Here is a 112615-nt window from a genome sequence, read left to right on the forward strand (position 1 = left end):
ACCGACTGCCGCGACGGCCAGTGCGGCCAGGATCATCTTGCGTAACATCACTCACCCTCCGCGTGGAAACACTCCACACTTCAAAACAGGGCCAAGCTAATGTCACCCAACGACCGATGATAGGCGCGACGGCTCACTTCCGCGCGAGCATCAGCAACCGCGACAGATGCTCTTGATCTTTTTGTCAAGCAGCCGATTCTCGGCGCCCACCGTCGCATCGGCCCCGGCGTTCGCAGGCGAAGCGGCGCCGGTGGTCACACCGGGTGCCGTGTTCGCGCCCGAGGACTGCGCCGTGCCGAGGCTGTTGGTGCCAGGTGGCGATGCCGGCGCATTGGCGACGCCGCCAGTCGATCCGCCGCCCGACCCAGCAGAGCCTTGCGCGAAGGAAACCGCCGGTATCGCGGCAAGACTGAAGACGACAATCAGCGTCTTCATCGAAGCACTTGCGAACAATCTCGTCATGGGAATTCTCCTGGACCGTCAACGGCCGCGGCAAAGACCGGTTCCGGAACAAATTCCGTCACATCAGCTTGAGATTCGATGGCGTCAGAAGAAGGCAAAGCAAGATGATGGATATCGATCCCTTTGCGGCCGGTGAACGCGCAGCGCGCGAAAACATTCCGGCCGAGGCCAATCCGTATCAGGACGGCAGTGACGAGCACGCGCTGTGGGCCGCCGGTCACGAGAAAGTCGCTGGCGCAATCGAAGCGCGCGAATCCGAAGGAAGCTGACGCCGCGATGCGGACCCTCAATGATTATGCGGCCGCCATCATATTCTCGGTGCGGTCCTCGATCATGGTGACGAACATGTGGGAATCCTCGCCGGCACCGCCGATCTGGACCCGGCGGGCCGAAATGACGCGGCGCCCGCGCGCGGGATTGTCGATGGTGTCGACGATCGGCTCGAGTTGCTGCTTCTGGGCGAGCAGCTGCATGTCGCGCCGCTCGATCAGTTCGGCCGCCTCGGCGGAGAACAATTCTCGTGCGGTCTTGCCGATGATCTCGCCGCGCGACATGCCGATCATCTTCTCGGCAGCCTTGTTGACGAAGACGTAGCGCAGATTGCGCGCATCCTTGGCGATGATGCCTTCCGTCACGTTCTCGATGATGGTCGCGAGGAAACGCTCCATCCGCTCGAGGATGCGTTCGCGCTGACGCTGCTCGGTGACGTCCTCCTGCACCGATACCCAGCCGCCGCCGTCCATCGGTCTCTCGTAAATCTTGATGGTGCGGCCGTCGTTCAAGCTGATCTCATAGGCCGTCGGCTCACGCTTGGCGATGCGTTCCAGAACAGCCGCGACATATTTCGTGACGTCGCCGCTGAACAACCCGCTCTTGACGCGGTGCTGAAGGATTTCCTCGAGCGTCGCTCCGGCCTGGATCGTCTCGGGCAGATTGTAGATCCGCCGATAGTTGGCGTTCATGGCGACCACAGCCGCCTTGCCATCGAGCATGATCAAGCCCTGCGGCATGCTGTTGATCGCGGCCGAGAGTTGCCACTTCTTGGCCTGGTACTTGTCGTTGAACTTGTCGCGCTCGGTCATCGCCGCGTCCCGCGCCTGCGCGGTGCCAAGCTCGAGCTCCTCGAGCTCGAAGATGCGCGCCACCGCGTCGCGGAAGTGCTGCACGGCGCGCGCGAGACGTCCGATCTCGTCGTGACGGCGCAGATGGGGCACCTCGCTCTTGACATCCCCGTCCGCGATCCGGTCGGTCGCCTGCGTGATCTCGGCCAGCGCCCCGACCACCGAGCTCCGCATCACGACGACATTCAGGCCAGCGAGAAAGAGCGCGACGAGCCCGAGCATGAACAGATAGGCCGCGGCATAGCGGTTCGTGTCGGCGAGCTCATCGGCTTCCTGAGCCCGTTGACGATAGATTCTTTCGAGCGTCTCTAGGTCGACGTTGAGCTTGTTGCGCAGGGTCCTGTTGGCATCGTTGTTGCCCCATTCGCGCGCCGCGGCGGGACTGACCTCCAGTCCCCGCCGCACCAGCTCCTGGCGGAACTCGATGAACTGCGCAATGCGCTGCCGGAACGTGGAGAATAATTGCGCGTCGTCGTCAGCGACGGTCCGCTCCATGCTCTTCACGGTGTCCGCGAGCTCGCTGTTGCGTCGAAGCAGTCCGTCGGCGAATTGCTTCGTCGCGCCACGATCGGCCGACATGTAGATACCGCGCGATTCCATCACGATCGCGTAGATCAGCGCATTGATCCGCCCGACGCCGATCGCAGCTTCCGCGGAGGTCGCATGCATGTGACGATAGGTCGTCTGCAATCGCACCGACTGGATCGACATCACGAGCAGGAACGTGGTGACGATCGCGAGAGAGCCCGCGATGCTGTACACCTTCTCCGCAACGCTCAGCGTGTCGACGCCGCGTGCGAAGCGAACAAATTTCTTCGAAAGCCGGATGACGGCCTCGAAACCGGACCGTGGCGCTGCAACATCCATGGCGCCGCTCTCCTTGGCTGAAAGAGCGTCACGATAGGCCTGGTTGCACTAGCGGAGGATTAAATTACCAGCAGGTACTATTACGGTGCGGAACCCGGCTACGGCTTCGAGGATTTCAGCCGATCCGCTTCAGGCCCTTCTTGAAGCGGGGACCATTGGCGACATAGAACTTCGCCGCGCTTCCCATCCTCTGGACCTGGGCGTCGTCGAGCGTGCGGATCACGCGCGCGGGCGAGCCGATGATCAGCGAACGCTCGGGAAACTCCTTGCCCTCGGTGATGACCGAGCCGGCGCCGACGATGCTGTTGCGGCCGATCTTCGCGCCGTTCATCACGATCGATCCCATGCCGATCAGCGCGTTCTCCTCGATGGTGCAGCCGTGCAGGATGACGTTGTGGCCGACAGTGCAGTTCTTCCCGATCAGAAGCGGAAAACCGAGATCGGTGTGGCAGGTCGAACCGTCCTGCACGTTGGCGCCTTCGCCGACCTCGATCCACTCATTGTCGCCGCGCAGCACGGCGCCGAACCAGACGCTGGCGCCCGGCTTCAGGCGGACCTTGCCGATCACGGTCGCGGTTTCCGCGATGAAGTAATTGCCGTCGGAGGGAAGGTCGGGCGCCTGCCCGTCGAGCTCATAGATCGCCATGGAGGTCTCCTGTCGCGTCAGCCCAAGCCATAGCGAAACGACGGTTTGGAGGCAAAGGGCCGCCGCGCCGCGCAGCCCTGCAAGAGGTCAGCCCAGCACGCCGGTTGCGCGCAGTGTCATCAGGAAGAAGGTGCCGCTCATCATGCTCCAGAAGCCGGCGATCACGGTCGCCATCATCACGAATTCGAAGCGGCGGCTTTCCAGCCGCATGCCGCGCAGCGTGTTGCGCATGATGATGAAGGGAGCCGCAAACACCAGGAACGGCACCGCCGCGAAGGTCCGGGGCGCGACGCCGTCCTGCAACAGGCCGAAACCGGCGGGCCGCTGCGACAGGGCCTGGTAGCCATTGACGAGCGCGCCCGCGAGCGCGAACCCGATGCAGATCGAGAACAGAGTGTTGAGAGCTTCAGGTGTCATCGGAACGTCCGCCCATACGCAACGCGAGGTCCCTTCCTGTGACAAATAGTGCCGGTTAACGCTACATTATCCTTAAGCGAAGGTTAACGGCGCCGCCCGCCCCGCGCAGGGCCCCGCCCGTTCCCGCGAGCCGGGAACCCTGCGCGAAATCGCCGCCGCATGGCATATTCGCCGGTGATTCGTCGGCCGCCGGCCGACTTCGGCCATTTTGCGCGGCGTCATGACGGTGTTTTCGGCAGCCTCCCCTCGCTCTCCCAGGACCAGCGCAAGGTCGCATGCGCGGGCGCATCTCGTCGCGCTTGCCCTCACCGGCGTGTTCGCGGCGGGCGCGATCGCGCTGGTGGCCTATCTGTTGTGGCCGACCTGGAGCACCGGCGGCGCCGAGGCGCCGGACAAGCTTCCGGTCAGCGTCGGCGGCACGCTGTTCAACCTGCCGGTTCAGGCGATCCGGATGAAGATCCAGCGGCACTCCGGGCCGCAGGAGCGCATCGATCTCGATTTCCTCTATCCCTCGCTGGAAGCGCCGGCCGGGCCGCGGCACGTCACGGCCGACACCGTGGACACGGCCATGCAGCCGATCGACCGCATCTTCCTTTCGATCGCGGCGCATCACGATGCGCTCTCGCCCGAGCAGCGCGTCACGACGATCTATCCGCGCTATCTCGAGCCGACAGCGACGAGCCCGGACGAGGGACTGACCATGCGGGCATTCCGCAACGACACGCCCTATGGCAGCGAGGACCTGTACGCCGCGACGAGCCCGGCGCTGACGGCGCGCTGCACGCGCGATGCGGCCACGCCCGGCATGTGCCTGTCCGAGCGCCGCGTCGGCGCCGCCGACCTCACCTTCCGCTTTCCACGCAGCTGGCTGTCGCAATGGCGCGACGTTGCGGAGGCGATGGAGAAGCTGACCGCGCAATTACGCGGGCCGCACAGCTGAGCCCGGCCGCGACGGAAAAGTCGAAAACAACCCCATGCACAGTAGCCGGCCGCCTGTTCCGGCTCAGCAATCTCGACAAATTCGTATTTTTCGAAATATGACTTGCTCCGTCGGGCAAAACAGGAGCATGATGGCATCGTTGCGGTGGTCGGCTCGGGCGAGCGCGAACTGCGCGCGATCACGCGCCCTCACAGATTGTTGCCGATGACATCGGTGCCGCCAAGCTTGGTACCGCCGAGGCGCGAGCGCGGATGATCGAGCGGACCGAGCGCGACATGGCCGTGCAGGCCGAACTGATCAATGCAGAAGGCGTCACGGTCGCCGACGCAACGGCGCGACTGCGCATTGTCGAAGAAATAGAACTGCAGGACTGCGAAGCCAACCGCGTCATTGCGAGCGCAGCGAAGCAATCCAGAATCCCTCGGCGGAAGAAGTCCTGGATTGCTTCGCTGCGCTCGCAATGACGGTGTGGAGAGAGTGCGCCTCGCCGCTCGCGCGTGCCCCGGACGCAGCGCAGCGTCTCTTCGACGGTGCGCTGCTGAGCCGGGGCCCAGTTAGAGCGACGCGCCGTGGGGGTTCTGGGTCCCTCTGCACTGCAACGCCGTAAGCGCGTTTACGCGCGTCTTCGACGCGCTACGGGGGCGTTGCAGCGCGTCCGGGACACGAGAGCAGCCAAACCTATTCCTGATCGACCAGATCGTCCTCGAGGATCGCCATCTGGAACTGGAACGAGCGATCATCGTCCTCGTCGTCGACGAACAGCACGCCGATGAACTCCTCGCCGATATAGACCTCGGCGCTGTCGTCCTTCTTCGGCCGCGGCACGACGCGGATCTTGGGATTGCCGAACACGCGCTTCAAGTACGCGTCGAGCTTTCTGACTTCTTTGACGTCCACGGCAAGTCTCCGATCAAAATTGGTCGGCGGGTTTTAGGACGAGACGCGGCCAACCGCCAGCATGAATTGCCAAAGAATTTGGGGACGAAAAGGGCCGGCAAATCCGGCCCTCGATCGGCGAGATCAAAGCCCCATCGCGTTGATCATCTGGTCCATGGTGCGCGACGGCTCGGCGCAGCCGGCTTCGCCGACGATCTTGGCGGGCACGCCGGCGACCGTGACATTGTGCGGCACCGGCTTGACCACGACGGAACCCGCTGCAATGCGCGCGCAATGGCCGATCTCGATGTTGCCGAGGATCTTGGCGCCGGCGCCGATCAGCACGCCGTGGCGAATCTTCGGATGGCGGTCCTCGTTCTCCTTGCCGGTGCCGCCGAGCGTGACGCCGTGCAGGATCGAGACGTCGTCCTCGATCACAGCGGTCTCGCCGCAGACGAAACCGGTGGCGTGGTCGAGGAAGATGCCGCGGCCGATGCGCGCGGCGGGATTGATGTCGGTCTGGAACACCGCGGAGGCGCGACTCTGAAGATAGTATGCAAAGTCCTTGCGGCCCTTCAGGTAGAGCCAGTGCGCGAGACGATGGGTCTGGATCGCGTGGAAGCCCTTGAAGTAGAGCAAGGGATCGATGAAGCGCGCGGTCGCGGGATCGCGGTCGTACACCGCGACGAGATCGGCACGGAAGGCATTGCCGAGATCAGGATCCTCGCGCAGGGCCTCGTCGAAGGTCTGGCGCACCAGATCGCCTGACAGCGCGGAGTGATCGAGGCGGTCGGCGACGCGGTGGACGACCGAATCCTCGAGGCGGCTGTGATGCAGCACCGTCGAATAGATGAAGGTCGCAAGCTCGGGCTCGCGGTGGACGATGTCCTCGGCTTCGCCGCGAATCCGATCCCAGATCGGATCGAGCGTTGCGAGCCTGCCTCCCGGGTTGACCTGATGCACTGCCATGGAATTGCTCTTTCGAATGGGCTGGTTTTCTTGGCTCTAGGTTTCTTGTTTGTCGCGTTTTCCTGACGCGAACCGTATCGCTCTATAGCACAGTGTAGGCGACAAAGTCCTGACGCGCTTGCCTGAGAGTGAACAGGGCCTTGCCCCGCGAAAGTCCCGCAACGCGTTGAAACACAACAGGTTCTTCCGGCGCCCCGAGACCCCAGGGTCGGCTCAAAATGGTCAGAGTCTCGCCAAATTCAAGCCGGGCCGCGTCAAACTATTGGTGAATTTCGTCGCAACCGTTATTGCGGGCATGGTCCGGCACGAGGACGGAGCTGACTTGAGCATCACCACCGATCAATTGCGCCCGCAGGCTGCGGGTACGCTAGGGCTGTGGCTGGCGGCGGGTGCTCTGCCCCTCCTGATGATCGCGCCCGCATTCTGGAACGGCTATCCGCTCTTGCAATGGGATACCGGTGGCTATCTGGCGCGCTGGTACGAGGGTTATCTCGTCCCCAGCCGCTCGACCGTGTTCGGCCTCTATCTGCATTATGGCGAGAGCTTCGGCTTCTGGATCAACCTCGCGGTCCAGTCGCTGGCAACGCTGTGGCTGTTGCAGCTGACGCTGCGCGTGCTCGGGATGATGCAGACCTTCCGTTTCGTCGCCATCAGCCTGCTGTTGATCCTGTCGACGGCCCTGCCCTGGCTCGCAAGCATGCTGCTCACCGACATCTTTGCGGGGCTCTCGATCCTGTCGCTGTTTCTCCTGATCGTCGGAGACAGCCGTATCTCGGGATTGGAGAAGGCCTCGCTGTTCGTCTTCACCGCCTTTGCCGCCGCGACCCACAGCGCAACGCTCGGCGTGCTGCTCGGGCTCTGCGCCGTCGGCTGGATGATGCGGCCGTTTCTGGGACGTCGTCTCCCGATCGCCGGACTTGCCCAGGCGAGCCTGACCATCGTCGCGGGCAGCCTGATGCTGATCGCGGCCAATCAGGCGCTGTCGGGTCAATGGGCCTGGACGCCCGGCGGCTATGGCGTCGCCTTCGGCCGCATGATGCAGGACGGGATCGTGGCGCGCTATCTGAACGACCGCTGTCCGCGCGAGAACTTCAAGCTCTGCCCCTATCGCAATGAGCTGCCCGCAACCGCCGACGAATTCCTGTGGGGCAACAGCATGTTCAACACCCTCGGCCGGTTCGAGGGGATGAACGACGAGATGGGATACATCGTGGTGCACTCCCTCGCGGCCTATCCGGTCTGGCAGGCCGAAGCCGCGTTGCGGGCGATGGGGCGGCAATTGCTTGATGTCGCGACCGGCGAAGGCACCAACGGCTGGATTCCCCATACCTACGGCATCATCGAACGCTACATTCCGCTACAGGTCGCCGCGATGCGCGCCGCGCGGCAGCAGAATTGGGAGCTCAATTTCGACTATGTCAACTGGCTGCACGTGCCGGTGGCGCTGGTCTCGATGCTGGGACTGGTGACGCTGCTCGGACACGCACTCGTCCATCGCAGGCTCGACGACCTGACGCTGCTGGCGGCGACCGTGACGCTCGCCCTGCTCGGCAACGCCTTCATCTGCGGCGTCATCTCGGGCCCGCACGATCGCTACGGCGCACGCATGGTGTGGGTTGCCACCTTCGTGGTGTTGATGGCGCTGTTTCGCGCGTTTGGGGACGACAGCAAAGCGCGGTGAGATTGGGATGCAGAGTCATCGCGCCTCGTGACCATCAATGCGTTCACATGGGCTTCACATGGCCTTGGCGAGCGCGAACAGCCGAAAATCCTCCAGCGCCGCGTGGCGATGGGGGGCGACTTCGCGCCGGTAAGTCTCGGTGTCGACGATCGAGCGGAAGGTAGCGAAATCGCCATATTCATTGATTGCCGCTTCGTCCCAGCGTTCGCCTGGCGAGCCGACGAGGCTGGCCAGGACTGGCACGGAAAACATCCGCACGAGCGGCTTACCGGCCGCCAGACGCCGGAATGCCGGCCTATAGCGTTCATTGAAGGCTTCGCGGCCCGAACAGGGCACCGCTTCGAATCCGTCCTCGTAACGCGCATGCGCGCGGTAGCGCAGCAGATTGAGCATATAGAGCGGCTGGCCGGGTGGAATCGCGCGCTCGGCCGCATCAAGGGCTTGCAGGGTGATTTCGATGAGGTTCATGGGACGTCCCGCGTTCTGAGCGCCGCAAAATGCGCGCCACCGCTCCCTGTCTAGCCGTTCGCGAATGGCCCTTGTAGTGACTGCATAGCCATGATGATGTGGACTGCATGTCCACAACAACCTTACCTCCCGATCTCTCGCGTCTGCTCGCCTTCGTCCGCGTCGTCGAGGCGGGCTCGTTCGCCGAAGCCGCGCGGCGAGCGGGGACGACCACCTCGGCGATGTCCAAGGCGGTCGCCCGCTTCGAAAAGGCCCGGGGTTTGCGGCTCTTGCATCGCTCCACCCATTCGTTGGCGCTGACCGAAGAGGGCGACAGGCTGATGGCGGCGGGACGCGCGTTGGTTGAAAGTCTCGGCCGTGTGCAATCCGCGCTCGGCGAAGTCGGGCGCGACGATGGCGGACGGGTGTGCGTGACCGCCCCCGCCTCGTTCGCGCGCGCCTGCATCCTGCCGCGACTGCCCGCATTCCTGCGGGAGCGGCCGGAAATCGAGATCGAGGTCAAATTCCGCAACGAGATTCTCGATCTCGCGGCGGAAGGGGTCGACGTCGCGATCCGCTCAGGACGCCTCGACCGCGTGCCCGGCCATCAGGCACGGCGGCTTTGCAAATTCTCCTGGATCGCTTGCGCCTCGCCTGCCTATCTGAAGGCGCGCGGCGCGCCGGCGACCCCTGACGAGCTTTCCGCGCACGACCACGTCGGCTTCCGCAATCCCGCCAGCGGTCAGATCCTGACCTGGCGCTTTGCCGACCCGCACGGCAAGAGACCCATTCGCGTCACACCCAAGCCCAAGCACATTTGCGACGACGCGCACGCCTCGCTCGCGTTGATCGCGAAAGGGTTTGGGATCGGCTGGGGGCCGGCGTGGCTCGTCGGCGAAGACCTTCGCGCTGGCCGGCTGATCGAAGTGCTCGCGCCCTGGCGCTCGTCCGGGGAACCGCTATGGATGCTGCGCACCTCCGACCGCCGCCCGCCCCTGCGCACGCAACGCGTCATGACGTTCCTCACCACGCTTGCCGCCGCGTTCCGCGACAAGGCGGCGTGACCATCACCTCAGCCGCGGCGTGACAGGAAATCCAGCACGCCTGATTTGTAGACCTTGTCGCCGACCGCGCGCATGTGATCGCGGCCGGGGATATCGAGCACTTCCGAGCCCGGGATGATCGCACCGAGCGCGCTGGCCGAGCCGGCAACGTCGTCGGCCGAGCCGACCGCGATCAGCACGGGCACGTCGATGCGAGCGGCCTCTTCCTTCGTCATGAGATCGCGCGTGCCGCGCAGGCAGGCTGCGAGGGCACGGCGATCCGAGCGGGTCTGGTCTGCAAACGCTCGAAACGTGCGGCCGACGGGATCGGTGACGTCGTCGAGCGAGGGCGCCTCCAGCGCCTTGGCGACGTTCTCGCCGGGGCCGCTGCCCTCGATCAGGCCGCCGATGCCGATGCCGCCGAGGATCGCCGAGCGCAGGCGCTGCGGCTCGTTGAGGGAGAGCCAGGCCGTCATCCGCCCGCCCATCGAATAGCCCATGATGTCGGCTTGCGGGATGGCGAGATGATCCATCAGCGCGAGCACGTCGCCGGCCATGGTCGGAATCGAATATTGCGCGGGCTCGTAGAGCTTTGCGCTGTCGCCGTGGCCGCGATTGTCGAGCGCGATGACGCGGCGGCCGTTCTTGCGCAGTTCGGAGACCCAGGTCGGATAGACCCAGTTCACGTTCTTGCTGGAGGCAAAGCCATGCACCAGGATGATCGGATCGCCCTCGCCTTCGTCGAGATAAGCCATTTCAACGGCGCCGTTGTGAAAGCTCGGCATCAGCAGTTCCGCAATGTTGTGGGGAGGGATTGATCTTAGGCGGTCAGAGCCGCGTCCGCCAGCGCGGATTGGGCTGCGATCTGCGCACGGCGCAGCCGCCGCGCCCGTTTGCGATCGCACCAGGCCTGCGTCAGGCGCTCGGTGGTCGCCTTGATCGAGGACAACAGCCCGAACAGCGTCAGCGCGGCACCGAGGAGCCATAGCGCGAGATCGAACGCGCCGCCGACCAGCAGTAGCGCGCCGCGGCCGAGCAGTTTCATGATCGCGCGCGTCTTGCCGCCTTGCGCTTCCGCAAGCCGCGCCGCGCGCGCGACATCCTTCGGCCCTTCGGCGATGCGCAAGCTGTCCATCGCGCCGCGCGTGCCGGTCTTCTCGGCGACGCGGGTGACGTCCTTGCCAAGCCGCATCAGCGCACCGGCCTTCTCGACACGGAACGCAGCCTTGATCGCGCTCACGGTCTCACCCGGACGGAACACCGAGCCCTTGGCGACGGCGTTCTGCAGCATCGGCGTGTCGACCACCTCGCGCGCCGAGCGGCCGGCCCATGCGGCGAGACCTTCGCCGAGGCGTCCGACCTTGCGCGCGTCCTTCACCAGCGACAGTCCGGCGCGCACCGGCGCCGCGCCGCCGGCGGACACATAGGTCGCCGCCGTGACGGCAAGTCCGGCCGTCGCAAGACCGAGCACCAGGCGATCGGTGTCCTCGCCCATGGCAAGATGCTTGCCCTCGCGCACGACGTCCCTGATGTCGCCGATCACGAAGAGATCGCCGGCGATCGTTCCCGACAGGCTCGCGATATCGTCGGCATTGCCGGTGACGAGACCGGTGGCAAAGCGCTTGGCGAGATGCGAGCCGGAATTTTCGGCTTTGACGGCATCACCGACGCGGCTGATGAGATCGTCGGGCAGCGCGATGTTGCGGTCACGCGCGAGCGCGACGAAGCTGTCGGCGAGATCGGCATCGCCGGCTTTGAGTGCGGCCTCGATGTTGTCCTGGACCAGACGGTCGTTGTGCGCGAGGGCCGCATCGAGCTCGAGCTCGGACAGGGCCACTGGGTCGTCCTGCGCGGCGAGGACAGCACCGGCGTGCCGGGCATGCGGCGCCACCTGCGCGAGCACAAGGCTGCATGCAGCGATCCCTGACAATGCTGAGCCGATTCGCAGCCACTTCATGCTGAAAGCCTGGACATTTGCGGTCGCCTGCGCCGGATCGTTCGCGGCCGATGGTTCGTCTTTCGTCGCAATTTCGCGTGTCCGAGAGACATAGTATGCCAAAATTGCGACACAACGTCCTCGACGAAAGAAGGGCTTCTCTGAGGCGACAAGATTGTGTCGAATTTGCATGAGCAAATGAGCATGGGGCAATTGCGAACCTTTCGGTTCCGCCGGGCTAGCAATCACATGCACCCATCAGTATGGTCCGCCGCGTCATTCATATGCTGCGTCACTGCTGATTGTGTCTGCCGCCATTGCCACTCCAGGATGAACTACGATGTCCGACCATGTCGTCCCGCACTTCCATAACGATGCCGGCGTTGCCGTCATCGAGATCGGCTCGCAAGAGTTCATGTGCGTCGGCGCCAATCCTCCGTTCGACCATCCGCACGTGTTCCTGGATCTCGGCAACGACAACGAGATCATCTGCCCGTACTGCTCGACGCTGTACCGTTTCGCCGCCGACCTGAAGGCGGGCGAGGCCCGTCCGCCGGAATGCGTCTTGAAGGACAAGGTGGCCTGACCGTTTCCCTCGGCCAGGGGTGGCGCTCCCGCGAACCATCGTCATTGCCGGCGCCGGCATCGGAGGGCTGACGGCTGCGCTCAGCCTGGCGCAGCGCGGTTTCCGCATCGTCGTGCTGGAAAAGGCCGAGCGGCTGGAGGAAGTCGGCGCCGGACTGCAACTTTCTCCCAATGCCAGCCGCGTGCTGGTCGAGCTCGGCCTCACTGATCGGCTGAAGCTGCGCGCCGTCGTCCCCGAGGCGGTCTCGATCATGAGCGCGCGCGCCGGCGGCGAGCTGTTGCGCATGCCGCTCGGTGAAGCGGCCTCGCTGCGCGCCGGCGCGCCCTATTGGGTGGTGCATCGCGCCGATCTGCAGACCGCACTCTCAGGCGCGGTCGCCGACCATCCCGATATCGATCTGAAATTGGGCGCGACCTTCGAGGATGTCGCGCCCCACGCCAAGGGACTGACGGTGGTCCATCGCAGCGGGACCATTCGCCGCAGCGATCTTGCCAGCGCGCTTGTAGGCGCCGATGGCATCTGGTCGACAGTCCGCCAGCATCTGTTCCCAGAGGTGCAGCCGCGCTTCTCGGGGCTGATCGCCTGGCGCGGCACGCTCGATGCCACGCAGCTGCCGAAAGATCTGACCGCGCGGCGGGTGCAGCTCTGGATGGGGCCGAACGCCCATCTCGTCGTCTACCCGATCGCAGGCGGCCGACAGATCAACGTCGTGGCGGTGTTGCCGGGCACCTGGAACAGGCCGGGCTGGAGCACGCCGGGCGATCCCCTGGAGGTGATGGAGGCCTTCGCCGCGCCACGCTGGCCGCCGGCCGCGCGGATGATGCTGGCCACCGTCGACAGCTGGCGCAAATGGGCGCTGTTCGGGGTGCCCGACGGCTGCCCCTGGAGCAAGGGCCCGGTCGCGCTGCTCGGCGACGCCGTGCACGCGATGCTGCCGTTTGCCGCACAAGGCGCCGGCATGGCGATCGAGGACGCCGCCGTGCTGGCCCGGCAATTGAGTCTTGAGGCCGCCGCGGAGGCAGACAACGTTACCGCCGCGCTAAAGCAATATGGCCTGATGCGCCAGGCCCGTGTCAGGAAGGTGCAGCGGACCGCGCGGCAGCAGGGCCGCATCTATCATCTCGGCGGTCCCTTCGCGATCGCGCGCGACCTTGCGATCCGTGCGCTCGGGCCGGACCGCATGCTGGCGCGGCAGGACTGGATCTACCGCTGGCGTCCCACACCTTAGCGCTTCGGCGCGGGCTTGATGTCCGGCCGCTGAGGTGCGGTGGTCGCCGGCGCCGCGTTGGGCGGCGTTTCCCGGCACCTGTTGCGGCGCCAGGCCTCGTCCGCGAGCTGGGCCTGCCCGCGGACCGCGACGTAATCATTGCGATAGGCAAGCTCGGACACGACAGCGCCGCCAGCCCCGGTCTCAGCCTTGTCCATCAGCCGCTGCAACTCCGCGGTACGGGTGGCGAGCGACTTGCGCTCCGCCTCGAGCTGCTTGCAGTCGTACAATTCGTATTTGGCGGGATCGGCGAAGGCCGGAGCGATCGTCTCGCTCATGCCGGCACAGCCGGACAGCACAAAGCCGGCTGCGACCAGCGCGGCAACCGCGCAACAGGCGCGGAAGGACAGGGAAAGCGAAGCAGGCATGGGCGGAAGAATAGTCCTTCGTGAATTGAGAATGCCTAAAGCAGGGCCAGATGTCCGGATTGAGGCTTTGCCTTGTGCCGCCGCCTCGCTTAAGGAAGAACCCCCTGTCCGGCCGAAAACGCCAATTCCAGACCGCTGGACGGGACTTAAGTGTTTGATCTCGTTGGATCAAGCGGGCATGGCGGAATTGGTAGACGCAAGGGACTTAAAATCCCTCGGTGCGCAAGCGCTGTGCCGGTTCGACCCCGGCTGCCCGCACCATTTGAGCTGACGGCACCGACCGCGCCCGCAGCATGATCCAGAAGCAGGCCAGCGCGACCGCCAGCTGGACCGAGCCGCCTTCGATCGACATGCCGAGACGTGAGGCCAGATTCGGGACGACGATGCCGATGGTCAGGACGGCCGCAAGGGCGGCGGCCGGAAGATCGACGATGAGAATGGCGCCGTAGAGCGCGAGCTCGAAGAAGGCATATTCCTTCAGGCGCGGCGCGCAGAGATAGAGCCCGTACATCGCCAGCATGGTGATGCGCAGGGCTGCGCACGGATGATCGATCAGCCAGCGATCTAGTCGCACCAGAAAAGCGCCTCCCATGCGCACTTGTCCATGCGTCATGCGCCGCACGGTGAGCGCAAGCGGCGCAAGCACAAGCGCGATGGCCGCAAGCGCGTAGACTGCCAACACGAGCGGCTTGCTGCCGCCGAGCCCGGCATGGTCCAGCGCGCCCTGCGCGAGCAGCAGCAGCGAGGACGAGGTGTCCGTCACATAGATCGAATGCTGGTCGGGAATTTGCCCCTTAATCGCGAGCAGCCAGCTCGAAAACAGATCGGGATAGAGCCCGACCGAGAGCAGACAAGGCAGCGCCAAACCTGCGGCGGCGGCCGCGATCAGACTGATCTTTTGCCGGCGCGGCAGCGGCAGGAAATAGAGCGCTGCCAGCACCGGGCTGTAGACTAGCTTGAACGAGGCGACGAGGCCAAGCAGCACGGCGCCGACGATGCGCGCACCGCGCCCTCGATCATCGTGCGCGTCGGGCGCAGGGAAACGAAGCAGCAGCGCCAACCCAGCCGCGCTCAGCGTACCGCTCATCATGGTGAAGTTGCCCGAGGCCGAGACCCATTCCAAGCCAACGAAGGCGCCGAGCGCCCAGAGCAACCTGAGCGCAATATCGCGCGCGCCACCGCGCCCACGGCCAAGGCCGGGCAGCAGCAAGCCGCAAAGCACGGCGAGCACGAGAAACACGCCGCGAAAATGCCCGACGAGAAAGCCGCCCGCGCATAGCGGACGGAAGGCGTCCAGCGTCACCGGCAGATAGGGATAAGAGAGCTTCGTGCCCTTCAGATTTTTCACGAAGTAAGGATCGCGCCCATCGACATGCGCATCGACCGCCGCGCAGTTGACGCGCACGTCCCAGCCGTACTCGGCATCGCGCGCAGCGTCGCTGAGGAGATTGCCGAGCACCAGCAGCGCCGCCAGCGCGATCAGGCAGCCGAGCCAGACCTTGCGGCTGCCGGTCGCGTTGACCGGCGGCCCCGACCACCCTGCTGTGCCGGTGATATCAGACACGTCTCATCCTGCCTCTCGGCGCCTGAGCGGCGTCCGTCTCGGCCACACTGGACAGGATGCGTTGCGGATTCATCTCCCCGATCGGCCGACCTCGCTGTTATGGTGAATCTCCGGTTTCCGTCCGGACGACAGCTGAGATCGCCGTCCGGCTTGGCGCTTACCGCGAGACACGGGCGGCCAGCCAGGCATCGAGCGCCTCGCGCGTATCCTGTGTCGCCGCCATGCGCGCAAACTGCTCGCGCTCGATGGCAAGGCCCTCCGAAATCGAGACGTTGAGGCCGCGCGTTGCGGCGGTGATGATTCGGGCCACCGCCAGGGGCGAATGTCGCGCGATGCGGTGGGCCAGTGCGAAGGCTGTCTCCAGAAGCTGTTCGTGCGGTACGACACGGTTGACCAGCCCGATCTCGCAAGCCCGCTGCGGTGAAAAGGCATCTCCCGTCAGCAAATATTCCAGCGCCCGCTTGCGGCCCGCGAGCCGCGGCAGGCGCTGCGTGCCGCCGAAGGTCGGCGTGATGCCGATCGCGATCTCGGGTTTCGCGAAGCTGGCGTGCTCGCTGGCCACGGCCAGATGCACCGCCTCGGTGATCTCGCAGCCGCCGCCGAAGGCGATGCCGTTGACGGCGGCGATGATCGGTTTCGGAAATGCTTCCATCCGCGCCGTCATCGTCTGCCCGCGCCGCACGAAGGCCTTCACCGCTTCATCGGGTCCGCACCTGACGCTCTCGGAAAATTCGGCGATGTCGGCGCCAGCCGAGAAGGCGCGCTCGCCCGCACCGGTCAGGACGACGGCGCGCACGCTCGCATCGTCCTCGATGCGGTCGAGCATCGCCATCAGCTGGTCGATGAGCGCATAGTTCAGCGCGTTGAGCTTGTTCGGGCGATTCAACGTCAACAGCGCGACCGCGCCCCGCATTTCCGAGAGTATCAAGTCTGACAAAGTGCCGGCTCCTTCCAGGTCAACAGGCCCGGAAGTCAGCCACATCGATCTTGCCGTGTATACTCACTAGGCAGTATACATTGCGCATGTCCAGAAGCGGTGACACCACGCGCGAACAGATCGTCGTTGCGGCGACGCGCCTGTTCTACGGCGAGGGCATCCGGGCGGTCAGCATGGACGCTGTCGCCGAAAAGGCGGGAGTCACCAAGAAGACGCTCTATTATCACTTCACCAGCAAGGACGAGCTGATCGCCGCAACCATTGCGGCCAGGGACCAGCCGACGCTGGAGCTCTATATGCGCTGGTTCGCCGAGACCGAGGGCACGGTTGCGGACAAGGTCGGCGGTCTCTTCACCAAGCTCGGCAGATCGGTGGATACGCCGCGATGGCGTGGCTGCGGCTTCCTGCGCACCATCGCCGAGCTCGCAAACACGCCCGCACATCCGGCCGTCAGGGCCGGCGCGGCTCACAAGAAGCGCTTTGAAGCGTGGCTGGAGGCGGAGTTACGGGGCCAGGGCCTTTCCGCTGCAGCGACACTCGCGCGACAGATCATGATCCTGCTCGACGGCGCCACGGCCGTGATGCTGATCCACCGCGATCTCGACTATGTGGAAACGGCCGGACGATTGGCGCGGGATCTGGTCAGTCAAGCCCGCCGCGCGAGCTGACGACAGTCGCCGCCCTGTCGCTCTTCACCAATTGTTGTCCGCTCCCCACCCTGCCTACCACCCATCCCAAAACATGGGTTGTGCATCGCAGCATGGACATGGATAAGACCCTGAAATCAGAGGTGAGCTGCTTGTCCGACGTCAATGCCGACAGTTGGGTGTCCTCGGGACACCGTCCAATGGGTTTTCCCGAATTCGTCATCGTGATCGCGTCCATCATGGCGCTGAATCCGCTGGCGATGGACATGATGCTGCCGGCGCTGCCCAATATCGGCGCGGCCTTCGACATTCCCGTCGCCAACCACCTCCAGCTCGTCTTGTCGACCTTCCTGATCGGCTTCGGCGCCGGCCAGTTCATCATGGGCCCGTTGTCCGACCGATTCGGGCGGCGGCCGGTGCTGCTCGGCGGCATGGCGGTCTATGCCGTGGCGAGCGTGCTTGCGGTTGCGGCGCCCTCGTTCGAGACGCTGCTGCTCGCCCGCGCGCTGCAAGGGCTCGGCACCTCCGCAACGCGCGTGATCGCGACCTCGATCGTGCGCGACTGTTATGCAGGCCGCCGCATGGCGAGCGTGATGTCGCTCGCCATGATGATCTTCATCGCGGTGCCCGTGATCGCGCCCTCGTTCGGACAGGCCGTGCTGCTGGTGACACAATGGCGCGGCATCTTCGTCGTGCTGATGCTCTACGGCATCATCGCGCTGGCCTGGAGCGTGTGGCGGCTTCCGGAAACATTGCCCGAGACGGAGCGCAGGTCGCTCGCGCCCGCCGACGTGCTCGCGGCCTTCCGCCAGACCGTCACCAACCGTCAGACCATCGGCTATGCGACGGCGGCCGGTGCCGTCATGGGTGCGCTGTTCGCTTTCGTGTTTTCCGCGCAGCAGATCTTCACCGGCATCTATCATCTCGGCCGTTACTTCCCGCTCGCCTTCGCCGCGATCGCGGCCGGCACGGCCGTCGCCGGCTTCCTCAATTCGCAGCTCGTCGGTCGGCTCGGCATGCGCGTGATCTCGCATGGCGCGCTCTCGCTCTATGCCGCGGTGGCGGGCGTGATGCTGCTGACGGAGAGCCTCGGCATGCTGCCGCTGCCCTTGTTCATGGTGCTGTCGGCGCTGATGATGTTTTCGTTTGGCATGATGGTCGCCAATTTCACCGCGCTCGCGATGGAGCCGCAGGGCCACATCGCCGGCACCGCCTCCTCGCTCTACGGCTCCATCACGACGCTGATCGGCATCGCGGTCGGAACGGCGATCGGGCAGAGTTTCGACGGCACGCTGCTGCCATTCTCGCTCGGTTTCTTCCTGTCGACGCTTGCGGCGCTCGCAATCGTGCTGGTGGCGGAGAAAGGCCGGCTGTTCAAGCCGCATCATCGCCCAATCGTGTGAGGAACTTCGCGGACCTCTCGATGTTGTCCTGCAGCAATTCGAGAGGCCTTTCCATGGAACCACAGCAGCGCGACGAAGCTCACGAGTCGGATCGTCAGCAGGCTGAAAGGTCGGCATCTTCAGCCAAGCGCGGCGACTTCAATCCCCCGTTTGCGAGCAATGGGCTCGAGCAGCTTCGCGACAGCCATTGCTGACATACGCAGTCCTATTCCAGACTGCGCCTGCTCGCACTGAAATCATCCGCCGTGTTCGGAACTGGCGCGCTTTGCGGTGACCTGCCACCGTTCGCGCGCGGCGGGACCATCAACACCACGATATTCCGCGTCAGGCCGGGCCGGCCCCACAGCGATGCCTGCACGGTGAATTCCCGCCTGACAAGATTGCCGGCCCGGGACGAGACGGATTCCATCCAGCGGGCGCAATCGTCCTGGCCCTCGAAACACAGCGCAGCCCAGCCACGATCCAGCGTCGTCCTGCGCGGCATTCCCCAATCATATTGGTACTCGAACGGGCGCGCATAATGCGGATGATCCGGACTGTAGTAGGCCGTGGCAAAGGCGAGTGAATCATCGCCACTGACGGCGCCGAGCGGCTCGCCGGTCAGCTCACGCCACTGCCGGGTGAGTTCGCCTGCGGCTTGCGCGTAAAGATTCCGTCCCTCCTCATAGCCGTGGATGTTGCGATGGACGGCGTGGATCGGGGCCACGACCAGCACCGCGACGAGCGCAACGCCGGCAACCGTAACTGCGGCATTGACGGTGTAGAAGCGCTCAATCGGGTAGCGGGAGCCGCAGACGACGAGCACGACGAACAGGAACAGCCCCTGCAGGGCCCACAGCGACGGCAAGTCCGTACCCAAGGCGAGCGAGGTCAGCACCGGCAGGGCGATCGTGCCGATGGCAACGTAGAAGAGAAGCCGAAGGCGCGGGCTCATCGCGACGAAGTCGGCCGGAAATTGCTCGAGGCGCCGGCCCGCAATGAGCACCCAGATCAGGGCGGCGACGCTGATGGTCGCCACCAGTCCCAGCAGAAAATTCTTCACCTCACCGAGCGAGCTGAAGGTCGTGCCGTTGGCATGAGCCGCCAGCGCGTAGGTGAAGGTGGATGCGCCCGTGGTCGCGAGCCAGCTCATGTGCGGCGACAGCACCGCGAGCCCGGTGACGACCGAGATCCACGGCGAGGCAGAGGTGAAATAAACGCGCCGCGCCGGATGCGCCAATGCCGCAAAGGCAAAGCTCGCGACCAGGAAGACCGAATAATACTTCCCGACCATGGCGAGCGCCGTGGTGCATCCGACCGCAATTGCCCACAGGACCGAGCGGGTCTCGAACGCCCGTAGAAAACACCAAGTGGCGAGCGGCCAGGTCGCCAGCAACACGGAGTTGGCGTTGAAGCGCTGGGCGTGGAACTGATAGGCCGGCGTCAGCATCAAGAGCAGCAGCACCAGGATGCGCTTGTGCCCGGTCACGAACTGCCGCGCGACCAGGTCGACGAAAAACAGCGCAAGTCCCGCGTTCACCATCGCCATCAATTGCAGCGACCAGTCGCTGAGCGGAAAGACCGAGGTCCAGCTGGCGGCGATCCACCCCATCAGCGGCGGATGCTTGTGATAGCCCCACGCGAAATTCCGCCCCAGCGTCCATGCCTCCAGGGTGTCCGGATGCAGGCCGCTACCGGCATAGGCGATTGCCAGATACAGCGTCCAGACCGCAACGAAGCACGCAATGAGAAGCGGGACGGCCCAGCCCGTCTCCACACCGTCGAGCCAGCGCAAAAACGGCCGTCGCCAGCGCGCCGGCGCGCGATCGGACCGTTCGGCCATCGCCTGGAATGCAAAATCGATCGGCACGAGACTCAAATCAAAAGGGGGAGGCAGTTAATGCTGCGAAGCAAACCATCTATTTCAGATCAGAAACAAATAGCAACAATGGGAAACTGGAAGAGTTAAAGATGCGCCCCGCTCTCCGCGAAGGGCGATCGCCCAAGAAGGAAGGCAAAAGACAACGGCGCCGCTGATGGCAGCGGCGCCGCTTGATGGAGGGGCAGGATGCGTCCTTCCTGAGTTCGGCCTTACTCCGACTTGTCGATGTTCCAGAACACCGGGGTCGCCGGCCCGTCGATCACGCCGGAGATCGACTTCCGCCACGCGCTCGGCCCCTGAAACTGACCCAGCGGGATGTAAAGCACCTGATCGTAAGCTTCCTTCTGGATCTCGGTCGCGATCTTCTTCTGATCGTCGAGCGAGCCGGCGCGGACGAAGGCGTCCTTGAGCTGCTCGATCTTGGCATCCTCTGCCCAACCGAACCAGCCGCCCTTCTTGCCCTGCCCGCCGACAGCGACGTTGGAGATCGGGTTGACCGCGTCGGCACTGACCCAGTTCGTGATGAACATGTTCCAGCCGCCCTCCTTCGGAGACTTCTGGCTGGCGCGCCGGCTCACCACCGTCTGCCAGTCGGTCGCCTGCAAATCGACCTTGAAGCCGGCGTCGCGCAGTTGCTGGGCCACCACGATCGGTTGAGCCTTCAGCGTCAGCACGTCGCCCGGCGCCATCAGCACGACCGGTGTCCCGTCGTAACCGGATTCGGCGAGCGCCTTCTTGGCGGCGGCAATGTCGCCGCCCTTTGCCAGGGTCTCACCGCCGATCTCTGTTGCGAATGGCGTGTCGCAGATGAAGACCGCAGCACACGTCTTGTAATATTTGGGATTGCCGATCAGCGCATCGAGCACGTCCTTCTGGTTGACCGCCAGAAATGCCGCGCGGCGAACCTTGACGTTATCGAACGGCGGATGAAGAAAATTCATCCGCGCACCGGTCTGGAATCCGAACTTGTTCAAGGTCTCGGTTTTCAGCTCCTTGTCGGCTTCGATGGTTGGCAACATTTCGATGGCGGGATTTTCCATGAAATCGATGTCGCCCGACTGCAGCGCGTTCAACGCCGTCTGCGCGTCCGGCATCGTGATCCATTCGACCCGGTCGACCTTCACCACTTTGCCGCCGGCCGTCCAGCTCGGAGGCTCCTTGCGCGGCACGTAGTCGCTGTTCTTCTCGTAGACCGCCTTCACGCCCGGCTGGAATTCGGCCTGCACGAACTTGAAGGGTCCGGAGCCGATCTGCTCGGGGATCTGCTTGTCCGCCGGCGTCTCGGCGAGACGCTTCGGCATCATGAAAGCGACCCGCGAGGACGGCTTGCCGATCGAGTCCAGCACCAGCGCGTACGGCTCCTTCAGCTTCAGCGTGATCGTCTTGGAGTCGGTCGCCTCGATGCTCGCGGTGAACAGCATCATCTGCTGCCCCATGCCGTCGACCGCGGCCCAGCGCTTCAGCGAGGCAACGCAATCTTCGGCCGTCACCGGCGTACCGTCATGCCACTTCAGACCATCGCGCAGCGTGAAGACGTAGGTGAGCTTGTCCTCGGAGATCTTCCAGTCCGCCATCTGCGGCTGGATCTTGAAATTGGAGTCCGTCGCGATCAGCGTGTCGTAGACCATGTAGCCGTGATCACGCGAGATATAGGCGCTGGTGAAAATCGGATCGAGGACACGCAGATCCGAGTGCATCACGGCGGTCACGGTCTTGCCGGCGGCAAGAACAGGCGAAGCCATCGCCGTGGACAATGCGACGACTGAAAGTGCAAGGCTGGAGGCGAACGCGTGACGCCCCCGCCGCATGAATTGGAACATTGAAGTCCTCTTGGCGAGAGCGACGCCGCTGCAAACGCGGCGCCGCGCGATGAAAAAGACGAAGGGCGCGGAATGCGCCCTTCGCTCGTTTTTGATTTGGCCTTACTCCGACTTGTCGATGTTCCAGAACACGGGCGTCGCCGGGCCATCGAGCACGCCGGTCAGCGACTTCCGCCACGCGCTCGGCGCCAGGTACTGGCCGAGCGGCACGTAGATCACCTGGTCATAGGCTTCCTTCTGGATCTCGGTCGCGATCTTCTTCTGATCGTCGAGCGAGGCGGCGCGGACGAAGTCATCCTTGAGCTTCTCGATCTTGGCGTCTTCCGCCCAGCCGAACCAGCCGCCCTTCTTGCCCTGACCACCGATCGACAGATTGGCGATCGGATTGGACACGTCGGCGCTGACCCAGTTGGTGAAGAACATGTTCCAGCCGCCCTCTTTCGGGGGCTTCTGGCTGGCTCTGCGGCTCACCACCGTCTGCCAGTCGGTCGCCTGCGCATCAACCTTGAAGCCGGCTTCGCGCAGCAGCTGCACCGCAACGGTCGGCTGCGCCTTCAGCGTCACGACATCGCCGGGCACCATGACGACGACGGGCGTGCCGTCATAGCCGGACTCGGCCAGCAGCTTCTTGGCTTCCGCCATGCCGTTGCCCTTGACCAGCGATTCGGAGCCGACGTCGGTCGCGAACGGCGTGTCGCAGATGAAGAAAGCGCCACAGATCTTGTAGTATTTGGGATTGCCGACGAGCGCGTCGAGCACGTCCTTCTGGTTCATGGCCAGAAGCGCGGCGCGGCGGATCTTCGGATTGTCGAAGGGCGGATAGAGGAAGTTCATGCGGCCGAGCGTCTGGTAGCCGAACTTGTTCAGCGTCTCGACCTTGAGGTCGGGATTGCCTTCGAGCACCGGCAAGAGATCCCACGGCGGCACTTCCATGAAATCGATGTCGCCCGATTGCAGCGCGTTCACCGCGGTCTGCGCATCCGGCATGGTGATCCACTCGACGCGGTCGACCTTCACCACCTTAGCCCCGGCGGTCCAGCTCGCCGGCTCCTTGCGCGGCACGTAGTCGGTGTTCTTGACGTAGACCGCCTTCACGCCGGGCTGGAATTCGCCCTGCACGAACTTGAACGGACCGGAGCCGATCTGCTCGGGGATCTGCTTGTCCGGCGGCGTTTCGGCGAGGCGCTTCGGCATCATGAAGGGCACGCGCGAGGACGGCTTGCCGATCGACTCGAGCACGAGGCCGTAGGGCTCCTTCAGCTTCAGCGTGATGGTCTTGGCGTCGGTCGCCTCGATGCTGGCCGTGAAGGTCATCATCTGCTGGCCCATGCCGTCGACGGCGGCCCAGCGCTTCAGCGAGGCGACGCAGTCTTCCGCCGTCACCGGCGTGCCGTCATGCCACTTCAAGCCGTCGCGCAGCGTGAAAGTGTAGGTCAGCTTGTCGTCGGAGATCTTCCAGTCCGCCATCTGCGGCTGGATCTTGAAGTTCGCATCCGTCGTGATCAGAGTATCATAGACCATGTAGCCGTGGTCGCGCGTGATGTAGGCGGTCGTGAAGATCGGATCGATGATGCGCAGATCCGAATGCATCACCGCGGTGATGGTTTTTCCGGCTGCAAACACCGGCGAGGCCATCGCCGTCGCAAGCGCGACGACCGACAGTGCAAGTGTGGAGGCGAACGCGCGACGCCCCCGGCGCATCAAGCTCGACATAGAAAGCTTCTCCTGACGTGAAACTGTTCAAAGGCAGATCATTGATTGAGCATCAGGTTCGTTCTTTGAGCGAACTAACCTCATGCAATGCCTTTATCTTTCGAGACTTGCAGACAGTCTTGAGCGCGTCAATCCGGTTTCGGCGCAGCCCCTGGCGGCACGTGCACGGGCTCCACAAAGATCGGTTTGGCTCTACAACACTCCCCGCTAGTCTTGCCCGCACCAATGCAATGCGCGTTCCATCTTTCGAAGCCTGAGAGAAATTAAGATGAATCCAGCCAATCTTCCCTTCGATTCCGAGGCGATGCTCGAGGGCCTGCGTACCTGGGTGGAATGCGAGAGCCCGACCTGGGACGCCGGTGCCGTCAACCGCATGCTCGATATCGCGGCGCGGGATATGGCGATCATGGGTGCGACCATCGAACGCATCGCCGGCCGTCAGGGCTTCGGCGGCGTCATCCGCGCGCGCTTCCCGCATCCGAAGCAAGGCGAGCCGGGTATCCTGATCGCCGGGCACATGGATACCGTGCATCCGGTCGGCACCATCGAGAAGCTGAAATGGCGCCGCGAAGGCAACAGATGCTACGGCCCCGGCATCTACGACATGAAGGGCGGCAACTACCTCTCGCTGGAAGCGATCCGGCAGCTCGCGCGCGCCTCTTTCACCACGCCCCTGCCGATCACCATCCTGTTCACGCCGGACGAGGAAGTCGGCACGCCCTCGACGCGCGACATCATCGAGGCGGAGGCCGCGCGGAACAAATATGTGCTGGTGCCCGAGCCCGGCCGCGCCGACAACGGCGTCACCACCGGACGTTACGCCATCGCGCGCTTCAATCTGGAAGCGACGGGACGGCCGAGCCACGCCGGCGCGACGCTGTCGGCCGGACGCTCGGCGATCCGCGAGATGGCGCGGCAGATTCTTGCGATCGACGCGATGACGACGGAGGACTGCACCTTCTCGGTCGGCGTCGTGCATGGCGGTCAATGGGTCAATTGCGTTGCGACGACCGCGACCGGCGAAGCGCTGTCGATGGCGAAGCGCCAGGCCGATCTCGACCGCGGCGTCGAACGCATGCTGGCCTTGTCGGGCACCACCAACGACGTCACCTTCAAGGTGACGCGCGGCGTCACGCGGCCGGTGTGGGAGCCGGACGCCGGCACCATGGCGCTGTATGATAAGGCGCGCGGCATCGCCAAATCCCTCGGCGCGGAATTGCCGCATGCGAGTTCCGGCGGCGGCTCCGACGGCAATTTTACCGGCGCGATGGGGATTCCGACTCTGGACGGCCTCGGCGTGCGCGGCGGCAATGGCCACACGCTTGAGGAATATATCGAAGTCGAAAGTCTGGTCGAACGCGGCCGCCTGATGGCAGGACTGCTGGCGACGCTGGAATAAATTGAATCAATGTCGCACTGCACAATGCGTTGGCAGTCGCGGGCGAAATTTAGCCTTGTCTAAAAATAAGGCGCATCGTACTGCTCGATGGTCCACGCGACGATGCGGGAGAGATCGCATTGAGAGTTTCGACTTTCATTGCGGCGCCGACGGAGCAACCGCCCCGGAAACTCTCAGGCAAAAGGACTGTATCGTCAGGACGATCTGGAGAGAGACGGCACGATTGAAGTCGATCGTGACGTCCACCGAAGGGGATAGTCCGCATAGACCTTGTGAGGTCCGCCTTGCTGAGGTCCGTGCCGGATCAAGCTCTCAGGTAACCGTGACAGATGGGGCGCCGCCAACGGCTTTCGGGCCGGCGGTCAGCCGTCTCTAACTCACGGGAGCCCCGACTTTATCATGACCCATATCGCCATCATTGGCGCCGGCATTACCGGCGTAACGACCGCCTATGCCCTGCTCGAACGCGGCTACAAGGTGACCGTGCTCGACAGGCACCGCTACGCCGCGATGGAGACCTCCTTTGCCAATGGCGGGCAGCTCTCCGCCAGCAATGCCGAAGTGTGGAATAGCACCGCGACGATCCTGAAGGGCCTGCGCTGGATGTTCCGGCGCGATGCGCCGCTGCTGATGAACCCGCGGCCGAACTGGCACAAATATTCGTGGATGGGCGAGTTCGTCGCGGCCATCGGCAACTACCGCGCCAATACGATCGAAACGACGCGGCTCGCCATCGAAGCCCGCAGGCATCTGTTCGAAATCGCTGCGCGCGAAGGCATCGACTTCGACCTCGAACGCCGCGGCATCCTCCACATCTATCACGACAAGAAGGGTTTTGAGTCCGGCCTGCGCGTCAATGCGCTGTTGCAGGAAGGCGGTCTTGACCGCCGTCCGGTGACACCGGAGGAGATCTGCACGATCGAGCCGACGCTGCGCAAGCAGTATTACGGCGGCTTCTTCACACCCTCGGATGCGACCGGCGATATCCATAAGTTCACGCGCGGGCTGGCTGACGCCTGCAAGCGACGCGGCGCAACCTTCATCCACGACGCGAATATCGATTCCGTAGCGCAAGCCGGCGGCGGCTTCGCGCTCGGCTGGGCCGATCTCTCCGCAAGCGGCGCCACTGCCTCCGCGCGCGGCACGCTGAAGGTCGACGGCGTTGTCGTTTGCGCCGGCGTCGCCAGCCGTCACTTCGCGGCGATGCTCGGCGAGCGCGTCAACGTCTATCCGGTGAAGGGCTATTCGATCACGGTGCATCTCGATACCGACGACAGCCGCGACGCGACGCCAACCGTCAGCCTGCTCGACGAGGCCGCCAAGATTGTCACGAGCCGGCTCGGCGCCGATCGCTTTCGCGTGGCCGGAACCGCCGAGTTCAACGACTTCAACCGCGACATCCGCGCCGATCGCGTGCAGCCGCTGGTCGATTGGGTGCGCAGCAACTTCCCCGCCGTCGAGACCGCGCGCGTCGTGCCCTGGGCGGGCTTGCGACCCATGATGCCGAACATGATGCCGGTGGTCCGTGCGGGTCGGATGCCGGGCGTGTTCTTCAACACTGGCCACGGCCACCTCGGCTGGACACTTTCAGCCGCGACCGCTCAGATGATCGCGGGAACCATCGACGATTGGAGAGGGTTCAATGCGCCGCCGATCGCACCGACACTCAAGGTTGAGCGAGAGTATCGCCGTGCATCCTGAGTCGTCGCAAATCGACGCGGGGCGGCCCCTTGCGACCGCCCTGCCCTTGGCACACAATTTGCCCCAAGAGGACCGGTCTCCGGCCAACTCTTCCAGCCCGGTTAACAGGCGCGCATGATAGACACGACCGAATCCACGGGCGCCTCTCGGCCCCTTCAATTCCGCAGCCGGAGAGTAGGTGCATGCTAGGTTATCTCATTCGCCGCGTTCTGGCCGCGGTGCCCGTGATGGGCGTCGTCGCGCTTTTCGTGTTCCTGCTGCTGCGGCTGACGCCGGGCGATCCCGCCGCGATCCTCGCCGGCGACAATGCGACGCCGGAACGGCTGGAACGCATTCGGACCTCGCTCGGTCTCAACGAGCCCTTGATCGTGCAATTCATCACCTGGGTGAACAAGCTGCTGCATGGCGATCTCGGCACCTCGCTGATCTCCAACCTGCCGGTCATGAAGATGATCGGCCAGCGCGTCGAGCCGTCGATTTCGATCGCATTGTCCACCATCATCCTCGCCGTCATCGTCGCGGTGCCGCTCGGCGTCATCGCAGCGTGGAAGCACGGCACCTGGATCGACCGCTTCGTGATGGGGCTGTCCGTGCTCGGCTTCTCGGTGCCGGTGTTCGTGGTCGGCTATGTCCTGATCGAGGTGTTTGCGATCGACCTGCGCTGGGTGCCGGTGCAGGGCTTCAAGAGCATCTCCGCCGGCTTCGGGGCGTTCTTCGAACGCATCATCCTGCCGACCTGCGCGCTCTCCTTCATCTACATCGCGTTGATCGCGCGCATGACGCGCGCGGCGATGCTCGACGTTCTCGGCGAAGACTATGTGCGGACGGCGCGCGCCAAGGGCATCAACGAGGTCGCGGTGATGATGCGGCACGCGCTGCGCAACGCCGCAGTGCCCGTGATCACGGTGATCGGCACGGGCTTTGCGCTGCTGATCTCCGGCGTGGTCGTCACCGAGAGCGTGTTCAACATCCCCGGCATCGGCCGCCTCACGGTGGATGCCGTGCTGGCGCGCGACTATCCGGTGATCCAGGCGATGATCCTCCTGACCTCGCTGATCTACGTCGTCGTCAATCTCCTGATCGATGTCGCCTACACGCTGCTCGATCCCCGGATCCGGTACTAAGGCTAAGGACAACAACAGCAATGACGGTCGATAGCCTTCCCCAGTCCTCCATTCCGATCACGTCGCCACTGCGGCCACGCCTCGGATTCCTCACCTCGACGCCGATCATCGCGACCGCCACGATCCTGCTCGCGCTGGTCGTGGTGATCTCGATCTTCGCGCCGCTGATCGCGCCGCACGATCCGATCCAGCTTGCGCCCTCGCTGCGGCTCAAGCCCGCATCTGCGCAATTCCTGCTCGGCACCGACGCCTATGGCCGTGACCTGTTGTCGCGCGTGATCTATGGCGGCCGCATCTCGCTGCTGATCGGCATCGGCTCGGCGGTCCTGTCGATCGCCATCGGGCTCGCGATCGGCCTCGTCTCCGGCTTCTTCAAGCTGGTCGATTCCGTGATGATGCGCGTCATGGACGGCCTGATGGCGATGCCGAGCATCCTGCTCGCGATCGCCGTGGTGTCGCTGTCCGGCGCCAGCATCTGGACGGTGCTGGTTGCGATCACCATCCCCGAAATTCCGCGCGTGGCGCGCCTGGTTCGCTCGGTGGTGCTGTCGGCGCGCGAAGAACCCTATGTGGAAGCCGCGATCTCGGTCGGCTCGTCCTTGCCGAAGATCATGTGGCGGCATCTGATGCCGAACACGATCGCGCCGCTGATCGTCCAGGGCACCTATGTCTGCGCCTCCGCGATCCTCACCGAGGCCATTCTCTCCTTCCTCGGCGCCGGCATCTCGCCGGAGACGCCGACCTGGGGCAACATCATGGCCGAGGGCCGGCAGTACTTTCAGCTCAAGCCGACGCTGATCTTCTGGCCGGGCCTGCTGCTCTCGATCGCCATCCTCAGCATCAACCTGATCGGCGACGCCGCCCGCGACGCCCTCGATCCCCGCATGAAGCAGCGGGAGGGGAAGTGATGGCCGATCAAATGACCAACCCCGTTCTCGACATCAACAACCTCGTCGTCGCCGTCGGCAAGAAGCCGGGCGGGCCAAAGATCATCGACGGCATCTCCATCCAGGTGCACGAGCGCGAGACGCTCTGCCTCGTCGGTGAAAGCGGCTCGGGCAAATCCGTGACCTCGCTGACCACCATGGGCCTGCTGCCGAAGGGCACGCTGATGCCATCAGGCGGCAGCGTGAAGCTCGTCGGCGAGGAGATCCTCACCGCGACCGACCGCCGCCTGCGCCAGCTGCGCGCGACCAAGATGGCGATGATCTTCCAGGAGCCGATGACCGCGCTCAATCCGGTCGTGCCGGTCGGCCGCCAGATCGACGAGGTCCTGCGCGCCCACACCGATCTCGATGCGAAAGCGCGAAAGAAGCGCATCCTCGACATGATGGAGCAGGTCCACCTGCCCCAGGTCGAGCGCATCTTCGCCTCCTACCCGCACCGGCTCTCCGGCGGCCAGCGCCAGCGCATCATGATCGCGATGGCGCTGGTGCTGGAGCCGAAGCTGCTGATTGCGGATGAGCCGACCACCGCGCTCGACGTCACCACGCAGAAGCAGATCCTGTCGCTGATCCGCGAGCTGCAGCGCGATCACGGCACCGCCGTGTTGTTCATCACCCATGACATGGGCGTGGTCGCCGAGATCGCCGACCGCGTCGCGGTGATGCGGCAAGGCCGCCTGGTCGAGACCGGCCCGCTCGAGGCCGTGCTGCGCAACCCGACGATGGAATATACCCGCAATTTGCTCGCCTCGGTGCCGAGCCTGGTGCCCCGGCCGCCGCGCGAGGAAAGCCGCGAACCCGTCGTGCTCGAGGCCAACGAGCTCAGCAAGGTCTACAAGGAGCGCGCGTTCTTCGGCAAAGGCCGCGAGGTCGTCGCCGCCGACAAGGTGACGCTGACCCTACGGAAGGGTCGCACGCTCGGCATCGTCGGCGAAAGCGGCTCGGGCAAATCGACGGTGGCGCGCTGCATCGTGCGCCTGATCGACCCGACCTCCGGCGGCGTGCGCCTCGCCGGCCGCGAGATCTCGGACATCTCGCGCCGCCTGCTGCAGCCGCACCGGCAGAAGATCCAGATCGTGTTCCAGGATCCCTACCGCTCGCTCAACCCGCGCGTCAGCGTCGGCGAGAGCATCGCGGAAGGCCCGATCAATTACGGCGTCCCGCACGCCAATGCGATGAAGCGGGCGCGCGAACTGCTCGAACTGGTCGGCCTGCCGGCCGACGCCGTGTCGCGCTATCCGCACCAGTTCTCCGGCGGCCAGCGCCAGCGCATCGCGATTGCGCGCGCACTCGCGCTCGATCCCGACGTTCTGGTCGCGGACGAAGCCGTCTCCGCGCTCGACGTCTCGGTGCAGGCCCAGGTGCTGGACCTGCTCGACGAGATCCAGCAGCGGCTCGGCATCGCCATCCTGTTCATCACCCACGATCTGCGCGTCGCAGCGCAAATCTGCGACGAGGTCGTGGTGATGCAGCACGGCCGCGTCGTCGAACAGGGCCCGGCCGGCGAAGTGCTGACGCATCCGCAGCAGGCCTACACCAAGGCACTGCTGGATGCCGCACCGGGGCGGCACTGGGACTTTGCGAACTTCCGGCCGGTGTCGGAGGGCGTGGCGGCCACTATGTAGCTCCATCTTCGGTGTCGTCCCGGCGAAGGCCGGGACCCATACCGCGTGATCTGTCGATTGCGGGTGGTGCTGATCCCGAACGACCAATCTTCGCCAAACTCCTCCCTGGGGTTATGGGTCCCGGCCTTCGCCGGGACGACACTGAGAATTTGGAAGCGCCTTCTCAAACGACACGCATCCGTAGCATTCCCAAAACGTCTTGACCCCATGCATGGCGCGATTGCTTCCCGCCTTGCTCTCACGGCAAGGCCATGTCTAATTTCGCGCACTCTTGATGGACTGGACTTGAATTGATGACACGTATCGCCGTCGGCGGCTTCCTGCACGAGACCAACACCTTCGCTCCGACGAAGGCGACATTCGCGGACTTCCAGCATGGCGGCGGCTGGCCGGCGATGACGCAAGGGCCCGATGTGCTGAAGGTGATGCGGCGCATCAATGTCGGGCTGGCTGGCTTCGTCGACAGCGCGGAGGCCAATGGCTGGGAACTGGTTCCGACCATCGCCTGTGGTGCGAGCCCCTCCGCGCATGTTACGGAGGATGCCTTCGAGCGCATCGTGAAGGTGATGGTCGACGGCATCAAGGCGGCCGGCCCCATCGATGCGGTCTATCTCGATCTGCACGGCGCCATGGTGACCGAGCATCTCGACGACGGTGAAGGCGAGATTTTGTCGCGCGTGCGTCGCGTCATCGGCAGGGATATCCCGCTGGTCGCGAGCCTCGACCTGCACGCCAACGTGACACCGGCGATGATGGAATACGCGGACGCGCTGATCGCCTACCGCACCTATCCGCATGTCGACATGGCCGACACCGGCCGCGCCTGCGCAAAGCACCTCGCCCTGCTGCTGGAGACGAAGCAGCGTTTCGCAAAGTCGTTCCGCCAGATACCGTTCCTGATCGCGATCAGCTGGCAATGCACCAACGACTTCCCGACCAAGGGCATCTACGAACAGCTCGCTGCCCTGGAGAGCGATGCGGTTCCGACCCTCTCCTTCGCACCGGGCTTTCCCGCCGCCGATTTCCGCGATTGCGGACCGAGCGTGTTCGCCTATGGCAGGACGCAGGAAGATGCCGACCGCGCGGCCGATGCGATCGTCAAGCTGATCGAGAGCCATGAGGACGATTTCGACGGCAAGATCTGGTCGCCCGACGATGGCGTGCGCCACGCCATGGAACTCGCGAAGTCCGCGAGCAAGCCGATCATCATTGCCGACACCCAGGACAATCCCGGCGCCGGCGGCGATTCCGACACCACGGGCATGCTGCGCGCGCTGGTGCGCAACAGAGCGAGCGCGGCAACCGGCGTGATCTATGATCCGCAGTCCGCAAAAGCCGCGCATGCAGCCGGCGTCGGCGCCACCGTGACGCTATCGCTCGGCGGCAAATCTGGGATCGCCGGCGACGAGCCCTACACCGAGAGCTTCGTCGTCGAAAACCTCTCCGACGGCCGCTTCATCGCGTCCGGTCCCTATTATGGCGGCCGCGAGATGGAGATGGGGCCCTCCGCGGCCTTGCGGATCGGCGAGGTCCGCGTCGTCGTCTCCTCGCACAAGGCGCAGCTCGCCGACCAGGCGATGTATCGTTATGTCGGGATCGAGCCGACCAAGGAGAAGATCCTGGTCAACAAGAGCTCGGTGCATTTTCGGGCCGATTTCGAGCCGATCGCCGAAAAGCTGATGATCTGCGCCGCGCCGGGCGCGATGCCGGCGGATACGGCATCGCTGCCCTGGACGCGGCTGCGTCCGGGCATTCGCATCAAGCCGAACGGCCCCGTTTTCAATCCCTCCTCACGCTAACCGGACAGGACCACATGCCCACGATCGATCGCATCGACGGCTACGCCGACGAACTCACCGCCATCAGGCGCGACCTCCACGCCCATCCCGAGATCGGCTTCGAGGAAGTGCGTACCTCCGGTATCGTCGCCGACAAGCTGGCAAGCTGGGGCATCGAGGTACATCGCGGCCTCGGCGGCACCGGTGTGATCGGAATCATCAAGGGCAAGGGTTCCGGCAGCAAGCGCATTGGCCTGCGCGCCGACATGGACGCGCTGCCGATGGAGGAGAACACCAATCTGAAATGGTCTTCGAAGATCCCCGGCCGCTTCCACGGCTGCGGTCATGACGGCCACACCACCATGCTGCTCGGTACCGCGCGCTATCTCGCCGAGACCCGGAATTTCGACGGCACTGTGCACCTGATCTTCCAGCCGGCCGAGGAAGGCCTTGGCGGCGCCCGCGCCATGATCAAGGACGGGTTGTTCGAGAAGTTTCCGTGCGACGAGCTCTACGGCCTGCACAACGCGCCTGATCTGAACCACGGCGAGATCGCGATCCTGCCCGGCCCGGCCATGGCCGCCGCCGACTTCTTCGACCTGCGCATCACCGGCTACGGCGCGCATGGCGCGATGCCTGAGCGCTCCAAGGACGCGGTGATCATCGCAACCACGCTGGCGCAGGCGATCCAGACCATCGTCAGCCGCAACGTCGAGCCGCTACAGGCCGCCGTCGTGTCGATCACCCAGATCCATGCCGGCTCCGCCTACAACGTCATTCCGGGCGATGCGCATCTGTGCGGCACCATCCGCACCTTCTCGAAGGAGATCCGTACCCTGGTCAGCGAACGCATCCGCACCATCTGCGCCGGCATCGCCAGCGCCTATAATTGCGTGATCGACGTCGACATCCGCGACACCTTCAACGTGCTGGTCAACCAGGTCGAGCAGTCCAAGGTGGTCGAGGAGGTCGCGCGCACCGTGGTCGATCCCGCCAAGGTGATCACCCGCACCCAGCCGAAGATGGGCAGCGAGGATTTCGCCGACATGCTGGAGACCATTCCCGGCGCCTATTTCTGGGTCGGCCATGACGGCTCGGTGCCGGTGCACAATCCCGGCTTCGTGCTCGACGACAAGATCCTGCCGATCGGCGCCAGCATGTTCGCCCGCATCGTCGAAACGCGCATGCCGGTGGCCTAGGAATGCAGAAGAAGAGCGTCAAAGAGACGGTCACCTCGCTGCACGATCTGTCCGCGGTCGACCTGATCGCGGGCTATCGGGCCAAGCAGTTCTCGCCAAGCGAGGTGCTGGAGGATTTGCTCACGCATGTCGCTGCGTGGGAGCCGCATCTGAAGGCGCTCTATGCGTTCGACCCTGACAGCGCGCGCGAGACGGCGAAGGCCTCGACCGCGCGCTGGACCGGCGGCGAGCCGTCGGGCCCGCTCGACGGCGTGCCTGTCACGGTGAAGGACAACATCGCCACCAAGGGCGTGCCGGTGCCGCTGGGGGCAGCCAGCGTCAAGCTGGTGCCGGCCGAGAAGGATGCCCCGCCCGCCGCGCGGCTGCGCGAGGCCGGCGCCATCATCTTCGCCAAGACCACCATGCCCGATTACGGCATGCTGTCCTCGGGTCTTTCCTCGTTCCATGCGCTGGCGCGCAATCCCTGGGACCTTGCCAAGAACCCCGGCGGCTCCAGCGCCGGCGCGGGCGCTGCGGCGGCGGCCGGCTATGGTCCCCTGCATCTCGGCACCGATATCGGCGGCTCGGTTCGCCTGCCCGCCGGCTGGTGCGGCCTCGTCGGCCTCAAGCCGAGCTTCGGCCGCGTGCCGATCGATCCCACCTATGTCGGCCGCGTCGCCGGGACCATGACCCGCATCGTCGACGACTGCGCGCTGATGATGAGCGTGATCGCCAAGCCCGACCGGCGCGACGGCATGAGCCTGCCGGCGGAGCCGCTGAACTGGAAGGGGCTGGAAAAGTCTCCGCGCAAGCTGCGCATCGGCCTGATGCTCGATCCCGGCTGCGGCATGGCGCTGGAGAAGCCGGTGCGCGAGGTCGCAGTGAAGGCTGCGAAGGCATTCGAATCCGCAGGCAGCGTCGTCACCGAGGTCGACGGCATCCTGACGCGCGAGATGCTCGACGGCCTCGACAATTTCTGGCGCGCGCGGATGTGGGACGATCTGTCGAAACTGACGCCGGCGGAGCAGGCCAAGGTGCTGCCTTACATTTTCAAATGGGGCGAGTCAGGCGCGAAGCTGTCGGGTGTCGACGTCATCCGCGGCTTCAACCAGACCATGGCGATCCGCGCGGCGGCGTCAAAGCTGTTCTGCGAGCTCGACTATGTGATCTCGCCGACTGCGCCGAACGTGAACTACCCGGCGGAATGGGCCTCGCCCACCAATGATCCCATGAAGCCGTTCGAGCACATCGCCTATACCGTGCCGTGGAATATGTCGGAGAACCCGGCCGTCTCCATCAATGGCGGATTCGACGCCAAGGGATTTCCCATCGGCGTGCAGATCGTCGGTCGCCGCTTCGACGATCTCGGCGTGCTCGGCATGGCCAAGGCGTTCGAGGGCCTGCGCGGTCCGCAAAGGCCGTGGCCGAAGCCGCCTGCGAAGTAGGCTTCTCTCGTCATTCCGCGTTGCGCCCTCTTGGCGCAAGCCCGGAATCCATTCATCGGCACTACTGATGCCGAAAGATGGATTCCCAGGTGCGCAATTGCGCACCGGAGCTCGCGCGTCGCGCGCCCCGGAATGACGTGCTAGAGAGACCGACAACGATACAAAGGAAGGAAATCACCCATGGCGTATGAGACGATCAAATATGAGGTCGCCGAGCAAATCCTCACCATCACGCTGAACCGTCCCGACAAGCTCAACGCCTTCAACGCGAAGATGCAATCCGAGCTGATCGATGCGTTCGATGCCGCCGACAAGGACGACAATGTCCGCGCCGTCATCGTGACAGGCGCCGGCCGCGGTTTTTGCGCAGGCGCGGATCTGTCCTCAGGCGCGGATACGTTCGATCGCGACGCCCGGCGCGGACCGGTGAAGCGCTTCGCCGACGGCAAGGTCGATTACAGCGATCCGCAGGTGCGCGACGGCGGCGGCCAGGTCACCTTGCGCATCTTCAAATGCCTCAAGCCCGTCATCGCGGCGGTGAACGGGCCGGCGGTCGGCATCGGCGTCACCATGCAGCTTGCGATGGATATCCGCATCGCCTCCGAGGCCGCGCGCTTCGGCTTCGTGTTCTCCCAGCGCGGCATCGTGCCGGAGGCCGCCTCGAGCTGGTTCCTGCCGCGCATCGTCGGCATCTCGCAGGCGCTGGAATGGTGCTATTCGGGCCGCGTCTTCCCGGCGCAGGAAGCGCTTGCCGGCCGTCTCGTCAGCAAGGTCGTCGCGCCCGATGATCTGCTGCCGACCGCGCGCGCCCTCGCCAAGGAATTTTGCGCCAAGACGGCGCCGGTGTCGGTCGCGCTGATCCGCCAGATGATGTGGCGAATGATGGGCGCCGACGATCCCATGGAAGCCCACAAGGTCGACAGCCGCGGCATCTACGCCCGCGGCCGCTCGGAGGATGTCAAGGAAGGCGTGGTGTCGTTCCTGGAGAAGCGGCCGGCGCAGTTCAAGAACAAGGTGTCGAGCGACATGCCGGACTATTTCCCGTGGTGGACGGAGCGGGAGTATAAGTAGCTTCGTAGGGTGGGCAAAGCGAAGCGTGCCCACGCATTTTTCCTGATCGAGAGAGATGGTGGGCACGGCGCAAGAGCGCCTTTGCCCACCCTACCGCACTACGGCACCGTCACTGCATCACCAGCGCGACGCGCCCGATCGCCTTGCGATCGAGCAGCAGCCGCATCGCTTTTGCAAAATCTTCCAGCGGCAGGCGGTGGGAGATGTTGGGGCGCAGCTTGCCCTCCTCCGCCCATTGCAGCAGCGCTTTCAGCCGGATCTCGCCGAGGGCCTGATTTCGCCGCACAGCCTCGCCGGCGCGCACGCCGAGCACGCTGGCGCCTTTGATCAACAACAAATTGGTCTTGGCCGAGCCGATGCCGCCGGTAAAGCCGATCACCAGCAGCCGCGCGCCCCAGGCGATGCAGCGCATCGAGTCCTCAAAAACCTGACCGCCGACCGGATCGAACACCACATCAGCGCCGCGGCCGTCGGTGATGCGCTTGACCGCATCGCGAAACGGCTCCTGGTCATAGCGCACGAGATGGTCGGCGCCGCGCGATTTCGCAATTGCAAGCTTCTCGTCGCTGGATGCCGTCGCGATCACGGTAGCGCCCAGCATCTTGCCGATCTCGACGGCGGCCAATCCCACGCCGCCACCGGCGCCATGCACCAGCAGCACCTCCCCCGGCTCGACCCGGCCGCGATCGATCAGCGCATGATATGCGGTGCCGTGGCCGGCGAGATAGGTTGCAGCCTCGGCATAATCGAACGTCGACGGCATCGGCGTCAGCTGCGACGGCACAACCACGGCTTCGTCGGTGAAGGCACCGTGACGCATCTTCACAATGACCTTGTCGCCGACAGCGACGCCCCTCGCCTCCGCGCCGATTTCGGTCACGTCACCGGCAGCTTCCATGCCGGGCGTGAACGGCAGCTCGGGCTTGAGCTGATATTCGCCAGCTGCCATCAGCACATCAGGGAAATTCAGCCCGGCGGCGCGGATCGCAACGCGAACCTCGCCGGGCTCGAGAGCGCGCAAGGCAAACTCCTCCAGCCGCAACGTTTCGGGCGCACCGAGTGCGCGGCAGACGACGGCGCGCACCATCAAGCCGCGCTCGCCTTGTTGCGCAGCAGCGCCTCGCGGATCAAGGGCAGGCGATCATTGCCGAAATACATGTCGGTCTTGTTGACGAAAATCGTCGGCGAGCCGAAGCCGCCGCGGGCGACGACCTCTTCGGTATTGGCCTTGAGCTGGTCCTTGATCCCCTGCTCCGAAATCCCGGCGAAGAATTTCTGCTCGTCGACACCGACCTTCCTGCAGATCTCGGCGAGCACCGCATCCTGGGAGATGTCCTTGTCCTCGCCCCAATAGGTCTCGAACACTGATGTCGCGAATGGCACCATATCCTTGCCGAGCCAGATGCAGCCGCGCATCGCTTTCACGCTGTTCACCGGAAACACCGTCGGCGGCATCTTGATCGACAGACCCGCCGAGCGCGCCCAATCCTCCAGGTCTTTTTTCATGTAGCGCGCCTTCAGCGGCACCGGCTTCTCGCGCTGCGCGTAGACGCTGGGGTTGACCGTGTTGAAAATGCCGCCGACCAGGATTGGCCGCCAAATGATCTCCGCGCCAAGCTCTTTCGCCAGCGGCTGGATGTTGTGGAAGGCGAGATAGGTCCAGGGGCTGGAGCAGTCGAAGAAGAATTCGATCATAGCGGTTTCCTTTATTTGTATTCAGCTCGCTCTATCCTCCGTCATTGCGAGCGAAGCGAAGCAATCCAGAGTCTTTCTGCGGAAACAGTCTGGATCGCTTCGTCGCATCCGCGCAAAATTGCTCCGCAATTTTGTCGCGAGCTCCTCGCAATGACGAGGAGAGAGCGGCCTACCTCTTTCCCAACACTTCCTTAGCCCGCTGCCCGAACATGATCTTGCGTGATTCCTCGTCGAACGGCTCTTTCACAAACTTGCCAATCGCAAGCCCCGCCTGCACCTGCGGCCGGGCGCGGACCTCGGCGTACCAACGCTTCACGTTCGGGTAGTCGTCCAGCGTAAAGCCCTGCGCTTTATGGGTCATGGTCCAGGGGAAGCAGGCGATATCGGCAATCGAATACTCGCCGGCGACATAGGCGCCGGTCTTGGCGAGCTGCCGGTCGAGCACGCCGTAGAGCCGCGCCGCCTCGTCGCGATAGCGCTCGATCGCGTAAGGGATCTTCTCGGCCGCATAGAGCGCGAAATGGCCGTGCTGGCCGAGCATCGGGCCAAGACCCGCCATCTGCCACATCACCCATTGGATCGTGGTGGAGCGGCCGCGCAGGTCGCCGGGAAGGAAGCGGCCAGTCTTCTCCGCGAGATAAATCAGGATCGCGCCGGTCTCGAACGCCGAGAATGGCGCGCCGCCATCAGCGGGCTCGTGGTCGACGATGGCGGGAATACGGTTGTTTGGCGAGATCGCCAAAAATTCAGGGTTGAACTGCTCGCCGGCACGGATGTTGACGGGCTTCACCGTATACGGCAGCCCCAGTTCCTCCAGCATGATCGAGATTTTCCAGCCGTTCGGCGTCGGCGCGTAATAGAGGTCGATCATGACCTGTCCTCTGGCCTTCCCTGTCGCCGCCGCCGGAATAGAGGGCGACTTTTGTTGTTCTGTACCTCGACGTTAAGACATGGCAGACAGAGGCGCAATCACAACCCGCCGGGAGAGACCCATGCTGTTTCCAACGACGATCGCCGGCTCCCTGCCCAAGCCGGAATGGCTCGCCGAGCCCAACATGCTCTGGGCGCCCTGGAAATCGCAAGGTGACGAGTTGCTGCGCGCCAAGCGCGATGCGACGCTGATCTGGCTCAAGATCCAGGAAGACGCCGGCGTCGACATCGTCACCGAGGGCGAGCAGGCCCGGCAGCATTTCGTGCACGGTTTTCTCGAGAAGATCGAGGGCATCGATTTCGCCCACAAGGTCGAGATGGGCATCCGCAAGGATCGCTACAAGGCGATGGTGCCGCAAGTGGTCGCCCCGCTTCGGCTCAAGGACCGCGTCCATGAATTCGAAGCGCGCGTGGCACGCACGCACACGAAGAAGAAGCTGAAGTTCACCCTGCCCGGCCCGATGACCATCATCGACACGATTGCGGACCGTTACTATGGCGACCGCGTCAAGATGGCGTTCGCCTTCGCCGAGCTGCTGAACGAGGAAGCCAAGGCGCTCCAGGCCGACGGCGTCGATCTCGTGCAGTTCGACGAGCCCGCCTTCAACGTCTACATGGACGAGGTCAACGACTGGGGCATCAAGGCGCTGGAGCGCGCCGCGCAGGGCCTCACCTGCACCACCGCCGTACACATCTGCTACGGCTACGGCATCAAGGCCAACACCGACTGGAAGGAGACGCTGGGCGGCCAGTGGCGGCAGTACGAGCAGATTTTTCCTGCCATCGATGCCAGCCCGATCCAGCAGGTCGCAATCGAGTGCCGCAATTCCAAGGTTCCGCTCGATCTGCTCGCGCTGTTGAAGAACAAGATCGTGCAGGCCGGCGTGATCGACGTCGCCAGCGACACGGTCGAAACCGCTGAAGATGTCGTCAAGGTGATCGACGCGGTGTCGAAATTCGTGCCCAAGAGCAACATCATCGCCACCACCAATTGCGGCATGGCGCCGATGCGGCGCGAGATCGCCGAAGCCAAGCTGATGGCGCTCGGCGCCGGCGCCGCGCTGGCGCGGGAGAAACTGGGGTGATGGTTGTATCCAACCAACGCTAGGATAACGCGGTTGGGTGCAACACGGGCTGGTAGCCGGCATTCAGGGTGCGGAGTGTCGACGGCGGCGTGAGCAGCGTCGCGTCGTCAGGAAGATCCGCCGCGCTATATCCCGCCGGCGACCACAGCAAGGCCCTGCCCTGCGTGACCAGAAAACTCTGCTCGCCCCGCTGAACCATCGCGCCCTCCGGCAAGAGGTCGAGCGGCACCAGCAGCGCATGCAGCCGCTTCTTGCCGTGATCGAGCCGCTCGTGATGCAGCACGGTGTCGATGTCGTGCATACGCACGTCATGCACACGGTTGCCCTTCTCCCAGGCGGCGCGGAAGCGATTGGCATCGTCGCGGCGGCAGTAGAAGCAGGGGCGATGGCCGGCGGCGAGCGCAGTGGCCTCATCGAGGAAGAACAGCTCGGTCCAGCTTCGCTGCGCCATCACCTCGCGGCGTCGGCCGCGGAATTCGCAGGTGCAGGTGAGCCAGGCCGGCGAGGACCAGCGCTTCTTCAGCAGCGTCTTGGTGGCGGGATCATGGATGATGCCGCGATTGCCGGTGAACATCCCGCGATGCGGGGTGGCGATGATCTCGCCCGTGGGGGTGACGCGGTTCTGCAGGGGCATGGGCGCCTCCGCGCGTCATTGCGAGCGAAGCGGAGCAATGACGGGGATGGTCACGCCGCGCCGTCGCGCAGCGGCGGGTGGTACGACAACGCGGTATCCCAGGGGAAGAAGATCCAGGTGTCCTGCGAGACTTCCGTGATGAAGGTGTCGACCAGCGGACGGCCCTTCGGCTTGGCGTAGACCGTGGCGAAATGCGCATCCGGCAGCATCTCGCGCACCAGCTTGCCGGTCTTGCCGGTGTCGACGAGGTCGTCGACGATCAGCAGGCCCTTGCCGGTGCCGCCGCCGAGCTTCATCGCCTGGTCTGAAATGCCCTTCAGGACCTGGAGCTCGCCCTGCTTGTCGTGATCGTAGCTGGCGATGCAGACCGTATCGATCACGCGCAGGCCCAGCTCACGCGCCACGATCGCGGCCGGCACCAGGCCGCCGCGGGTGATCGCGATCACGGCGTGGAACGGACCGACCTCGTTGAGCCGCCAGGTCAGCGCCCGGCAATCCCGGTGGAACTGGTCCCACGACACCGGAAAGGGCCTGCCAGCCCGCTCCTGCGCGCTCAGTTCGGGTGCTTCACCAGCCATCGTCGTCTCCCGCTTTCGTCTGCCGGCATTTGCTACCGGGTGATGTTCAATCCCGCCAGCATTTCCTTCACCGCCGCCATCGCTGCGGCGAGCTTGTCCGCATCGCGCGAGCGCACCACGAGATTGGTGTTCGGCTTCTGCTCCTCGTCCGTGAACGGATAGCTGCCGATGATGGTGTCGGGGTGGGCGGCGGCGATCGCCCGCAAGGGGCCGCCGATGTCGCCCTCCCGCGCATTGGCACGGACCGATTCGGACAACATGCGCACGCCCGATTTCAGCTTGGGCGAGACGATGTCCATCATCGCCTGCATGATCGAGGGGACGCCAGCCATGACGATGACATTGCCGATCTTGAAGCCGGGAGCGAGGATGGTCGCGCTCTGGATCAGTTCGGCACCGTCAGGGATGCGGGCCATGCGCAGCCGGGCCTCGTTGAGGTCCTGCTCGCTCCAGCGCTCCCTGAAACGGGCGACCACCTCGGGGTGGTGGTCGATGCCAACGCCAAAGGCCTTGGCGACGCTGTCGGCGGTGATGTCGTCATGGGTCGGCCCGATGCCGCCGGTGGTGAAGACATAGGTGTAGCGCTGCCGCAGTGCATTCAACGCCGCGATGATGTCGTCCTCGTCGTCGGAGACGACCCGGACTTCCTTCAGGTCGATGCCGATATTGGTCAGGTATTCGGCGATGAAGCCGATATTCTTGTCCTTGGTCCGGCCGGACAGGATTTCATCCCCGATGACCAGAATGCCTGCCGTGACGATCTCGCTCATGCCTTAAGTCCCTCACCTCTGGTCCCGACTTTGCCGAGGTAACGCGTTGAAGTCACGCGGTTTTGCTGCCGAAATAAGCAATCCTCAGCCATTTTTTCAGGCAGCTTTCCGGCTGTCCCCGGCAAATGACCCTTCTCAATGCTTATAGCGCTGGCCCGGCCCTTGCTACCTCTTCAAAGTCATGCACTCTTGCCGCATGGCCACAGGACGTTGCGGTCTACACTGGGACCTCTCCGGCCTGACCATTGGCGCAACGCCTGGGGAGAACAGTCGGGATCTATGGCAGTCGCGTTTGACGAAATGAATATTCCGGGTGGGGACCTTCGCCCCGCCTATCAGGAGCTGGCACGCTGGCTCAAGGAGACGCCTCCCGAGGCGCTTGAATACCGCCGCCAGGAGGCCGAGCTCCTGTTCCGCCGCATCGGCATTACCTTCGCGGTCTATGGCGATTCCGAATCCACCGAGCGCCTGATCCCGTTCGACGTGATCCCGCGGATCATGTCCGGCAAGGAATGGACGGTGCTGGAAAAGGGGCTGAAGCAGCGCGTCAAGGCGCTGAACATGTTCCTGCGCGACATCTATCATGGCCGCGACATCCTCCGCGCCGAGGTCGTGCCCGAGGATCTGATCTTCCAGAACCCGGTCTTCCGGCCGGAAATGAATGGCCAGCAGGTGCCGCACGACGTCTATGTGCACATCGCCGGCATCGACATCGTCCGGGTCGATGCCGAGGACTTCATCGTGCTGGAGGACAATGCGCGCACGCCCTCCGGCGTGTCCTACATGCTGGAAAACCGCGAGATCATGATGCGGCTGTTTCCGGATCTGTTCGCCCGCCACAAGGTGGCGCCGGTCGAGCGTTATCCGGACGAGCTGCTCTCGGCGCTCCGTTCGGTGGCGCCGCACAGCGCCTCGAGCGAGCCGACGGTCGCGCTGCTCACGCCGGGCGTCTACAACTCCGCCTATTACGAGCACTCCTTCCTCGCCGACAAGCTCGGCATCGAGCTCGTGGAAGGGCGCGACCTCGTCGTCAAGAGCAACGAAGTGTTCATGCGGACGACGGAAGGCTTGAAACGGGTCGACGTGATCTATCGCCGCGTCGACGACGATTTCATCGACCCCCTCACCTTCCGTCCCGACTCCGTGCTCGGCGTGCCCGGGCTGATGTCGGCCTACGCGGCCGGCAACATCACGCTCGCCAACGCGGTCGGCACCGGCATCGCCGACGACAAGGCGATCTACTCCTACATGCCCGACATCGTGAAATTCTATCTCGGCGAGGAGCCGATCCTGAAGAACGTGCCGACCTGGCGATGTCGCGAGCCGAAGGATCTGGCCTACGTGCTGGACAATTTGAACGAACTCGTCGTCAAGGAAGTGCACGGCTCCGGCGGCTACGGCATGCTGATCGGCCCCGCCGCGACCAAGGCGACCATCGAAGCGTTCCGCGAGAAGCTGAAGCGCGAGCCGGAGGGTTTTATCGCCCAGCCGACGCTGGCGCTTTCGACCTGCCCGACCTGCACGGCCTCAGGCCTAGCCCCGCGCCATGTCGACCTGCGGCCGTTCGTGCTGACGGGCAGCAAGACCACGACGATCGTGCCGGGCGGCTTGACGCGTGTGGCGCTGAAGGAAGGTTCGCTCGTGGTGAATTCGAGCCAGGGCGGCGGCACCAAAGACACCTGGATTTTGGACGAGTAGAGAGATGCTGTCGCGCACCGCCGAAAACCTCTACTGGCTCGCCCGCTATGTCGAACGGGCCGAATATCTCGCGCGCACCATCGATGCGACGCTGCGCGTCACCGCGCTTCCCGCCGCCTATATCGGCAAGACCAACGAATGGGACTCGGCGCTGCTGACCGCCGGCGTGGCCAGCAGCTTCTATCAGCAATATGAGGAAGCCAACGAGCGCAACGTCGTCGACTATCTGTCGTTCTCGGCCGACAACCCCTCCTCGATCAAGAACTGCATCGAGGCCGCGCGGCTGAACTCGCGCTCGGTGCGTACCGCGCTCACCAGCGAGATGTGGGACACCATCAACTCGGCCTGGATCGAATTGCAGGAAGTCTGGAGCAAGGGGACATCGACGCGCGAGGATCTCGCAAAATTCCTCCGCTTCGTGCAGGAGACCTCGCTGCGCTTCGACGGTTCGGCCTACCGGACCATGCTGCGCAACGACGCCTACTGGTTCTCGCGGCTCGGCCTGCATCTGGAGCGCGCCGACAACACCGCGCGCATTCTCGATGTGAAGTATCACGTGCTGCTGCCTGAAGAGGAGCATGTCGGCGGCCCGCTCGACTTCTATCAGTGGAGCTCGATCCTGCGCTCGGTGTCCGCGCTGACGGCCTATCACTGGGTCTATCGCGAGACCCTGAAACCCTGGCTGGTCGCCGATCTCCTGATCCTCAACGGCACGCTGCCGCGCTCGCTGGCGAGCTGCTACGAGAATCTCACGCGCAACCTCGACCAGATCGGCGTCGCCTATGGCCGCCAGGGCCCGGCCCAACGCCACGCCCGCGGCATCCGCAACCGGCTCGAACACAGCAACATGAACGACATTTTCCAGCATGGCGTGCATGAATTCATTCAGGAATTCATCGCTGACAATTCCAGGCTGGGCGAAATCATCACGAAGCAGTATTTGATCTGATCCACGCAGTCACTCCGGGCCGCGCGCCGCGCGAACCCGGACTGACGGAATCAAACACCATGCGCCTGCGAATCCAGCATACCACGACCTATCGCTACGAGCCGGCGGCGACGAGCGTGATCCAGATCCTGCGCATGACGCCCTGCAGCCATGACGGGCAATATGTGGCGGAATGGCAGATCGACGTCTCGACCGATACCAAGCTCGACATGCACGAGGACGCATTCGGCAACGTCACCCATGTGCTGTCCTGCGGGCCCGTCAGCGACATCAAGATCACCGCCGAGGGGCTGATCGAGACCCACGACACCGGCGGCGTGCTGCGCGGCGCCGACGAGCGCTTTCCCGCCGACATGTTCCTGCGCACCACCGACCTCACGACCGTCAATCCGGCGATGGCGGCGGTCGCGCGCCAGCTGCGCAGCGAGGCCGAGAGCGACACGCTCGGCTTCCTGCATACGTTGATGAGCGAGATCAGCGACCACATGACGTTTGACGAGGACCCGACCAACAGCGGCACCTCGGCTGCGGAGGCGTTCACGCTGAAGCGCGGCGTCTGCCAGGACTATGCGCACATCTTCATCGCCTGCGCCCGCACCGGCGGCGTGCCGGCGCGTTTCGTCTCCGGCCACTTCCTGCGCTCTGACGGCACCGTGCATCAGGACGCCGGTCATGCCTGGGCGGAAGCCTACGTGCCCGATCTCGGCTGGGTCGGCTTCGATCCCGCCAATAGCATCTGCACCACCGACGCCCATGTCCGCGTCGCGATCGGGCTCGATTATCTCGGCGCAGCGCCCGTGCGCGGCACCCGCTATGGCGGCGGCGCGGAGACGCTGACTGTTACGGTCAAGGTCGAGCAGGCCGGCCGCGGCGGGCAGTCGCAATCGCAGTCGCAGCGGCAGAGCTAGCGCCGCGTTACAACCGTAATCGACCAGCGCGGCGTTGAAACCGCGCCGTAGCGCCGTCCCTTCAACCTCCGTTGGCAGCCATCCTGCAACAGAGGTTGAGACAGATGCAGCTTCACGAAAAAATCAGCGATCACTTTGCAATGCGCGATCCCCACAGGGGCATGCTCGCGGGAATCAAAGAGCTGGCCCCCGAGATCACGGCACGCGCCAGCGAGATCGAGACCGCGCGCTGCCTGCCCTCCGACCTCGTGGATCGGCTGAGATCGATCGGGATTTTTCGAATGTTCGTGCCGCGCAGCCATGGCGGGCTGGAGCTCGATCTTCCCGCTGGAATGGAGGTCATGAAGGCGCTGACCCGCATCGACGGCTCGGTCGGCTGGATCACGCACGTCGCCGGCGTCGGCGGCCTCTTCGCTGCGGCGGCGAGCCCGGAACTGTATCGGCGAATCTATCAGAATGGGCCTGACGTCGCGATCTGCGGTTCGTCACAGCCGGCCGGAACCGCAGAGCGCGTGTCGGGCGGCTACCGCGTCAAGGGCCGCTGGCCTTTCGCCAGCTCCTGCATGCACGCCGACTGGATCGGCGGGTTCTGCATCGTCACCGAAAACGGCAAGCCGGTCGCGGGTCCCCATGGCAAGCCGCAGCTTCGGGCCGTCGCGCTCCCGGCGCGTGACTGGGAGATCGAGGATACCTGGTACGCAGCGGGCCTCAAGGGCACTGGCAGCCATCACATCACGCTGCGGGAGAGGCTGGTTCCCGAGACTGACGTCTTCGACCTCGATGCCCCGCCTCGGATGCCGGGCCCGCTCTACCAGGCGCTTCGGCAATGGCTGCCGCTGCTCCATGGTGCATTCTCGCTCGGCCTCGCCGAGGGCACAGTCGACGATCTGCTGGCGCTGGCCCACACCGGAAGGCAGCAACTCTATGCGGCCGCGCCGATGCGCGACTCCGAAATCTTCCAGTTCGGGCTCGGCCGGATTTCAGCCGATCTCCGCGCCGCGCAGGCCTTCCACGGAGCTCAGGTCGCCAGCCACTGGCGCCACGCGCTGGCCGGCTCGCTGAACGACGAAGAGCTGATCATCGAGGGGTCCCGATCGGCCGTCTGGCTCGCCACGACCTGCGTCGGGATCGCGGATGCCTGCTTTGCGCTGGCCGGCAGCAGTGCGGTCTACGACAGTTCGCCTTTGCAGCGACGCTTGCGCGACCTTCACGTCGGCGCCCAGCATGCTCACGCGCAGCAACGGCTCTATGTCGAGGTCGGCAGGCTCGCCTTGCGCCGCTCGGCCGGACAGGTCCGGTAACTGCACAGCTGTGCTACAATCGCAGGATCAGACCCGGATTCTGCGAGGCCCCCATGGCGACCGTGAAACTGCTTTCCGACGATGAACTCTCCAGCGAGGCGCGCGCCGTTTTCGACGACATCCGCAAGATCAGGCAATCGGACTTCGTCAACAATTTCTGGCGCGCGCTGGCGCATGATCCGAAGACGCTGCGGCGGACCTGGGACAGCATCAAGGAGGTGATGGCGCCCGGCGCGCTCGATCCAAAGGTCAAGGAGATGCTCTATGTCGCGGTGTCGATCGCGCATGGCTGCAGCTACTGCATCCATTCGCACACCGCCGCGGCCCGCGCCAAGGGCATGACCGAGGCCGAATATGGCGAACTGCTCGCCATCGTCGGCATGGCCGCGGAGACGAACCGGCTGGTGACGGCGCTCGGCGTGCCCGTCGACCCGGCGTTTCTCGCCGATGCGGCTGACTGACGACCTCGACCGCCCCGGGAATCGGGGGTTGGAGCGGGCTGCGAAATTGGCTACTAGTTTGGCCGGTAAAAGCGCTCGCGTTTCGGGGACTGGAAATGACCTATTGTTGCGGAATCCTGGTTCGGGACGGGCTGGTCATGATCGCCGACACCCGCACCAATGCCGGCCTCGACAATGTCTCGACCTTCCGCAAGCTGCATATCTTCTCCAAGCCCGGCGACCGCATCATGGCGATCGCCAGCGCCGGCAACCTTGCCATCAGCCAATCGGTGCTCTCCACCCTGACCGAGGGGCTCGAGGACCCCCACACCGGCGAAATCGAGACGCTGATGAACGCGCCGACCATGTTCCAGGCCGCCCAGCGCATCGGCCGGGCGATCCGGGCGGTGCATGCGACCGAGGGGCCGGCACTGAAATCCGAGGACGTCTCCTTTGACGTCTCCTTCCTGTTCGGCGGCCAGATCAAGGGCGCGCGCATGCGCCTGTTCATGGTCTACACCGCCGGCAATTTCATCGAGTGCACCACCGACACACCCTACTTGCAGATCGGCGAGCACAAATACGGCAAGCCGGTGCTCGACCGCGCCATGCATTACGACGTCGAGCTCTATGAGGCGCTGAAGACCGGCTTGATCTCGATGGATTCGACCATGCGCTCCAATCTCGGCGTCGGCCTGCCGATCGACGTGCTGGTGGTGCGCAGCGATGCCTGCGAGGCCGACCTCAACCATCGCATCGAGGCCGGCGAGCCCTATTTCCACGACCTGCGCTCGCGCTGGTCGGCGGCGTTGCGCGCGGCGCATCAAAATATTCCGCGGCCGCCCTACAAGAACGAAAAAGAACCCAAAACCTGACAACGCAAAGACAAAGGCAGGAAACGATGAGCGAAGCGAAAAAGATCGCCCTGGTGACGGGGGCCGGCACCGGCGTCGGACGTGCCGCCGCACTGGCGCTGATGAACACCGGCTTCACCGTGGTGCTCGCAGGCCGCCGCCTGGAGATGCTCGAGGAGACCGCCAAGCTCGGCCCCGCGGGAAAAAGCCTGTGCGTCACCGCCGACATGACCAAGCCGGAGTCCATCGCTGCGCTGTTCGACAAGGTGAAGGCGACCTATGGCCGCCTCGACGTGCTCTTCAACAATGCCGGCATGGGCGCCCCCGCCGTCAACTTCGAGGACCTCAGCCTCGAGCAGTGGCAGGCGGTGGTGAACACCAACCTCACCGGCCCGTTCCTGTGCACCCAGCATGCCTTCCGCATCATGAAGGACCAGAGCCCGCGCGGCGGCCGCATCATCAACAACGGCTCGATCTCGGCGCATGCGCCGCGGCCGTTCTCGGCGGCCTATACCTCGACCAAGCATGCCATCACCGGCCTGACCAAGGCTTCCAACCTCGACGGGCGCATGTATGACATCGCGGTCGGCCAGGTCGACATCGGCAATGCCGCAACCCCGATGACCGACCGCATGGTCAACGGTCCCGGCGTGCTGCAGCCCGACGGCACCACCAAGCACGAGCCGCGCATGGACGCGAAAGCCGTCGGCGACGCGGTTGCCTACATGGCCGGCCTGCCGCTCGATGCCAATGTGCTGACCATGACGGTTATGGCGACCAAGATGCCGTTCGTCGGGCGGGGCTAGTTGATCTCGCGCCCCGGACGCAGCGCGGCATGCAATGACGCGCTGCAGAGCCGCGACAAGAGACCTTCCCTACTCCAGACTCTCGACCTGCCGCAGGCTCGGAAACAGCTTCATCCACAGCAGCGCCACCGCAACGGTGCAGACGCCGCCGAGCACGGCGGCAGGCATGGCACCGAACAGGGCAGCGGTCAGGCCGCTCTCGAACTGGCCGAGCTGGTTCGAGGCGTTGATGAACAGGAAATTGACCGCGCCGACACGGCCGCGCATCTCGTCGGGAGTGGCGAGCTGTACCAGCGAGAAGCGGATCACGACGCTGATCGTGTCGGCGGCGCCGAGGATGGCGAGTGACAGCACCGACAGCCACATCCACGACGACAGCGCGAACACGATCGTGGCGACGCCGAACACGATCACGGCCTGAAACATCCGCAACCCCACGTGGCGGTTGATGGTGTGGTGCGCGAGAATTGCCGTCATCAGCAAGGCTCCGACCGCCGGCGCGGCGCGCAGGATGCCGAGGCCGAGCGGGCCAGTCTGCAAAATATCGCGCGCGTAGATCGGCAGCAGCGCGGTGGCGCCGCCGAGCAGCACGGCGAACAGGTCGAGCGAGATCGTGCCCAGGATTGCCGGATTGTTGCGGACGAAGCGGACGCCGGCAAACAGATCGTCCGGCGTCGCGGCGTCCCTGAGCGCGGCCGCCTGCGTCAGGCGGACCACCCCGATGCACCCCGCCGCGAACAGCGCGAACGCGCCCGTGATCCCGTAGGCCGCACTTGGTGCGATGACATAGGCAAGCCCGCCGATGGCGGGACCGGCGATGGTGGCCACCTGGGCCGCCCCGCTCGAGATCGCGGTCGCGCGCTGCAGCGAGCCCTGCGGCGCGATCAAGGGCAACAGCGCCGCCAATGCCGGGCTTTCGAATGCGCCGACGATCCCGAGCACGAAGGTCGCAATGAAAATGTGCGTCACCGTGAGCCAACCGGCGAACGCGCCCCAGGCGAGAAACAGCGCCGTCAGCCCTTCGACCACCTCGCAAATCTGCACGACGCGTTTGCGTTCGTAGCGGTCCGCCGCATGCCCGGCAACGAACAGCAGCAGCGCCGTCGGCAGGAATTGCACGAAGCCAATCATGCCGAGATCGAACGCGCTGCCGGTCAGATCGTACACCTGCCAGCCGATGGCGACGGCCCCGATCTGGGTGGCGAAGCGCGAAAAGCTGCGCGAGAGCAGGAAGAGCAGGAAGGCGCGGTGGCGAAGGAGCTCGCCGGTGCTGACCGGCGGACTGGCTGAAACTGGCTCGTCTGGTATCGCCCCGTCGGTCACGCTCGTTTGATCGCCCCTGATCTCAATGTGCCCCGCGTGGCTGACGCGGGGAAGCTTGTCAACAGCAGGAGGGCCGGCAACATTCCCGGCATTGCGTTTGCAACGCCCGCGCGGCCATAATCATTGGCGGTTTGGGGACATCATGCTACGGCTGCAATCGACACTCGGCGTTTTCGCATTGCTGCTGATCGCCTTTGCGCTCGCGGAGAATCGCCGCGCGGTCTCGCTCCGGCAGGCCCTGATCGGCCTTGCCGTGACCTTCGCCACCGCGATCGTGCTCTTGAAGGTGCCCCTCGTCGCGCATGGCTTCGGCGCCATCAACGAGGCGGTCGGCGCCATCTCGGCGGCCTCGCGCGCCGGGTCCTCCTTCGTGTTCGGCTATGTCGGCGGCGGCCCCCTGCCCTTCGAGCTGAAGGTGCCGGGCGCCGATTTCATCCTGGCGTTCCAGGCGCTGCCGATCGTGCTGGTCATGAGCGTGCTGACGACGCTGCTGTTCTATTGGCGCGTGCTGCCGCCGGTCGTGCGCGGCATGGCCTGGCTGCTGGAGCGCACGTTGGGGGTCGGCGGCGCGGTCGGGCTCTCGACCGCCGCCAACATCTTCCTCGGCATGGTCGAAGCGCCGCTGTTCGTGCGGCCGTATCTGTCGCAGATGAGCCGCAGCGAATTGTTTCTGATCATGACCGGCGGCATGGCGGGCATCGCCGGCACCGTGCTGGTGCTCTACGCGACGTTGCTTGCCCCTCTCATTCCTGACGCCGCCGCGCATTTCGTCATCGCCTCCGTGCTGGGTGCGCCGGCCGCGATCCTGGTCAGCCTGATCATGGTCCCCGAAACGTCCAACAAGCGCACCGGCGGAGCGCTTGAAGACCCGGAGATGGAGGTCTCCGGCACCATGGATGCGATCGTGAAAGGCACCGGCGCCGGAATCGAGCTGCTGATCAACATCATCGCGATGCTGCTGGTGCTGGTGGCGCTGGTCTACCTCGTCAACGCCATCCTCGGCCTGCTGCCAAACATTGGCGGGGCGGCGATCTCGCTGCAGCGGCTGCTGGGCCTCGTGATGGCGCCGGTGTGCTGGTTGATGGGGCTGCCGTGGGATCAGGCCGTTACCGCCGGAAGCCTGATGGGCACCAAGACGGTGCTCAACGAACTGATAGCCTATGTCGATTTCTCGAAACTGCCACCCGGTACGCTCGATCCGCGCTCGCGCCTGATCATGCTCTATGCCATGTGCGGCTTCGCCAATTTCGCCAGTCTCGGCATCATGATCGGCGGCCTCGGCATCATGGCGCCGGAGCGGCGCGACGAGATCAACGCGCTGGGGTTGAAGTCGATCGTCTCGGGGACGCTGACGACGTGCCTGATGGGAGCGATCGTCGGGGTGTTGACGTAGGCATTTTCTAAATCAGAACGCCAGCCACCGCGCGAAATGCCGCGACGGCACGATCGATCGCCGCATCATCGATGTGGCGATGGGTCACACAGCGCAATCGTTGCTTGCCCCAGGGCCTCGCCTTGACGCCCGCTTTTTCGAGAGCATTCGACCATGCGGCGCTGTCACGCCCGGAGCGAGAGACATCGACCTGCACGATATTCGTCTGCGGGATCGTCGCGCTGAGCTTTGGATGCATCCCGTTCAGCGCCTCACTCAGAGCGCGCGCACGCCGGTGATCCTCCGCCAGGCGCCCACCCATGACCTGAACGGCCTCCAACCCGGCGGCGGCCAGGATGCCGATTTGGCGCTGCGTGCCGCCCAGCATCCGGCGAAACCCGCGGCTCCTCTCGATCACGGCGCGCGGCCCGGCCAGCACCGCACCGGCCGGCGCGCTCAGGCCTTTCGACAGACACAGGGAGACCGTGTCGCAATGCCTGGCAATCTGGTGCGGCGCCACGTCGAGAGCCGTCGCGGCATTGAAGAGCCGCGCGCCGTCGAGATGCACGGGGACGCCGCGGACCGACGCCATGGTGTGCACGGCCTGCATGTGCTCCAGCGGCAAGACGGCGCCGCTCGCATTGTTGTGCGAGGTCTCCATCGCGACAAGACCGGTCTTGAGCTTATGCCCACCGCCTTGCAGGGCGTCCTCCAGCAGGTTCAGATCCATCGCGCCGGCGGTGCCGGCAACAGCGAGGTAGAACAGCCCGGTGAATGTCGCGGCCCCCCGTTCGGAGGTGTACATGTGGGCGCTCGATTCCAGCACGACCTGCTCGCTGCGCTGCGACTGCGCGAGCGTCGCGAGCAGATTGGCCATGGTGCAGCTCGGCACGAACAGGCCGGTGTCCTTGCCCAATGCCGCAGCCGCAACGGCCTCCAGCTCCTGCACCGTGGGATCACCGTCCAGCCCGTCATCGCCCAGCGGCGCCGAGGCCATGCGGGCATACATCGCCTCGGTCGGCTTGGTGACGGTATCGCTGCGCAGGTCGACGGGCGATAACCCGGCGCCGGCCGCGTTCGTCTCATGTTGATGTGTCATTGCGGAGCCTCTGGCGCGCGTGGCGTTTCATTCGTAGGCCGCCGGGTCGCCGGAATCGGTCGGGTTGGCCAGCGCCCGCTTGAGGGCGGCACTCATCGGGAATTTCAGGTTGAGGCCATGCGGCGGGATCGGTGAATTGAAGTATTTATCATAGAGCGCCGCAATCTGCCCGCTCTTGATCAGGTCGATCACGGCGTCATCGACAATCGTCTTGAAAGCGGGGTCGTCCTTGGGCTCGACGATGCCGTAGGGCGCCATCTCGAGACTCTTGCTGCCGATCAGAAAGTCATCCGGCGTCCTGGACGAGGCAACCGTGGCATAAGCGAGACCGTCATCGTTGGCGGTGCCGGCCGCCCGGCCCGACGACAGCATCAGGAAGGTCTCGGCCGTGTCCTTGGCAGGCACGACGGTGATGCCGAGATTGTTCTTGGCATTGATCAGCGTGATCACCTTGAAGGTCTGGCCGCCGGCCTGGGCAGCGATGGCCTTGCCGCGAAACGAAGCCGGATCATTGACGTCGACCCTGCCATCCTTGCGCGCGACGAGGACGACCTGCGCAACGAAGATGGTAGGAGAAAAAGAGACGAGTTTTTGCCGCTCGAGATTATTGGTGGTGTTGCCGCATTCGAGATCGATCGTCCCGTTGGCGAGCAGTTGAAGACGCGTCGCCGACGTTATCGGGTTATAGCGAACCTCGAGCTTGGGGAGCTTGAGCGCCGTCTTGATCGCCTGCACCACCCGTTCACAGATTTCCACGGTGTAGCCGATCGGCTTCTGGTTGGCGTCGAGATAGGCGAAAGGCACCGAGGTCTCGGGATAGCCCAACGTGATCGCGCCGGTCTCACGGATCTTGTCCAGCCTGCCCACACCCTGCGCCATGGCCTCACAGGAAAGAAGACCTGACGCGACGGACGCCGTGGCCAGTGCCTTGATGATCGTCGCTTTCATGTCGACCCCTCTCGTTGCGATGCCCGTGATGCACTGGACTATCGTCCAAAAGGTCGATCTGATGGAAATTCCAGTTTCACACTCACCTATACGGATTTGATATGGCCGCCCGACGCATGAGCCTGAAGCATGTGGAGGCCTTTCGGGCGGTCTTCCTGACGGGATCGATGACGCAGGCGGCTCAGCGGATGCATACCTCGCAGCCCCAGATCAGCCGCCTGATCGGACAGTTGGAAGCGATCACGCAATTCCCGCTGTTCGACCGCAGCGGCGGCCGCCTCCGCCCGACCGTGGACGGATCGCGCTTCTTCCAGGAGGTCGAGAAGACCTTCATCGGCCTGGCTGGCCTCGAGGCCAGCGCAGCCAGCATCCGCTCGTTTGGTATGGGTCGGCTCAGCGTTGCGGCGATGCCGCGCCTGGCCGGCGGCCTGCTGACGCGCATCGCCGCGCGTTTCAAGATGGACTATCCACATGTGATGATCTCGATCCGGTCAGGCACGGCGAGCGCCGTCCACGACTGGATCAGTTCCGGACTTTGCGACACCGGATTGGCGATGCTCTACGGCGACGTTGCAGGCGTGCATGTCGAACCGGTGCTCAGGACGCGTTGTGTTGCAATCATGCCGAAGGGACATCGTCTTGCGCACAAGAAAACGTTGCGTCCAGCCGATTTCGCCAACGAGGCCTTCATCTCGTTCGCCACGGGGAGCCCGCTCTGCGATCGCATCGATACGATCTTCGCGCAGGCCGACGTCTCGCGCCGCGTTGTTGCCGAAACTGATCTTGGCGCATCTGTCTGTGCCCTGGTCGCGGCTGGCCTCGGTATCAGCATCATCAACCCGATCGCTGCGCATGACGAAAGCTTCGGCGCGGCTCTGGTGACGCGCCCGTTCAGCCCTGCCGTCCCCGTGACGATCGCTCTGCTTTATCCACCTTATGCCGCGCGCGGCCGGTTGATCGATGCCTTCAGCGAATACGCGCGAAAGATCATGAGTGAAGAATTGGGCTATCTTCAGCGGTAGTCGAGTGATGCGAAGCACCTTGCGGTGACGACGACGGGCGCCTGCGCCCTCGGCCTCGCTGCAGTCCCGGTCAACTGCACAATTTCGACTTTTCCAGCATGCGTCGCAGATCACCCAGCTTGGCGCGGCACACCTCGGCCGCCATGGCCTTCGCCTCGCTGGTCCGTCCTCGCGCGAGCAGCAGGTTCGCCAGCAACGCCTGCGCTGCGGCTCGCACCGGGCCGCCCGTGACGTCCGAAGCGGCGAGCGACATCGCGGTCTGCACTTCCGTCTCGGCAGGACCGGGGTTGTTCTGTTCAATGAAGTAGATGGCGCGAAACAGATGCGCGCGCGCGTCTTTCGGATAGCGGTTGACGAAATCGGAGGAACGGCTGGCCATCTCGCGCGTGCTCGTCGGCATTTCCGAGGCACGGATATACTGCCCGGCATCAGCCATGTAGGACCGATAATGCGCAGCCGCGAAGCCGGCGCAGACCAGGGATCCGACCAATCCGCCGAGCAACACCAGGCCGGCGCTTCGCGGCAGGCTGTCATAGGACCAGAAGGCGAGCCATGGCGTGATGGCAAGCGCAGCGCCAGCCAGCGCACCGCCTCCATGGGCATAATAGTTGACATTGCCCGAGGCGCCAAAGGCCAGCGGCAGCAGCGCTGGAATACCGAAGAAGAGCGACGTCTTCAGTCTCGATATCGTCGTCTCGGCGTCCGCCTCCGGCTCGAAGCTCGCAACGAACAATGCGGCGATGAGCCCGGTAATGGCGCCGGATGCGCCGACCCCCACCGTGCCGGAGCCATTGCCCAGCAGCGAGGCGGCCTCGCCGGCCACGGCGCTGGCGACGAAGATCAACGAAAACCAGCCACGGCCGATCAGGCTCTCCACCCTGACCCCGACGATGAACAGCGCAACGCAATTGCCGATGAGGTGCCACTGGCTGCCGTGCAGGAGCGGCGCAAGTCCGATCCGCCACCACTCATTTCTTCCGACAACCAGGTCGTAGCCGGACGCGCCCTGAGCAATCAGCGAGCGGACATCGAGTGAGCCGTCGCGCGCAATGTCGACGGCGAGACTGCGTTGCAGCGCGAAGATCACCATCAGACCGAAAATCAGGCCGAGGGTGAGGAAGGGGATATCGGCGAGCAGCTTGTTGTCGCCAAAGATCGAGCCCTCATGGGACGAGGGCTCATCGTCGTCGCGCATGACCGCAGGAGAGGCCGACGCTGCGGCGGATTGAAACGAGGCTCTCGAAGCAGGCGCGACGACGCCGCGTCGGCCAAAGGTGTTGGTCGCCATGACAGCAAATCCCGCATTTTGACAGCCTTGAGTTGATGCGAGAGGTATTTTCGACAGGTTACCGCCGGCGCTGCGGGCAGCTGGAACCTTCCAAGGGGTAACGGTTCGGTTTCCCGGATCGGCGGCTTTTTAGGGATGGGTCTTTCCGCAAATCCCTCCATCGTCATTGCGAGCCACCGGGTCCGCGCAAAGCGCGGCCCGATGACGGGCTCCGCGAAGCAATCCAGAAATGCATCCACGGAGACAGTCTCGATTGCTTCGTCGCAAGAGCTCCTCGCAATGACGAGGAAGCAGTCTACGCCTTCAACTCCACCGTCTTGAACTCCGCCGGCAGGATCACCTCCAGCAGCTCGACGTCGTCGGAATAGTCCAGGATCATGTGCTTGATCTTCGGCGGCTGGGTCCAGGCGCTGCCTTCTCTCATCACGGTCTCGCCCTGCCCGTCCATGTAGGTCTTCACCCAGCCCTTCAGCACGTAGACCATCTGGAAGTCGACGTCGTGGAAGTGCAGCTTCGACACCTCTGCTGGATCGCAAGGACCTTGCAGGCGGATGACGTGGGCTTGTGCGAGGCCATGGCTGGCAGCGGCGATGCCGAGGTCGCGGTATTTGGCATAGGCGCGCAGGCCGTCGGCTTTGAAGTCTTCCTCGCGGTGATGGCTGATGGCGATGCGCTGCCTGGGGCGGGCAGGCTTTGTCGCAGCGGTCTTGGCGGGCGCGGTGCGCGCCTTCGACTTCACCGCCTTGCGCGCCGAGGATCGTGACGCAGCTTTGGCAGCGCTGCGCTTCTTCACCGCGGTCTGGGCTGCGCTGCGCGATTTCGTTTTTGATTTTGTTGTCTTGACCATGAGCCGGCCTCCCGTTGTGGTTATCGCAGGAAGGCTAACACGGAAACAGATCTCGTAGGGTGGGCAAAGCGCAAGCGTGCCCACGTTCTGCGTGCAATGGGAAAGGGATCGTGGGCACGGCGCTTGCGCGCCTTTGCCCACCCTACCAGAGCGATGACCTAATCAATGCAGCCGGAACACGCCGTCCACGGCGCGGAGCTCGGCCGGCTTGATCAGCTTGGAATGCGCGACCGTCACCGAATGCAAGGGGCCGTCGAGCTTCTGCTGCCAGAAGGCGAGGAAATCGGACAGCGCCGGGAATTTCGGAAACATGTCGTAGTTCTGCCAGACGTAGGTCTGAAGCAGCGAGGGATGATCCGGCATCCGGTAAAGAATTTCCGCCGTCGTCAGCCCGTAGCCCAGCATCTGTTTCCGGAAATCCTCGGAAACGCCCCCAACGCGCAGTCCCATGCCAAACCTCCTTTGCAGGAGCGCATACGGGGGTGGCTTGGTGTGCCCCTAAGAGCCACCCGAAACGATGCGCTCACATGAGAGAAATGTGACGCAAACCGACAACCCATCTCAAGCCCAAAAGTTTAACAAGCTGTTGAAATTCAATGCTTTAGCAGCAGAGGCGACACCGTGCTAATACGGTTCGTCGAAGGGCCAAGAAGAGGCGCCTCCGGCTCGGTTAACGATGCTCGGGTGAAGTTGGCACTCGATACTTCCGAGCGCTGATTTTTTTGCTACAAACCCTTGCTCCCGCAAAAATCCTGTCCTATTTCAGTCTCGCCTGCGCTGGCACTCGCAAGCGCAGACTGCTAACAATTCTGAAATCCTCAACTCGTGCAAATGCTTAGGAGAGCTGCATGAAATTCCGTCCGCTTCACGACCGCGTCGTGGTCAAGCGCATCGACGCAGAAGAGAAGACCGCCGGCGGCATCATCATCCCCGACACTGCCAAGGAAAAGCCCTCCCAGGGCGAAGTCGTCGCCGTCGGCCCGGGTGGCCGCGACGAGGCCGGCAAGCTGGTTCCGATCGACCTGAAGGTCGGCGACCGCGTGCTGTTCGGCAAGTGGTCCGGCACCGAGGTCAAGATCGACGGCCAGGATCTGCTGATCATGAAGGAGAGCGACGTGATGGGCGTTCTCGAAGTCAGCGAATCCAAGAAGAAGGCGGCCTAAGGGCCCCTCTCCTCCCTCCAGTCAAACCCTCAAGGAAAATTTCAGATGGCAGCCAAAGAAGTCAAATTCTCGGTTGAAGCGCGCGACAAGATGCTGCGCGGCGTCGACGTTCTCGCCAACGCGGTGAAGGTCACGCTCGGTCCGAAGGGCCGCAACGTCGTGCTCGACAAGTCGTTCGGCGCTCCCCGCATCACCAAGGACGGCGTCACCGTCGCCAAGGAGATCGAGCTCGAGGACAAGTTCGAGAACATGGGCGCGCAGATGGTGCGCGAAGTCGCCTCCAAGTCCGCTGATGCGGCTGGCGACGGCACCACCACCGCCACCGTGCTCGCCCAGGCGATCGTGAAGGAAGGCGCCAAGTCGGTCGCCGCCGGCATGAACCCGATGGACCTCAAGCGCGGTATCGACCTCGCGGTCGAGGCCGTGGTTGCGGACCTGCAGAAGAACTCGAAGAAGGTCACCTCGAACGACGAGATCGCCCAGGTCGGCACCATCTCGGCGAACGGCGACCAGGAGATCGGCAAGTTCCTCTCCGACGCCATGAAGAAGGTCGGCAACGAGGGTGTCATCACCGTCGAGGAAGCCAAGTCGCTCGAGACCGAGCTCGACGTCGTCGAGGGCATGCAGTTCGACCGCGGCTACATCTCGCCCTACTTCGTCACCAACGCCGACAAGATGCGCGTTGAGATGGACGACGCCTACATCCTCATCAACGAGAAGAAGCTCTCCTCGCTGAACGAGCTGCTGCCGCTGCTCGAGGCCGTGGTGCAGACCGGCAAACCCCTCGTGATCGTCGCTGAAGACGTCGAAGGCGAAGCGCTCGCCACCCTCGTCGTCAACCGTCTGCGCGGTGGCCTGAAGGTCGCGGCCGTCAAGGCTCCGGGCTTCGGCGATCGCCGCAAGGCCATGCTGCAGGACATCGCGATCCTGACCGGCGGCCAGGCGATCTCGGAAGATCTCGGCATCAAGCTCGAGAACGTCACGCTCAACATGCTCGGTCGCGCCAAGAAGGTGATGATCGACAAGGAGAACACCACGATCGTCAACGGCGCCGGCAAGAAGGCCGACATCGAGGCGCGCGTGGCCCAGATCAAGGCGCAGATCGAGGAGACCACCTCGGACTACGACCGCGAGAAGCTCCAGGAGCGTCTCGCCAAGCTCGCTGGCGGCGTCGCGGTGATCCGCGTCGGCGGCGCGACCGAGGTCGAGGTGAAGGAGCGCAAGGATCGCGTTGATGACGCGATGCATGCGACCCGCGCGGCTGTCGAGGAAGGCATCGTCCCGGGCGGCGGCGTCGCCCTGCTCCGTGCTTCCGAGCAGCTCAAGGGCCTGCGCACCAAGAACGACGACCAGAAGACCGGCGTCGAGATCGTGCGCAAGGCGCTGTCGGCTCCCGCTCGCCAGATCGCGATCAACGCCGGTGAAGACGGCTCGGTGATCGTCGGCAAGATCCTGGAGAACAAGACCTACGCTTACGGCTTCGATAGCCAGACCGGCGAATATGCCGACCTCGTCAAGAAGGGCATCATCGACCCGACCAAGGTGGTCCGTACCGCGATCCAGAACGCAGCTTCGGTTGCGGCGCTTCTGATCACCACGGAAGCCATGGTCGCCGAGCTGCCCAAGAAGGGCGGCGCCGGCCCCGCGATGCCCCCGGGCGGCGGCATGGGCGGCATGGACTTCTGATCCAGCCATCCAGGCACAACACGAAATGCGAAACCCCGGCAGCGATGCCGGGGTTTTTGTTGGGGGTCTCTCCTCGTCATTCCGGGGCGCGCCCACTTGGGCGCGAGCCCGGAATGACGAGAGGAGAGACCGCCCTCATTCCACCTTCCCCATCCGGTCCGGCCGCAGCTCGCCTCTGGCGTCGAGCGACCAGAAGATTCGCGTCACCCTGCCGACCAGATTGTCCATCGGGACGAAGCCCATGACCGACATCATGCGGCTGTCGGTCGAGTTGTCCCTGTTGTCGCCGAGCGCGAAGAAGTGGCCGGGAGGCACGGTGTAGACCGGGGTATTGTCGAGAAATCCGTTGTCGATGCAGTCATAGGTGATGTAGCTCGCACCGCTCGGCAGGGTCTCGCGCCAGCGCTTGACCTTTGCGCCGACCTCGCCGCCGCAGGCGGAGCCGGCGGACGCCTCCTTCAGTGCGACCCGCGTCACCTGGATGTCGTTGAGGACAAGCTGCCCCTGCCGCATCTGGACGCGATCGCCGGGCAGCCCGACCACGCGCTTGACATAGTCGGTCGAGGTATCCTTCGGCGTCCTGAAGACGGCGATGTCGCCATATTCGGGGTCGGCGGCGCCGAAACGACCCGAGATGAATGACGGCGCGAACGGAAACGAGTAGCGGCCATAGCCATAGGCGTATTTGGCAGCGAAGACGTAGTCGCCGACCACCAGCGTCGGGGCCATCGAGCTGGAGGGAATGTTGAACGGCTGAAACAGCACGTAGCGAAACAGGATCACCGGCGACCACAGCACGGGCACGAGCAGGATCAGGATGACGATCGCCTTCCATTCACGGGATCTCGCCTGCGGCCTGATTGTGTCCTGAAGAGTTGTCATGCGCCTGCCCTGCCCAACAAGGTTGTGCGAAGATTAGCGCAAGCGACGGTCCGCGCAATCCCGCTACACTGATGATTTGGTCGCGCGGATGCGGACGCGCGTTCAGAGCAAGACGCGAAATGACTGGCAGTTGATGGTTGCCGGCAAAGAAGCCTCACGCCCGCGCCATCTCCTGAAAACACGTCCTCACCCAGTCGATCGTCACGCGCGTGGCGGCGTCGCGCTTGAGGTGGTTTTGCACGAGCAGCCAGACGTCGCGCCGCTTCGGCAGCAGGCTCGCGCGCAGGCGGCGATCGGCGAGCAGATCCGCGCAAAGATACTCCGGCAACACGCCGGCGGAGCGATGCGCGCGGATCAAATTGCGGATGACGCGCACGTTGTCGGTGACGCAGCGCGCACGGGCCTTCTTCGTGCGCAGGAACTGCATCTCGGGAATGGCACCGAGTTCGTCCGGATAGACACAGAGCATCGGCTCGCCCTCGGTCGTCACGGGCTCGAAATAATACAGCTCGATGTCGCCGAGCTTCGAGATCGCGAAGTCGCCCTTGTCCGGCTTGCGCAGGCGAACGGCGAGATCGGCTTCCCAGCGCGAGAATTTGACATTCTCGCTCGAGGTGAGGAATTGCAGCGTGAGGCCGGGATTGGCGCGCAGGAAGTCGCTCGCACGCGGCGACAGCACCGCCTCGGCGACCGTGTTGGTGGAGGCGATGCGCAGGCGTCCCACCGGACCTTCCAGGCTCTCGCCGAGGCGGCCGATCTCGGCGGCGTGCGCCGCCATGGCCTCGACATGCGCCAGCACCGCCTCGCATTGCCGCGTCGGCCTGCGCAACCCGTCGGCGGCCTCGAACAGGCGCAGGCCGAGCGCACGCTCGATGCGCGCCAGCCTGCGGCCGACCGTGGTCTCGTCGATGCGCAGCCGCGCGCTGGCGCCGGCATAGGTGCCCTCGTCCCTCACGGCGGCGATGATGCGCAGATCGTCCCAGTTCATGGGGGCGAGGCTACATCCGATGTAATCGGCCTGCAATATCGCAGCCACCGGCTGCAATATCCCTGCATATCGGCAGGGCGTGCCGGCGCTATGTTGGCGCAGCCTTCCGCCTCCGGAGATCGCCAAGACCATGACGACCGCAAAGACCCTGCTCGACCTCGCCGGTGCCGACCTCAACCCGCCGCGTCTCGGCGATGCCGTGCTGGTGCTGATCGACATCCAGAACGAATATCTCGCAGGCCCCCTCGCTTTGCCCGACGCCAAGCCCGCGATCGCGCGAGCGGCTGCGCTGCTGGCAAAGGCGCGCGAAGCCAATGCGGCGATCATCCATATCGCCCATCGCGGCAAGGCCGGCAGCCTATTCGATCGCGCCGCCGAGCGCGGCGCCATCGTCGCCGAGCTCACGCCGCGCGCCGGTGAGCTCGTCATCGAGAAGGAGCTGCCCAATGCCTTTGCCGGCACCGATCTCAAGGCACGCCTGGATGCGACCGACAGGAAGAACATCGTGCTGGCCGGCTTCATGACGCATATGTGCGTCTCCTCCACGGCGCGGGCCGCACTCGACCTCGGCTTTCGCACGACTGTCGATGCCGACGCCTGCGCCACGCGCGATCTGCCGGACGGTCGTGGCGGCACGCTGGACGCGCGAACCATCCACGAGGCGGCGCTGGCCGAACTGTCGGACCGCTTCGCGATCATCGCCCGCGGCGATGCGCTGAGATAACGGAGCAAGGCGATGCTGCAGCTCTATTTCTCCCCGATGGCCTGCTCGCTCGCGAGCCGCATCGCGCTGATGGAAGTCGGCGTGGACGCGCGCTATCACCAGGTGCATCTCACGACCAAGACCGTCGCCACCGACGACGGCGATTTTCGCGGCATTTCCTCCAAGGGGGCCGTGCCGGTTCTGGTGCTCGAGAACGGCGAACGGCTGACCGAGAGCGCGGCGGTGCTGCAATACATCGCTGACCTCAAGCCCGAGCGCGGCCTTGCGCCGGCGCCCGGCAATGCGGATCGCTACCGCCTGCAGGAATGGCTGAGCTTCGTCGGCACCGAGATCCACAAGGCCTTCCTGTTTCCGACCTTCTGGTATGAGGACGACGGCTCGCTCGCCAAGCCGCGCGCGCGGATCGGACAGACCTTGTCGGTGCCGGCAGCGCATCTTGCGGACCGCGAATTCCTCGTCGGCAGCAGTTTTACCGTCGCGGACGCGCACCTCGCCTGGGCCCTGATGCTGCTCCGTCCCGCAGGCGTCGACATCGCGCAATGGCCGTCGCTCAAAGCCTATCTCCAGCGCATGCAGGCGCGGCCCGCCGTGCGCGAGGCGATCGCGACCGAGATGGCGCTGCGCAAGGCCGTGGCGGCCTGAGCGCGCCCTACTCGACCCGCGCCAGCACTGCGAGCTTGCGGATGCCCTTGTTGCGATAGGCGTCGAGGAACGCGTAATAGTCCTTGAACGACACGCAGCCGTTGGAGTCGCCGTTCGGCCCGAGCATGAAGGTGTGCGCGAGCAGACCGTCGCGGCCGTAGATCGCACTCTCACCGCCAATCGGAGTGAGACGCAGCGCGGGTACGCCGTGGAACAGCGCTTCGCGCGGCTTCAGCGTGTAGATGTGCGGCGGGGTCACGCCGCGCATGCGCACGCGCTGCGAGTGCGGATCGTCAAGATTGGAGCCGAGGCCGGAATGCGCCTCGAGCTTGGTGCCATCGGGCAGATAAACCGTCTTGGCGGTAATGTCGTAGACCGCGGTGTCGCGTTCATAGGGCGGTGCGCCGCCAAGCATCGGATTCTGCTCCTTCGGCGCGATCGCCGAGGTCACGCTGGCATCGGCCGAGGCATAGGCCAGCAGGCCGCCGGACGGCTCGCGCTTGCCCCAGAGCTTTTCCACCATCGACTGGCGCGGGCCGGTGATCGACATCACCGCGGCCTTGGCGCGATCGGCAAAGGATTTCGGCTTGGCTTCGGGCGCCGGCACGATCTGGGCCGGATCGGCCGAAGCGAGTTGCACCGACGCGTCCGCACCGCGCTTGCCCTTCGCGACGTCGGCAACCTTGTCGGCGACCCGCTCGGCCACCCTAGCCGGGTTGAGCGGCTTCAGCGCTTCGGCCACCTTCGCGACGACGGTCGACTTCGGAGCGGCTTCGGCGACCTTGCTCGCAGGCGCAGCGCTCGCCGCGTTCGAATCCACGCCCTGCGTCGCCGCCGCGGCAAAGCGCTCGTTGAATTGTTCGCGCGAAATCGGCGCAGCCACCTGCAGCCGGTCGGGCAATAGAGCGAAGGTTTCGCGGATGGCCTCGCCCGCCTCGCGCAGCGCGACCTTGGGCGTGCGCTTGACCACGGGCTCGTCGTAGCCGGAGCTGCCGACGGTCGGATAGACGCTGGCGGCGAAGATGTTGTTGTAGACGGTCCAGCCGGCAAGCACGACGCAGCCGGCCACGGCCGCGCCAAGCAGGTTTTGGGTGGTCATGTTCCGGGAAGACTTCCGCTGTGAATGCTTGGAAGGATTCTTGGACGGATTCTTGGGCTTGCGTGCCGCGTTACTCTGCGCAGCGATACTCGTACTCATTCGCCTTGCGTCCAGGACGGTGTCACTCAGTCCCCCTTCGAAGTGCCGCTGGTCACGTTCCGGAACCAGCATCTCGCAGAGGGTCGGAGCGTCATTAAGGCGACTTTTAGTTAAATGCGGATTAAGTTCGGGCAGTTGTAGGGCAACTCGTTAACGCTGTGCCATTTCGAGAAAAAACACCGCAGAACTACGGACTTAGGCGACATCGTTAACTATAATTCTCGGCCGGTTCAGCGCGATCGACGAGCCTCTCCGGCCGCACCTGTAGAGGCACCAACCAAGTCATTTTCGTGGTCATCAATATCCGCAAGATAGCGGGGAAGCGTTGTGCGAGGCTGGCGCCCTCGGAGCCAACTTGATCTCTTCCCGCCTGCCGACAGAGGCCTGATTGGCATCTCAGCACGGCGCCGTGACTGAAAGTTGATCGCGCCAATCTGGAAATGGCCGCACCGGAAAGATAGCTACCAGTTCGGCACTTTTCAGCAGCCTCTGCGCGTGATACGGTACCGTATCAACATCGCCTTGAACTGTGCCGAGCACGCAAACGGAGGCTGGCATGAGTGGGTTTTCGCGCGCCGGGTTTCTCGCCCTGGCGTGGTCGTTATTGTTGATCGGGTCCGCGATTGCACAGTCCGCCACGAACACGGGCTGCGCGGCATCGCCATCCGCCGCCGGCACGCAAGTCTGGCGCTGCGACAACGGCATCACGATCGTTGCGGAAAACGGCGCGAGATTTGAACTGAAGGACGCCAACCGCGACGGACATATTGACTCCGTGGAGTTGAGCAGCAAAGCGCTGCTGGTCGAGGTTCCCAAGAAGCCCGGCGGCAATCCCTTCAAGGTGCTGACGCCGCAAGCGATCGCCGCGGTGCGCGGCACCAAATGGGCCGTCGACGTCGCCGAGGCCAAGACCTCCGTGTTCGTCGCCGACGGCCGTGTCGGCGTGACCCGCAGGGCTCGTGGACGCGGCGTCGTGCTCGGCCCGGGTCAAGGCGTCGACGTGGAAGCGACCAGTCCGCTGACCGTCAAGACATGGGGCCAGCCGCGCGTCGACGCGCTGATGGCGAGACTGGGTCAATAAGGCCCGTACAAACCGACAAGACCCGCGCCAAGACGCGGAAGGAATAACAGTACGACGCAATGAATAGACGCGTTCAGATCGTGGTGGCCCTCGTCCTGGCAGCCCTGTGGGGCGCCGGCATTTTTGCGGCTCACGCGGGCGGCCATCTGGCCTTTCTCGATCGACTCGAGGCGACGCTGACCGATCTGCGAACGCTCGCGCGCGGCGTGCGGTCCCCGCCCGATCTCGTCACCATCGTCGCCATCGATGACACCGTGGTGAAACGCGGGGGCAGCTACCCGTTGCCACGCGCCGACCTCGCGCGCGTGGTCGACACCATCGTGCAGTTCAAACCGAAGATCGTCGCGATCGATCTGTTGCTGGTCGACCGCAGCGCCGCGATCGGCGATGCGACGCTGGCCCACACGCTTGCCACCGGTCCCATCGTTCTCGCCGCCGCGGCGATCTTCCCGAACGCGAGCGAGACGGTTGCATCCGGCAGCGCCGGGCCGCTCGCCGCCCTGCCCCAGGCCGAGCGCTTCCTGCTGCCATTGCCTGTTTTCGCCGAGCACGCCGATGTCGGCATCGTCAACGTCGCGACCGGGCAATCCGGCACGCCGCTCTCGGTGCCGATGCTGTTCCGGACAGCCGACAAGGTCGAATTGTCGTTTCCGCTGAGGGTCGCAAGCCGCGCGCTCGGCAAGCCGCTGACCATCGCGCCCGATCATCTCATGCTCGGCGATCGCGCGGTGCCGGTAGACACCGACTTTTCGCTGCCCATCACCTATTACGGCCCGCGCCGCACCATTCGCACCGTGAGCGCGCAGAGCGTTTTCGACGGCACGCTCGACCGCAAGGCGATCGAGAACCGGATCGTCGTGATCGGCACGGCGGTCGCGGGCGGCGGTGATTTCTTCCCGACACCGTTCGATTCCCTGATGCCGGGCGTCGAGGTGATCTCGACCGCGATCACGTATCTCCTCTCGGGCGACAGCATTGTACGCGACCGCAAGGTTCACATCGCAGATGGCCTGATCGCGATCCTGCTGCCGATGCTGCTGGTCGGCCTGCTGGCCTGGCGACGCAGCGCGCTCGGCTTCGTCGCGGCGGCCGCGGTGATGGCCGCCTGGGCCGGGCTCAACCTGTTTGCGTTCACGCACGGCGTCTGGCTCGATGCCGCGACGCCGCTCGCGGCCGCGGTGCCGCCGGTTGCGGCGTTCATCGGCGTGCAACTATGGGCGGGGGGCCGCCGCACACAGTATCTCGCGGCCAAGAGCCGATCGCTGGCGCGCCTGCAGGCTCCCGCCGTGCAGGAATGGCTGGCCCGCGATCCCGATTTCCTGGCGAAGCCCGTCCGGCAGGATGCCGCCATCGTCTTCATCGATCTCTCCGACTTCACCGCGCTGAGCCAGCGGGTCGACCCGGACGAGCTTCAGGACATCCTGAGGCCATTCCACGCCCTGATCGACAAGGCCGCGGTCGATTGCGGCGGCATGATCACGAGCTTTCTCGGCGACGGCGCCATGATCCTGTTCGGCCTGCCGCGCGCGATGCCTGATGATGCCGCACGCGCATTGAAATGCGCGATCGATCTGCATCGCGGCATGGAGCGCTGGATCGCGTCGCTGCCGCCAGCGATCGGCAAACAGATCGGCTTCAAGATCGGGGCGCATTGCGGCCCGATCGTCGCCTCCCGGTTAGGTGAGAGCCATCAGCACATCACGGCGAACGGCGACACCGTCAACCTCGCCAGCCGGCTGATGGAGGTCGCCGCGCAAAATGGTGCGCGGCTCGCCTTGACCGACACGCTGCTCGACGCCGCAGACTTCCACGGCGCACCGGACGGCGTGCTGTCGGGCCCCCTGCTGACGGAGATCCGCGGCCGCGCCGGCGTCGTGACCGTCTGGTTCTGGCGCGACGAGGACAGGCCGAGTCAGACCGCAACCAGGGCCGAGATGATCGACTGAGGTGGGTGGCGCGAACTATCGCGCCTTGCGCCTCAGCACGCCCAGGCCGCCTCGTCCGAAATCGGTTCGAGCACCAACTTCTTGAGATAGCCGGCCACGCTGTGCTCGGGAACGGCATCGAAACGTAGGCGGCGCTCGGCCCACATCTTGGCCCAGAGATGGACACCCGCCACACGAGGATCGCTCAACAGCTCGAAGCCGGCCCGGCCTTCGGCGACAAGCAGATCCACTTCACGCGAGTCGATCGCGTTGAAGGTCGTCGGCGGCAGGATCGACGATCTGAGCGCGTCATCGGCGGCCACGAGCAGGTACTCGCTGAGCAACAGCGACCCTACCGCGCCGTATTCGACGCGATCTTCGCTGAACAGCCGCTGCAGCGACAGGGCATACAGATTGGCCATGTGAACCGAGCCCTTGGGCGCGCGCATCACGTCCCCGACACAGACGTGGCCGTTCTCCAGACCCGACCATTGCGTGGAGAAAACGTGCTCCGATCCAAAATCCAGGGGCTTGACGAGCACGACGTCCGTATCGAGCCACCAGCCGCCGAATTCATGAAGAACGGCATAGCGGAAGATATCGCTGAAGCCGCGGATCTCGCTGTTCAGGACGGCATGCTGGTAGACCGCACCCGGGACGACGTTTCCGGCGTCGGCCACGATCACCCCGGGCGGCACACACGCCTGCGTCGCAGCAACGTTGTCGTAAGTGTACAGCTTAACCGGATGACCCTGACGGACGATCGACTGAAGCGACAGGCGCGACATCTCGCTCAGGGGAGCATTCGACCAGAAGCAATGAATGGCGTCGTGGGCTTCCGCCACCCTCGCGCGGCTCTTCAGATGAGGATTGAACGCTCGTGTCAGAGCATTCCAGCCGCTGCGCGGAATGGAATCGCGCTCGCCGAGGAACGGCAGCTTCTGATATGCCCGCGCGATCACGAAGCAGAGGCGCGCCTGGTCGGCCTGCCCCACCTTGTTCAGAGCGTTGCCGAAATTCTCCCAGATCGACGGGTCAACGGGATCGAGCGCCACCGCGCGCTGAAACGCTTCGAGTGCCGGCGCCTCGAGCCCCTTGCCCAGCAGCGCCGTTCCAAACGTCGCGAGATAGGTCGCCTTCATCTCGTTGGTGAGCGCGCGACCGGCCCAGTCGATGGCCGCATCGTAGTCGCCGTTGAGGAGCGACACGCCGGCCATCAGATGAAGCAATCCGGCGTGGTTCGCATCCGCAGCAAGCCCTTCCCGGCAGCGGGCCTCGGCCTGATCGAGTTCGCCCGTCTTCAAATGCCGAAGGCAGATCTGGCAGTATTCGTCCCGCGTCAGCGACGGCGGCTCTGTCGAGATCTCATTTACTCTTGCGAGAGTGCCGTCGTGATAATTCATCGGGGACCTTCCGGATCATGGGAGAGCGGCCAGCAACCCGCTTGCCAAATCCTGGGAAGCTCGCCGCATCCCGACTATCCCGCTCGTAGCTTGTTCGAAGCTTGCTTGAAGCTTGACAGCGCGTTCGCCGCACCGCGCCGGTGCGTGGCGAATCAAAGGGGCCGTTGCTAAGCATGAGATCGGGCGTCCGATGGCGCATCGTGTTTGGGAAAGAGACCCCATGAACAGTCGGCTGGATGTCCATGTCGCCGCCTACGAGGGCAAAAGCATCTACGATTTCGACAACGAAATTGCGTTGACCTGGTATCCGAAGCGCATTGCTCGTGTCGTGGAGACTCCGCGTGCCGTGCTGGATCTCGGACTCGGGCACGGCTTCGCGACCGAGCTGTTTTCGGACAACTGCAAGCGTCATGTGGTGCTTGAAGGCTCTCCCGCCGTCATCCAAAACTTCAAGCTGCGGTTTCCCGAGAACAGAAGCGAGGTCATCGAGACCTACTTCGAGGCGTTCGAGACCGACGAAAAATTCGACCTCATCGTCATGGGCTTCATCCTCGAGCATGTCGACGACCCGCTGCTGATCTTGAACCGCTTCAGGAGCTTTCTGGCCCCCGCGGGCAAGCTCTTCGTGGCGGTCCCCAATGCCGAGGTGATGAACCGAAGGCTCGGACATCTTGCGGGCATGCTGCCGGACATGGAGGCGCTTTCGGAGAACGATCAGGTTCTTGGGCACCAGCGGTACTTTACGGTCCGCTCCCTCACCCAGCTGGTGACCGACGCCGGCTACAAGATCGAGACAATGGAAGGCATCTATCTCAAGCCCTTCGCGACAAGTCAGCTCCTGTCGTTAAATCTCGACGCCGGGATCATCCAGGCCTTGTGCGAAATGGGCGTCGACTACCCGGAACTGTCCTGCGGGCTACTCGCGCAGCTCGCGCCGGACGCCTCGGCACGATCATGAGGGTGTTGATCGTTGGCGGACGCTCGGCGCTGGCGCAGGCGATTGCCCCGCTGCTTCGTGAACGGTACGACGTGCTGACGGCCGGGCGCGGCGGCTGCGATGTCGAGCTGGACCTCTGTGCGCACGACATTCAAATCCCGAACGACATCGACTGCGTCGTGAATATGGCCGCAGCCTTCGGCGGCGACACTCTGCAAACCATTGACGTCAACGTGCTCGGCCTGATGCGGCTCTGTCACGCCAGCTCAAGGGCCAACGCGAAGCACCTTGTGCACATCTCCAGCATCTTCTCCGATCTTGCGAACGATTCCCCCTTTTTCGGCGCTTACGCCCTTTCAAAGCGCCATTCCGAGGACGTCGCGCAGCTTTGCGGCAGAGAGTTTCGGTTGCCCGTCGCGGTGCTGAAGCCTTCCCAGATTTATGGCGTGGGCGAGGCGTTTCGAAAGCATCAGCCGTTCCTCTACACCATCATGGACAAGGCCGAGCGCGGCGAAGACATCGCCATTTTCGGCTCGAATGATCCTGTGAGAAATTTCATTCACGCCGATGACATGGCCAGAATTCTTTCGGCCGTCATTGCGATGAAGATCGAAGGCATCTATCGCTGCGTGAACCCCGACAACGTCAGATATTCGCAAGTCGCGGCGGCGGCGATTTCGGCTTTTGAAAGCGAGAGCAAGGTCAGGTTCCTGACGGACAAGCCCGACATTCCCGACAACGGCTTTGCTTGCGACGAGACGCTATTCCGGATGGTCGACTACCGTCCCCACGTGTCCACCATGCAAGGCATGCAGATGGAAGCGGCTCATCGAAGGCTGGCATCGTGACGACAATCCTGGTGTCCGGCGCCGCCGGCATCGTCGGCTACGGCATCCTGCGCTCCCTCAGGATGTCGAAGCGGCCGCTGAAGCTGATCGGTACCTCGATCTATACAGACTCGGTCGCGCCGGGATTTTGCGACGTTTTTGAAGCCGTGCCCAGGACGGATGCGCCTGATTACATCGATCGGCTGACCGCAATCCTGCGCAAGCATCACGTCGACGTGGCGTTCCCCGGCATCGATGCCGACATGTACACATGGGCGGATCGCGTCGCTGAAATGGAAGCGACCGGAACCAGGCTCGTTCTCAACTCACGCGAGCTGATTTCCAGCTGCTCCGACAAATGGGCATTCTACCAACGGCAACGGGAGGTGATGGCGTCCTATGCGATCCCGAGTTACCTGGAGATGGACTTCGATTTCCTCAAGGCGAATTGCGGACTGCCGTTCCTGCTGAAGCCCCGCCGCGGTTTCGGCTCCAAGGGCATCGTGGTGGTCGAGACCGCCGAACAGCTCGAAGGGATTGCTCCTGCGACAAAGGCGACATTGATGGCACAACCCATCGTCGGGCGCGATGACGGGGAATTCACCGTGTCCGCATTCTGCGACGGCCAAGGCGGCTTTTCCGCCAGCATGGCGCTTCGGCGAAAGCTCTCCAGGGACGGCTTCACGGAAAAGGCCGAGGTCGCCGACCAAGCCGAATTCGCCGAAGCGGTCCGGGATTTATGCAGGGCGTTTTCCCCGATCGGGCCAACCAACTTCCAGTTTCGCAAGACTGACGCGGGTCTGAAGTTGCTCGAGATCAATCCGAGGATTTCTTCATCCACGTCGATCCGCGCCGCCTTTGGCTATAACGAAGCGCTCATGGCGATCGACATGGCCATCGGGCAACGACTGCCGGTCCAACCGGACATCAAGCGCGGCAGGGCCGTCCGCTACACCGAGGATTTCATCTTCTATGACCATGGCGTTCATCTCTGACATCCACGGGAATTTCGAGGCGCTGAAGGCCGTTCTCGCCGAGATCGACCGCATGCGCATCACCGAGATCTTTTGCGTCGGCGACGTGGTCGGCTATTACTCCCAGGTGAACGAATGCTGCGATGAACTGAGAAGGCGCGGCATTCAAAGCCTTCTCGGCAACCATGACTGGTACCTCGGCTTCGGCGGGTTCTGCACCAGGTCCAGAAGTGTCAACGATTGCCTGGCCTATCAGAGAACGGTGATCAGCTCCGAGAATGCCAACTGGCTGAAAACCTTTCGGGTCCAGATGCAGATCGGGACCGTTCAGCTCGTTCACGCCGGGTGGAGCGACCCGATCGACGAGTACATCACCAACCCCAATGAAGACTATTTCGGACGGCTCGCCGGCATCAATTTTGTCAGCGGTCACACCCATGTGCAGAGCATCCATCACTTCGGCGAACGAACCTACTGCAATCCGGGATCGGTCGGACAGCCGCGCGACGGCGATCCACGGGCTGCGTTCGCAACTTTCGACGGCGAGCGCTTCGAGCTGCATCGCGTCGCGTACAACATGCAGAGGGTATTCGAGCTGATGGATGCCGCAGGATTCAACGACTACTACTATGGCGGACTCAAGACTGGTGCGAGAAATCTCCGGCGGCTCGAAGATTGATGGCCTGGGATCGCGCATCGTCATTCCCTCGAACCCAGATGAAAACCGGCCTCGACAGGCCTTTGTGAGCGCAGATCATGCAATCAACTGATCCACAGGACGCCCAGAATTTTACTTATGCCGCCGGCGAGGAAGTCGCGGCTTACAGCCGGCTGCAGGATCTGATGAAGACCTCGCCGCTGCCCCAGCGCGAATTCCACGCGAACCTCGGCCTTTTCCTCAATCGCCCATCGCTGGCGCGCATTCTCTTCATGCACGACCTCTATTCGAAGGCCCTGCACACGCACGGCGTCATCATGGAATTTGGCGTGCGCTGGGGCCAGAACATGGCGCTGTTCACGACGATGCGCCACATCTACGAGCCCTACAACATGAGCCGCAAGGTCGTCGGCTTCGACACATTCGAGGGTTTCCCGTCGGTGGCACCGCAGGATGGAGATTTCGACGGGCTGAAGGTCGGCGGACTCAACGTCACGCCAAACTACGAGGATGTGCTCGGCGACATCCTCTCGACGCAGGAAAAGCTTGCGCCACGCAGCCACATCCGCAAGTTCGAATTGGTCAAGGGCGATGTGACCGAAACTCTCCCCCTCTATCTGGAAAAGCACCCCGAGACGATCATCGCGCTCGCCTATTTCGACCTCGATCTGTACGAACCGACCAAGAAATGCCTCGAACTCATTCGTCCTTATCTGGCGAAGAACAGCATCGTCGGATTCGACGAGCTGGTTCTGGCCGAGAACCCCGGCGAGACGCTGGCGTTGCGCGAGGCCTGGGGCACCCAGGGATATCGCATCTGCCGCAGCACGATCTCGCCGCAGCAGAGCTATGTCGTCTTCGAATGAGGCGTCGATTTCGAGGTCGGTCCTGGTCCGGGACGGACGCGGCTCAGCGCCTACGCGTCCTGGCGAACCAAATCGTAGTTTTCGGCGATGACCTCGCGCAGCTTCGAGACTGAATTGAACATCAACAAGTCGACGATCGACAGATAGGGCACGTGAGGTTGACCGAACTGCTCATAAGGGAACGGCCTCGCCCGCAGGGCCCTGAATTCGATTCCGCGGGCACTGAAAGCATTGGCATCGTAGAGCTCCAGGCCGCCGATCGCGTTGATGTAGCTTTGCGTTCCTTCCGCTTCGCACAATGCCAGCACCTTGTCCTGGAACTTGAGCGAATGATCGATCGGCACCTCGGACGAGATTTTGAAGACGGTCTTCAAACCGAGATGAGCGCAAGTCATCTGCAGCGAATTGAAGATATAGCGAAACAGATTGGGATCTTGAAAGCCGACGATCGCTTCCAGAAGCGGGAAGGTCTGCTTGAAGAAAGGCGCGGTTCGATAGGCTCCCCGCCATTGATTGAGCAGCTTGGCACGGTCGAAATCGGCCGCCAACTCCCTGTCGCGGATATCGAGGGCATCCGAGTCTTTCTTCAACGGCAGCGAGAACAACGCGTCCTTGCCGTTGACCAGCATCCGGTTGCGATTGATCCAGCCCTTTTTGACGTATTTGATGTTGTCGTAGACGATGAAGAGATCGACCGCGCCAATGAGCTGATAGTAGCCGATATAGGGCAAAAAATACGGCTGCATGATCGCGAGTTTCATAATGTATGACGCCCTGCTCTCGCGCCCTCAGCCCCAGGCGCGCGCATCGTGGGTATAGGTGGTCGACGTCGCGTTATCGTTGCGCGGCACCACAAGGGGCGCGAAGCAGACATACGCCTGCATGAGGCGATAGACGCTGTTTCCCATCCCGTCCAATCCGCTCGTTGGCAGCATGCGATTGCCGAGCGCCTCGATTTGGACCAGCCGATTATCCATCGGATAACACAGCTCCAGGAGCCTCTTCGCTCCTGCGGGAGATATCAGGTTTCCAGCTGGCCCGAAGCAGGAGTTCAGCCGGAATGCGGCGACCTGGGAATTTGCTGCCTGAAAAGCCGCATCAGTCCGGTCGTCCGGGTGCGCAGGCCGAAAGACCATCATCGACTTCATGCCGGGCGCCAGCTCGAGGTCGAGCACTGAATCCGTATTGCAGCCGAGAACCAGAAGGTCCCAGCTTTCGAGAGTCGGAAGCAACGTCTGCAGACGCGCGATGATGTCGTGACGAACAGTACAATCGTCCTCGAACACCAGCGCGGGTTCATTCTGCCCCGCGATCCAGTTCAATATCCGCCACAGCGACGCGGCACCGCCGACGGCTCCCCTGGTGAACTTCGAGCCGGGGGCGACGAGCCGCATCGCCATCACCTCCTCATCACTCATCTCCAGTCCGTTGGAGGCGGAGAAGCGCTCGAAGGCGATTCCGCAGCCTGCATTCCGTTCCAGAAAGCGTCCGAATTTTTCCGGATGGCGATCGAGATTGATGACGAAGTTCTTCATCTGCCAGACGTACCGTGAGCGAATGGATATCGGTGAGCCCTACTCAAATATGATTCGTCGTCGCCTCGGCTAGTCCAAAAGGCGTGTCAACCGCTGACACAAGCGACCGAGGAATGCTCCACGCAAGTTTCGCTTCGTATCGATAGCCAGCCACGGATCCTATCGACAATCAGGACTCGAAATGAGCGACGCAGTCCCGTGTGAAGTTCTGACGCCGCGGGCCGAGAGCCCGCTCCATATCGTACGCCCGCGGTTTCCGAGGACTGAGCAGTTCCTGGCCGCTTTCGAGCGGGCGCTGGAGACCGGCCAGGTCACCAACAATTCGCGCTGGGTCGTCGAATTCGAGGCACGCTTAAGTGAGTACCTTGGCGTTCCGACCCTCGTTTTCTGCAATGGCCAGATCGGCATGATGGCCATGCTGCGAGCCGCGGGAATCGCCGGTGGCGAAGTGATCGTGCCATCATTCACGTTCAGCGCCACGCCGCATGCCATCAGATGGGTGGGCGCCGAACCGGTGTTTGCGGACATCGTTGACGACATGACCATGCGCCTCGACCCCGACGACGTGGAACGCAGGATCACGGATCGCACCGTCGCGATCCTTGCCGTCGATGTTTACGGCGTCGCCAGCGACTACGCTTCGCTGGCGCGCATCGCCAGGCGCAATAAGCTGAAATTTCTCGTCGACAGCGCACCTTCGTTCGGCACGCGCGTCGACGGACGTCTGGTGGGAGGCTGCGCGGACGCGCAGATGTTCAGCTTCCACGCCACCAAGGCCTTCGCGACGATGGAGGGCGGCTGCGTGTGCAGCCACGATCCGGAATTGCTGGCGCGCGTCAAGGCCATGCGCAACTTCGGGCAAGTCGACGGCGCCGACTGTCACGAGGCCGGATTGAACGGGAAAATGCTCGAGATATCGGCCCTCATCGGCCTCGAGCAACTCAAGACGTTCGAGCTGGCCGTCGCGACGCGCCGCCGGGCCGTCGAGCGCATGCGGATCGGTCTTTCCCGGATTCCTGGCCTGCGCGTCGGGCGAGAGCCCGCAGGCGTGCAGGCCAACTGGCTATACCTGCCGGTCGTCGTTGACGCTGATGACTTCGGATTGGACCGGGAAGCGCTGGCGTCGGCGCTCGAGACCCACAACGTCTTCGTCCGGAAGTATTACAGCCCGCCCTGCCACCACATGACGGCTTACAGCGCGCAGAGGGAGGTGAAATTGGATGTGACGGAAAGGGTCGCTTACAACGTCATTGCGCTCCCGGTCTACAACGACATGACCGACGAAGAATGCGATCGCATCGTCGCCGCCATACAGCGCGTGCGTCAATCCGTACAAGATCACAAGCACATAGAAGCCTAGCCCATGCAGAACATTCTCGTCACTGGAGCGGGAGGCTATATCGGCATCCCCCTCTGTCAGATGCTGGCCCAGAAGGGCTTTTCGGTGGTCGCGCTCGATCGCGGGTTCTTCGGGCGGGATCGCTTCATGCAAGCGGCCTCCCACCCGAACATCAAGCTGCTGGTCGACGACATCCGCACCGTGGATCCCAAGCAGTTCGAGGGGATGGACGCTGTCATCGATCTGGCGGGATTGAGCAACGATGCCTCCGCCGAGATCGATCCGGAACTCACGATCTCGATCAACCACCAGGGCGGCGTTCGCCTGGCGCGCGCGGCCAAGCAGGCAGGCGTTCGCCGCTATGTCTATTCGAGTTCGGCGTCGGTCTATGGCCACGGCCAGGAAATTGCGCTCAACGAGCATGCGGTCTGCCGCCCGCAGACGCTGTACGCCGAAAGCAAGCTTCACGTCGAGGACGAGCTGCGCAAGCTGCAGAGCGACACGTTCGAAACGGTCATATTGCGGAACAGCACGGTCTTCGGCCTGGCGCCGCGCATGCGCTTCGACCTTGCCATCAACGTCATGACGCTGCGCGCCTGGAAAGAGCGAGTCATCTACGTCATGGGCGGCGGCGAGCAGTGGCGTCCGTTCATTCACGTTCGCGATGTCTGCCGCGCCCTGATGATGGGCATCGAGAGCGAAGCATCGGTGGTGTCGGGAGAAACATTCAACGTCGGCGGCGACGATCTCAATTATCAGATCAAGCAACTGGCAAACTTCGTCAAGGACATCATTCCGAATATCGTGACGCACACGATCCCGGATGCGACGGACAAGCGGACCTATAATTTGTCCTTTGCCAAGATCATCCAACGTCTGAAGTTCGATCCATCCTCCCGCGTCCATGAAGGTATCGTGGAGATCAAACAGGCTCTGGAACGGGGCGTCGTCAGTGGCGACGATCCCACGACCCATACGCTCGGGTGGTACCGCGCCCTGATCGACTGGGAAAAAAGGATCAAGGAATTGTCGATCAACGGCAAGATCTTGTGATCGCTCAAGGCTGAAGTTCTGATGGCGGCGAGCGGTCCAGCACGTCGCCCTTGGCGCCTTCGAGCAGATCGATGCCGTAGGTCTCGACCACGAGCGGCCCGCGCTTGCGCTGCAGTTCACCGATGCGCGTCACCTGCGCGAACAGATCGTTCAGTAATGGATGGCCGTCGGAGCGCAGCTCGTCGACATAGAGCAGCTTGCCCGCGAGCAGCTTCGGATCAGGCTCGGGCATGTTGACCCAGCGGATGCGCTGGTTCTGCTGCACCACGCAGGTGCCGCGCGGCAGATAGAAAGCGAGCCAGCCCGTGGTGCCGTAATCCGGCGTCAGCACGCAGGTCGCGCCGCTGCGCAGGCGCTCCGCTTCGATGCCGCTGGCGAGCTCGCGCCAGCCGACACCGACGCTGCGCACCGTCGCATCGCGGCGATAGCCGGACAACAGGCCTGTATTGGCTTGCAGGATCAGCGCGGCGAACATCGCAATGCCTGATGGCGCGGCCCAGCGCAGGCAGAAATCGACCAGGCGTCGCGCCCGCGGCTTCCACTGCGCGAGGTTGGCTGCGGCCGCGGCGGCGACGACGAAGGGCGGATAGACCGGCGCGAACCAGTTGGCCTCGACGCGGGCATGTAGCGAATGCCAGACGAAATAGGCAACGATGGTCCAGAACATCGTCTCGATCAGCACGCGCGAGGCCAGCGCGCCGGCGCGGCGCCAGGTCAGCGCATGCAGCCCCATCGCGCCGAGGATGAAGACCAGCGGGGTTGCGAATGCGATCTGGGTCGGGATCAGCTCGGCGATGAAGACCGGGCGGAAGTCTTCGATCCTGGCGCGGCCGAGCTGCTTTGCGAATGAGACCCAATGGTGATCCGCATTCCAGAGGATCACCGGCGAGAACAGCGCCAGGGCCACGAGGCCGCCAAGATAGGGCCAGGGCGAGAGCAACCAGCGCCGCAGCTTCGGCACGGCGGCGAGCCAGATCAGGATCGCGGCGCCGAAGAACATCGCGGTGTATTTCGACAGCAGCGCCGCGCCCACCGCTGCACCAACTGCGAGCCACCAGGCGCCTCGACCGGTTTCCAGCACCTTTGCGAGGAAGAACAGCACGAAGCTGGAGGCCACCAGCAGCGGCGCGTCCGGCGTGACGATCAAGGTGCCGACGGACGCCATCATGGTGACGTTGAGCAGGATGGCACTGGTCGCCGCAACCCGCGCGCCGCCGAACAGGATCGCGGCCGAGCGATAGATCGCATAGCTCATCGGCAGCGCGAGCAGGATCGAGACCAGGCGGACGCCGAGCTCGGTGTCGCCGGCGATCATGGTGCCGGCGCGGATGACGTAGGCCACCATCGGCGGATGGTCGTAATAGCCCCCCGCCAGGTTCTTCGACCACAGCCAGTAATAGGCCTCGTCGAAGGTAATCGGGGTGAAGGCGGCCGCAACCAGCCGCAAGGCGACCAGCGCAAGGATCACCAGCGCCGTGTTGCGGACGATCCGCGCGTCAGCCCCGCCCATAGCTCGATCCTTGACGCACTATTTCTTGCGCCAGACGAACAGTCCGGACATCGCGTAGTTCCACACCACGCCCATCAGCGCGCCGGCAAGTCCAGCCAGCCACCAGATCGGCTCCTGGTCATAGACCGAGAAGGCGACGCCGACATTGGCAAGCAGGCCGACGCTGCACACGATGTAGAACATGATCAGGCCGCCCAGGATCGCAAAGCCCTTCAAGCGCTGATCGCGATAGGTGAGGAAGTTGTTCATGATGAAGTTGCTGGTCATGGCGACGATGGCGCCGGCGGCCTGCGCCTCCGCGAACGGCGCCTTGAACAACTGAAGGCCGATGAACAGCGTGGTGAGATGCACCACGAGGCCGATGCCGCCCACCATCGCAAACAGGATGAATCGGAGCGAGACGATGTCGTTGGTCAGCTTCGCCAGCACGAGGCCAAGGAAGTCGAGCGCGACCATGGAATCGAGCTTGCTTTCGCCGTGCTGGCGGGCGCCGAAGGTATAGGGAATCTCGACCGCGCGCAGATCGCCATGTGCGGTGGCAACGAGATCGAGCAGGATCTTGAAGCCGTGCACCGACAATTTCGGCGCCAACTGCTCGAAACGATCGCGGCGAACCATGAAAAAGCCGCTCATGGGGTCGGCGATCTCGACCCTTAGCATCTTCCTGGCGACCTCGGTCGCCAGCGCACTGGCGCCGGCGCGCTGCTTGTTGAAGCCTTCGCTCTTGTAGCCCTCGATATAGCGGCTGCCGACGACGAGGTCGGCCTGATCGCTCGCGAGCAGCAGCAGCATCTTCGGCAGCTGGGTCTCGTCGTGCTGGAGGTCGGCGTCGATCACGGCCGCATAGGGCGCGCTGGAAGACAGGATGCCCTCGATGCAGGCGCCCGACAGGCCGCGGCGGCCGATGCGACGGATGCAGCGCACGCGGCTGTCTTTCTGAGCCAACTCACGCACGACGTCCCAGGTGCCGTCGGGCGAATTGTCGTCGACGAACACGACCTCCCAGGCGATGTTGGGAAGCGTCGCCTCCAGCCGCCGGTACAGCACCGTGACGTTGTCGCGCTCGTTGAAAGTCGGGACGATGATCGACAGTTCCGGCCCTTCTTGAGCCTGGCCGTCGGCGCCCGGTCTGATCGCTTCATTCATGACGGCAGCGTATATCCGCCGCGTCCTGCGATGCCAAGTTCTCGGGCGATAAAGACGGGGTTTCTCCCGGGGGGGGAGCGGACCCAAAAGGGGCCCTAAAATGCCAACGACCCCGGAACGGCGGACCGCGCGTACATCCGGCGCAAGCCCAAGCTATTCCAAGGTCGTCCCAGCGCCGGAGCTTTTTGGCTCAACGTCGCCGTTGAAAACTAGATAGGAATGCGGGATCAGCTTTGCAAGGGGGGTGTAGGCGCCCGTTTTCCACGCCCATTCCTAGTTCGGGACCTCCCGGATCACAGGACCTCGCGGCGCTGGCGCCACCGGGGCAGCGGGCACCGCGGCGGCCGGAGCCGGCTCGACCTTGGCCGGCTTGGGGGGCTTGCCGTACTGGCCGATCGGCCCAAGGACGACGGCGGACGCAAGCACGATCGCCGCGACGACCGCGCCGCAAATACCACCTACCGACTCAGACCCCATGGAAAGCCAATCCCTGCTCCAGATCAGCCCTCTCATACCACGGATGAACGCGCGGCCGAAAGGGCCGCCGAACCGCAACCGGCCATGGTCCTATTTCGCCGGCGGCCGGCGCTTGACGAAGGCGGTTACGATGTCTTTCTGCGCCGCCTCGACCGCCCTGTTCGCTGTCGCGAGATGCGCGCCGGATTCGATGTTCGGGTATTGCGAGGTGAGATAGTCGAGCAACGCCACCCGATAATATTGCCGTTCCGACGGGCAGGCGCCGGCGACAGATCGGCCGAACTCCTGCTCCGACAAACCCTGATTGCTGTCGCGCGAATACTCCCGCGCCAGACAATGCCAGTAATCGTCGCGGCCCTGCATGGCGAGCTTCTGCGCCCCCTTCGCGTCGTCGTCCTCTGCCATCGCAAATGAGGTCATGGCAGCAGATGTCAACATGACGAGCGCCGCTCCCAGCATCAGCCTCCGCATCTTGTTCTCCTTTTTGCGCAGATCGCGGTCCGAAGCTTAGACGGGACGCGGCAACTGGCCAATCACTTCTGGTTTGAATAGGATGCAGTCCTCCCTCCCCGTCGATGCGAGATCCTCCTGTGGCCAAAGCAAAAACCGCGTCCAAAAAATCCGGCAACATCTTCATCGGCATCGGCGGCTGGACCTTCGAGCCCTGGCGCGGCGTGTTCTATCCCGAGAAGCTGACGCAGGCGAAGGAGCTGTCCTACGCGGCCTCCAAGCTGACCTCGATCGAGATCAACGGCACCTATTACGGCTCGCAGAAGCCGGAGAGCTTTCGCAAATGGGCGAGCGAAGTCCCGGATGGTTTTGTGTTCTCGGTGAAGGGGCCGCGCTTTGCCACCAACAGGCGAGTGCTGGCCGAAGCCGGCGATTCCATCAAGCGATTCTATGATTCCGGCGTGCTGGAACTCGGCGACCATCTGGGACCGGTGCTGTGGCAGTTCGCGCCGACCAAGAAATTCGACGGCGCAGATTTCGGCAAGTTTCTGGAGCTGTTGCCACGCAAGCTCGAGGGACGCGCGCTGCGCCATGTCGTGGAGGTACGCCACGACAGCTTCTGCACGCCTGATTTCATTGCACTGATCCGCGAGTTCGAGACGCCGGTGGTGTTCGCCGAGCACGGCAAATATCCTGCAATCGCCGATGTCGCCGGCGATTTCGTCTATGCGCGCCTGCAGAAGGGCAATGATGAGATCAAGACCTGCTATCCGCCGAAGCAGCTCGACGCCTGGGCCGCGCGCTTCCAGGCCTGGGCCGAGGGAAGCGAACCCGACGACCTGCCGAAGGTTGACAAGGCCAAGCCGAAGAAGGAACCGCGCGACGTGTTCGCCTATGTGATCCACGAGGGCAAGGTACGCGCCCCGCACGGCGCCATGGAACTGATTGCGCGGGTGAGCTGAGGAGCGTCGATGGCAAAGGCGAAAAAGCTCTTCACCATCGGCTATGAGCAGACGCCGCCGAAGGCCGTGCTGGACGAGCTGGAGCAGGCCGGCGTCAAGCTCGTGGTCGACGTGCGCGCGGTGACGTCATCGCGGCGGCCCGGCTTTTCCAAGAAGCAGCTCGCCGCCGGCCTGGATGAGCGCGGCATTGCTTACGTCCATCTCGCAGCCCTCGGCACGCCGAAGGAAGGCCGGCTCGCCGCGCGCAGCGGCCAGTATGATGTGCTGGAGAAGATCTTCTCAAAGCACCTCAAGACACTGGAGGCCCGGGAGCAGATGGACGAGCTCTCGGCTCTGGTGAAGAAGGCGGGTCCGGTCTGCCTGCTCTGCTACGAGCGCGACCACACCCATTGCCACCGCCAGATGATCGCTGACATCATCGAAGAGCGCGATGGCGTTGCGGTGACAAATTTGGCGGGGCGGCAGGTGTAGTTGCCGTTCGTGCGAAGGGAAGACGAGACGACGACTTTATCCGTAGCCGTCATCCTGAGGTGGCCGCTTCTTCAGCGGCCCTCGAAGGACGACGGCGTGCAACCGCTGTGACAGCTCGGCCGTGCATCCTTTGGGGCTCCCGGCGCGACGCTTTGCGTCGCGCCACTCGCGCCTCAGGATGAGGGGTCCTCGCGCGCCAGGTTGAACGTCCCTTCCAGCATCTGCACGCAGGCACCGCCGACATGGGCGGAGACAATCTTGCCGTCCCGCTTGAGAACGCGCGTCTGCAGGATGCTGGGCCGGCCCATGTCAAAGCCCTGGCCGACCGTCAGCTTCAGCTCGCCATCGCTGACAGGATCGAGATCGGCGAACAGCGCGGCGGCCGCGACCGTCGCGCTGCCGGTGGCGGGATCCTCGGTGAGGCCGCTGGCGCCGCGCATGAACATGCGCGCCTGCCGCTCGCAGGGCGCCTCCGAGGTCGGCACGTCGCGCGTGTAGAACCACACCGAGCGGGCGCCATCGCGCGGCAAGACCTTGCCATAGGCCGCAGCGTCCGGCCGGGCCCGCTTCAACGCCTCGCGCGAATGCAGCTCCATCACCAGAAACGCATTTCCGACGGTGACGACGTGAGGTGCGTGGTTGTCGGTCTTGATATCCTCGGCACTCAGCGAGATGCAGCTCGCCGCCTCAGCCGGTGACATTAGCGCATAGCGCTGCAGCGGCTGCGGCGCGGTGAGCTCGGTTCTGATCACCCTGCCCTGCTCTCGCACGATCTCGACCGGCACGAGGCCAGCCTTCTCCTCGAACGAGAGGCGCGGCTTCGGCTCCTTCGCCATCGAGGCCAGCACGAAGGCGGTGCCGACATTGGGATGGCCGGCGAAGGCAATCTCCAGCACCGGCGTGAAGATGCGCACTTCGGCGTCGTTGGCCTTGTCGCGCGGCGGCAGCACGAAGGTCGTCTCGGAATAGTTGAACTCGGTCGCGATCGCCTGCATCTGCCGCGTCGAGAGCCGCTCGGCGTCCAGCACCACGGCAAGCTGGTTGCCGCCGAAGGCGCGGTCGGTGAACACGTCGACGGTGACGTAGCGGCGCTGCATGGCATGTCCTCACGCAAAACGGCGGCCGCAAGCCGGCCGCCTCGCGCCGCACTCTACAAGGGCACAACATCGCCCGTCATGCCCCAAAATTGAGTGCAATCGGAGCAATCGCGGCAGCGTGTCAGAAGCGGAAGAGAGGCCGCGGCGAGGCCAGCACCTGCGCACGCTCGCGCGCATCGACGATGAGCGTGTCGAGGAATTGCCGGTTCTTGGCGTAGGTCTGCGTCGCCTCGAATTGCGTGTGCGGCCAATCGCTGCCCCAGAGCAGGCGATCGAGGCCGTAGGCGCTGCGCAATAGCGGATAGGCTTGCTGCGCGAAGCTCTCGCCGGCCGCGCCATTGCGGTACGGTGCCGAGATCTTGACCCAGACGTTCCTCGTCGCGCCGAGCTTGAGCACCGCCTGAAAACCGGGATCGGCAACACCGAGCTTCGGATCCGGCAGCGCGTAGTGATCGAGCACGACGGTGACGCCGAGATCGAGAAGCTGCGGCGCAAGCACCGCGAGGTCCGATGCGTTGCGCTGGATTTCAACCTGCCAGCCCATCGCTTTCACTTGCGCAAGCAGCGCCTTCCATTCGTTCGCCGCAAGATCAGGCAAGGGCTGGCCGACGAGATTGAGGCGAATGCCGGCCACTCCGGCGCGATCGAGAGCGCGCAGCTCGGCCGCAGCGATCGAGAGATCGACCACGGCAATGCCGCGCAGCCGACCTGCGGTCTGCTTCAGGCAGTCGACGAGATAGGAATTGTCGGTACCGAGAAAGCTCGGCTGCACCAGCACGCCATTGGTCATGCCGTTGCGGTCGAGCTGCTCGAGATACAGGGATAGCGGCGCGTCGTAGTCAGGCGCGTAGCGCCGGCCCGGCGCGAGCTTGAGGTCGCGGTGGAAGACATGCGCATGGGTATCGATCTCAGGCAAGGCTGCCTCACTCCTGGCTGTGGTTGCGACCGCAGTCGTGAGCGATGCGAGACCTGCAGCAAACTGGCGGCGCGTCATGCCGCGTTGGAAGATCGTCATGATGGCTTCTCCTCATCCCGCCTCAGGCGCGCGTTGGCGCAGGTACCTCGAACACCTTGCCGCGGGTTTCCGGCAGGAGCAGCACCGCGATCAGCACCAGCGAATAGGCAAAGGCCGCATCGATGCCGATCGCAGGCCCAAGTCCGATGTGATCACTGAGGAAGCCGACGAGGAAGGGAAACGCGGCGGAGACGACGCGGCCGAAATTGTAGCAGAAGCCCACCCCGGTGCCGCGGACGCCCGCGGGATAGAGCTCGCTGAACAGCGCGGCCATGCTCGCGGGAATGCCGGCCGAGAAGAAGCCGAGCGGAAAGCCGAGCACCAGCATCTGGCCATCGGTCAGCGGCGCGAAGATATAGGCGAGCACGGTTGCGATGCAGGCGCTTGCGAACAGCGCGACATTGGCGCGCCGACCGATGCGGTCGCTGATGATGCCGCTCGCGACGCAGCCGCAGAAGAAGGCGACGATGATCACGGCGAGATAGAGGCTGGAGCCGAGCACCGACAAATGCCGCACCTCGCGCAGGAAGGTCGGCAGGAACGTCGTCAGCGCGGCATAGCCGCCATGGGCGCCGATGCCGAACAGACCGCCGACCAGGGTCGAGCGCAGCACGTCGCGATGGAAGATGCCCGACAGCGTGGCAAGGAACGGCGCCTCTGCCTCCTTCGCAACGGCGCGCGCCGGCTCTTTCAGCCCGCGGCGGATGAAGATGATGAGCAGCGCCGGCAACAAGCCGATCGCAAACAGGATGCGCCAGGCAATATCCGCCGGCGCAGAGGTGAAGACCAGCGCCGACAGCAGCACCGCCGCGCCCCAGCCGACGGCCCAGGCGCTCTGCACCGTGCCAAGTGCCCTGCCGCGATGCTCGGGACGGATGATCTCGGCCATCAGCACCGCGCCGCAGGCCCATTCGGCGCCGAAGCCGAGGCCCTGGATGGCCTTGAGCACCAGGAGCTGGGTGTAGCTCATCGCAAAGGCCGAGGCGAAGGTTGCGAGCGCAAAGGTCGCGACCGTGATCTGGAGCGCCTTGACGCGACCAAAGCGATCGCCGAGCGCGCCGCCCAGCCAGCCGCCGAACGCGCCGAAGAACAGCGTGACCGAGCCGAGCAGGCCGGCGTCGGCCTTGCTGATGTGGAAGGCCGCGATCAGTGCGGGAATCGCAAGGCCGAACATCTGGACGTCGAGCGCATCCAAGGCCCAGCCGCCAAAGCTTGCCCAGAAGGTGCGCCGCTCCAGCGGCGAGCTTTCACTGTACCAGTTCGACATGTTTCCTACCCTTGTATGCGCTTATTGCTTGGTATCGTTGAATTCGGCCGTCACCGGATCTCGGCGTGGTAACGGAAGCGATCCGCCGGCCCGCGCGAGCGGCGCCATTCGATCGGGCGTCGCTCCAGATCGAGCGCGAGGCGCTCGATCATGATCAGTGGCGCCTGGGCCTCGAGCCGGAGCAGCCGCGCCTGCATCTCATTGGCAGTCTCGACCGTCAGAATTTCCTCGGCGGAGACCACCACCTCGCCGCAGCGCTCCTCATAGAGCGGATACAGCAGGTCGCCGAACTCGGTGGTGTCGATCTCAAGGATCTCGGCGAAGCGCGATTGCTGGAGCCAGATCTCTTCGGCGAGCAGCGGCACGTCGTCGATCAGCCGCAGGCGCGACAGGCTGATCACGGGCTCGCCGATGGGAATACGCAGCGCCGACGCCACGGCCGACGTCGCCGGCACGCTTTTTCGCCTGAGGATGCGGCTCTTCGGCACGCGCCGCTCGCCGCTCTCGGACTGGAAGCGGAAGAAGCGGAACAGCGAGGAGTTGAAGCGTGCCCGGCGCACGAAGGTGCCGCGGCCCTGCTGGCGCTCCAGCACGGCGTCCGCGACGAGCTGGTCGATCGCCTTGCGCACGGTGCCAATGGCGACGCCGTAATGCGCGCCGAGTTCCGCTTCCGACGGGATCGGCTCGCCTGGCCGCCATTCATTGCTGACAATCCGCGCGGCGAGGTCGTCGCGCAGGCGCTGGTAACGAGGCAGGCGTTCATCGCGCGGGGCCATATTCATATAGTCATATACATGACTATATGAGGCAGCCGTCAAGCATTATTGCAAGACCGGGCCGCGGTGCGCCCCAGGGCCGGGCCGGCGACCATCACCGGACCGGCCTCACCTTGCGCGGATCGTCAGTTCGTGGTCTTGGGCATGCAGGGCGGCTCCTTGTAGGGAGCGGACGCATAGGCACCTTCTGCCGGTGCCCTGACGCAATCGGCCGTCGCATGCGTAACACCGCGCCGTGCAGGGGCAGTGTCACGGGCGGATGCCGCCTCGATTTGATAGACGGCTGCGGCAATCAGGGCGGCCGAGACAAAGCTCAATCGGATCATGGATTTTCTCCGCATGGTATCGGGACGTCGAATGAATTTCGACGTCCTGAGTGCAAGAGCGGAGAACGACCGGGGATATTTCAGCGCGCGTCTTCAAACAAATGCGAGCGATCGCCTCACCCCAGTTGAAACACGGCGACCGGCTGCTCGTAGCCGCGCACGCTGACCTCGCCGAGCGCGACTGCATCCTTGCCGTCATCGCCGAGCGCCTCGCGCACGGATGCGGAGATCAGGAGCTGCGAGCCGAACTCCTTGTTGAGGGCCTCCAGCCGCGAGGCAAAGTTCACGGTGTCGCCGATCACCGTGTATTCCTTGCGCCGGGGCGATCCGATATTGCCGGCGACGACCTCGCCGAAATGGATGCCGATGCCGATCCTGAGCGGCCAGCTGGTCTGCGCATTGATGTGGTCCATCGCGATCAGCATGTCGCGGCCCGCTGCGACCGCGCGATGCGCGGCGTCGGACGCCTCCAGCGGCGCGCCGAACAGCGCGAGGAAGCCGTCGCCGAGAAACTTGTTCACGATGCCGCCATGGCGATCGAGAATGTCGACCAGCACAGCGAAGGCGCCATCGAGCCGGTCGACCACCTCCTGCGGCGTACGCGACTGGGCCCCGGCGGTGAAGCCGCGGAAATCGACGAACATCACGGCGACGCGCCTGATGTCACCGGCGAGGCTGGTACCCTCCGCCATCAGCCGCTCGACCACTTGCGGGGAGACGTGCTGGCCGAACAGGTTGGTCACCCGGTCGCGCGCCGTCGCCGCCGCGATGCTCGCGGCGAACTGCCGCCGCAACTGCGCGCCGACCGAGCCCGCCAGCACGCCGCAAACCAGGATGACCATGCTGCGCACGGTGTGGAAGTAGATCAGGGGCTCGCCGGTGTCGCTGGCGGAATTGTAGTAGAGCGCGACCGTCAGCAGTTCGCTTGCCGCGACAAATCCCGTGAAGGTGGACAGCCAGAAATCGAGCCGCAGCGTCGAAAGAATGACGAAGATGAAATAGACCAGCGGCAACACGAAACCGAGCGCGGGCCCAGCGCCCATGCTGTGGATCTGCAGGATCAGGATGAGCGTCGGCAGCGACGTTTCGATCGTTGCGCCGATGTAGCGCCTGACCACCGGCAGGTCGCGATCGAGCTTGAGGTTTCGGCTGATCTGGCTATGGACCCAGACCTCGAAGAGCAGAAAGCCTATCAGGATGGCATATTCGCGGAGCATGCCCTCGGTTCCGCGCCAGATCCGGTTCGAGATCGCAGGATCCATCACGAAGGTTGCCGTGAGCAAGCCCAGCATGACCAGGCCGGTGGCGATCAGCGCCCTCACCCGCAGCAGCTCGGTGCGCAGCACTTCGCGCGTCAACTCGCGCTCGAACTCCTCCGATAGGACGGCTCTTTGCCGGGCTTTCAAAAAGCTGACCATTCCATCCCCCGATTCCGGGGCAGTCTGCCTCAATCCAGCGTGCGACGGAAGCGCGTCACGGCGATGGTCATGGCCACCAGCATCAGCGCCGCCAGCGCCAACGTATCGAAACGCAGGTTCGGCATGGTCGCGCCCTTCAGCATGATGGCGCGGACGATGCGAATGTAGTGCGTCAGCGGCAGGCATTCGCCGACATATTGCGCCCAGGCCGGCATGCCCGCGAACGGGAACATGAAGCCGGACAGCAGAATGCTCGGCAGGAAGAACATGAACGACATCTGAATCGCCTGCAGTTGATTCTGCGCGATGGTGGAGAACGTGTAGCCGATCGCGAGATTTGCGGCGATGAAGAGGGTCGAGAGTACGGCGAGCAGGAGCAAATTGCCGAGCACCGGGACGCCGAACAGGAACACCCCGATATTGACGATCAGGAAAGCCTGGATGAAGCCGACCAGGATGTACGGCACGATCTTGCCGATCATCACCTCGATCGGCGTGATCGGCATCGACAGCAGGCTCTCCATGGTGCCACGTTCAATCTCGCGCGTCACCGACAGCGCCGTGAAGATCAGCATCGTCATGGTGAGGATGGTGCCGACCAGTCCCGGCACGATGTTAAGCCGCGATTCCGCGGCCGGATTGTAGCGCGCATGCGCCCGGATCTCGAACGGCAGCGCCGGGGGATCGCCGATATAGAGATCGTGCTGGAGCGCGGTCTGCACGATCATTCCGAGCGAACCGAGTGCGGAGCTTGCGGCGACTGGATCGGTCGCGTCGGCTGCGACCAGCAGCGCCGGCTTATCGCCGCGCCGCACCGCCCGTTCGAAGCCGCGCGGGATCTCGACGCCGAACAGCACCTTGCCGGACTTCAGCAGATTGTCGAAATCGTCGACGTCGTGCACTTCGTAGATAAAGTGGAAATAGGCGGTGTTCTCCAGCGCCTTCAGGACCGAGCGGGCAAGATCGGAGTCCTCCTGCAGCAGCACCGCGGTCGGCAGATGATGCGGCGTGGTGTTGATGGCGTAGCCGAACAGGAGAAGCTGCATCACCGGGATCGCCACGATCATCGCGAACGAGACGCGGTCGCGCCGAAGCTGAATGAACTCCTTCGCCATCATGGCATAGGAACGCCGCCAGAAGCCGAAGCGATCGCGGATCTCCCGCAAGGGGCCGGTTGATCGAATGGTGCTCATTGGAAATTGTCCCGGGAGCGGCCCATCAGTTCGATGAAGACGTCTTCCAGCGACGGCGCCGACTTCTGCCAGTGCAGGCCGCTCTTGTCCCGCCATGGCGCGATGCTGGCCTCTAACGCCGCAACATCGCGGCCCGAGACGTGCAGCGAGGTGCCGAACGGCGCCACCATGTCGACCCCGGGCTTGCCGGCGAGCTCTGCCGCAAGACCGCTCAACTCGCCCGTGACGGTGTAGGTCGCCAGCGCGGATTTCGCGATCACCTCGTCGACTGTGCCGCGCGCCAGGAGATGGCCGTAGGCGATATAGGCGATCTCATGGCAGCGTTCGGCCTCGTCCATGTAATGGGTCGAGACCAGCACGGTGAGACCGTCGGCCGCGAGCGCGTGGATCTCGTTCCAGAAGTCGCGCCGCGCCTTGGGATCGACGCCCGCGGTCGGCTCGTCCAGCAGCAGCAATTGCGGATTGGGCAGCGTGCAGGCGCCCAACGCCAGCCGCTGCTTCCAGCCGCCGGAGAGCTCGCCGGCGAGCTGCTCCTCGCGGCCGGAGAGACCGAGCCGCCGGATCATGTCGCGCGCCGCGCCGCGTGCGTCGGCGAGGCCATAGAGCCGCGCGACGAATTCGAGGTTCTCCCGCACCGAGAGGTCCTGATACAAGCTGAAGCGCTGGGTCATGTAGCCGACCCGGCGCTTGATCTTTTCGGAATCCTTCAGAATGTCGTAGCCAAGGCAGGTGCCCTCGCCGCTGTCGGGCGTCAGCAGGCCACAGAGAATGCGGATGGTGGTGGTCTTGCCCGAGCCGTTCGGCCCGAGGAAGCCGTAGATCGAGCCACGCTTCACCTGCATCGACAGATCGTGCACGACCTCGCGGCCGCCGAACGATTTGGTCAGGCCCTTGACGTCGATCGCGATGTCGTTGCCGCCGTTCATCGCTTGTCCGCCACCGGAGTTTTTGGATTGAGATAGACGTCGATCGGCTGCCCTACCCGAAGCGCATCGGGCCGCGACGGCCGCGCCTGGATCAGATAGACGAGCTTGTTGCGCTCCTCGAGGCTGTAGATCACGGGCGGGGTGTATTCGGCCGAGGTCGCGATGAAGTAGATCTTTGCCGTGAGGTCGGCGGCGCAATTGTCGCAGGCCACCCGCACCTGGTCGCCGATCGACAGCTTCGGCAACTCGGTTTCCGGCACGAAGAAGCGCAGCTTCATGTTGCCCGGCGGCATGATCGAGAGCACCGGCCGCTGCGCCGCCACCATCTCACCCTCGCGGAAGTAGATCTGCTGGATGGTGCCGGCGACCGGCGCAAAGCCCCTGCGCCGCGCCAGCCGCGTCTCCGACGTCACCACCCGCGCCTGCGCGACCCGTAAATCAGAGACAGCGGAATCCAGGGTGGCTTGCGTACCGGAGCCGGTCTTGCGCAGGGATTCCGCACGATCGAACACCTGCTGCGCATTGGCCAGCGTCGCCTTGGTCTGGTTGAGATCGGCGAGCTGGAGATCATCATCGACGGAATAGAGGGGATCGCCCACCTTGACCACGTCGCCCTCGCGGATATCGAGCTTGGTCACGCGGCCCGCTTCGTCCGGGCTGACATAGATCATGTCGGCCTCGACCCAGCCCTGAAAGCCGGGATCGCGCTTCTCCTGGCAGGCAGCAAGCCCGAGGGCCAGCGCGGCGACCAATGCAAACCTGAAAATTCCTTGCGACGACGTCATGTCGTCCTCCGTTCGCCAAAAATCAAATCGAGATGGACACGCAGCATGTCCTGCGCATCGAGCGGCGCATGCCGCGCAAACAGGCTCTGCCAGATCACCGCGATCATCGCCGGCGCGATCAGGATCTGCGGATAGCGTGCGAGGCTATTCTGGTGGATCTCGCCGCGGGCGATGCCGAGCTCGATCAGGGCGCGCATGCTGGCGAGCCCGCGCGAGACGACCTCGCGGTAGTAGAAGTCGGCGACCGAGGGAAAGCGCGGCCCTTCCGCCACGATCAGCCGAACGAGATCGCCGCGGCGCGTGCCGATCATCTCTTTCAGGAAGTGGCCGGCGATGCCCTCGATGAGGTCGCGCACCGAGCCGGTCGGCGGCGGCAACGCCGTGAGCCGCGCCACCACGGGCACGATCACGATGCGGACCAGCTCCTCGAACATCGACTCCTTGTCCTTGAAATGCAGGTAGATCGTGCCCTTGGCGACGCCCGCCCGTTTGGCAATATCGTCGAGCCGCGTTGCGGCAAAGCCGCGCGCAATGAATTCCTCCATCGCCGCCTCGACGATGGCGGCACGTCGCTTCGCTGCGCGCGTGGCGCGGCTCGACGCTGGAGCTGTAACCGCCTCGCCGGGTGCGGGCTCATTGCTTGCTGCCTTGGCCACAGCCGCCCTGGTGGGTTTCTTTCTCATTATTTAAATATGACTGACTGGTCAGTCATCGTCAAGTAAACTGGGCCGTCAAGCAGACAGAGTCGATGAATTAGCGTTGACTAATGAATTAGCATTTGCTAATTGAATTTCATGATTGAAGCCGCCCCAAATCCCGTCACCGCCGTGATGCGCGCGCTCGCCGATCCGACCCGCCGCACCGTGTTCGAGCGCGTGTTCGACAGCAGGGAGATCAGCGTCGCCGAGCTGACGCGCGGCAGCGGCGTCACCCAGGGTGCGATCTCGCAGCATCTGAAATCGTTGAAACAGGCAGGCCTCGTCGCCGAGCGCGCCGAGGGCCGCAACGTCTATTACCGCGCCGCGCCGGGGGGACTCGAGCCTCTGGTCACCTGGATGGATCATTACGGTGTCTTCTGGCGCGAGCGCTTGCAGAATCTGCGTGACCTCTTGAAGGAGATCGATCCGTGAGTGCTGCCGCGTTGAAAGCCGAAACAAAAGACATCGTCATCGACGAGGTCTTCCCTCACGCGCCCGAGGCGATCTGGAAGGCGCTGACCAGCGCCGAATTGATCGGGCGCTGGCTGATGCCGCCGACCGGCTTCGAGGCGGTCGAGGGCAACACCTTCACCTACCAGACCAAGCCGGGCGGCCATTGGGACGGCGTCATTCATTGCCGCGTTCTCGAGGTCGTGCCTTGCAGACGGCTCGTCTACGCTTGGCAGGGCGGCGATGCGCGCAACACCGGCTACGGCGCGCCGCTCGACACCGTCGTAACGTGGTCCCTCACCCCGGTCGAAGCCGGCACGCGGATCCAGCTGGTTCATGCCGGCTTCGTGCTGCCTGGGAACGAGAGCGCCTACACCGTCATGAGCGGCGGCTGGAAGAAGGTCGTCCAGCAGCTCGACGAGATCAGCGGCGAAGAGAGCTGAGGAGCCACCACGATGGCCAAGCCCTATACCGGCGGCTGCGCCTGCGGCGCGATCCGTTATTCGATCGCCGGCGAGCCCATGTTCTCCAATCATTGCCAATGCCGGGACTGCCAACGTGAAAGCGGCACCGGCCACGGCTCCTACGCCACCTTCGCACGCGCCGGCGTCACCGTGAGCGGCGACGCCAAAACATGGGACATGACCGGCGACAGCGGCAATGTGAAGACGCGCGCCTTCTGCCCCGAGTGCGGCTTGGCCGTCTATATGACCTTCAAGGCCATGCCCGACATCTTCACCATCCGCGCCGCGAGCCTCGACGAGCCCGCGCGCTACAAGCCCCAGGCGGTCACCTACGCGGTGCGCGCCTATGACTGGGACCCTCTCGATTCCGGCCTGACGACGTTCGAGAGGATGCCGCCCGGCTGAGGCGCTCGAAAACGCTTTAGCCAAAGTCGAGCACCATGCGGCCGTCGATCTTGCCGGCCTTCATTCGGTCGAAGACGTCGTTGATTTTCGCCAGCGGCACCTTCGTCACTTCAGCCTTGACCTTGCCTTCGGCGGCGAAGCCAATGGCCTCGTCGAGATCGCGGCGGGTGCCGACGATGGAGCCGCGCACGGTGATGCGCTTGAGCACGACGTCGAAGATCGGCGTCGGAAACTCGCCCGGCGGCAGGCCGACGAGGCTGAGGGTGCCCTTCCGGCGGACCATCTTCAGCGCCTGGGCGAAGGCGGCGGTCGAGACGGCCGTCACCAGCACGCCATGCGCCCCGCCCCCGGTTGCCGCAAGGACGTTATCCACGGCGCCTGCTGCGAGCGCATTGACCGCGAGATCGGCCCCCGCCTGGCGCGCGAGCGCGAGCTTGTCCTCGGCGATATCGACGGCCGCGACCTTGAGCCCCATCGCCTTGGCGTACTGGATCGCGACATGGCCGAGCCCGCCGACGCCTGAGATCACGACCCATTCGCCGGGCTTTGCCTCGGTCTCCTTCAATCCCTTGTAGGTGGTGACGCCCGCGCACAGGATCGGCGCGATGGCGGCGAAATCGATCGTCGCCGGAAGCTTCGCGGCGAATGCGGCGGAGGCAACGACATATTCGGCAAAGCCGCCGTTCACGCTGTAGCCGGTGTTGTGCTGATGTTCGCACAGCGTCTCCCAGCCGGTCTCGCAATATTCGCAACTCATGCACGCGTCATGCAGCCAGGCCACACCAACGGCGTCGCCGACTTTCAGATTCTTCACGCCGGGCCCGAGCGCCGCGACGATGCCGGCGGCTTCATGTCCGGGAATGAAGGGCGGAACCGGCTTCACCGGCCAATCGCCGGAGGCGGCGTGCAGATCGGTATGACAGACGCCGCAAGCCTTCACCTTGACCAGCACCTCGCCCGGACCGGGCTGCGGGACCGGCACGTCCTCGATCACGAGCGGTTTGCCGAATTGTTTGACAACGGCGGCTTTCATGGTTGGCATCGGTCTGCTCCCTTGCGTCATGGGAACAGACTAACCGTGACGATCGCCTCCCCCTTGATCGGAGTCAAAGCGCCCAAAGTTTGCGCAAGCAATCGCGATCACGACGCCGCGACGTCGTGCGACATCACTGATGGAACTTCAATCCATCGACGATCTTGTCGATCACCTTGCGCTCGGCGCGCATGGCGATGCCGACGAGATTGAGATGGGCGCGTGCAACGGCCTTCACCGCTGCTCGATTGGCTTCATCATGGGTGGTCTTGAACATGTCCTCAGTATAGATCGCCGGCGTGACGTTGCGCGTGAGCGCACGATCGAGGGCGCGCGACAAGGCTGGACCATCAGCACCATAGATCAGGATCGGCTGGCCGATCAGCGCAAGATATCTCGTGCTCGAAGCGTCCTCATAGATTTCGCCGATGCACCCCGGAAAGGCGGCCGCAATCCCGCTCGTCAGGAACGAGGCGACGTTGAGCTTCTGCCAGGCTTCCAGATCGTTGCGAATGACGACGGCAATCTTGGTGTCGAACTGCATGACATCTCCCAACACACATCCAAGCATCGGGAAACAAAAGATAATTCCTCGCACGCCGGCGGCGGACACGAACCTAACCTGGATTGCCCCGTCGATCACAGCTCGGAAAATTCAATGGAGGTGCGACCCGCTGCGCTTCTCCTCGCGAGTCCAGTGGAGTATATGTCGGCATCCCGTCACTGAACTGTCATAAACTCTGCATGTCCGAAACCGGTGCGATCAAGCGAGTCCTCGAACCCGTTCAACGGCTTGCGAAGGCCAATGGCCATTCGGTCCCGGACGAGGGGAAGAAAATCAGCAGCTTCGCCATCCCCGCCGCTGGTGGAACGTCGGGTTCCGCGTTCCCTGACGACGGACCTTCTCCGGACGCGTCCCTGCAGGCCAATTCCTTTGTCGATGATGCGCGCGCCGAGCCAGCTGCCGCCGAGACAGCTCCATTCCGCGATGCAACTCCGCACGCTGCCGAGATCGAACTCAAACTGCTGGTGGCCCCCGATCGACTGGCCGACTTCGGTCATGCGCCCGTCATTGCGGCGAACGCGCGCAACAAGGGCTCGCGCAAGCATCTGAGAGCCATCTACTACGATACGCCCAAGCGTGCACTTCAACGCAACGGACTGAGCTTTCGGGTCCGCCAGAGCGGCTCACGCTTCACACAAACGGTGAAGGCCGAAACCCGCAACGACCCGCTTCGGCGCGGCGAATGGGTGGCCGGCGTGCCTTCGATGACGCCCGATGTCGCGCTGGCGCTGCCCTTCCTGCCGGAGAAGCTCCGCGCCGATCTCGCCCGTCACCCGCTCGTCGCCGTCTTCAGCACCGACATTCGCCGGCATCAACGCCTCGTCGACCTGCCGTCGGGCACGATTGAGGTCGCGTTCGACCAGGGCCATCTGACGTCCGGCGACCGGTCGCTTCAGGTCAGCGAGATCGAACTCGAGCTCAAGGCGGGCAGCCCCTCCGCCATCTGGGAGCTCGCGCTCCGGCTTGCCGAGCATGGACCGGCCAGGCCTTCCATTCGCAGCAAATCGGCGCGCGGATTCGAACTTGCGGCCGACGTCCCGCCGGCGGTCAGGAGGCCGCGCAAGCTTCGGCTTGATCCGTCGTCCTCGCTCGACGAGACTTTTGCTGCGATCCTGCGCGCCTGTCTGCAGCATCTGCTGCAGTCGATTCCGGCCGCCGAGGACGGGCGAGATCCCGAGGGCATTCACCAGCTGCGCGTCGCGCTGCGACGCCTGCGATCGGCAATGGACCTGATGCGATCGGTGGTGTCGTTGAACAAGCTCGACCTGTTCCGGTCGGAGGCAAGATGGCTCGCGCAAAATCTTTCGCCAGCGCGTGACTGGGACGTCTTTCAACAAGACACATTGCGCATCGTCGCGAAGGGCTGCCCCTCGATCGCGGGCTTCGACGCGCTTGAAAGCGCCGTCGAGCAGCGCAGAGGCGCCAGTTACGACAAGGTGCGCCAGGTGCTGGCCGATCGCCGCACGTCCTATTTCCTGATCGGGCTTGGCGGCTGGATCGAAGCGCGCGGCTGGCGCAGCGACGTCGCACCGGAACATCTGGGGCAACTGGCGGAGCCCGCCACCAATTTCGCGCAGCGCATTCTTTCCGCCCAGCATGCCAAAGTGCTCAAGCGCGGCCGCCGCTTCAAGTCACGCAGCACGGAAGAGCGGCACCGGGTCCGGCTTGCCGCGAAGAAACTGCGCTATGTGGCCGATTTCCTGCTGCCGCTTTACGGCGAACGAAAATCCACCAAACGTTTTTCGAGCAAGCTGGCCGAACTGCAGCAGCAGCTCGGCATCTACAATGACATGGCGACGACGGCCTCGCTGCTCGCCGACATCGGCACGGAGGCGGACAGCAGCCCGGCCGTGGCCGCAATCGCCGGCTGGCAGGCGCACGCCATGGTCGGCGTCGAGCCGCGCCTGAACCAGGCCTGGTCGGAGTTCGTCAGAACGAAAGTGCCCTGGTCGGCCCGCACCGCGCCCTGATCGACTGCGTCAACCGATCAACCCTTGACGATCAACCCTTGACGATCAACCCTTGGCGATCAACCCTTGGCGGTCACCTTTGGCGATCAACCTTTGGCGTCGCAAGCCCAAGCGCGGATCACGCATTCCTTGCCGCCATATTTGTAGCATTCACGGGTGGCGGCATTGAGCGAGGCCGAGATCTTCGGTTTCACGGCATAGCCGTAGGCGCCGCAGGGGTTGGCCATGTCGACCGACATCGCCGCGCAGGCGCGCTTCATCGTCACGGTCGTGCAGTCGCCCTTGCACTGCTTTTGAGCGGCGGCACGCGCCTCCTGCTCGGCGCCGTAATCATAGGCCTGGCCGTAGGCGCCGCACTTGCCGACGGCAAACGCGCCGGCCGCATGAGCTTGCGTGATGTGACGGGCGCCTGCGACACAAACCGACAGCGCAAAGAAAAACATCGCGCAACGGCGCGCGACGAGGTTCGAAACCATGGAAAAACCCCTCCCCCCAAGGCAGGTGCGAAAGGACTTTAAGCGGCGGTCGTTTCCAGATGGTGAACGAGTGGTTGAAATTGGCGATCCGTAATGTGTCACCGCGGAAAGTGCCGTGGATAGGCAAATCCTAGCGTGCCCACCCATGGCCGCATCGAATATATCGTGGGCACTGCGCTCTGCGCCTTTGCCCGGCCTACGGCAGCGTCATCCGCCTCTAGCAGCTTCCAAGGCCTGCGGCGTATCGATATCCAGGAACGCGCTCTCGCCATCGACAGGCACTTCGGCCACCGCTTCCGCGTGCTTGGCAATCAAATGACGCGCGCCGACGTCGCCGTCGAGCGTCATCAATTCCCTGAAGAAGCGGCGCGACCACAGCACGGGATTGCCGCGGCGGCCTTCGCTGACCGGCACGACGATGAGATTGCCGCGGTCCGGCGCAAAGCTGTCGATGAGCCTGTCGATCAGGCCGGCATTGATCAGCGGCATGTCGCCAAGGCAAACCACGGCACCGTCGCAAGCCTCGGACACGGCGGCGATGCCTGCTTTGACCGAGCTCGCGATGCCACCTGCAAAATCAGGATTCTTGACGAAGCGCACCTTCAGGCCCTGCAGCGCCTGCTCGACCAGTTCGGTCTGGTGGCCGGTGACGACGATCACCTCGGATGCCCTCGACGCCAGCGCCTGCTCGGTCGCGATCCGCACCAGCTTCTTGCCGTCGAGCTCGGCGAGCAACTTGTTCGGACCGCCCATCCGGGTCGAGCGACCCGCGGCGAGCACGATGGCGCCGACCTGCCTGTTACCCTCGGTCTCGGGCTTTGCACGCGGCTGGGGACGCGTCACGATCTCCATCAAGAGGCCGCCGACGCCCATGCCCATCAGCTCGGAGCGCGTCACCTTGATGCCGGCAAGCAGCCGCATCAGCACCCAGTCAAAGCCGTTCTCGACCGGCGAGCGCGCGCAGCCCGGCGCGCCTAGCACCGGCACGCTGCCGGCGCGTGCGATCAGAAGCAAATTGCCGGGATCGACCGGCATGCCGAAATGCTCGATCTCGCCGCCGATCCCTATCACCGCCGCAGGAATGACGTCGCGGCGGTCGGCGATCGCGGACGCGCCGAACACGATCACGAGCTCCGCACCTACTCCGAGCAATTCCTTGATCGCGGCCGACAGCGCCTGCTCCTCATGCGGGACCCGCCGCTCGGCGATAATGCTGGCGCCAGCCGGCGCGAGCCGCTCGGCGGTGACGCGTAGCGTCTTGTCGATCACCTTGGACGACAGGCCCGGCAGCAGCGTGGAGACCACGCCGACACGCTTGATGACGTAGGGCGCGATTTTCAGCACATCGTGGCCGGCGGCCTTCACCGCGGCGTCGCGCAAGGAGCCTTCGACCCCGAACGGAATGATCTTGACGGTGCCGACCATCTCGCCTTCGACCACCGGCTTGAACGCCGAGAGCGTGGCAAAGGTGATGGCCTCGTCGACATTGTTGATGCGGTCGACCGCGGCCCGGTCGATTACCAGCACGCCCGGCTGCGCGGCAAACAGGTTGGCGCGGCCGGTAAAGGCGCGCTCGACATGAATGCCCGCACCGCCAATGGCGAGCGCAATGCTGGCCGCAGCGACGTCCTCGGAGACGTCGCCCGCCTCCATGCGCACGACGACGATGTCCTTGATGCCTGCTCGCTCCAATGCTTCGACCTCGGCTGGGCCGATGGTCGTGCCTTTCTTCAGCACCAGCGGGCCCTGGCGCAGGGTGTGCACGGTCACCCCGCCGATCGCATCCTTCGGGCTCGCCGGGCCGAACTTCATGCTGCTTCTTCTTTTTCCTTGGGTGGCAGACGGAGCACCGCCGTAATCTCGGCCATGATCGCCACCGCAATCTCGGACGGCGAGACCGCGCCGATCGCGAGCCCGATCGGCGCGTGGATGCGCGCGATGTCACTGTCCTTGGCGCCCTGCGCCCGCAAGCGGTCGCCGCGCTTGGCATGCGTCTTCCGCGAGCCGAGCGCGCCGATGTAGAAGCAGTTGCGTTCGAAGGCATGGAGCAGCGCGGGATCGTCGATCTTGGGATCGTGCGTCACCGCGACGAAAGCCGTATAGGCATCGACATTGAGCGGCGGCAGCGCGGTATCAGGCCATTCCGCGATCAGCGGAATGTCGGGGAAGCGCTCGGGGCTCGCAAAGGCCGTGCGCGGATCGATAACGGTGACGTCATAGCCGAGCGAGCGCGCCAGCGGCGCCAGCGCCTGGCTGATATGGACGGCGCCGACGATGACGAGCTTTGCAGTCGGCGCGTAAACGTTGAAAAACAGCTTCTTGCCGCCGGCCTCGACACTGGCGCTCTTGCCCATGCGAAGCTGTTTGTCCAATTCCGCGCGCAGCGGATCCTTGGCGAAATCAGCCGCCTTCACCAGGCGCTGCTCGCCACTCTCGGTGTCGGTCACCAAAATCACAGGCCGGCGCGCGGCGCGCTCGGCGTTGAGTTCGTGCAAAATTGCGAGCTTCACGGCTAGCCGACCTTCTCGACGAAGACGCGGATGGTGCCACCGCAGGACAGTCCGACATTCCAGGCGGTCTCGTCGGCGACGCCGAACTCGAGCATCTTCGGCTTGCCGCTCTCGATCACGTCCATGGCCTCGGTGACCACGGCGCCCTCGACGCAGCCGCCGGAGACGGACCCTAAGAACGTGCCCTCGTCATTGATGACGAGGCTCGAGCCTGCCGGCCGCGGGGCCGAGCCCCAGGTCTCGACGACAGTGGCCAGCGCGACGCCACGGCCGGCCTTCTGCCAGTCTTCCGCCGCCTTCAGAATATCCTCGTCGCGATCGAGCATGGTGGGCCTCTCAAGCTGCGGAACGGATCAGGCTGCGGTGATGCGGCGGCAGCGGCCGCGAGAGCGTCGTGATCAGCTCCTGGATCGAACTCAAATTATGTACCGGGCGGAATTCGTCAACGTGCGGGAGCATCATTTTGATGCCCTGGGCCTTGGCCTCGAAGCCGCCGAACCGCAGCAAGGGGTTGAGCCAGATCAGCCGCCGGCAGGAGCGGTGCAGCCGGTCCATCTCGAAGGCGAGCTTGGAATCGGCCTCCCGCTCCAGCCCGTCCGAGATCAGCAGCACGATGGCGCCCTGGCTGAGCACGCGCCGCGCCCACAATTTGTTGAAATTGTGCAGCGAGGCCGAGATTCGCGTGCCGCCGGCCCAGTCCTCGACCGCCGCCGAGCAGCTTGCCAGCGCCTCGTCGGGGTCGCGCTGGCGCAGCGCGCGGGTGACGTTGGTGAGGCGGGTGCCGAACAGGAACACCGAGACGCGCTTGCGCGCGTCACCGATGGCATGGAGGAAATGCAGGAACAGGCGAGTATACTCGCTCATCGAGCCGGAGATGTCGAGCAGCGCCACGATCGGCGCCGGCTTCTCGATCCGCCCGAGGCGATGGATGTCGATGATGTCGCCGCCGGTGCGCAAGGATGCCCGCAGCGTGCGGCGCATGTCGAGCCGCAGGCCGCGCGGATCGGGCAGGTAGCGGCGCGTCAGCAGCTCTGCCTGCGGCAGGCGCATCAACTCGATGGCGCGGAGCGCTTCGGCGATCTCCGCCGCACTCATCTGCGCAAAATCCTTCTTCTGCAGGATTTCCTTGTCGGAGACCGACAGGCGCAGATCCTGCTCCTGGTGCTGCGGCGTCTCGGTCATCCGCGGCTGCGACATCGCCTCCTGGACGCGGCGCGCGGCGGCCGGCGGCTTCTTCTTGGCGCTGTCAGGCAGCGGCACCGAATCCAGCATATGCTTCCACTCCTCCGAGGCGCGGAAGAACAGGTTGAAGGCCTGCTTGAAGATCAGCGCATGCTCGTGGCGCTTGACGAAGATCGCCTCCAGCGTGGTGAAGACGTCGGCGCGGTTGCCGATGTCGATCACCTGCAGCGCGCTCATCGCATCGATGACGGCACCGGGCCCGACCGGCATGCCGGTGGCGCGGAGCGCACGGGCAAAGCCGACGATGTTATCGGCGAACTGCTCGGTCTTTTCGGGCGCGAGGTGGTTGATGGCCATGCGTTCACACTTTCAGCCGTCATTCCGGGGCGCGCCGATTTGGGCGCGAGCTACGGTGCGCAATTGCGCACCTGAGAATCCATCCATCCACCAACACTGCGGCCCAATGGATTCCGGGTTGGCGCGACGCGCGCCCCGGAATGACGAGCCGACGCGAGATCAATTCTCGCTCGTCGCTTCCTTCAGCACCTTCTGCAGGGTGTCGCCCTGCATGCGGGTGATGTCGTCCTGGTATTTGAGCAGCGCGCCCAGCGTGTCGCCGACCACTTGCGGGGTCAGCGAGCGGGCATCGAGCTCGGACAGCGCGGTGGCCCAGTCGATGGTCTCGGCGACGCCAGGCGATTTGTAAAAGTCCTGGTTGCGCAACGCCTGCACGAAGCGGACGACCTGCTGCGACAGTTTGGCGGAGATGCCGGGGACGCGGGTCTTGACGATCGCGAGCTCGCGCTCCGCGGCGGGATAATCCACCCAATGATAGAGACAGCGCCGCTTCAGCGCGTCGTGGATCTCGCGGGTCCGGTTCGAGGTGATGATGACGATCGGCGGGTGCGGCGCCTTGACAGTGCCGAATTCGGGGATCGTGACCTGGAAGTCGCTGAGGATTTCGAGCAGGTAAGCTTCGAATGCCTCGTCGGCGCGGTCGAGCTCGTCGATCAAGAGCACCGGCGGGCCGGCGACATCAGGCTCCAGCGCCTGCAGCAGCGGCCGCTTGATCATGTAGCGGTCGGCGAAGATGTCGCTCGAGAGCTGCTCGCGATCGGTGTCGCCGGCGGCTTCCGCCATCCGGATTGCGATCATCTGCGCCGCGCTGTTCCACTCATAGACCGCCGAGGAGACGTCGAGACCTTCGTAGCACTGCAAACGAATCAGCTTTCGACCCAACGCCGCCGACAGCACTTTCGCGATCTCGGTCTTGCCGACGCCGGCCTCCCCTTCGAGAAACAGCGGCCGGCCCATGCGCAGCGAGAGATACGTCACCGTCGCCAGCGACCGCTCGGCGAGATAGCCGCGCGAGGTCAAGAGTTCGAGCATCGCATCGACCGATGCCGGCAAGGTCGCTGAGGTCATGAAAAGCCAGTCTCGTTTGCGCCCTCATCGGGACAAGTGGGGCCGAGAAGTGAGGTCACCTCACTCCTTGGCGTTGGCCGCGTCGAGCGCGCGCCGAGTCAGCACGCCGATGAGATGCGCGCGGTATTCGGCACTGCCATGGATGTCGCTGTTGAGCCCCTCGGCGGGCACCTCGATGCCATCGAGCACCTTCGACGAGAATCGCTTCTTCAGCGCCTCCTCGAACGCCTCGACGCGGAACACGCCGTTCGAGCCGGCACCGGTAACGGCGACGCGCACATCCGAGGGCCGCCGCGCCACGAAGACGCCGACCAGCGCATAGCGCGAGGCCTGGTTGCGGAACTTGATGTAGGCGGCTTTCTTCGGCAGCGGGAACATCACCTTCGTGATGATCTCGTCCGCCTCCAGCGCGGTCGAGAACAGGCCCTGGAAATATTCCTCGGCCTTGAGACGGCGCTTATTGGTGACGATGGTCGCGCCCAGCGCGAGCACCGCGGCCGGATAGTCGGCGGTCGGGTCGTTGTTGGCGAGCGAGCCGCCGATGGTGCCGCGATGGCGCACGGCGGGGTCGCCGATCTGACTGGCGAGATCGGCCAGCGCCGGGATCGCCTCGCCGACGATGGCCGACGTCGCGACCTCCGCATGCTTGGCGGTGGCGCCGATCGCCAGCGAACGCCCCTTCATCTCGATCGTGTTCAGCCCCTCGATGTGGGAGAGGTCGACCAGATGCGGCGGGCTCGCCAGCCGCTGCTTCATGACGGGAATCAGCGTGTGGCCGCCGGCGATCACCTTGGCGTCTTCGTTCTTCACCAGGAGATTGGCGGCCTGCCGGACGGTCCCGGGGCGGTGATATTTGAATTCGTACATGAGGGTGTCCTGATCGCGGAGGGCGCGCGGTTACGCGAGATCGGATTTGGCCATCGCCTTCGCGCCGGCGGCGATCGAGGCGACGATATTCTGGTAGCCGGTGCAGCGGCAGAGATTGCCTTCCAGTTCTTCCCGGATCGTATGGTCGTCGAGCTCGTGGCCCTTGCGATGCACGATGTCGATCGCGGTCATGATCATGCCGGGCGTGCAGAAGCCGCATTGCAGGCCATGGTGCTCGCGGAAGGCCTCCTGCATCGGATGCAGCGGCGCGCCGTCAGCGGCCAGCCCCTCGATCGTCTTGACCTCGTGGCCGTCGGCCATCACCGCAAGTGTGGTGCAGGATTTCACGGCCTTGCCGTCGAGATGCACGACGCAGGCGCCGCACTGCGAGGTATCGCAGCCGACATGGGTGCCGGTCAGACGCAGATTCTCGCGCAGGAACTGCACCAGGAGCGTACGCGGGTCGACATTACCAGTAACAGGATTGCCGTTCACGATGAGGGAGATTTTTGCCATAAGCACTCTCTATCAGCGCCCCGACGGGTCCCGTCGAAGCGGTTCTTTCTTATAATTATTCCAACCCATCATATGGGCCATTATGGCCGGGGGCAACATTGCCCCCAGCGCAAGGTGCCATGACGGAAAGCAAGGGCGATCAGCCCTGTACCGCCTTGGCGAAATTCGCGAAAAACTCGTCGGCCAGCTTCTTGGCGGTGCCGTTGATCAGGCGCTGCCCGAGCTGCGCCAACTTGCCGCCGATCTGCGCCTCGACGTCGTAGGAGAGCAGTGTACCGCCATCCTTCTCGGCAAGCTTGACCACTGCACCGCCCTTGGCAAAGCCGGCCACGCCACCCTCACCTTCGCCCGAGATCTTGTACCCGTTCGGCGGGTCGAGATCTGAGAGCGTCACCTTGCCCTTGAAGCGCGCCGACACCGGCCCGACCTTCATCTTCGCCGTGGCGCGAAAACCGCCGTCATCGGTCTTCTCCAGCTCCTCGCAGCCGGGGATGCAGGCCTTCAGCACCGCGGGGTCGTTGAGCTTTTCCCAGACCGCCTCGCGCGGGGCCGCGAGCTGGACTTCGCCGTTCATCGTCATGGCCATGGGGCGCCTCCCGGGTATCGGACTTGGATCGTATCGGACTTGGACCGCATCAGACTTGGATCGCATCAGAATAATATTGCTCAAGTAACGCACGAAGGCGGCAAAGGAAAGGGCGGCCTCCGGTCACGTGCAATGCATATTCGCATCTGCAAAAAGCCTTGTGCTGATGGTCAGGGATTGGCAGAGCCTGATCATGGTGATTAGGTCTCGCGCAACATGAGCACAACCCTCTCCCCCCTGCTTGCGCCGATGCTGTCGAGCGCAGCCATGCGCACCATCTGCGACGACCGGTCCACACTGCAGAACATGCTCGATTTCGAGGCAGCCCTGGCCCGGGCCGAGGCCGCCACTTGTGTGATTCCCGCATCCGCCGTCGGCCCGATCGAAGCCGCCTGCAAGGCCGATTGCTTCGACGTGACGACCTTGGCCGAGGCTGCGACCCGGTCGGGAAATCTCGCGATTCCCCTGATCAAGATGCTGACCGCCAATGTCGGCAAGGCCGACGTCGAGGCTGCACGCTACGTGCATTGGGGCGCGACCAGCCAGGACGTCATCGACACCGCGACCATGCTCGGCTTGCGCGCGGCCATCGATGCGCTGGACACCGACCTCAGCCGCGCCATCAAGGGCTTTGCCGCGCTCGCCCGCGCGCACCGCGACACCGCGATGGTGGCGCGGACCTGGCTCCAGCACGCGCTGCCGATGCCGTTCGGGCTCAAGGCCGCTGAATATGCCTCCAGCCTCGCCCGCGCCCGCTGCCGCCTGCGCCGGCTTCGCCGCGAGGGCCTCGCTCTGCAATTTGGTGGCGCCGCCGGCACGCTTGCAGCGCTCGGCGACGTCGGGCTCGCCGTCGCCGAACGGCTGGCACAGGAGCTGAACCTGCCACTGCCCGAGGCCCCCTGGCACACCCATCGCGACCGCATCGCGGAAGCCGCGTCAAGCCTCGCAATACTTGCCGGCAGCTGCGGCAAGATCGCGCGCGACGTCTCGCTGATGATGCAGACCGATGTCGGCGAAGCGTTCGAACCTGCCGGAGAGGGCCGCGGCGGCTCCTCGACCATGCCGCACAAGCGCAACCCGGTCGCGGCCGCAAGCGCCCTCGGCTGCGCCACCATGGCGCCGCAGCTTGCCGCGACGATCTTCGCAGCCCAGGTCCAGGACCACGAGCGCAGCGCCGGGCCCTGGCATGCGGAATGGCCGACATTGCCGCAATTGATGCTGGTCACCTCGGGCGCACTTGCCGCCATCGTCGACATTGCCGAAGGCCTCGACGTCGATGCCGCGCGCATGCGCAGCAACCTCAACGCGACGCACGGCCTGATCATGGCGGAAGCCGTGACCTTTGCCCTCGCCGACAGGATCGGCAAGAGCGAGGCACATCATCTCATCGAGGCCGCCAGCAAGCGCGCCGTGGCCGAGAAGAAGCATCTGCGCGAGGTGCTGTCGGCCGATTCGCAGGTGACGGCACATCTGGCGCCGGAGAAAATTGCGGCATTGTTCGAGCCGATGGCCTATCAAGGATCGTCACAGGCCTTGATCGATCGCCTGCTCGACAGCCTCGACCGCGAATAAAGCCAAACGGAGACGCCGCAATGCCCATGATCGATGCCGACGGCTGCCTGATCAACGTCTCCGTCGAGGGGCGCGATGGCGGGCCGACCCTGATGCTCTCCAATTCGCTCGGCTGCACGCTGCAGATGTGGGAGCCGCAGATGAAGGCGCTGACGCAGGTGTTCCGCGTCATCCGCTACGATCGCCGCGGCCACGGCAAGTCGAACGTTCCGCCCGGCCCCTACACGATGGAGCGCTTCGGCCGCGACGTGCTCGCAATTCTGGACGATCTTAACATCGAGAAGGTGCATTGGTGCGGCCTGTCGATGGGAGGCATGGTCGGGCAATGGCTGGGCGCCAATGCGCCCGAAAGATTCGGCAAGCTCATCCTCGCCAACACCTCCTGCTACTACGCCGAGCCGACCAGATGGCTGGAGCGCATCGAGGCGGTGAAGAAGGGCGGCATCGCGGCGGTCGCCGACGGCGTGATCGCGGGCTGGCTGACGCAGGATTTCCGCGATCGCGAGCCTGACATCACCGCCAGGATGAAGGCGATGCTGCTCGCGACCCCGGTCGAAGGCTATCTTGCCTGCTGCGAGGCGCTGTCGAGGCTCGACCAGCGCGCGCTGCTGCCCAAGATCAAGAGCCCGACGCTGGTGATTGCCGGCCGCCACGATCAGGCAACCCCGATCTCGGCGGCCGAGCTGATCCGCTCGAGCATTCCCGGTGCCAGCATGACCATCATCGACGCCGCCCACATTTCCAACGTCGAGCAGCCGCATGCGTTTACGGATGCGGTGGTTGGGTTCTTGACGCAGCGCTAGTCGCAGTGACGGAGAGGAGGATAGAATGGACGACCAGAAGCGGCGTGATGCCGGCATGACCGTACGCCGCAAGGTGCTGGGCAATGCCTGGGTCGACAAGTCGATCGCGAACCGCAACGCCTTCAACACCGACTTCCAGGACATGATCACCCGCTATGCCTGGGGCGAAATCTGGACGCGGCCGCATTTCGACGAACGCACGCGCCGCGTGCTCGTGATCGGCACCATGGTCGCGCTCGGGCAATGGGACGAATTCCGCCTGCATGTGCGCGCGGCGCTCGCCGAGGGCGGCTTCACGCCCGACGACATCAAGGAAATCCTGCTGCAGCAGGCGATCTATTGCGGCGTCCCGGCGGCGAACCACGCCGTCAAGGAAGCCTCAGCGATTGTGCAGGAGCTCGGCTTGCTCAAGACCTAGCGTCGCGGTGTTCGCGGCCTCGACGGCCTTGACGGCCTTGGGCGCTGCCGCCGGCCGCTCGATCACCAGCACGATTGCCGCACCGAGCAGCAGCAGCAGCTCGGTGGCGTGCAGCCGAAGCGCGGCCATCTCACCAACCTTCGAGGCCATCATCATGCTCGCGAACGAGATCAGGCTGCCGATCGCGAGCGCGATGCCGAGCGCCTCGTCACTCGCACCGGTCTTGCGGGTGCGCGGAATGGCCAGCAGCGCCAGATAAATGGCAAAGAACGCCACGACGGTCAGCCGCCCCAGCGCCAGCAGCCAGGCAGCGCGCACCGTGCTCATGCCGGACATCTGAAGCTGGTCGCTGAGAAACAGCGCCACCGCGACGCTGGGACGCTCGTAGAGACCGTGCACCGGCGCCACGAAAATGTTGAAGGCGACCAGCGTCCAGGCCGGAATGAAATAGGCCGCCAGCAACGCGCCGTTGACCGAGCCGATCCGCCAATTGCTGAACATGCCGCTACCCGCTTCGCCTACACGCCTTCGGACGGAAGGCTTTGCCGGCAGCTAACTCGCATCGGACTGTGGCAGCAATTTAAACCCATTGTTTACCTTAACTGTCCCCAACGGATCCCGGCGGCCAAAGAAAAAGCCCCGCCTTTCGGCGGGGCCTGCTTCCCTCACGCGTCGGTTTCCAGCCTAATTGTCCTGACCGCGCTGGCCACCCTGCTGCTGGCCGGGCTTGTCGCCCTGGCGCATCGGATCCTGCTGCTGCTGCCCGGGTTTCTGGCCGCCGCCTTGCTGCCCCGGCTGCTGGCCTGGACGCTGCTGGCCGGGGCTCTGACTCTGCTGGCCCGGATTCTGGTTCTGCTGCTTCGTCATTGGGGGAAACTCCCTTGTTGGACGTCAGGACACAAACAACAACTGGCGGCCGATTTGGTTGCCCGGAGGAACCCGGTTCCTCGCAGCTGCGGAACCGGAAGATCGGCCCATGACCGAAATGACCTCTGTACAAGCCTTTATGCCAAGCCATAGCCAGTTGCAGCCGCCAGTTTCCTCCTGTTACAAAATGGGAAGAACATTCGTGGGCTGCCGGGGCCCGAGAAGAAACTTAAGCACCCTCTCGAAGAGCTCCCTCGCGTCAGGTTTGGTAACGGCAGCCTATGGATTATTTTGCCCAGCAGCTCATCAACGGCCTCGTGCTTGGCTCCATCTACGGCCTGATCGCGATCGGCTACACGATGGTCTACGGCATCGTCGGCATGATCAATTTCGCCCATGGCGACATCTTCATGATCGGCGGCTTCATCGCCCTGATCACCTTCCTGATCCTGGTCTCTCTCGGCCTGACCGCGATCCCCGTGATTCTGCTCGTGGTGCTGCTGGTCTCGATGGCGATCACCGCGCTCTACGGCTGGACCATCGAGCGCATCGCCTACCGGCCGCTGCGCCATTCCTTCCGCCTCGCCCCGATGCTGTCGGCGATCGGCATGTCCTTCGTGCTGACCAATTATTCGCAAGTTGCGCAAGGCGCCCGCGTCAAGCCGATCCCGCCCTTCATCACCGGCGGCTACACGCTGCATGAGAGCGCGGACGGCTTCGTCATCCAGCTCTCCAACATCCAGATCATGGTGGTCCTCACCACCATCGTCCTGCTCGGAATCTTCACCTGGCTGGTGTCGCGCACCCGGCTCGGGCGCGACATGCGCGCCTGCGAGCAGGACCAGACCATGGCGGCCTTGCTCGGTGTCGACGTCGACCGCACCATCTCCATGACCTTCGTGATCGGCGCCGCGCTCGCCGCGGTCGCGGGGCTGATGTACCTGCTCTATTACGGCCTGGTCGATTTCTTCATGGGCTTCGTCGCCGGCATCAAGGCCTTCACCGCGGCCGTGCTGGGCGGTATCGGCTCACTGCCTGGCGCCATGCTCGGCGGCCTTGCGATCGGCCTGATCGAGACGTTCTGGTCGGCCTATTTTTCGGTCGAGTACAAGGACGTCGCCGCGTTCTCGATCCTGATCGTCGTACTGATCTTCATGCCGACCGGCCTGCTCGGCCGTCCCGAAGTCGAAAAAGTCTGACGGACCGCCCCGCGTGACAGCCACCCCGCACGAGACCACCTCCGCAAGTCGCACCGCCGGCATTCCCTTTCTCCTGAAGACCGCCTGCATCAACGCCCTGATCGCGCTGGTGCTGTTCTCGCTGATGGTCGGCATCCGAACCGAGGCGGGCTCCGACGGCCAGCTCACCTACTGGACGCGCTTCGGCGACCTCGCTTCGCTCGTCGCCGCAGTATTCGGCGGCTCGATCGTGATCGAGCTGCTGCGGCAATGGATCGGCCCGACCGGCGCCGAGAAGCTGGTGCCGCCTGCCGTGCAGAGGGGCGCGTCATTCGTCGGCCGCTATCTTGCACCAGCGCTCCTGATCTTCACGCTGCTGGTGCCCGTGATCTTCTATAACCAGCGCTACATCCTCGACCTCGCGATCCTCGTGCTCACCTATGTGATGCTGGGCTGGGGCCTCAACGTGGTGGTTGGCCTGGCGGGCCTGCTCGATCTCGGCTACGTCGCCTTCTACGCGGTCGGCGCCTATTCCTACGGCTTGCTCGCCACCAATTTCGGCTGGTCGTTCTGGATCTGCCTGCCTCTGGCCGGCATCCTTGCCGCCTTCTGGGGCGTGCTGCTCGGATTTCCCGTGCTACGCCTGCGCGGCGACTATCTTGCGATCGTCACGCTCGCCTTCGGCGAGATCATCCGCCTCGTCATCATCAACTGGCAGGATCTGACCGGCGGCCCCAACGGCGTGTCCGGCATTCCGCGGCCCTCCTTTTTCGGCATCCCGCTCGACAACAGCGACGACGGGCTCGCAGCAAAACTCGGCATCGAATACTCGCCGACCCATCGCATCGTGTTCCTGTTCTACCTGATCCTGGCGCTGGCGCTGCTCACCAACTGGGTGACGATCCGCCTCCGCCGCCTGCCGATCGGCCGCGCCTGGGAAGCCTTGCGCGAGGACGAAGTCGCCTGTCGCGCGCTCGGCATCAACACCACGACCACCAAGCTCACGGCATTCGCGACCGGAGCCATGTTCGGTGGCTTCGCCGGTGCGTTCTTCGCGACACGCCAGGGCTTCATCAGTCCGGAATCCTTCACTTTCCAGGAATCGGCCCTGGTGCTGGCGATCGTCGTGCTCGGCGGCATGGGCTCGCAGCTCGGCGTGGCGCTCGCGGCCCTCGCCATGATCGGCGGCTTCGAGCTGTTTCGGAGCCTCGAGACCTACCGCATGCTGGTGTTCGGCATGGCGATGGTGCTGATCATGATCTGGCGGCCGCGCGGCATCATCGGCCATCGTGCGCCGACCGTCTATCTGACCAAGGCGCAGGCCATCTCCTCCGACCTCGTCAAGGAGGGCCACGGATGAGCGGCCAGACAATTCTCAGCGTCGACCGGCTCACCATGCGCTTCGGCGGCATCGTCGCCGTGCAGGACCTGTCGTTTGCGGCCGAGCGAAAGAAGATCACCGCGCTGATCGGGCCGAATGGAGCCGGCAAGACCACCGTCTTCAACTGCATCACAGGCTTCTACAAGCCGAGCGGCGGCGCCATCCGCCTCACCCCCGACGACGGCCGGCAGATCGCGCTGGAGCGGCTCAACGACTTTCGCATCGCCAAGCAGGCCAAGGTCGCCCGCACCTTTCAGAACATCCGCCTGTTTCCCGGCATGACGGCGCTGGAGAACCTGATGGTGGCGCAGCACAACGCCTTGATGCGCGCATCGGGCTTCACGATTCTCGGCCTGATCGGCGTCCCCACCTATCGCGACGCCGAGAAGCAGGCGATCGCGCTCGCCACCGACTGGCTCAAGCGGATCAATCTGCTCGACCGCGCCGACGACGCTGCCGGCAATCTCGCCTATGGCGACCAGCGCCGGCTCGAGATCGCCCGCGCAATGTGCACCGGGCCCGCGCTGCTGTGCCTGGACGAGCCTGCCGCCGGTCTCAATGCGCGCGAAAGCGCTGCGCTCAGCGAGCTCCTGCTCTCGATCCGCGACGAGCTCGGCACCTCGATCCTGCTGATCGAGCACGACATGTCGGTGGTGATGGAGATCTCCGACCACATCGTGGTGATGGACCATGGCGTGAAGATCGCGCAAGGCACGCCGCAACACGTGCGCGATGATCCAAAGGTGATCGCCGCCTATCTCGGCACCGACGAGGAAGAGGCTGCGGCCGTGATGGAGAGCGGATCGTGACATCTGCTACTCCCCTGCTCGCGATCCGGTCCTTGCGCGCCGCCTATGGCAAGATCGAGGCGCTGAAGGGCGTCGACGTCGAGATCAATCCCGGCGAGATCGTCGCCCTGATCGGCGCCAACGGCGCCGGCAAGTCGACGTTGATGATGACGATCTTCGGCAAGCCGCGCGCCCGCTCGGGCCAGATCCTGTATGAAGGCCGCGACATCACCGGCGTGCCCACCCACCAGATCGCGCATTTGCGCATCGCGCAGTCGCCAGAAGGCCGCCGCATCTTCCCGCGCATGAGCGTGGCGGAAAACCTCCAGATGGGCGCGGATGCCACCGCGTGCACGGATGCGGAGCGCGAGGCGACGTTGGAGCGCGTGTTCACGCTGTTTCCGCGGCTGAAGGAGCGCTACGCCCAGCGCGGCGGCACGCTGTCCGGAGGCGAGCAGCAGATGCTGGCGATCGGCCGAGCCCTGATGAGCCGCCCGCGGCTGCTGCTACTCGACGAACCCTCGCTTGGGCTCGCCCCGCTGATCGCCCGGCAGATCTTCGATGCGATCCGCACCCTGAACCGGCAGGACGGTCTGACCGTCCTGATCGTCGAGCAGAACGCCAACCACGCGCTCAAGCTCGCCCACCGCGGCTACGTCATGGTCAATGGTCTGATCACGCTGGCCGGAACCGGGGCGGAGTTGTTGCAGCGCCCGGAGATTCGCGCCGCCTATCTCGAAGGCGGCCGGCACGGCTGAGGCGGCCCGGATACCGGCCGCGTGCGTCCGAATGCGGCGAGATATCTGAGCGAATGCCCGTATTTTGCCGGTGACTTCTCGCCAGATTCATTCAAGAATGGCGCCGGTTTGAACCGGGCGAGCCCGGCAACTTCCACAGGCGATCACCCGCGAGGTATCTCATGAAATCACTGAAGCTCATCGGTCTGGCATTCGGCGCGTCGATCGCGCTGTCGAGCGCGGCATTCGCGCAGGATGTCACCATCGCAGTCGCAGGCCCGATGACCGGCGGCGAGTCCGCCTTCGGCCGTCAGATGAAGAACGGCGCCGAGATGGCGGTCACCGACATCAACGCCGCCGGCGGCGTCAACGGCAAGAAGCTCGCGCTCGACGTCGAGGACGATGCCTGCGATCCGAAGCAGGCCCGCTCGGTCGCCGAGAAGATCGCGAGCGCGAAGATCCCGTTCGTGGCGGGGCACTATTGCTCGTCATCCTCGATTCCCGCGTCCGAAGCCTATGCCGACGGCAACGTGCTCGAGATCACGCCGGCCTCGACCAACCCGCTCTTCACCGAGCGCAAGCTCTGGAACGTGGCACGCGTCTGCGGCCGTGACGATCAGCAGGGCCTGATCGCGGCGCAGTACATCGCCAAGAACTTCAAGGGCAAGAACATCGCGGTTCTCGACGACAAGACCACCTACGGCAAAGGTCTCGCCGACGAGACCAAGAAGGCTCTGGTCAAGGCCGGCATCACCGTGAAGCTCTCCGAGTCCTACAACAAGGGTGACAAGGACTTCAACGCGATCGTCTCGCGCTTGAAGCGCGACAACATCGATCTCGTCTATGTCGGCGGTTATCACCAGGAAAGCGGCTTGATCCTGCGCCAGATGCGCGACCAGGGCCTCAAGACGATCCTGATGGCCGGCGACGCGCTCGCCGACAAGGAATACGCATCCATCACCGGCCCCGCCGGCGAAGGCACGCTGTTCACCTTCGGTCCCGATCCGCGCGAGAAGCCGACCGCGAAGAAGATCGTCGAAGCCTTCAAGGCCAAGAACATCGATCCCGAAGGCTACACGCTCTACACCTACGCGGCGATGCAGGTCTGGTCGCAGGCCGCCAAGAAGGCCGGCACCACCGACGCCAAGAAGGTCATGGAAGCGATGAAGGCGGGCAAGTGGGATACCGTGATCGGCCCGATCGAGTACGACGCCAAGGGTGACATCAAGCAGCTCGACTACGTCGTCTACAAGTGGGACGCCAAGGGCGGCTACGCCGAGATCAAGGGCAACGGCACCTGAGACAGCGTGCCTGACCTTTTCGCCAAATCATCGTCAACGCCCCGGCTCGCCGGGGCGTTTTCCTTTCAGAACGGTCAGACGGCTGCGGAGACTTCGCCGCCGGTCGCGCTCTGCGCCTTGCGGAGCGCTTGCAGCAGGTCGTTCGGCCGAAACGGCTTTTGCAGGCAGATGACGCCGTCCAGGCCGGCCGCCTCGCCGAGGAAATCCAGCGCCGTCATCCCTGAGACGGCCACGATCGGAAATCCGGGAGCTCGCTCGCGAATAGCGGCCATGATCTCGATACCGCTGGTGTCGGTCAGGAAAATGTCGACAATCGCCGCGTCGAAGACGCCCTCGCCGA

Annotated in this window: 115 protein-coding genes, 1 tRNA gene and 2 riboswitches (1 of these 118 cut by a window edge); of the genes, 55 read left to right on the forward strand and 61 right to left on the reverse strand. The window is 64.3% G+C overall.

The features are described 5' to 3' along the window. Positions 1-150 precede the first annotated feature (150 nt). Positions 151-462 (reverse strand): hypothetical protein, encoded by a 312-nt coding sequence (locus G8O24_RS00005; RefSeq protein WP_188095278.1) that lies wholly within the window; start codon positions 460-462, stop codon positions 151-153. Between the two features lie 104 nt (positions 463-566). Here G8O24_RS00005 and G8O24_RS00010 point away from each other — a divergent pair, with 104 nt between their 5' ends. After that, entirely contained in the window at positions 567-731 is a 165-nt protein-coding gene (locus G8O24_RS00010; RefSeq protein WP_188095279.1) for a hypothetical protein, read from the forward strand. Between the two features lie 24 nt (positions 732-755). Here the strand turns inward: G8O24_RS00010 and G8O24_RS00015 are convergent, their stop codons facing one another. From G8O24_RS00015 to G8O24_RS00025, 3 genes are all read right to left on the reverse strand, one after another. Next, positions 756-2450, reverse strand: coding sequence for a PAS-domain containing protein (locus G8O24_RS00015; protein WP_188095280.1), 1695 nt, complete (start codon positions 2448-2450; stop codon positions 756-758). A gap of 115 nt (positions 2451-2565) precedes the next feature. Beyond that, positions 2566-3096, reverse strand: a complete 531-nt coding sequence (locus G8O24_RS00020) for a gamma carbonic anhydrase family protein (protein WP_188095281.1) — start codon at positions 3094-3096, stop codon at positions 2566-2568. A gap of 87 nt (positions 3097-3183) precedes the next feature. Beyond that, positions 3184-3513, reverse strand: coding sequence for a DUF6949 family protein (locus G8O24_RS00025; protein ID WP_188095282.1), 330 nt, complete (start codon positions 3511-3513; stop codon positions 3184-3186). A 220-nt stretch (positions 3514-3733) separates the two neighbouring features. Here G8O24_RS00025 and G8O24_RS00030 point away from each other — a divergent pair, with 220 nt between their 5' ends. Further along, on the forward strand, positions 3734-4453 hold the full coding sequence (locus tag G8O24_RS00030; RefSeq protein ID WP_188095285.1) for a hypothetical protein: 720 nt from the start codon (positions 3734-3736) through the stop codon (positions 4451-4453). A gap of 188 nt (positions 4454-4641) precedes the next feature. On the opposite strand, the gene G8O24_RS00035 is transcribed toward G8O24_RS00030, so the two are convergent. The 3 genes from G8O24_RS00035 to cysE all read right to left on the reverse strand — a co-directional run bounded on the left by G8O24_RS00035 (position 4642) and on the right by cysE (position 6298). Beyond that, the gene (locus G8O24_RS00035; protein WP_188095287.1) at positions 4642-4863 is read right to left on the reverse strand and encodes a hypothetical protein; all 222 of its coding nucleotides are present in this window, start codon (positions 4861-4863) and stop codon (positions 4642-4644) included. 268 nt (positions 4864-5131) lie between these two features. After that, positions 5132-5350, reverse strand: a complete 219-nt coding sequence (locus G8O24_RS00040) for a DUF3126 family protein (RefSeq protein ID WP_007602550.1) — start codon at positions 5348-5350, stop codon at positions 5132-5134. 123 nt (positions 5351-5473) lie between these two features. Further along, positions 5474-6298, reverse strand: coding sequence for a serine O-acetyltransferase (gene cysE, locus G8O24_RS00045; RefSeq protein ID WP_188095289.1), 825 nt, complete (start codon positions 6296-6298; stop codon positions 5474-5476). A 322-nt stretch (positions 6299-6620) separates the two neighbouring features. On the opposite strand from cysE, the gene G8O24_RS00050 reads away from it, so the two are divergent. Beyond that, complete coding sequence (locus G8O24_RS00050) at positions 6621-7979, forward strand: hypothetical protein (RefSeq protein ID WP_188095291.1); 1359 nt, start codon at positions 6621-6623, stop codon at positions 7977-7979. A 54-nt stretch (positions 7980-8033) separates the two neighbouring features. On the opposite strand, the gene G8O24_RS00055 is transcribed toward G8O24_RS00050, so the two are convergent. Next, complete coding sequence (locus G8O24_RS00055; protein WP_188095293.1) at positions 8034-8447, reverse strand: hypothetical protein; 414 nt, start codon at positions 8445-8447, stop codon at positions 8034-8036. Positions 8448-8554: 107 nt separating this feature from the next. Here G8O24_RS00055 and G8O24_RS00060 point away from each other — a divergent pair, with 107 nt between their 5' ends. Then, positions 8555-9490, forward strand: a complete 936-nt coding sequence (locus G8O24_RS00060; protein WP_188095294.1) for a LysR family transcriptional regulator — start codon at positions 8555-8557, stop codon at positions 9488-9490. An 8-nt stretch (positions 9491-9498) separates the two neighbouring features. On the opposite strand, the gene G8O24_RS00065 is transcribed toward G8O24_RS00060, so the two are convergent. Further along, a complete protein-coding gene (locus tag G8O24_RS00065) occupies positions 9499-10254 on the reverse strand; it encodes an alpha/beta fold hydrolase (protein ID WP_188095296.1) in 756 nt (251 codons plus the stop codon). A gap of 35 nt (positions 10255-10289) precedes the next feature. Continuing rightward, complete coding sequence (locus G8O24_RS00070; RefSeq protein ID WP_188095298.1) at positions 10290-11426, reverse strand: hypothetical protein; 1137 nt, start codon at positions 11424-11426, stop codon at positions 10290-10292. 319 nt (positions 11427-11745) lie between these two features. Here G8O24_RS00070 and G8O24_RS00075 point away from each other — a divergent pair, with 319 nt between their 5' ends. Beyond that, the gene (locus G8O24_RS00075; protein WP_106951976.1) at positions 11746-11991 is read left to right on the forward strand and encodes a zinc-finger domain-containing protein; all 246 of its coding nucleotides are present in this window, start codon (positions 11746-11748) and stop codon (positions 11989-11991) included. A gap of 19 nt (positions 11992-12010) precedes the next feature. Beyond that, the gene (locus G8O24_RS00080; protein WP_188095300.1) at positions 12011-13219 is read left to right on the forward strand and encodes an FAD-dependent monooxygenase; all 1209 of its coding nucleotides are present in this window, start codon (positions 12011-12013) and stop codon (positions 13217-13219) included. On the opposite strand, the gene G8O24_RS00085 is transcribed toward G8O24_RS00080, so the two are convergent. Further along, the gene (locus G8O24_RS00085) at positions 13216-13626 is read right to left on the reverse strand and encodes a twin-arginine translocation pathway signal (RefSeq protein ID WP_188095302.1); all 411 of its coding nucleotides are present in this window, start codon (positions 13624-13626) and stop codon (positions 13216-13218) included. The genes G8O24_RS00080 and G8O24_RS00085 overlap by 4 nt on opposite strands. Before the next feature lie 172 nt (positions 13627-13798). Here G8O24_RS00085 and G8O24_RS00090 point away from each other — a divergent pair. Further along, positions 13799-13887: transfer RNA gene (locus G8O24_RS00090), tRNA-Leu, on the forward strand. Between the two features lie 1460 nt (positions 13888-15347). Here G8O24_RS00090 and G8O24_RS00095 read toward each other — a convergent pair. Continuing rightward, complete coding sequence (locus tag G8O24_RS00095) at positions 15348-16127, reverse strand: crotonase/enoyl-CoA hydratase family protein (protein WP_188095304.1); 780 nt, start codon at positions 16125-16127, stop codon at positions 15348-15350. 86 nt (positions 16128-16213) lie between these two features. Between G8O24_RS00095 and G8O24_RS00100 the strand changes: the two genes are divergently transcribed. Both G8O24_RS00100 and G8O24_RS00105 read left to right on the forward strand, forming a co-directional pair. Beyond that, entirely contained in the window at positions 16214-16795 is a 582-nt protein-coding gene (locus G8O24_RS00100; protein WP_188095305.1) for a TetR/AcrR family transcriptional regulator, read from the forward strand. 131 nt (positions 16796-16926) lie between these two features. After that, entirely contained in the window at positions 16927-18177 is a 1251-nt protein-coding gene (locus G8O24_RS00105; protein ID WP_188095733.1) for a multidrug effflux MFS transporter, read from the forward strand. 205 nt (positions 18178-18382) lie between these two features. Here G8O24_RS00105 and G8O24_RS00110 read toward each other — a convergent pair whose 3' ends face one another. The 3 genes from G8O24_RS00110 to G8O24_RS00120 form a co-directional block, all read right to left on the reverse strand. Beyond that, complete coding sequence (locus G8O24_RS00110; protein ID WP_188095735.1) at positions 18383-19999, reverse strand: glycosyltransferase family 39 protein; 1617 nt, start codon at positions 19997-19999, stop codon at positions 18383-18385. A 248-nt stretch (positions 20000-20247) separates the two neighbouring features. Next, positions 20248-21858: an ABC transporter substrate-binding protein gene (locus tag G8O24_RS00115; protein WP_188095307.1), complete on the reverse strand. Its 1611-nt coding sequence runs from the start codon at positions 21856-21858 to the stop codon at positions 20248-20250. A gap of 102 nt (positions 21859-21960) precedes the next feature. Continuing rightward, positions 21961-23571, reverse strand: a complete 1611-nt coding sequence (locus G8O24_RS00120; protein WP_188095309.1) for an ABC transporter substrate-binding protein — start codon at positions 23569-23571, stop codon at positions 21961-21963. 268 nt (positions 23572-23839) lie between these two features. Between G8O24_RS00120 and G8O24_RS00125 the strand changes: the two genes are divergently transcribed. The 9 genes from G8O24_RS00125 to G8O24_RS00165 all read left to right on the forward strand — a co-directional run bounded on the left by G8O24_RS00125 (position 23840) and on the right by G8O24_RS00165 (position 35836). After that, the gene (locus G8O24_RS00125) at positions 23840-24970 is read left to right on the forward strand and encodes a M20/M25/M40 family metallo-hydrolase (RefSeq protein WP_188095311.1); all 1131 of its coding nucleotides are present in this window, start codon (positions 23840-23842) and stop codon (positions 24968-24970) included. 95 nt (positions 24971-25065) lie between these two features. Further along, positions 25066-25169, forward strand: a riboswitch (glycine riboswitch). 3 nt (positions 25170-25172) lie between these two features. Then, positions 25173-25301, forward strand: a riboswitch (glycine riboswitch). A gap of 68 nt (positions 25302-25369) precedes the next feature. Further along, the gene (locus tag G8O24_RS00130; protein WP_188095313.1) at positions 25370-26671 is read left to right on the forward strand and encodes a D-amino acid dehydrogenase; all 1302 of its coding nucleotides are present in this window, start codon (positions 25370-25372) and stop codon (positions 26669-26671) included. A gap of 182 nt (positions 26672-26853) precedes the next feature. Then, positions 26854-27795, forward strand: a complete 942-nt coding sequence (locus G8O24_RS00135) for an ABC transporter permease (RefSeq protein ID WP_188095315.1) — start codon at positions 26854-26856, stop codon at positions 27793-27795. A 20-nt stretch (positions 27796-27815) separates the two neighbouring features. Next, positions 27816-28703 carry an ABC transporter permease gene (locus G8O24_RS00140; RefSeq protein WP_188095317.1) on the forward strand — a complete coding sequence of 296 codons (888 nt, stop codon included), beginning with the start codon at positions 27816-27818 and terminating at the stop codon, positions 28701-28703. An 11-nt stretch (positions 28704-28714) separates the two neighbouring features. Continuing rightward, positions 28715-30364, forward strand: a complete 1650-nt coding sequence (locus tag G8O24_RS00145; RefSeq protein ID WP_188095737.1) for an ABC transporter ATP-binding protein — start codon at positions 28715-28717, stop codon at positions 30362-30364. 293 nt (positions 30365-30657) lie between these two features. Continuing rightward, on the forward strand, positions 30658-32163 hold the full coding sequence (locus G8O24_RS00150; protein WP_188095319.1) for a M81 family metallopeptidase: 1506 nt from the start codon (positions 30658-30660) through the stop codon (positions 32161-32163). A 14-nt stretch (positions 32164-32177) separates the two neighbouring features. Continuing rightward, positions 32178-33341: a M20 aminoacylase family protein gene (locus G8O24_RS00155; RefSeq protein ID WP_188095321.1), complete on the forward strand. Its 1164-nt coding sequence runs from the start codon at positions 32178-32180 to the stop codon at positions 33339-33341. A gap of 2 nt (positions 33342-33343) precedes the next feature. Continuing rightward, positions 33344-34765: an amidase gene (locus G8O24_RS00160; protein ID WP_188095323.1), complete on the forward strand. Its 1422-nt coding sequence runs from the start codon at positions 33344-33346 to the stop codon at positions 34763-34765. 180 nt (positions 34766-34945) lie between these two features. Then, positions 34946-35836 (forward strand): crotonase/enoyl-CoA hydratase family protein, encoded by an 891-nt coding sequence (locus G8O24_RS00165; protein WP_188095325.1) that lies wholly within the window; start codon positions 34946-34948, stop codon positions 35834-35836. A gap of 109 nt (positions 35837-35945) precedes the next feature. Here G8O24_RS00165 and G8O24_RS00170 read toward each other — a convergent pair whose 3' ends face one another. The 3 genes from G8O24_RS00170 to G8O24_RS00180 form a co-directional block, all read right to left on the reverse strand. Beyond that, the gene (locus tag G8O24_RS00170; RefSeq protein WP_188095327.1) at positions 35946-36923 is read right to left on the reverse strand and encodes an NADPH:quinone oxidoreductase family protein; all 978 of its coding nucleotides are present in this window, start codon (positions 36921-36923) and stop codon (positions 35946-35948) included. Further along, entirely contained in the window at positions 36923-37531 is a 609-nt protein-coding gene (locus G8O24_RS00175) for a 2-hydroxychromene-2-carboxylate isomerase (protein ID WP_188095329.1), read from the reverse strand. The genes G8O24_RS00170 and G8O24_RS00175 overlap by 1 nt, the downstream gene beginning before the upstream one ends. 169 nt (positions 37532-37700) lie before the next feature. After that, positions 37701-38402 carry a glutathione S-transferase N-terminal domain-containing protein gene (locus G8O24_RS00180; RefSeq protein WP_188095330.1) on the reverse strand — a complete coding sequence of 234 codons (702 nt, stop codon included), beginning with the start codon at positions 38400-38402 and terminating at the stop codon, positions 37701-37703. 121 nt (positions 38403-38523) lie between these two features. Here G8O24_RS00180 and G8O24_RS00185 point away from each other — a divergent pair, with 121 nt between their 5' ends. Further along, positions 38524-39546 (forward strand): methionine synthase, encoded by a 1023-nt coding sequence (locus G8O24_RS00185; RefSeq protein ID WP_188095332.1) that lies wholly within the window; start codon positions 38524-38526, stop codon positions 39544-39546. 19 nt (positions 39547-39565) lie between these two features. Here the strand turns inward: G8O24_RS00185 and G8O24_RS00190 are convergent, their stop codons facing one another. The 3 genes from G8O24_RS00190 to G8O24_RS00200 are packed head-to-tail and all read right to left on the reverse strand — an operon-like array spanning position 39566 to position 41528. Further along, positions 39566-40180, reverse strand: a complete 615-nt coding sequence (locus G8O24_RS00190; RefSeq protein WP_188095334.1) for a hypothetical protein — start codon at positions 40178-40180, stop codon at positions 39566-39568. Between the two features lie 50 nt (positions 40181-40230). Beyond that, positions 40231-40758: a xanthine phosphoribosyltransferase gene (gpt, locus tag G8O24_RS00195; RefSeq protein ID WP_188095336.1), complete on the reverse strand. Its 528-nt coding sequence runs from the start codon at positions 40756-40758 to the stop codon at positions 40231-40233. A gap of 32 nt (positions 40759-40790) precedes the next feature. Then, positions 40791-41528: a competence/damage-inducible protein A gene (locus G8O24_RS00200; protein ID WP_188095338.1), complete on the reverse strand. Its 738-nt coding sequence runs from the start codon at positions 41526-41528 to the stop codon at positions 40791-40793. Between the two features lie 279 nt (positions 41529-41807). Between G8O24_RS00200 and G8O24_RS00205 the strand changes: the two genes are divergently transcribed. The 7 genes from G8O24_RS00205 to G8O24_RS00235 all read left to right on the forward strand — a co-directional run bounded on the left by G8O24_RS00205 (position 41808) and on the right by G8O24_RS00235 (position 48484). Continuing rightward, entirely contained in the window at positions 41808-43226 is a 1419-nt protein-coding gene (locus G8O24_RS00205; protein WP_188095340.1) for a circularly permuted type 2 ATP-grasp protein, read from the forward strand. Between the two features lie 4 nt (positions 43227-43230). Further along, complete coding sequence (locus G8O24_RS00210; RefSeq protein WP_188095342.1) at positions 43231-44175, forward strand: alpha-E domain-containing protein; 945 nt, start codon at positions 43231-43233, stop codon at positions 44173-44175. 59 nt (positions 44176-44234) lie between these two features. Beyond that, the gene (locus tag G8O24_RS00215) at positions 44235-45083 is read left to right on the forward strand and encodes a transglutaminase family protein (protein ID WP_188095343.1); all 849 of its coding nucleotides are present in this window, start codon (positions 44235-44237) and stop codon (positions 45081-45083) included. A 140-nt stretch (positions 45084-45223) separates the two neighbouring features. Next, positions 45224-46384, forward strand: coding sequence for an acyl-CoA dehydrogenase family protein (locus G8O24_RS00220; protein WP_244645679.1), 1161 nt, complete (start codon positions 45224-45226; stop codon positions 46382-46384). A 53-nt stretch (positions 46385-46437) separates the two neighbouring features. Further along, complete coding sequence (locus G8O24_RS00225) at positions 46438-46845, forward strand: carboxymuconolactone decarboxylase family protein (protein ID WP_188095347.1); 408 nt, start codon at positions 46438-46440, stop codon at positions 46843-46845. Between the two features lie 95 nt (positions 46846-46940). Further along, positions 46941-47699, forward strand: a complete 759-nt coding sequence (locus G8O24_RS00230) for a proteasome-type protease (RefSeq protein WP_188095349.1) — start codon at positions 46941-46943, stop codon at positions 47697-47699. 26 nt (positions 47700-47725) lie between these two features. Then, the gene (locus G8O24_RS00235) at positions 47726-48484 is read left to right on the forward strand and encodes an SDR family oxidoreductase (RefSeq protein WP_188095352.1); all 759 of its coding nucleotides are present in this window, start codon (positions 47726-47728) and stop codon (positions 48482-48484) included. Between the two features lie 69 nt (positions 48485-48553). Here G8O24_RS00235 and G8O24_RS00240 read toward each other — a convergent pair whose 3' ends face one another. Continuing rightward, positions 48554-49792: an MFS transporter gene (locus G8O24_RS00240; RefSeq protein ID WP_188095739.1), complete on the reverse strand. Its 1239-nt coding sequence runs from the start codon at positions 49790-49792 to the stop codon at positions 48554-48556. A gap of 157 nt (positions 49793-49949) precedes the next feature. Here G8O24_RS00240 and G8O24_RS00245 point away from each other — a divergent pair, with 157 nt between their 5' ends. Beyond that, positions 49950-51200: a NupC/NupG family nucleoside CNT transporter gene (locus G8O24_RS00245; protein WP_188095354.1), complete on the forward strand. Its 1251-nt coding sequence runs from the start codon at positions 49950-49952 to the stop codon at positions 51198-51200. 7 nt (positions 51201-51207) lie between these two features. Here the strand turns inward: G8O24_RS00245 and G8O24_RS00250 are convergent, their stop codons facing one another. Both G8O24_RS00250 and G8O24_RS00255 read right to left on the reverse strand, forming a co-directional pair. Then, positions 51208-52278 (reverse strand): threonine aldolase family protein, encoded by a 1071-nt coding sequence (locus G8O24_RS00250; RefSeq protein ID WP_188095356.1) that lies wholly within the window; start codon positions 52276-52278, stop codon positions 51208-51210. A gap of 27 nt (positions 52279-52305) precedes the next feature. Beyond that, on the reverse strand, positions 52306-53226 hold the full coding sequence (locus G8O24_RS00255; protein WP_191092997.1) for an amino acid ABC transporter substrate-binding protein: 921 nt from the start codon (positions 53224-53226) through the stop codon (positions 52306-52308). A gap of 101 nt (positions 53227-53327) precedes the next feature. Between G8O24_RS00255 and G8O24_RS00260 the strand changes: the two genes are divergently transcribed. Further along, positions 53328-54248, forward strand: coding sequence for a LysR substrate-binding domain-containing protein (locus G8O24_RS00260; RefSeq protein WP_188095358.1), 921 nt, complete (start codon positions 53328-53330; stop codon positions 54246-54248). A gap of 70 nt (positions 54249-54318) precedes the next feature. On the opposite strand, the gene G8O24_RS00265 is transcribed toward G8O24_RS00260, so the two are convergent. The 3 genes from G8O24_RS00265 to G8O24_RS00275 all read right to left on the reverse strand — a co-directional run bounded on the left by G8O24_RS00265 (position 54319) and on the right by G8O24_RS00275 (position 56833). Beyond that, the gene (locus G8O24_RS00265) at positions 54319-55536 is read right to left on the reverse strand and encodes a rhomboid family intramembrane serine protease (protein ID WP_188095360.1); all 1218 of its coding nucleotides are present in this window, start codon (positions 55534-55536) and stop codon (positions 54319-54321) included. A 295-nt stretch (positions 55537-55831) separates the two neighbouring features. After that, a complete protein-coding gene (locus G8O24_RS00270; protein ID WP_188095362.1) occupies positions 55832-56383 on the reverse strand; it encodes a cupin domain-containing protein in 552 nt (183 codons plus the stop codon). A 162-nt stretch (positions 56384-56545) separates the two neighbouring features. After that, positions 56546-56833, reverse strand: a complete 288-nt coding sequence (locus tag G8O24_RS00275) for an usg protein (protein WP_188095363.1) — start codon at positions 56831-56833, stop codon at positions 56546-56548. 398 nt (positions 56834-57231) lie between these two features. Between G8O24_RS00275 and G8O24_RS00280 the strand changes: the two genes are divergently transcribed. Both G8O24_RS00280 and groL read left to right on the forward strand, forming a co-directional pair. Further along, positions 57232-57546, forward strand: coding sequence for a co-chaperone GroES (locus G8O24_RS00280; protein ID WP_092293891.1), 315 nt, complete (start codon positions 57232-57234; stop codon positions 57544-57546). Between the two features lie 45 nt (positions 57547-57591). Beyond that, positions 57592-59232, forward strand: a complete 1641-nt coding sequence (gene groL, locus G8O24_RS00285) for a chaperonin GroEL (protein ID WP_188095365.1) — start codon at positions 57592-57594, stop codon at positions 59230-59232. Positions 59233-59367: 135 nt separating this feature from the next. On the opposite strand, the gene lepB is transcribed toward groL, so the two are convergent. Both lepB and G8O24_RS00295 read right to left on the reverse strand, forming a co-directional pair. Further along, positions 59368-60114 carry a signal peptidase I gene (gene lepB / locus G8O24_RS00290; RefSeq protein WP_188095367.1) on the reverse strand — a complete coding sequence of 249 codons (747 nt, stop codon included), beginning with the start codon at positions 60112-60114 and terminating at the stop codon, positions 59368-59370. 154 nt (positions 60115-60268) lie between these two features. Continuing rightward, complete coding sequence (locus G8O24_RS00295; RefSeq protein ID WP_188095748.1) at positions 60269-61102, reverse strand: LysR family transcriptional regulator; 834 nt, start codon at positions 61100-61102, stop codon at positions 60269-60271. A gap of 130 nt (positions 61103-61232) precedes the next feature. Here G8O24_RS00295 and G8O24_RS00300 point away from each other — a divergent pair, with 130 nt between their 5' ends. Then, positions 61233-61826, forward strand: a complete 594-nt coding sequence (locus G8O24_RS00300) for a cysteine hydrolase family protein (RefSeq protein WP_188095370.1) — start codon at positions 61233-61235, stop codon at positions 61824-61826. A gap of 12 nt (positions 61827-61838) precedes the next feature. Beyond that, on the forward strand, positions 61839-62468 hold the full coding sequence (locus G8O24_RS00305) for a glutathione binding-like protein (protein WP_188095371.1): 630 nt from the start codon (positions 61839-61841) through the stop codon (positions 62466-62468). A gap of 7 nt (positions 62469-62475) precedes the next feature. Here G8O24_RS00305 and G8O24_RS00310 read toward each other — a convergent pair whose 3' ends face one another. After that, positions 62476-63567 (reverse strand): DUF2778 domain-containing protein, encoded by a 1092-nt coding sequence (locus G8O24_RS00310; protein ID WP_188095374.1) that lies wholly within the window; start codon positions 63565-63567, stop codon positions 62476-62478. Between the two features lie 655 nt (positions 63568-64222). Between G8O24_RS00310 and G8O24_RS00315 the strand changes: the two genes are divergently transcribed. Both G8O24_RS00315 and G8O24_RS00320 read left to right on the forward strand, forming a co-directional pair. Beyond that, positions 64223-64747, forward strand: a complete 525-nt coding sequence (locus G8O24_RS00315; RefSeq protein WP_188095376.1) for a FecR domain-containing protein — start codon at positions 64223-64225, stop codon at positions 64745-64747. 59 nt (positions 64748-64806) lie between these two features. Continuing rightward, a complete protein-coding gene (locus tag G8O24_RS00320; protein ID WP_188095378.1) occupies positions 64807-66693 on the forward strand; it encodes a CHASE2 domain-containing protein in 1887 nt (628 codons plus the stop codon). Between the two features lie 32 nt (positions 66694-66725). Here the strand turns inward: G8O24_RS00320 and G8O24_RS00325 are convergent, their stop codons facing one another. Next, positions 66726-67889, reverse strand: coding sequence for a glycosyltransferase (locus G8O24_RS00325; protein WP_188095380.1), 1164 nt, complete (start codon positions 67887-67889; stop codon positions 66726-66728). 376 nt (positions 67890-68265) lie between these two features. On the opposite strand from G8O24_RS00325, the gene G8O24_RS00330 reads away from it, so the two are divergent. The 5 genes from G8O24_RS00330 (at position 68266) to G8O24_RS00350 (ending at position 72337) form a co-directional block, all read left to right on the forward strand. Then, complete coding sequence (locus G8O24_RS00330; protein WP_202988736.1) at positions 68266-69033, forward strand: class I SAM-dependent methyltransferase; 768 nt, start codon at positions 68266-68268, stop codon at positions 69031-69033. After that, the gene (locus tag G8O24_RS00335) at positions 69030-69860 is read left to right on the forward strand and encodes an NAD-dependent epimerase/dehydratase family protein (RefSeq protein WP_188095382.1); all 831 of its coding nucleotides are present in this window, start codon (positions 69030-69032) and stop codon (positions 69858-69860) included. The genes G8O24_RS00330 and G8O24_RS00335 overlap by 4 nt, the downstream gene beginning before the upstream one ends. Next, the gene (locus G8O24_RS00340) at positions 69857-70834 is read left to right on the forward strand and encodes an ATP-grasp domain-containing protein (protein WP_202988737.1); all 978 of its coding nucleotides are present in this window, start codon (positions 69857-69859) and stop codon (positions 70832-70834) included. The genes G8O24_RS00335 and G8O24_RS00340 overlap by 4 nt, the downstream gene beginning before the upstream one ends. Continuing rightward, on the forward strand, positions 70818-71492 hold the full coding sequence (locus tag G8O24_RS00345; protein WP_244645686.1) for a metallophosphoesterase family protein: 675 nt from the start codon (positions 70818-70820) through the stop codon (positions 71490-71492). The genes G8O24_RS00340 and G8O24_RS00345 overlap by 17 nt, the downstream gene beginning before the upstream one ends. 77 nt (positions 71493-71569) lie before the next feature. Next, on the forward strand, positions 71570-72337 hold the full coding sequence (locus tag G8O24_RS00350; RefSeq protein WP_188095385.1) for a class I SAM-dependent methyltransferase: 768 nt from the start codon (positions 71570-71572) through the stop codon (positions 72335-72337). Between the two features lie 50 nt (positions 72338-72387). Here the strand turns inward: G8O24_RS00350 and G8O24_RS00355 are convergent, their stop codons facing one another. Continuing rightward, positions 72388-73098, reverse strand: a complete 711-nt coding sequence (locus G8O24_RS00355) for a WbqC family protein (RefSeq protein ID WP_188095387.1) — start codon at positions 73096-73098, stop codon at positions 72388-72390. Between the two features lie 27 nt (positions 73099-73125). Next, positions 73126-73872 carry a glycosyltransferase family 25 protein gene (locus G8O24_RS00360; RefSeq protein WP_188095389.1) on the reverse strand — a complete coding sequence of 249 codons (747 nt, stop codon included), beginning with the start codon at positions 73870-73872 and terminating at the stop codon, positions 73126-73128. Between the two features lie 181 nt (positions 73873-74053). Between G8O24_RS00360 and G8O24_RS00365 the strand changes: the two genes are divergently transcribed. Further along, positions 74054-75232, forward strand: coding sequence for a DegT/DnrJ/EryC1/StrS family aminotransferase (locus G8O24_RS00365; protein WP_188095391.1), 1179 nt, complete (start codon positions 74054-74056; stop codon positions 75230-75232). Between the two features lie 3 nt (positions 75233-75235). Beyond that, on the forward strand, positions 75236-76264 hold the full coding sequence (locus tag G8O24_RS00370) for an NAD-dependent epimerase/dehydratase family protein (protein WP_188095393.1): 1029 nt from the start codon (positions 75236-75238) through the stop codon (positions 76262-76264). 4 nt (positions 76265-76268) lie between these two features. On the opposite strand, the gene G8O24_RS00375 is transcribed toward G8O24_RS00370, so the two are convergent. The 4 genes from G8O24_RS00375 to G8O24_RS00390 form a co-directional block, all read right to left on the reverse strand. Then, positions 76269-77774: a glycosyltransferase family 39 protein gene (locus G8O24_RS00375; protein WP_188095395.1), complete on the reverse strand. Its 1506-nt coding sequence runs from the start codon at positions 77772-77774 to the stop codon at positions 76269-76271. 18 nt (positions 77775-77792) lie between these two features. Beyond that, the gene (locus G8O24_RS00380) at positions 77793-78920 is read right to left on the reverse strand and encodes a glycosyltransferase family 2 protein (protein WP_188095397.1); all 1128 of its coding nucleotides are present in this window, start codon (positions 78918-78920) and stop codon (positions 77793-77795) included. A gap of 273 nt (positions 78921-79193) precedes the next feature. Continuing rightward, a complete protein-coding gene (locus tag G8O24_RS00385; RefSeq protein ID WP_188095399.1) occupies positions 79194-79397 on the reverse strand; it encodes a hypothetical protein in 204 nt (67 codons plus the stop codon). A gap of 90 nt (positions 79398-79487) precedes the next feature. After that, positions 79488-79868, reverse strand: coding sequence for a hypothetical protein (locus G8O24_RS00390; RefSeq protein WP_188095401.1), 381 nt, complete (start codon positions 79866-79868; stop codon positions 79488-79490). 104 nt (positions 79869-79972) lie between these two features. Between G8O24_RS00390 and G8O24_RS00395 the strand changes: the two genes are divergently transcribed. Further along, the gene (locus G8O24_RS00395) at positions 79973-80809 is read left to right on the forward strand and encodes a DUF72 domain-containing protein (protein ID WP_188095403.1); all 837 of its coding nucleotides are present in this window, start codon (positions 79973-79975) and stop codon (positions 80807-80809) included. Between the two features lie 9 nt (positions 80810-80818). Then, entirely contained in the window at positions 80819-81280 is a 462-nt protein-coding gene (locus G8O24_RS00400) for a DUF488 domain-containing protein (protein WP_188095404.1), read from the forward strand. 173 nt (positions 81281-81453) lie between these two features. Here G8O24_RS00400 and G8O24_RS00405 read toward each other — a convergent pair whose 3' ends face one another. The 10 genes from G8O24_RS00405 to G8O24_RS00450 form a co-directional block, all read right to left on the reverse strand. Beyond that, complete coding sequence (locus G8O24_RS00405; RefSeq protein ID WP_188095406.1) at positions 81454-82377, reverse strand: PhzF family phenazine biosynthesis protein; 924 nt, start codon at positions 82375-82377, stop codon at positions 81454-81456. Positions 82378-82498: 121 nt separating this feature from the next. Next, on the reverse strand, positions 82499-83392 hold the full coding sequence (locus G8O24_RS00410; protein WP_188095408.1) for an amidohydrolase family protein: 894 nt from the start codon (positions 83390-83392) through the stop codon (positions 82499-82501). Between the two features lie 22 nt (positions 83393-83414). After that, positions 83415-84659, reverse strand: coding sequence for an MFS transporter (locus tag G8O24_RS00415; RefSeq protein WP_188095410.1), 1245 nt, complete (start codon positions 84657-84659; stop codon positions 83415-83417). Between the two features lie 50 nt (positions 84660-84709). Beyond that, positions 84710-85441: a GntR family transcriptional regulator gene (locus G8O24_RS00420; RefSeq protein ID WP_202988738.1), complete on the reverse strand. Its 732-nt coding sequence runs from the start codon at positions 85439-85441 to the stop codon at positions 84710-84712. Positions 85442-85560: 119 nt separating this feature from the next. Continuing rightward, positions 85561-85761: a hypothetical protein gene (locus G8O24_RS00425; protein WP_188095414.1), complete on the reverse strand. Its 201-nt coding sequence runs from the start codon at positions 85759-85761 to the stop codon at positions 85561-85563. Positions 85762-85877: 116 nt separating this feature from the next. Further along, positions 85878-87179, reverse strand: coding sequence for an adenylate/guanylate cyclase domain-containing protein (locus G8O24_RS00430; RefSeq protein ID WP_188095416.1), 1302 nt, complete (start codon positions 87177-87179; stop codon positions 85878-85880). 29 nt (positions 87180-87208) lie between these two features. After that, positions 87209-88372, reverse strand: a complete 1164-nt coding sequence (locus G8O24_RS00435) for an ABC transporter permease (protein WP_188095418.1) — start codon at positions 88370-88372, stop codon at positions 87209-87211. Beyond that, positions 88369-89298: an ABC transporter ATP-binding protein gene (locus G8O24_RS00440; protein ID WP_188095419.1), complete on the reverse strand. Its 930-nt coding sequence runs from the start codon at positions 89296-89298 to the stop codon at positions 88369-88371. The genes G8O24_RS00435 and G8O24_RS00440 overlap by 4 nt, the downstream gene beginning before the upstream one ends. After that, a complete protein-coding gene (locus tag G8O24_RS00445) occupies positions 89295-90083 on the reverse strand; it encodes an HlyD family secretion protein (RefSeq protein WP_188095422.1) in 789 nt (262 codons plus the stop codon). The genes G8O24_RS00440 and G8O24_RS00445 overlap by 4 nt, the downstream gene beginning before the upstream one ends. After that, entirely contained in the window at positions 90080-90766 is a 687-nt protein-coding gene (locus G8O24_RS00450; RefSeq protein ID WP_188095423.1) for a TetR/AcrR family transcriptional regulator, read from the reverse strand. Before G8O24_RS00450 ends, G8O24_RS00445 begins: the two co-directional genes overlap by 4 nt. Positions 90767-90877: 111 nt before the next feature. On the opposite strand from G8O24_RS00450, the gene G8O24_RS00455 reads away from it, so the two are divergent. From G8O24_RS00455 to G8O24_RS00465, 3 genes are read left to right on the forward strand one after another with little or no spacing between them, the layout of a single operon-like run. Then, positions 90878-91213 (forward strand): ArsR/SmtB family transcription factor, encoded by a 336-nt coding sequence (locus G8O24_RS00455; protein ID WP_188095425.1) that lies wholly within the window; start codon positions 90878-90880, stop codon positions 91211-91213. Then, on the forward strand, positions 91210-91674 hold the full coding sequence (locus tag G8O24_RS00460) for an SRPBCC family protein (protein ID WP_188095427.1): 465 nt from the start codon (positions 91210-91212) through the stop codon (positions 91672-91674). Before G8O24_RS00455 ends, G8O24_RS00460 begins: the two co-directional genes overlap by 4 nt. Positions 91675-91686: 12 nt before the next feature. Next, positions 91687-92100 carry a GFA family protein gene (locus tag G8O24_RS00465; protein ID WP_188095429.1) on the forward strand — a complete coding sequence of 138 codons (414 nt, stop codon included), beginning with the start codon at positions 91687-91689 and terminating at the stop codon, positions 92098-92100. Between the two features lie 16 nt (positions 92101-92116). Here the strand turns inward: G8O24_RS00465 and adhP are convergent, their stop codons facing one another. Both adhP and G8O24_RS00475 read right to left on the reverse strand, forming a co-directional pair. Next, the gene (adhP, locus tag G8O24_RS00470; protein ID WP_188095431.1) at positions 92117-93142 is read right to left on the reverse strand and encodes an alcohol dehydrogenase AdhP; all 1026 of its coding nucleotides are present in this window, start codon (positions 93140-93142) and stop codon (positions 92117-92119) included. Positions 93143-93266: 124 nt separating this feature from the next. Next, positions 93267-93677 carry a DUF2000 family protein gene (locus G8O24_RS00475; RefSeq protein WP_188095432.1) on the reverse strand — a complete coding sequence of 137 codons (411 nt, stop codon included), beginning with the start codon at positions 93675-93677 and terminating at the stop codon, positions 93267-93269. 200 nt (positions 93678-93877) lie between these two features. Here G8O24_RS00475 and G8O24_RS00480 point away from each other — a divergent pair, with 200 nt between their 5' ends. Beyond that, positions 93878-95668, forward strand: a complete 1791-nt coding sequence (locus G8O24_RS00480) for a CYTH and CHAD domain-containing protein (protein WP_188095434.1) — start codon at positions 93878-93880, stop codon at positions 95666-95668. Between the two features lie 86 nt (positions 95669-95754). Here the strand turns inward: G8O24_RS00480 and G8O24_RS00485 are convergent, their stop codons facing one another. The 9 genes from G8O24_RS00485 to G8O24_RS00525 form a co-directional block, all read right to left on the reverse strand. Beyond that, positions 95755-96144, reverse strand: a complete 390-nt coding sequence (locus tag G8O24_RS00485) for a DUF4189 domain-containing protein (protein ID WP_188095436.1) — start codon at positions 96142-96144, stop codon at positions 95755-95757. Between the two features lie 207 nt (positions 96145-96351). Continuing rightward, the gene (locus G8O24_RS00490) at positions 96352-97956 is read right to left on the reverse strand and encodes an NTP transferase domain-containing protein (protein WP_188095438.1); all 1605 of its coding nucleotides are present in this window, start codon (positions 97954-97956) and stop codon (positions 96352-96354) included. After that, on the reverse strand, positions 97953-98654 hold the full coding sequence (locus G8O24_RS00495) for an XdhC family protein (protein ID WP_188095440.1): 702 nt from the start codon (positions 98652-98654) through the stop codon (positions 97953-97955). Before G8O24_RS00495 ends, G8O24_RS00490 begins: the two co-directional genes overlap by 4 nt. Before the next feature lie 2 nt (positions 98655-98656). Next, positions 98657-98980: an XdhC family protein gene (locus G8O24_RS00500; RefSeq protein WP_008564652.1), complete on the reverse strand. Its 324-nt coding sequence runs from the start codon at positions 98978-98980 to the stop codon at positions 98657-98659. Between the two features lie 10 nt (positions 98981-98990). After that, complete coding sequence (locus tag G8O24_RS00505) at positions 98991-100193, reverse strand: vWA domain-containing protein (protein ID WP_188095442.1); 1203 nt, start codon at positions 100191-100193, stop codon at positions 98991-98993. A 159-nt stretch (positions 100194-100352) separates the two neighbouring features. After that, positions 100353-101261: an AAA family ATPase gene (locus tag G8O24_RS00510; RefSeq protein ID WP_188095444.1), complete on the reverse strand. Its 909-nt coding sequence runs from the start codon at positions 101259-101261 to the stop codon at positions 100353-100355. Between the two features lie 60 nt (positions 101262-101321). Continuing rightward, positions 101322-102128 (reverse strand): FAD binding domain-containing protein, encoded by an 807-nt coding sequence (locus G8O24_RS00515; RefSeq protein ID WP_188095446.1) that lies wholly within the window; start codon positions 102126-102128, stop codon positions 101322-101324. 30 nt (positions 102129-102158) lie between these two features. Next, positions 102159-102644, reverse strand: coding sequence for a (2Fe-2S)-binding protein (locus G8O24_RS00520; RefSeq protein WP_057748873.1), 486 nt, complete (start codon positions 102642-102644; stop codon positions 102159-102161). Positions 102645-102783: 139 nt separating this feature from the next. After that, the gene (locus G8O24_RS00525; protein ID WP_188095448.1) at positions 102784-103230 is read right to left on the reverse strand and encodes an SRPBCC family protein; all 447 of its coding nucleotides are present in this window, start codon (positions 103228-103230) and stop codon (positions 102784-102786) included. A 216-nt stretch (positions 103231-103446) separates the two neighbouring features. On the opposite strand from G8O24_RS00525, the gene G8O24_RS00530 reads away from it, so the two are divergent. From G8O24_RS00530 to G8O24_RS00540, 3 genes are read left to right on the forward strand one after another with little or no spacing between them, the layout of a single operon-like run. Then, positions 103447-104802, forward strand: a complete 1356-nt coding sequence (locus G8O24_RS00530; protein WP_188095449.1) for a 3-carboxy-cis,cis-muconate cycloisomerase — start codon at positions 103447-103449, stop codon at positions 104800-104802. A gap of 20 nt (positions 104803-104822) precedes the next feature. Then, entirely contained in the window at positions 104823-105605 is a 783-nt protein-coding gene (pcaD, locus tag G8O24_RS00535; RefSeq protein ID WP_188095451.1) for a 3-oxoadipate enol-lactonase, read from the forward strand. Between the two features lie 25 nt (positions 105606-105630). Continuing rightward, positions 105631-106023: a carboxymuconolactone decarboxylase family protein gene (locus G8O24_RS00540; RefSeq protein WP_188095453.1), complete on the forward strand. Its 393-nt coding sequence runs from the start codon at positions 105631-105633 to the stop codon at positions 106021-106023. Here the strand turns inward: G8O24_RS00540 and G8O24_RS00545 are convergent. After that, complete coding sequence (locus G8O24_RS00545) at positions 105985-106524, reverse strand: hypothetical protein (protein WP_188095455.1); 540 nt, start codon at positions 106522-106524, stop codon at positions 105985-105987. The two genes, G8O24_RS00540 and G8O24_RS00545, sit on opposite strands and share 39 nt — an antisense overlap. A gap of 183 nt (positions 106525-106707) precedes the next feature. Beyond that, positions 106708-106890: a hypothetical protein gene (locus G8O24_RS00550; RefSeq protein WP_188095457.1), complete on the reverse strand. Its 183-nt coding sequence runs from the start codon at positions 106888-106890 to the stop codon at positions 106708-106710. Positions 106891-107171: 281 nt separating this feature from the next. Between G8O24_RS00550 and G8O24_RS00555 the strand changes: the two genes are divergently transcribed. The 5 genes from G8O24_RS00555 to G8O24_RS00575 all read left to right on the forward strand — a co-directional run bounded on the left by G8O24_RS00555 (position 107172) and on the right by G8O24_RS00575 (position 112275). Further along, a complete protein-coding gene (locus G8O24_RS00555) occupies positions 107172-108089 on the forward strand; it encodes an ABC transporter permease subunit (protein WP_188095459.1) in 918 nt (305 codons plus the stop codon). Between the two features lie 61 nt (positions 108090-108150). Beyond that, complete coding sequence (gene livM / locus G8O24_RS00560; protein WP_376708123.1) at positions 108151-109428, forward strand: high-affinity branched-chain amino acid ABC transporter permease LivM; 1278 nt, start codon at positions 108151-108153, stop codon at positions 109426-109428. After that, positions 109425-110258: an ABC transporter ATP-binding protein gene (locus G8O24_RS00565; RefSeq protein WP_188095464.1), complete on the forward strand. Its 834-nt coding sequence runs from the start codon at positions 109425-109427 to the stop codon at positions 110256-110258. The genes livM and G8O24_RS00565 overlap by 4 nt, the downstream gene beginning before the upstream one ends. Next, entirely contained in the window at positions 110255-110995 is a 741-nt protein-coding gene (locus G8O24_RS00570; RefSeq protein ID WP_188095466.1) for an ABC transporter ATP-binding protein, read from the forward strand. The genes G8O24_RS00565 and G8O24_RS00570 overlap by 4 nt, the downstream gene beginning before the upstream one ends. A 161-nt stretch (positions 110996-111156) precedes the next feature. After that, entirely contained in the window at positions 111157-112275 is a 1119-nt protein-coding gene (locus G8O24_RS00575) for a branched-chain amino acid ABC transporter substrate-binding protein (protein ID WP_188095468.1), read from the forward strand. Between the two features lie 74 nt (positions 112276-112349). Here G8O24_RS00575 and G8O24_RS00580 read toward each other — a convergent pair whose 3' ends face one another. Next, positions 112350-112615 carry the 3' portion of a response regulator gene (locus G8O24_RS00580; protein WP_188095470.1) on the reverse strand. 121 nt of this gene lie beyond the right edge of the window, so only the last 266 of its 387 coding nucleotides appear in the window; its start codon lies beyond the right edge, outside the window — the gene reads right to left on this strand; it ends in the stop codon at positions 112350-112352.

This window comes from Bradyrhizobium campsiandrae, from assembly GCF_014529705.1.
Taxonomy (GTDB): domain Bacteria; phylum Pseudomonadota; class Alphaproteobacteria; order Rhizobiales; family Xanthobacteraceae; genus Bradyrhizobium; species Bradyrhizobium campsiandrae.

Bases quoted from the DNA above. Each gene is read 5' to 3' on its own strand.
- G8O24_RS00005 (WP_188095278.1), bottom strand. From the start codon at position 462: ATGACGAGATTGTTCGCAAGTGCTTCGATGAAGACGCTGATTGTCGTC.
- G8O24_RS00010 (WP_188095279.1), top strand. From the start codon at position 567: ATGATGGATATCGATCCCTTTGCGGCCGGTGAACGCGCAGCGCGCGAA.
- G8O24_RS00015 (WP_188095280.1), bottom strand. From the start codon at position 2,450: ATGGATGTTGCAGCGCCACGGTCCGGTTTCGAGGCCGTCATCCGGCTT.
- G8O24_RS00020 (WP_188095281.1), bottom strand. From the start codon at position 3,096: ATGGCGATCTATGAGCTCGACGGGCAGGCGCCCGACCTTCCCTCCGAC.
- G8O24_RS00025 (WP_188095282.1), bottom strand. From the start codon at position 3,513: ATGACACCTGAAGCTCTCAACACTCTGTTCTCGATCTGCATCGGGTTC.
- G8O24_RS00030 (WP_188095285.1), top strand. From the start codon at position 3,734: ATGACGGTGTTTTCGGCAGCCTCCCCTCGCTCTCCCAGGACCAGCGCA.
- cysE (WP_188095289.1), bottom strand. From the start codon at position 6,298: ATGGCAGTGCATCAGGTCAACCCGGGAGGCAGGCTCGCAACGCTCGAT.
- G8O24_RS00055 (WP_188095293.1), bottom strand. From the start codon at position 8,447: ATGAACCTCATCGAAATCACCCTGCAAGCCCTTGATGCGGCCGAGCGC.
- G8O24_RS00060 (WP_188095294.1), top strand. From the start codon at position 8,555: ATGTCCACAACAACCTTACCTCCCGATCTCTCGCGTCTGCTCGCCTTC.
- G8O24_RS00065 (WP_188095296.1), bottom strand. From the start codon at position 10,254: ATGCCGAGCTTTCACAACGGCGCCGTTGAAATGGCTTATCTCGACGAA.
- G8O24_RS00070 (WP_188095298.1), bottom strand. From the start codon at position 11,426: ATGAAGTGGCTGCGAATCGGCTCAGCATTGTCAGGGATCGCTGCATGC.
- G8O24_RS00075 (WP_106951976.1), top strand. From the start codon at position 11,746: ATGTCCGACCATGTCGTCCCGCACTTCCATAACGATGCCGGCGTTGCC.
- G8O24_RS00085 (WP_188095302.1), bottom strand. From the start codon at position 13,626: ATGCCTGCTTCGCTTTCCCTGTCCTTCCGCGCCTGTTGCGCGGTTGCC.
- G8O24_RS00100 (WP_188095305.1), top strand. From the start codon at position 16,214: ATGTCCAGAAGCGGTGACACCACGCGCGAACAGATCGTCGTTGCGGCG.
- G8O24_RS00110 (WP_188095735.1), bottom strand. From the start codon at position 19,999: ATGGCCGAACGGTCCGATCGCGCGCCGGCGCGCTGGCGACGGCCGTTT.
- G8O24_RS00115 (WP_188095307.1), bottom strand. From the start codon at position 21,858: ATGTTCCAATTCATGCGGCGGGGGCGTCACGCGTTCGCCTCCAGCCTT.
- G8O24_RS00120 (WP_188095309.1), bottom strand. From the start codon at position 23,571: ATGTCGAGCTTGATGCGCCGGGGGCGTCGCGCGTTCGCCTCCACACTT.
- G8O24_RS00125 (WP_188095311.1), top strand. From the start codon at position 23,840: ATGAATCCAGCCAATCTTCCCTTCGATTCCGAGGCGATGCTCGAGGGC.
- G8O24_RS00130 (WP_188095313.1), top strand. From the start codon at position 25,370: ATGACCCATATCGCCATCATTGGCGCCGGCATTACCGGCGTAACGACC.
- G8O24_RS00135 (WP_188095315.1), top strand. From the start codon at position 26,854: ATGCTAGGTTATCTCATTCGCCGCGTTCTGGCCGCGGTGCCCGTGATG.
- G8O24_RS00140 (WP_188095317.1), top strand. From the start codon at position 27,816: ATGACGGTCGATAGCCTTCCCCAGTCCTCCATTCCGATCACGTCGCCA.
- G8O24_RS00145 (WP_188095737.1), top strand. From the start codon at position 28,715: ATGACCAACCCCGTTCTCGACATCAACAACCTCGTCGTCGCCGTCGGC.
- G8O24_RS00150 (WP_188095319.1), top strand. From the start codon at position 30,658: ATGACACGTATCGCCGTCGGCGGCTTCCTGCACGAGACCAACACCTTC.
- G8O24_RS00155 (WP_188095321.1), top strand. From the start codon at position 32,178: ATGCCCACGATCGATCGCATCGACGGCTACGCCGACGAACTCACCGCC.
- G8O24_RS00160 (WP_188095323.1), top strand. From the start codon at position 33,344: ATGCAGAAGAAGAGCGTCAAAGAGACGGTCACCTCGCTGCACGATCTG.
- G8O24_RS00165 (WP_188095325.1), top strand. From the start codon at position 34,946: ATGGCGTATGAGACGATCAAATATGAGGTCGCCGAGCAAATCCTCACC.
- G8O24_RS00170 (WP_188095327.1), bottom strand. From the start codon at position 36,923: ATGGTGCGCGCCGTCGTCTGCCGCGCACTCGGTGCGCCCGAAACGTTG.
- G8O24_RS00175 (WP_188095329.1), bottom strand. From the start codon at position 37,531: ATGATCGAATTCTTCTTCGACTGCTCCAGCCCCTGGACCTATCTCGCC.
- G8O24_RS00180 (WP_188095330.1), bottom strand. From the start codon at position 38,402: ATGATCGACCTCTATTACGCGCCGACGCCGAACGGCTGGAAAATCTCG.
- G8O24_RS00185 (WP_188095332.1), top strand. From the start codon at position 38,524: ATGCTGTTTCCAACGACGATCGCCGGCTCCCTGCCCAAGCCGGAATGG.
- G8O24_RS00190 (WP_188095334.1), bottom strand. From the start codon at position 40,180: ATGCCCCTGCAGAACCGCGTCACCCCCACGGGCGAGATCATCGCCACC.
- gpt (WP_188095336.1), bottom strand. From the start codon at position 40,758: ATGGCTGGTGAAGCACCCGAACTGAGCGCGCAGGAGCGGGCTGGCAGG.
- G8O24_RS00200 (WP_188095338.1), bottom strand. From the start codon at position 41,528: ATGAGCGAGATCGTCACGGCAGGCATTCTGGTCATCGGGGATGAAATC.
- G8O24_RS00205 (WP_188095340.1), top strand. From the start codon at position 41,808: ATGGCAGTCGCGTTTGACGAAATGAATATTCCGGGTGGGGACCTTCGC.
- G8O24_RS00210 (WP_188095342.1), top strand. From the start codon at position 43,231: ATGCTGTCGCGCACCGCCGAAAACCTCTACTGGCTCGCCCGCTATGTC.
- G8O24_RS00215 (WP_188095343.1), top strand. From the start codon at position 44,235: ATGCGCCTGCGAATCCAGCATACCACGACCTATCGCTACGAGCCGGCG.
- G8O24_RS00220 (WP_244645679.1), top strand. From the start codon at position 45,224: ATGCGCGATCCCCACAGGGGCATGCTCGCGGGAATCAAAGAGCTGGCC.
- G8O24_RS00225 (WP_188095347.1), top strand. From the start codon at position 46,438: ATGGCGACCGTGAAACTGCTTTCCGACGATGAACTCTCCAGCGAGGCG.
- G8O24_RS00230 (WP_188095349.1), top strand. From the start codon at position 46,941: ATGACCTATTGTTGCGGAATCCTGGTTCGGGACGGGCTGGTCATGATC.
- G8O24_RS00235 (WP_188095352.1), top strand. From the start codon at position 47,726: ATGAGCGAAGCGAAAAAGATCGCCCTGGTGACGGGGGCCGGCACCGGC.
- G8O24_RS00245 (WP_188095354.1), top strand. From the start codon at position 49,950: ATGCTACGGCTGCAATCGACACTCGGCGTTTTCGCATTGCTGCTGATC.
- G8O24_RS00250 (WP_188095356.1), bottom strand. From the start codon at position 52,278: ATGACACATCAACATGAGACGAACGCGGCCGGCGCCGGGTTATCGCCC.
- G8O24_RS00255 (WP_191092997.1), bottom strand. From the start codon at position 53,226: ATGAAAGCGACGATCATCAAGGCACTGGCCACGGCGTCCGTCGCGTCA.
- G8O24_RS00260 (WP_188095358.1), top strand. From the start codon at position 53,328: ATGGCCGCCCGACGCATGAGCCTGAAGCATGTGGAGGCCTTTCGGGCG.
- G8O24_RS00265 (WP_188095360.1), bottom strand. From the start codon at position 55,536: ATGGCGACCAACACCTTTGGCCGACGCGGCGTCGTCGCGCCTGCTTCG.
- G8O24_RS00270 (WP_188095362.1), bottom strand. From the start codon at position 56,383: ATGGTCAAGACAACAAAATCAAAAACGAAATCGCGCAGCGCAGCCCAG.
- G8O24_RS00275 (WP_188095363.1), bottom strand. From the start codon at position 56,833: ATGGGACTGCGCGTTGGGGGCGTTTCCGAGGATTTCCGGAAACAGATG.
- G8O24_RS00280 (WP_092293891.1), top strand. From the start codon at position 57,232: ATGAAATTCCGTCCGCTTCACGACCGCGTCGTGGTCAAGCGCATCGAC.
- groL (WP_188095365.1), top strand. From the start codon at position 57,592: ATGGCAGCCAAAGAAGTCAAATTCTCGGTTGAAGCGCGCGACAAGATG.
- lepB (WP_188095367.1), bottom strand. From the start codon at position 60,114: ATGACAACTCTTCAGGACACAATCAGGCCGCAGGCGAGATCCCGTGAA.
- G8O24_RS00295 (WP_188095748.1), bottom strand. From the start codon at position 61,102: ATGAACTGGGACGATCTGCGCATCATCGCCGCCGTGAGGGACGAGGGC.
- G8O24_RS00300 (WP_188095370.1), top strand. From the start codon at position 61,233: ATGACGACCGCAAAGACCCTGCTCGACCTCGCCGGTGCCGACCTCAAC.
- G8O24_RS00305 (WP_188095371.1), top strand. From the start codon at position 61,839: ATGCTGCAGCTCTATTTCTCCCCGATGGCCTGCTCGCTCGCGAGCCGC.
- G8O24_RS00310 (WP_188095374.1), bottom strand. From the start codon at position 63,567: ATGACCACCCAAAACCTGCTTGGCGCGGCCGTGGCCGGCTGCGTCGTG.
- G8O24_RS00315 (WP_188095376.1), top strand. From the start codon at position 64,223: ATGAGTGGGTTTTCGCGCGCCGGGTTTCTCGCCCTGGCGTGGTCGTTA.
- G8O24_RS00320 (WP_188095378.1), top strand. From the start codon at position 64,807: ATGAATAGACGCGTTCAGATCGTGGTGGCCCTCGTCCTGGCAGCCCTG.
- G8O24_RS00325 (WP_188095380.1), bottom strand. From the start codon at position 67,889: ATGGCCGGCGTGTCGCTCCTCAACGGCGACTACGATGCGGCCATCGAC.
- G8O24_RS00330 (WP_202988736.1), top strand. From the start codon at position 68,266: ATGGCGCATCGTGTTTGGGAAAGAGACCCCATGAACAGTCGGCTGGAT.
- G8O24_RS00335 (WP_188095382.1), top strand. From the start codon at position 69,030: ATGAGGGTGTTGATCGTTGGCGGACGCTCGGCGCTGGCGCAGGCGATT.
- G8O24_RS00345 (WP_244645686.1), top strand. From the start codon at position 70,818: ATGGCGTTCATCTCTGACATCCACGGGAATTTCGAGGCGCTGAAGGCC.
- G8O24_RS00350 (WP_188095385.1), top strand. From the start codon at position 71,570: ATGCAATCAACTGATCCACAGGACGCCCAGAATTTTACTTATGCCGCC.
- G8O24_RS00355 (WP_188095387.1), bottom strand. From the start codon at position 73,098: ATGAAACTCGCGATCATGCAGCCGTATTTTTTGCCCTATATCGGCTAC.
- G8O24_RS00360 (WP_188095389.1), bottom strand. From the start codon at position 73,872: ATGAAGAACTTCGTCATCAATCTCGATCGCCATCCGGAAAAATTCGGA.
- G8O24_RS00365 (WP_188095391.1), top strand. From the start codon at position 74,054: ATGAGCGACGCAGTCCCGTGTGAAGTTCTGACGCCGCGGGCCGAGAGC.
- G8O24_RS00370 (WP_188095393.1), top strand. From the start codon at position 75,236: ATGCAGAACATTCTCGTCACTGGAGCGGGAGGCTATATCGGCATCCCC.
- G8O24_RS00375 (WP_188095395.1), bottom strand. From the start codon at position 77,774: ATGGGCGGGGCTGACGCGCGGATCGTCCGCAACACGGCGCTGGTGATC.
- G8O24_RS00380 (WP_188095397.1), bottom strand. From the start codon at position 78,920: ATGAATGAAGCGATCAGACCGGGCGCCGACGGCCAGGCTCAAGAAGGG.
- G8O24_RS00385 (WP_188095399.1), bottom strand. From the start codon at position 79,397: ATGGGGTCTGAGTCGGTAGGTGGTATTTGCGGCGCGGTCGTCGCGGCG.
- G8O24_RS00390 (WP_188095401.1), bottom strand. From the start codon at position 79,868: ATGCGGAGGCTGATGCTGGGAGCGGCGCTCGTCATGTTGACATCTGCT.
- G8O24_RS00395 (WP_188095403.1), top strand. From the start codon at position 79,973: ATGCGAGATCCTCCTGTGGCCAAAGCAAAAACCGCGTCCAAAAAATCC.
- G8O24_RS00400 (WP_188095404.1), top strand. From the start codon at position 80,819: ATGGCAAAGGCGAAAAAGCTCTTCACCATCGGCTATGAGCAGACGCCG.
- G8O24_RS00405 (WP_188095406.1), bottom strand. From the start codon at position 82,377: ATGCAGCGCCGCTACGTCACCGTCGACGTGTTCACCGACCGCGCCTTC.
- G8O24_RS00410 (WP_188095408.1), bottom strand. From the start codon at position 83,392: ATGACGATCTTCCAACGCGGCATGACGCGCCGCCAGTTTGCTGCAGGT.
- G8O24_RS00415 (WP_188095410.1), bottom strand. From the start codon at position 84,659: ATGTCGAACTGGTACAGTGAAAGCTCGCCGCTGGAGCGGCGCACCTTC.
- G8O24_RS00420 (WP_202988738.1), bottom strand. From the start codon at position 85,441: ATGAATATGGCCCCGCGCGATGAACGCCTGCCTCGTTACCAGCGCCTG.
- G8O24_RS00425 (WP_188095414.1), bottom strand. From the start codon at position 85,761: ATGATCCGATTGAGCTTTGTCTCGGCCGCCCTGATTGCCGCAGCCGTC.
- G8O24_RS00430 (WP_188095416.1), bottom strand. From the start codon at position 87,179: ATGGTCAGCTTTTTGAAAGCCCGGCAAAGAGCCGTCCTATCGGAGGAG.
- G8O24_RS00435 (WP_188095418.1), bottom strand. From the start codon at position 88,372: ATGAGCACCATTCGATCAACCGGCCCCTTGCGGGAGATCCGCGATCGC.
- G8O24_RS00440 (WP_188095419.1), bottom strand. From the start codon at position 89,298: ATGAACGGCGGCAACGACATCGCGATCGACGTCAAGGGCCTGACCAAA.
- G8O24_RS00445 (WP_188095422.1), bottom strand. From the start codon at position 90,083: ATGACGTCGTCGCAAGGAATTTTCAGGTTTGCATTGGTCGCCGCGCTG.
- G8O24_RS00450 (WP_188095423.1), bottom strand. From the start codon at position 90,766: ATGAGAAAGAAACCCACCAGGGCGGCTGTGGCCAAGGCAGCAAGCAAT.
- G8O24_RS00455 (WP_188095425.1), top strand. From the start codon at position 90,878: ATGATTGAAGCCGCCCCAAATCCCGTCACCGCCGTGATGCGCGCGCTC.
- G8O24_RS00465 (WP_188095429.1), top strand. From the start codon at position 91,687: ATGGCCAAGCCCTATACCGGCGGCTGCGCCTGCGGCGCGATCCGTTAT.
- adhP (WP_188095431.1), bottom strand. From the start codon at position 93,142: ATGCCAACCATGAAAGCCGCCGTTGTCAAACAATTCGGCAAACCGCTC.
- G8O24_RS00475 (WP_188095432.1), bottom strand. From the start codon at position 93,677: ATGCAGTTCGACACCAAGATTGCCGTCGTCATTCGCAACGATCTGGAA.
- G8O24_RS00480 (WP_188095434.1), top strand. From the start codon at position 93,878: ATGTCCGAAACCGGTGCGATCAAGCGAGTCCTCGAACCCGTTCAACGG.
- G8O24_RS00485 (WP_188095436.1), bottom strand. From the start codon at position 96,144: ATGGTTTCGAACCTCGTCGCGCGCCGTTGCGCGATGTTTTTCTTTGCG.
- G8O24_RS00490 (WP_188095438.1), bottom strand. From the start codon at position 97,956: ATGAAGTTCGGCCCGGCGAGCCCGAAGGATGCGATCGGCGGGGTGACC.
- G8O24_RS00500 (WP_008564652.1), bottom strand. From the start codon at position 98,980: ATGCTCGATCGCGACGAGGATATTCTGAAGGCGGCGGAAGACTGGCAG.
- G8O24_RS00505 (WP_188095442.1), bottom strand. From the start codon at position 100,193: ATGGCCATCAACCACCTCGCGCCCGAAAAGACCGAGCAGTTCGCCGAT.
- G8O24_RS00510 (WP_188095444.1), bottom strand. From the start codon at position 101,261: ATGACCTCAGCGACCTTGCCGGCATCGGTCGATGCGATGCTCGAACTC.
- G8O24_RS00515 (WP_188095446.1), bottom strand. From the start codon at position 102,128: ATGTACGAATTCAAATATCACCGCCCCGGGACCGTCCGGCAGGCCGCC.
- G8O24_RS00520 (WP_057748873.1), bottom strand. From the start codon at position 102,644: ATGGCAAAAATCTCCCTCATCGTGAACGGCAATCCTGTTACTGGTAAT.
- G8O24_RS00525 (WP_188095448.1), bottom strand. From the start codon at position 103,230: ATGGCCATGACGATGAACGGCGAAGTCCAGCTCGCGGCCCCGCGCGAG.
- G8O24_RS00530 (WP_188095449.1), top strand. From the start codon at position 103,447: ATGAGCACAACCCTCTCCCCCCTGCTTGCGCCGATGCTGTCGAGCGCA.
- pcaD (WP_188095451.1), top strand. From the start codon at position 104,823: ATGCCCATGATCGATGCCGACGGCTGCCTGATCAACGTCTCCGTCGAG.
- G8O24_RS00540 (WP_188095453.1), top strand. From the start codon at position 105,631: ATGGACGACCAGAAGCGGCGTGATGCCGGCATGACCGTACGCCGCAAG.
- G8O24_RS00545 (WP_188095455.1), bottom strand. From the start codon at position 106,524: ATGTTCAGCAATTGGCGGATCGGCTCGGTCAACGGCGCGTTGCTGGCG.
- G8O24_RS00550 (WP_188095457.1), bottom strand. From the start codon at position 106,890: ATGACGAAGCAGCAGAACCAGAATCCGGGCCAGCAGAGTCAGAGCCCC.
- G8O24_RS00555 (WP_188095459.1), top strand. From the start codon at position 107,172: ATGGATTATTTTGCCCAGCAGCTCATCAACGGCCTCGTGCTTGGCTCC.
- G8O24_RS00565 (WP_188095464.1), top strand. From the start codon at position 109,425: ATGAGCGGCCAGACAATTCTCAGCGTCGACCGGCTCACCATGCGCTTC.
- G8O24_RS00575 (WP_188095468.1), top strand. From the start codon at position 111,157: ATGAAATCACTGAAGCTCATCGGTCTGGCATTCGGCGCGTCGATCGCG.